The organism is Streptomyces sp. NPDC028419, from assembly GCF_055565515.1.
On record NZ_JBVHUE010000027.1, the window covers coordinates 1 to 115,343 of the forward strand.

The window sequence follows — 115,343 nt, forward strand, 5'->3', positions numbered from 1 at the left end:
GCCCGCGTACTGGACGTACTTGGCTTTCGCCCGGTGCGGCGAGAGTGCGTGCCAGGCGTCGCGAGGCAGACGGCACTTTGACGACAGGGCCTAGGACCCAGGTCGGCCGGTCCTCAGCCGCCCGTCGCCACCACGCCCAGCCACGCCCCCGTCACCAGCAGGCACGCGAACAGCTCCACCAGCACGCTCGTGCCCACCGCCCGCATCACCGACCGCAGCGAGGTCACCGCCTCGCCGTGGCTGCCCAGGCGGCGGCGCTCGCACAGGTAGATGCCGCCCATGAAGCCCGGCACCGCGCCCAGCACGGGGACCAGGACGAAGCCGAGGAGGGCGCCCGCACCGGCGTACACCGCCATCCGGCGGGTGACGCCGACGCCCCGCAGCCGTCGCGGCGGCAGCTGCCACTTCACCACCTGCACCACCAGCAGCAGCGCGGTCGCCGAGACCAGCAGCGACCACGCGGGCGCCGTCCGCTCGTGCATGGCCCACCACAGCAGGCCGGCCCAGACCAGCAGCGTCCCCGGGACACCCGGCACCAGCACCCCGAGCACCCCGAGCAGCAGCACCAGGCCCACCAGGAGCAGCTGAGGCAGATCCATCTGATCAGCGTGACCGACCCGGGGCTATCGGGCCACCCAGCCCCGTTCGTACGCGTGCCAGCCGAGCTGCATCCGGGTCGTGACCCCGGCGGTCTCCATCAGCCCCTTCACCCGCCGCTGGACCGTGCGCAGCCCCAGCTCCAGGTGCTTGGCCACGCTCGCGTCGGTCATCCCCACCAGCAGCAGCGAGAGGATCTCCAGGTCCGTGGCGTCGGGGCCGCCGTCCGACTCGTCGACCGTGCCGCCCGCCCCCAGCCGCAGCGGCAGCGCCTCCCGCCACACCGCCTCGAAGAGCCCCATCAGGGATTCCAGCAGCCCCGACGCGTGCACGACCAGCGCCGCGGGCTCCGCGGTCCGGGCCGTCAGCGGCACCATCGCCAGGCTCCGGTCCGCGATCACCAGCTTCGTCGGCACCTCGTCCGTCGCCCGGACCTGCTCGCCGCGGCCCAGCGCCGTCGAGGCCTCCCGCAGTCCCCTCGGCAGGGTCAGCACCTCGCGCTCGATCACCACGCGGTAGTCCACCCCGCGCACGCTGGCGTGCTCCTCCGCCTCGTTCTCCGTGCCCGTCATCACCTGCGGCCGCCCGGTCACAAGGGCGCACACCTCCTGCGTCGCGCCCAGCTGCAGCTGGACGAAGCGGTGCGCCACCGCGCTCGCCCCCGTGACCACCTCGACCAGGTCGTGGACGGCCGGTTCCGCCGCCTCCACCCGGTACTCCTCGGCCAGCAGCGCCGCCGCCAGTTCGGCCTGTTCCAGCTCGTGCCGCTGCTGGGTCAGCAGCGCGCCCAGGGCCACCCCCGGCGGCGCGGCCACCCAGCGCCCGGGCCGGGCCGAGGACTGCGCGGCCAGCCCCTGGCGCTCCAGGTGCCGCAGCGCCCGCTCCGTCTGCGGCACCGGCAGGGTCAGCCGGTGCGCGAGGTCGGGGACCTCCGCCGCTCCCAGCGCCACCAGCACGCGGTACGCCGACTCCTGGCCCTCGTCCAGGCCTATCGCACCCAGCAACCCGTCCACCCACTCTCCACCCGGTCCGCGGCCACCCGCTTCTGGCGGGAAGCGGCCACGGCACAAACCCGCCGTGGACATCATCACCGCACCCCCCACCGCTCTGCCAAGGTGACGCCACCGCAGCACCAACATCCGCTGGCCAGAAGCCATTTACGCGGCAGCTTTGCCGTGCAATGCAACCGTTGGCCGGAATTCACCTGGGGAGAGCGATGCGCCCGATATCGCGCACGGCGCTGGGAGCGGCCACAGCGGCCGTCCTGGCCGTCACTGCCGTCGGAACCTCGGCGGCGCAGCCGAGCGACGGCGGGTCGGCGAAGAGACCACTGACCGGGAGCGCGGCGGCGGCCCGCCAGGGTGCCGGAGCCGCGACCGTCACGCTGGTCACCGGCGACAAGGTCCTGGTGTCCACGGACGCCGCGGGCCGCACCGCGGCCACCGCGCTGCCGCGCGAGGACGGCTCCCAGCCGCTCGTGCAGACCCGGCAGTCCGGCAAGGACGTCTACGTCTACCCCGAGAGCGCGGTCAAGGCGCTCGCGGCGGGCACGGTCGACGCCGAACTCTTCAACGTCACCGGCCTGATCCGGCAGGGCTACGACGACGCGCACGCCAAGAAGCTGCCCCTGATCGCGGTCTACGAAGGCCTCGACACGGCCCGCAGCGCCCCGGCCGCCCCGCGCGGCGCCGAGCGCTCGCTCGTCCTCGGCTCGATCGGCGCGGTCGCGCTCTCGGCCGACAAGGCGCAGGCGGCCACCTTCTGGTCGGACGTCACCGCCAAGGCCGCCGCCCGCTCGCGCGGCGCGGGCGGCCTGAAGAAGCTGTGGCTGGACGGCAAGGTACAGACGAACCTGGAGCGTTCGACCAAGCAGGTGGGCGCCACCGCCGCCTGGGCCGCCGGGTACGACGGCACGGGCACCAAGGTCGCCGTCCTCGACACCGGCGTGGACCTCGACCACCCCGACCTCAAGGGCCGGGTCGTCGAGTCGAAGAACTTCACCGACTCCGACACCGACGCCGACCGCCAGGGCCACGGCACCCACACCACCTCCACCGTCGGCGGCTCCGGCGCCGCCAGCGGGGGCGCCAAGAAGGGCGTCGCGCCCGGCGCCGGGCTGCTCAGCGGCAAGGTCCTCAACGACTCCGGGTACGGCCAGGACTCCTGGATCATCGCGGGCATGGAATGGGCCGTCGAGAGCAAGGCCGACGTCGTCTCCATGAGCCTGGGCGACCCCTCCCAGACCGCCTGCGACGACCCGATGAGCGCCGCCGCCGAGAAGCTCGCCCAGAACAGCGGCACCCTCTTCGTCATCGCTGCCGGCAATTCCGGCCCGGGCGACAACACCGTCTCCTCGCCCGGTTGCGCGCCGAGCGTGCTGACCGTCGGCGCCGTCGACCGCGACGACAGCACCGCCTCCTTCTCCAGCCGCGGACCGGCCGGCCTCCTGCACACCCTCAAGCCGGAGATCGCCGCCCCCGGCGTCGCCATCTCCGCCGCCAACATGGGCGGCCGCGGGGTGTACGCCTACCAGTCCATGTCCGGCACCTCGATGGCCACCCCGCACGTCGCGGGCGCCGCGGCCATCGTCAAGCAGCGCCACCCGGACTGGACCTCCCAGCAGATCAAGGCCGCGCTCGTCGGCTCCGCCGAGACCGCGATCCCGGGCGACGTCCGGGAGACCGGCGGCGGCCGGCTCGACGTGAAACGGGCCATCGACACCACCGTCACCTCCGCCCCCGCCCTCCAGGGCGGCGCGTACAACTGGCCGCAGGACCGCAGCGACCGGAGCACCGTCGAGGTCCCGTACACCAACGCGGGCACGGCGCCGGTCACCCTCCGACTCGGCATCGAGCACCTCGCCGGCAACGACGGCTCGGCCGTCCGCGGCCAGGTCGCCCGCCTCGACCGGAGCACGGTGACCGTCCCCGCCGGAGCCACCGTCAAGGTCCCCCTCGCCCTCGACCCCGCGGCACGCCTGGAGCGCAGCCAGTACGGCGACGTCACCGGCCGCGTGGTCGCCACCGGCCCCGGCGGCCTGCGGGTCTCGACCCCCTTCTCGCTGTACGTGGAGCCGGAGACCGTCACCCTGCGCGTCAAGCTCCTCGACCGTTCGGGCAAGCCCGCGGCCGGGCCGTCCTCACTCGACGTCATCGGCACCGACGACGCCACGGGCGAGCGCCGCTTCAACGACGGCTCCGCCGACCAGATCTACCGGCTGCGCCCGGGCTCGTACTTCCTCTCCTCCTTCGTCGCCACCCCGGACGCCGGGAGCGCCGGAGACAACCCGATGGTCGACTCCCTCACCTACCTCGGCCGCCCGCAGGTCGAGGTGAAGAAGGACACCACGGTCGTACTGGACGCCCGCACCGCCGGGCGCCTGGCGATCGAGGCCGACCGGCCCACCGAGACCCGCGCCGCCACCCTCGCCTTCGCCCGCGACTGGGACCCGAGTTGGCTGCACGCCGGCACGGCCATGGGCGGTCGCACCATCCGCGGGTTCTACGCCTCCGTCGAAGGCCGCGCGTCCGAGGGCGGCTTCGAGTTCGGCAGCTACTGGCGCGAGGCCGCGCCCCTGCTCGCCGAACTGAAGGTGGCCGGCGGCCCGACCCTGCACCCCCTCACCGCCTCCACCGGCAGCGACAACCTCGACGGCCGCGGCAGCGCCCCGCTCGTCGACGCCGGCAACGGCAGCCCCGAGGAGTTGGCCGCGGCCGGCGCCAAGGGCGCGATCGTACTGGTGAAGACCACGGACGCCTCGCTCTACGACCTGGCGAACCACGCGAAGGCGGCCGGCGCCAAGGCCCTCATCGCCCACCGCGACGCCCCCGGTCGCTGGCTCGGTTTCAACGGCTACACCGGCGGCTCGCTGCCCGCGCTGTCCCTGGAGACCACCGAGGCCCGGGCCCTGCTCGCGCGGCTCGCGCAGGGCAAGGTCACGCTGAGCTGGACGGGCACCGCGAGGAGCCCGTACGTCTACAACCTCGCCCAGATCGAGCAGGGTTCGCTGCGGGGCGAGCGCAACTACCGGGTGCGCGACCGCGACCTCGGGACCGTCCGCTCCACCTACCGCGCGATGGGCGCCGCCTCCGCCTACATGGACCTGACCGGCGCCTACCGGCCGGGCGGGACCGCCGTGTACTTCGGTTCCCTGGACACCGTCGCGGTCCCGGGGGAGCGCACCGAGTACTACAGCGCCGGGGACACGGCCTGGGACCACGTGGTCTCCAGCAGCTTCCCCTGGGGCGAGCTGATGAGCGACCAGCAGCGGACCTACGCCAAGGGCTCCCAGCGCTCCGAGAGCTGGTACGACGGGGTCATCGGCCCGGTCGGCGTGCGCGACGCGAGCGGCAAGCCGGTGCTGGCCGCCGAGCGGCAGGGCAACCTGATCGGCTTCTCCTCCGCGATGTGGGGCGACGGCGGGCACTACGCGCTGCCGGGCTCCTTCGGTGACATCGGCGGCCTGACCCTCACGCGGGACGGGGTGGAGGTCGGCTCCAGCTGGTACCCGAACGCCGGCGTCTTCGAGGTCCCGGCCGAGCCGGGCGCCTACGAGCTGACCCAGACCCTGGAGAAGATCGGCGGCCCGGCCCGGGACTGGCAGCGCTCGCAGGGCGTGCGGACCACCTGGTCCTTCCGCTCCGCGCTCGACGCGTCGGCGTACTCGACCCCGCTGCCGATCCTGTTCCCGGCCCTGACCCTGCCCGAGGACGGCCTGAAGACCGTCGCCGCACGGGGCGGACAGCGCATCGGGATCGCCGTCACCGGGCACGCGGGTTACGCGCCCGGCGCCCTCAAGGGCGTCAAGCTGTCCTACTCGTACGACAACGAGCACTGGACCGCGGCCGCGGTCGCCGAACAGGGCGGCCGCTGGAGCGCGGTCGTGGACCACACCGGCGCCAGCGGCAAGCCGGTCTCGCTGAAGGTCGAGCTGACCGACGCGAAGGGCGCCACCGTCACCCAGATGGTCGGACGCGCATACGACGTCCGCTGATCAGTTCGCCACCACGGGGCCGGGGGCCCGTCGGGCAGTAGCCCGGCGGGCCCCTTTCGGCGCGTTCCGCGTTTTCTCCCGCCCCGGGCGGCCGACACTAGGGGCATGAGTCAGCAGGGGGACGCGGACGACTGGTGGCAGAAGCTGTACGAGGACCCGGCCGGGCCGGAGCCGGGACCCGGCGGCTCCGGCCCCGTACCGGCCGATCCCGCCGACACGCTCGACAGCCGGTTCAGCTCGGCGTCGGTGCTGGTGCGGGAGGCGGAGCCGGAACCGGAGGCGGTGGCGCCACCCCTCGTGGCGCTGCCGGCGCAGGCGGAGCCCGTGGAGGAGCGCGCGGCCCCCACCGGGTACGCGCTCGGGGACGTGGCGGTGCCGCCCGCGCCCCCCGAGCCCCCGCCCCCGCTGCCCGTGGCGCCGGCGCCGCCCGTGCTGCCGGAGCCGCGCCGAGCCGAACCGCGCCGGGCCGAACCGCGGCACGCGGATCCGCGCCGCCCCGCCGTACCCGCCGCGGGGGTGCCGGGCCCCCTCGCACCGCCCTCGGCAGGGCCCGCGCAGCGCCCCGAGGTACGCCATCTGGGGGACCGGGCACCGACGTACGCGGCCGAGCCCGGCCCCCTGCCCGTGGCGGACCCGACGGCCCTCCAGGCCCTCGTGCCCGACACCGTCCTGGAAGGCGCCCGGCACGGGACCTACACCCTGCGGGCCGCCTCCGTGCGCGGGGACTCCGCCCGCTTCCGCGGCGAGAGCCGTCGCGACGTCCTGCTCACGGCCCGCTTCGGCGGCGGGGACGACGCGCTGGTGCTGATCGCCCTCGCGGGCGGGGACCGCGCGGCTCCCGGCGCCCGGGACGCCGCCGCCGAGGTGTGCCACTGGGTCGCGGCGGCCGTCGGCCGCAGCCAGGGCCGCCTCGGCGACGACATCCGGGCGGGTCGGCGCGACGCGCTGCGCTCGGGCCTGCAACGGCTCACCGACCGGGGGTACGGGCGGCTGCGGGCCCGCGCCGCCGAGCTCGGGCTGCCCGACGAGGAGTACACGGCCGGGCTGCGCGCGGTGCTCCTCCCCGTGGACCCCGAGTGCCGGACCAGGGTCTGCTTCGGTGCGGGGACGGGCGGGCTGTTCCGGCTCCGCGAGGGGCAGTGGCAGGACCTGGAACCGGTGGGGACCACCCTCCCGACGGTCGCGGCGCTGCCCGCCCCGGCCGCGCCGGCGGGCCAGGGCGTCCCGGGCGGCTTCCGCTTCCGCGCCACCTTGGCCCGGCCGGGCGACACCCTGCTGCTGTGTTCCGGCGGGCTGGCCGAACCGATGCGCGAGGAGGCGGCCCTGCCCGCCGAGCTGGCCGCCCGCTGGGCCGGGCAGGACCCACCGGGCCTCGCGGCCTTCCTCGCGGACACCCAGCTCCGGCTCAAGGGGTACGCGGACGACCGGACCGCCGCCGCGGTCTGGGAGGCGTAACCGGCCCGGCCGTGCGTGGATGGGAGGCGCACACCCGGCATCGCCGGATCGCCGGACCGGAAGGGGCGCCCCTCCATGGCCAAGCAGAACGTGGCGGAGCAGTTCGTCGACATCCTCGTGCGCGCCGGGGTGCGCCGGATGTACGGGGTCGTCGGGGACAGCCTCAACCCCGTCGTCGACGCCATCCGCCGGACCGGTGACATCGAGTGGATCCAGGTCCGCCACGAGGAGACGGCCGCCTTCGCGGCCGGCGCCGAGGCCCAGATCACCGGGCGGCTCGCCGCCTGCGCGGGCTCCTGCGGCCCCGGCAACCTCCACCTGATCAACGGGCTCTACGACGCCCACCGCTCGATGGCTCCGGTCCTGGCCCTGGCCTCGCACATCCCCTCCAGCGAGATCGGCCTCGGCTACTTCCAGGAGACCCACCCCGACCAGCTCTTCCGCGAGTGCAGCCACTACAGCGAGCTGATCTCCAACCCGAAGCAGATGCCCCGGCTCCTGCAGAGCGCCGTCCAGCACGCCATCGGCCGCGGCGGGGTCAGCGTGGTCGCCCTGCCCGGGGACATCGCCTCGCTGCCCGCCCCGGAGAAGTCGGTCGAGCACGCGCTGGTGACCACCCGGCCGACGGTCCGGCCCGGTGACGGCGAGATCGACGCGCTGGTCCGGATGATCGACGCAGCCGACAAGGTCACCCTCTTCTGCGGCAGCGGCACGGCCGGGGCGCACGCCGAGGTGATGGAGTTCGCGGGCCGGATCAAGTCACCGGTCGGGCACGCCCTGCGCGGCAAGGAATGGATCCAGTACGACAACCCCTACGACGTCGGTATGAGCGGGCTGCTCGGCTACGGCGCGGCCTACGAGGCCACCCACGAGTGCGACCTGCTGATCCTGCTCGGCACGGACTTCCCCTACAACGCCTTCCTGCCCGACGACGTCAAGATCGTCCAGGTGGACGTGCGCCCCGAACACCTGGGCCGGCGCTCCAAGTTGGACCTCGCGGTCTGGGGCGACGTGCGCGAGACGCTGCGCTGCCTGAACGCCCGGGTCAAGGTCAAGACGGACCGCCGCTTCCTGGACCGGATGCTGAAGAAGCACGCGGACGCCCTGGAGGGCGTGGTCAAGGCGTACACGCGGAAGGTGGAGAAGCACACCCCGATCCATCCCGAGTACGTGGCCGCCGTCCTGGACGAACTCGCCGACGACGACGCGGTGTTCACCGTGGACACGGGCATGTGCAACGTGTGGGCCGCGCGCTACCTCTCCCCGAACGGGAAGCGGCGCATCATCGGATCCTTCAGCCACGGCTCGATGGCCAACGCCCTCCCGCAGGCCATCGGCGCGCAATTCGTCGACCGCGGCCGCCAGGTCGTCTCCATGTCGGGCGACGGCGGATTCTCGATGCTGATGGGGGACTTCCTCACCCTGGTGCAGTACGACCTCCCCGTGAAAGTGGTCCTCTTCAACAACTCCTCGCTAGGCATGGTCGAGTTGGAGATGCTCGTGTCCGGCCTGCCGTCGTACGGAACGACGAACCACAACCCGGACTTCGCCGCGATCGCCCGCGCGGCGGGCGCCTACGGGGTACGGGTGGAGAAGCCCAAGCAGCTCGCCGGGGCCCTGAGGGACGCGTTCCGGCACAAGGGGCCGGCCCTGGTGGACGTGGTGACCGACCCCAACGCCCTGTCGATCCCGCCGAAGATCAGCGCCGAGATGGTCACCGGCTTCGCCCTGTCCGCCAGCAAGATCGTCCTCGACGGCGGCGTCGGCCGCATGCTCCAGATGGCCCGCTCCAACCTCCGCAACGTACCGCGGCCTTGAGCCCGAGGGGACACCGCGCGGGAGCGGACGCTCCCGCGCGGCCCGGCGGGGTGCTTAGAGCTGCCCGCCCTTGAGGGCGTCGACGAAGCGAGTCCACTGGGCGTCGGCGACGAGGAGCGCGGGGCCGGTGGGGTTCTTCGAGTCCCGGACGGGCACGGCGCCGACGAGCTGCCCGGCGGCCACTTCGAGGCACTGCCCGGCGTCGCTGCTGTAGGTGGACTTCGACCAGGAGAATCCGTGGGCCGAGGAGTCGGTGATGATGGTCATGAGTGCTCCTGCTTGATTCTTGCGGTGAGGTCGGCCGACGCCGCGAACGACAGCGCGTGCGCCCTGAGGTGCTCGAACGCGCTCCCGTACACCGCGACATCGGCGGCGTCTTCAACGTACAGGGCGCTCGCCAGACCCTCTACGTGCACCACGTCAAGGTCTGCCGACTCGGGGAACGACAGCACCGTGAACGGCCCCGCCATGCCGGGATGCGGTCCGGCGGCCAGGGGAAGGACCTGGATCGAAACGTGCGGCAGGTCCATGCTGTCGAGGAGCCACTGGCACTGGTCCCGCATGACGCCGGGAGCAGGCATGGTCGCGCGGAGCGCCGCCTCGTGCACGATCGCCCACAACTCCAGGGGTGCCGGCCGCGCCAGTACGGCCTGACGTGCGCGGCGGACTTCGACGAGTGCGTTCACTTGATCGGGGGTGGACGCCGTGTTGATCCCAGTGATCGACGCCCGTGCGTATGCCGCCGTCTGGAGAAGGCCGGGAACGACGAGCGTCTGATAGCTCCTGAGCGATTTGGCGTCCGCCTCCAGGCTGATCAGTTCCGCGTAAGCCGGCGAAATCATGTCGCGGTACGTCTGCCACCATCCACGGCGCGCACCGTCACGGGCCAAGGCGAGGAACACCTCGCGCCGCCCCACGTCGCTCACCGCGTAGACGTCCAGCAGGGCGTTCAGGACATCGGGCTTGATGCCGAGCTGCGCCCGTTCGACGCGGGACAGGCGCGGCCCGTCCCATCCGTGCCCCAGCCGACCGGCCACATCGTCGAGCTTCATGCCGTGACGGTCCCTCAGCGCCCGCAGCTCCGCGCCCAGTCGCCGGCGCCGTACCGATGGAGCACTCATGCGCCCTCCGCTTCCCCCGCCCGGTGGCGGCTGAGTCCGATGCTCCCACGGCGCAGTGTGCGACATGAGTGAGCTTGCAAAGTTGTAAATCAGCGAGTTGTGGTTGCAATGCGGATCGCCGCCTGCCACGCTGACGTTACAAGCACAGCGCGTAGCGGAACGATCACGCTGAGGGGCGATGCATGTCCTACGAGATGAATGCGCCGGTTGTGGCGAGCCTGGATCAACTCTTCGCACCCCCTCCCCGCGCCACCCCCGGCTGCGACGTCTGCGCCGCCCTGCTGGACCAGTGGCATCGGCTGAGGGGGCCGCGCTCGCCGGAATACGACCCGTCCGCCGCCTCGGACCGGGCCGTGGAGATCCGCAGGTGTCCGAACCACCCGGCGTCCGGATGAGCGCCGGCGGATACCGCTTCTCGGCGCAGTGGCAGCAGGAGCTGGAGGCGGCCGTGGCCGCGCGGCTGCGGCCTGACGCGACGTCGGTCCTCCTCGTGGCGGCGGAGGAATACCGCAGGGACCTGGCGGCGGCCCGTGTGCAGCGGCCCCCGCGTCCCTCCGCGAACCCGCAGTCGGCGGCCTAGTCGGTCGTCGCGCGGAGGGGCGGCAGGGGTGCCGTCGGTGAGGTCGGCCGGCATCCCTGACCGCTCCTGAACGAGTGAACATGCACGAGCGGAGGGTTCCGCCCCCCGTGGTCGGAAAGCGTGCGGCCGTGTTCCTTCCCGCTGGGGAGGAGGAGTGGTCGCCGGTGGGAATGGGCACGATGCACAGCGACAGGGGGGTGCTGTGAGCGGGAGCACGAGTGAGCACGAGAAGGCCGTCGAGATCATCGGCCTGCGGATGAAGGAGTACGAATCCCTGCGGTCCGAAGTGGTCCAGCGGATCGGGGCCCGACAGCAACTGGCCGGATACGCCGGCGCGGCCACCGCCATCGCGGCGACGCTGGGCAGCGGCCTCGGGATCTGGCGGATCGTCGTGGTCGGGCTCGTACTCCTGGTCGCCTACCTGTACCTGCGGGACAGCAACGACGGCATCCAGAGGCTGGGACGGCACCTGCGGTTCGTCGAGAACGACGTGAACGACCTGGCCCGCCGCGCGTACGGGCGCGAGGTCCTCACCTGGGAGTCCAGTCGGCAGGCCGAACGCAACGGTGAGAAGAGGTTCTGGAAGGCCCTCGGGCGCTTCGGCGGCTGGCACCGCGATGAACCGCGGCCGCGGGTACCCGACCCGCGCGCGGAATCCGAAGGGTAGAACGGCCCTCGAACTACGCGTCGAAGCGGCCGGGCCGGGTGTTCCCCGCCGCTCGAAACCGCGGCCCGACCTGCTCGGCGGCCGTGCCTATCATGCTGCCCATGAGCCAGTTGCTGAGCCTGGAAACCCCGGACCACGCGCGTCCGGTGCGTCTTCGAACGGAGCGGGGGGTCTTCGCCGCCCTGGACGTTCCACCCGCTGAGCACGCCCCGACGCGGGGCACGGCCCTCCTCGTACCCGGCTTCATGGGCAGCAAGGAGGACTTCCTCCCCCTGCTGCCGGCCCTGAGCGCCGACGGCGTACGCGTCGTGGCCATGGACGGCCGGGGCCAGTACGAGAGCGCCGACGCCTCACCGGAGCCCTCGTACTCCCGGGACGACCTGGCCGGCGATCTGGTGGCCGCCACCCGCTGCCTGGACGCCGGCCCGGTGCACCTGCTGGGTCATTCGTACGGGGGAAGTCTCGCCCGCGCGGCGGTCATCGCGACCGGGGGGGACCCTTCCCTCTGGGCGTCGGTGACCTTGATGAACTTCGGTCCCGGCGTCGTCTCCCCTTGGCAGCGAGAACGCCTGAACCTGCTGCTCTCCGTCGTGGAATCGATGTCCCTCGCCGAGATCTGGCCGTTCGTGCGGGGCAAGGAGGAGTCGGCGCCCGAGGACGTCGAACGCTTCCTGGAGCACCGGTGGATGAGCAACGACCCGCGCCAGTTGGCGGCCGTCGCGCAGCACATGCTGGACGAGACGGACACCACGGACGACCTCGCCCGCCTGCCCGTTCCGGTGTCGGTGATCTCCGGTACTCCCGACGAGACGTGGGAACCGGACGGGGTGGAGCGGATGGCCCGCCAGCTCGGTGCCGCCTTCGTCCGGATCGAGGGGGGCGGGCATTCCCCCAACGTGCACAAGCCCGCCGAAGTGGCCTCCGCCCTGCTCGACTTCTGGCTCGCCCGGCAGGGCGCGGCGGCGTCCTCCCGTCCGGGCGGCTAGGGCGTCGCCGAGCCGCCCGCCGGGGTACGAGTCAGCGGGCGGCGGCCAGGGCCGAGACGTCCACCTTGTACGGGGCGAAGGCGGTGTTGTTCTTGCAGGTCAGCTCCTCCCAGGTGCTGACCTTGGTGACCTGGTCGGTGTGGGTCAGGTGGAACTTGCAGGCGCCCTTGATGTACTGGCCCTTCACGCCGCCGGGGAAGTCGACCTCCTTGTTCCACAGGTACGGCGAGTTGTAGTTGTTCAGCCGCGCCGTGGCGTTCACGTCGATGCCGCCGGGGGCGTAGATCTCGTAGACCCAACCCGTCTTCTCCGCGCCGTAGGTGGCGAACTTCTGTGCCACCCACTTCTCGCAACTCGTGCTCAGGTGCGCGCTGTTCTGTCCGCCGCCCTTGACGATGTACTCGGCGAGGGGGGTCAACTGGGCGCCGCGCGGGGTGAAACCGGTGCGGAAGATCTCCTCGACGCCCTCCCGCGTGTCCCCGCGCCACAGGACGTTGGTGTCGCTGCGCCACTGCCAGCGCTCGCCATCCGCACCCGCCGCGACGTCGCGGCCGATCGAACTGTCGGTCGTCGTGCGGTACCAGTCCCAGGGGCGGTAGTCGACGGTGGGCCCGCAGGGCGTGGTCAGATCGTCGGCGAGCGCACCGGGGGCGGCGGGGGCCGCGACGGCCGGGGTGATGGAGACGACGGAGACGAGGGAGAAGGCGGCGAGGAAGCGGAGTGCGGACTGCAGCATGGTGGGCCCATCAGTCGATCAACATGACGGGCCCCTTTATAGGCGCGCTCGGAACGCCCACACCGGACGGGGAAGCCGGTTCCACCCGCACGGGTGGAACAGTCGTACCGCATAAAGGATTCGCCTGCGAGATCCGCCGGGCGGCCGCGGCGGAGTGCGGAGTGTTCACCCGGGATACGGGCATGGGCAATCCGGGGGCCGCGCGCTATCTTTCCTCGAACGGCGCTGACGGCGTCAAGTGGTCCCGGTGTCGGGCAACGGCGGTTTCTCGATGCCGAGGGGAGATTCCCTCACCCTGGTGCAGTACGACCACCCCGTCGAAGTGGTCCTGTTCGACAACTCGTCCTCGGGCATGGTCGAACGGGAGATGTTGATTTCCGGCCGCCTTCGTACGGAACGACGAATCACCGTCCCGGACATCGCCGCGAGCGCCCCGGCGGCGGGGAGTAACCACGCGTACGGGTGTCGGGTGCGGGGTGCCGAGCAGCTCACCGGGGCTCCCGGGGGCTGATTCCGGCACGAGGGGCCTGCTCCGGCGGGCGTGGCGACCACCGTCGGTGCCCTGTGGATTCCACCGAGGACCCGTACCGAAATGGTCACCGCTTTCGCACGTTCCGCCACCAAGATCGCGCGCACCGGTTGGAGTCGCCGGGTGTTCCCCATGGCTCGATCCAACCTCCTCAAGGTGTCCCGGAGTCGAGCTCGAAGGAGTGCGGATTCCCCCGGTGGGAAGAAGCCCTTCCGTAGGCCTGTTCGAGAGGGACTTCGGGATACGGAGGGCTATCGCCGTGCGGGTGGGGGCGAACACCGGAAAACTGTCGAGAAGAGGACGGCCCGAACCTCGGGAACCGTCGCCCACGGGTGACGGGAGCGTGGACGACGCGCTGTGGATCACCCGCCGCGTGCGCCGGGCGGACCTCAAGGCGGTGGGCGAAGTACGCAAGGCGTTACGGGAACTGCTCCGGCACCGCTGCCGGGGCGACGCGGCCGATGTGGCCGAACTGCTCATGACCGAACTCGTGACCAACGCCCTCGTCCACACCGATCAGGGTGCCGAGGTCTTCGCGGGCCTCACCGCCACCCGGCTGCGGGTGGAGGTACGGGACTACGCGGCGCGCCACCCCAGACCGTTCGTACCGACCGCCGACGACGGTACGCACGGCCGGGGACTGGTGCTGATCCAGGCCCTCGCCGACACCTGGGGGGTGGACTCCCTGGGCGGCTCCACCGGCAAGGTGGTGTGGTTCGAGATCGACGGGGGCGCCGACGCGGTGTGGGCGGCGGAGCCGGCCTGAGCGCCGCGCGCCCGGACCGGTACCGCCGCCACGGCGGCCGGTCAGCCGAACTGCTGCTCCAGGTCCTTCAGTTTGCGCTCCAACGAGTCGAGTCGGGGGATGGTCTGGGTGTCGTCCTCGGCGGTGAGGTCCACCGTCCGGGACGCCGTCTCGGACGGATCGGTCCCGCCCACAGCCTGGAGCGACGGCCGCCGCCGCAGCGGGAGTTGACCCGCGTCGGTCGGCGCCGGCTCCCCGCCGATGGCGGGTGCGGAGCCCGCGGCCACACCCGGTGCGGTCGCGAGTTCGTGTTCTTCCAGGACGTCCTCCCGCAGTTGGCGGCCTCGCGAGCGGCCGAAGGCCCGGCTCTGTCGTCCCAGCGCCTTGATGCGGGCCCGGTCCAGCCGGTTCTGGTCCCGCCTGCGGTGCCGGTCCTGCGCCTTCTCCCGCTTGTCCTCCCGGACTTCGTCGACCGCCTCGTCGAGCGTACGCACGCCCTCCAGCAGCATCAACGACCAGGCGCCGAAGGTCTCCCGCGGAGCCCGCAGCCAACGCACGATCCGGATCTGCGGCAACGGCCGTGGCACCAGGCCCTGTTCGCGCAGCGCCGCCCGTCGGGTCTGCTTCAGCGCCCGGTCGAAGAGGACCGCCGCGGACAGCGACATCCCGGAGAAGAACTGCGGCGCGCCGTCGTGGCCGAAGCCCCGCGGTGCGTGGACCCAGTTGAACCAGGCCGCGGCCCCGGCGAAGAGCCACACCAGTATCCGCGAGCCGAGGGCCGCGTCGCCGTGGCTGGCCTCGCGGACGGCGAGCACCGAGCAGAACATGGCGGCGCCGTCGAGGCCGAAGGGCACCAAGTACTCCCAGCCTCCGGAGAGGTTGAGGTTCTGCCGCCCGAAGCCGACCAGCCCGTGGAAGGAGAGTGCCGCGGCGACGGCTGCGCAGCAGAAGAGCAGGACGTAGGAGGCGGTGCCGTAGATGGCCTCCTTGCGGCGGCGGCGGTCCTCGCTGCGTTCCCAGCTGTCGTCCGACGCGGCCTTCTCGCCCTCGCGCTTGCTCTTCGCCAGTACCGCCACTGCCGCAAGTACGCCCAGGATCAACAGGCTGCCGGGCAGCAGCCAGTCCAGCGATATGTCGGTCAGTCTCATGCGGTGTCCCTTGCCTCGCGTATGCGGCTTTCCGGGCGCCATAGTGGCGGATCGCGCGAGGGCCGCACGCGGGTTTCGGGGCAAGAGGCCGCCAACGGGGGTCAGGGCCCGCCGGATAGGGCGTTGTGGGTCGAACTGGCTCTCGTTCAGGGTTGATTGAGTTCGAATAACCCCACCCGAACGGGTGGCTTCGCCGGTGGCATCACGCCGCGACGGCCGCCGTCAGCCGGGCGACCCGGTCCGCGTCGCAGGTCCGGGGGCAGGTCACGCAGGTGGCGTCGGGGTCGTCGGGGCGGATCGTGTAGAAGAGGCAGCAGCTGGCCCGGTCCCGGGTGGGCAGCTCCTCGCCCGCGGGTCCCGCGAGGACGCGGAAGTCGCTGCCGCCCGTGTACGGGGCGCTCGGGCCCGGCAGGAGCAGCTCCAGCTCGGCCATCGTGCGGCGCTCCTCGCCGACCAGGGCACCGATGTACCAGAGGCTCTCGACGACCTCGTCGGTCACCATGCCCCACAGCGCCCGGCGGCCGCGCCGCGTCCGGGGGCCGAAGCCCTCCAGCACCGGCCCGAGGTGCTCGGCCACCGCGACCCGCACCTGCGCGCGCAGCGCCTCCTCGTCGGGCACGACCTGGGCCCGGGGGAGGGCGGCGGCGGGATCGTCCGGCAGGCAGGCGAACCGTTCGATGCCGACGCTCATCCGGCCCCCGGTGCGGTGGAAGGCGACCTGGCCCGGGGGCAGGTGCGGCACGCGCCGGGCGAACAGCCACGGCGCCGTGATCAGCAGGCAGGCGGGCCACGCGTAGCGGTGCAGGCCGAAACCGGCGATCACGTCGGGGCGGGCCCGGCGGCCGTGGTCCCGCAGCACCTGGGCCTCGTCCCACGCGAGGAAGGAGTCCAAGGCCGGGCCGCCCAGGGCGAGTTCGTCCGCGCCGACCCATCCGGCGCCGCGGGGAGGGGGGACGTGCGCGGGTCGCTCGGTGACCCGCAGCCCGGGAAAGGCCGCGGAGAGGCGGGCGTAGGCGTCCGTGACGGGGGAAAGGGGTGCCGTGACGGTCATGCGGGCCATGGGTGGTCCACCGAATCGCGCGATCGTTGACAGGTTAGCCTTACCTTACCTGATCTCGTGCGGTCCGTATCGTCGGCGACCGGTGCCCGTCACCTATTCTCGGGAGGAACCCGCAGGCGGGGAGCGGAGCGGAGGAGGATCGAGTGCAGGACGCGGCCCGTGCCGGGGTGCCCGAGCAGGCTCGTGGGGAGGCCGGTGGCGAGGGGGTCTCCGCGCGCCGTCCGGTGCTGCGGCATTCCGTCCGCGGCCAGGTCCTCGACGCGCTGCGCGCGGCGCTGGTCGACGGCGCGCTCGTGCCCGGCGAGATCTACTCCGGGCCCGCCCTGGGGGAACGTTTCGGGGTCTCGGCCACGCCGGTGCGCGAGGCGATGCAGCAGCTGGCGATGGAGGGGGCGGTGGAATGCCTTCCGAACCGGGGCTTCCGGGTGGTCGCCCCGATGCCGGCGGAGTTGGCCGAGCTGGCCGAGGTGCGGGCGCTGCTGGAGGTCCCCGTGATGCTGGGGCTGGTCCGTACGGCCGAACGGGCTTCCTGGGTCGCGCTGCGGCCGCTCGCCGAGGCGAGTGTGGTGGCGGCGGAGGCGGGTGATCTGCCGGGGTACGCGGAGGCGGACCGGGCCTTTCACCGGGGGGTGCTGGGGTTGGCGGGCAACGGGCAGCTGTTGCGGGTCGCGGACGAGGTGCATCGGCGGGTTCAGTGGGCGCGGAGTCGGCGGTCGCTGCTGTGTACCGATGCGGCGCAGCACGTGGCTCTGCTGGACGCGCTCATCGATGCCGACGCGAGCACGGCCGACACCCTGATCCACGCCCACTTCGCCTGGCCCCCGCACTAGCCGCCTCTCCGCGCCCGCGGCGTGCCCTCAATCGCCGGGCAGGCTCGACCAGCCCGACCGGGCGACCTGGGCCCGGCCCATGTCAGCCTCGCCGCGCGGCCTGGGCCCGGGCCATTCCAGCCTCGCCGGCGTTTGAGGCGTGGGTCCGGGCGTAGCCGCGCTGTCGGGTGCCGGTTGGCGTGGCCTCCGGCGGGCCCTCAAGCGCCGGGCGGGCTTGATGTGGTCGGGGTCGGATCCGTTTCAGCCTCGTCGGCGATTGAGGCGTGGGGTGGGGTCAGGCTGCGGGGGTCAGGTGGGCGGCCAGCCAGGTGGGGATGCCGCCCAGGAGGCGGAAGAGGCGGAGGGCTTCGGCGCGGAGGCGGGCGGCTTCGGGCTCGGGCTCGGCCTCCGCGAGCGCGGCCAGGGCGGGGGCCGTACCGACCAGGAAGCCCAGTTCCTCCCGGATCCGCAGGGATTCCGCGAAGCCGTGACGGGCCTCCGCCAGCTCCCCGTCCCGCAGCGCGAGCCCGGCCAGGTGGCGCCAGGTGAAGGACAGCAGCAGGGTGTCCCCGTGCGCCGTGGCCCCCGCGTGCGCGCGCCGGTACGCGGGCCTGGCCGATTGCGGGGCGTCGGCCAGGTGCTCCGCCACCAGCCCCCGCCGGAAGTCCAGCAGCGGCCGCGTGGGCGATCCCGGGGCCAGCAGCGCCGCCGCCCGCCCCAGCGCGGAGCGCGCCTCGTCGGACCGGTCCCGGACACCCAGCACCGTTGCGGCGTAAGCCAGTTGGCCGCGCTCGCAGGCGGCCGCGCCGCGCTCGTCGTCGTCCTGGGCCACCGCCTCGGCGATCCGCAGCGCGTCCTCCGCCTCGGCCCAGCCCTGCCCGGTGAACAGGCACCGTTCGACCAGCAGCGCGGTGCGCTGCACGGCCGGCCCGGCGCGGCCCGCGTGCGGGTCCAACAGGGCCGCCGCGTCCGTCCAGCAGCCCCGGGAGCGAAGCCGCCATATCGCCCGCTGGAGGGGGTCGTCCCCTCCGGTCATTCCGGCACCCGACATGGCGGTGTCCGCCACATTGCCCTCCCCGAAGCAGCCAAGCCAGCGCGCTGCCCGCGCCCTGGGGCGAAATGAGAGCACGGATCCACTTGATCGGCCAAGGGGTCGGGTGAACCTTTTCACAAAGTCCGGACACCTCGTCAGTCGCCCCCGGCCGCCCGGCCGCCCCCCGGCCGGGCCGCTGATCAGCTCATCCGCAGGGCCAGGAAGAAGTCCAGCTTGTCCTCCAGCCGCGAAAGATCGCGCGCCGTCAACTGCTCGATTCGCCCGACGCGGTACCGCAACGTGTTGACGTGCAGGTGCAGCCGGGTCGCACAACGGGTCCAGGACCCGTCGCAGTCCAAGAACGCCTCCAGGGTCGGGATCAGCTCCGCCCGGTGCCGCCGGTCGTAGTCCCGCAGCGGGTCGAGCAGCCGCGCGGTGAAGGCGCGGCGCACGTCGTCCGGGACGAAGGGCAGCAGCAGGACGTGCGAGGCGAGCTCGTGGTGGCCCGCCGCGCAGACCCGGCCCGGTCGGGCGGCCGCGACCCGGCGGGCGTGCCGGGCCTCCTCCAGCGCCCCGCGCAGCCCCTCGGCGGAGTGCACCGCCGCGCTGACGCCCAGCGTGAGCCGCCCGTCCTCGGCCAGACCGGCCGCCAGGGGCTCCCGTACGGCCGTCAGGAGCACGTCGGCGTGCAGGGCGGTGTCGGGGCCCTTGTCGTGCGCGGGCTCCCCGGAGTCCGCGGACAGCGCGGGCAGCGGTACGAGCGCGATCGCTTCGTCGCCCGCGTGGGCGACGGCGATCCGGTCGGAGGGCTCCGGACCCGACAGGGACGGGTCGACCAGGATCTCCTCCAGCAGCGACTGGGCCACCGGACCGCCGGGGATGTCCCCGCCGTCCCAGTCGACCCGGGCCACCACGACCTGCCAGTGCGGGGCGGTGCCCAGCCCGGGCAGCAGCACGGGGGCCGCGACCCGCAGGCGGGCCGCGATCTCGGCGGGCGGAGCGCCCGTCTGGACGAGCTCCAGCACCTCCTGGGCGAGGCGCCGGCGCACGGTGCGGGCGGCGTCGCGCCGGTCCCGCTCGACGGCGATCAGCTGGGTGACGCCCTGGAGCAGGTCCAGGCGCTCGGCGGGCCAGTCGCTCGCGTCGGCCTCGACGGCCAGCAGCCAGTCCGACAGCACGCTCTCGCGCACGTCACGGGCCGCCGGGCCGGTCCCCCGCCCGTGTCCCCTGATCGGGAAGAGCGAGTAGGTAATACCCTGGATGGAGATCCGGTGCGGGCCCCTGCGGCCGGTCCGGACCGCCGCCAGGTGTTCGCTGGCCAGCGCCGCGCAGATGCCGGGCGCCAGCGGTTCGCCCGCCCCGGCGATCTGCCGTCCCGTGGGGGAGAGCACCCAGGCGCGCAGATCGAGGTCCGTGGTGAGCAGATCGAGGACCACATCGGGGCCACCGCCGGCGGGACCCGACGTCATCAGGCGCCGGTGGCGGTCCACGACGGCCGCGAGGTCCCCCGCGCGCTCCCCGGAGACCTGCCGAACGACGTACTCAGTGATCGTGGCGAATGCAACGTCCTCGTTCACGGCGAACAGCGGCAGCCGGTTGCGCCGACAGGCTGAAACCAGATCGTCCGGGATGTCTCCCAGCTCGGCCTCGCCGGCGGCCAGGCCCGCCACCCCGGCGCTCGCGAGGAGTCGTGCGAACGGCTCGGAGTCGTCCGAATTTCGACGCCAGGCCAGGCCGGTCAGCACGAGTTCCCCGCCGGAGAGGTATCGGCTGGGATCCCTCAGGTCCGTCGTCATGACGCCCCGGACCGTGCGGTCCAGCTCCTCCTGGCCGCTCAGCAGCCGCAGCCCCAGCGCCTCGGTTTCCAGCAGTGCGCGCAGCCGCATGATGTCGCCGCCGATCTGTCTCGATGTTGCCGTTGGAAATCGGGCAGGTCAGTGCATCCTGCCTTTCATACGAATCTACAAGACGAGGGAGGCCGTCAGCCAACTCCTTCATGGTTTCGGTGACTGCACCCGGGGGACGCGCGGCTTGTGTACTGACTCCACACCGCGTTAACAGCACGTGAACGACCAGTCGAGGGTCTTTGGGCCCGCTGGCTTGAAGTGATCGACACGATGAAGAAGAAGAGAGCCGCACATGGACTTCCTTCGCCCCGCCAGCTGGGAGGAGGCGCTCGCCGCTAAGGCCGAGTACCCCTCAGCTGTGCCGATTGCGGGTGGCACCGATGTGATGGTCGAGATCAACTTCGACCACCGTCGGCCGGAGTACCTTCTGGACCTGAACCGCATCGGTCTCCTGCGGGAGTGGGAGGTCGGCGAGGATGTGGTCCGGCTCGGCGCTTCCGTCCCGTACACGCAGATCATGGAGAACCTCCGCACGGAGCTTCCCGGTCTCGCCCTGGCCTCGCACACGGTCGCCTCGCCGCAGATCCGTAACCGCGGCGGCGTCGGTGGCAACCTCGGCTGCGCCTCCCCGGCCGGCGACTCCCACCCCGCGCTGCTCGCGGCGGGCGCGCAGGTCGAGGTGGAGTCCGTACGCGGTTCCCGCCTGATCCCGATCGACGAGTTCTACACCGGTGTGAAGCGCAACGCGCTCGCCGCCGACGAGCTCATCAAGACCGTCCACATCGACAAGGCGGACGGCCCCCAGCAGTACTCCAAGGTCGGCTCCCGCAACGCGATGGTCATCGCGGTGTGCGCCTTCGGCCTGGCACTGCACCCGGAGACCCGCACGGTCCGCACCGGCATCGGCTCGGCCGCGCCGACCCCGATCCGTGCCAAGGCCGCCGAGGAGTTCCTGAACGCCGCGCTCGAAGAGGGCGGCTTCTGGGAGTCCGGCAAGGTCATCACCCCGTCGATCGCCAAGCAGTTCGGTGACCTCGCCTCCGGCGCGGCCAACCCGATCGACGACGTCCGCGGCACGGCGAAGTACCGCCGTCACGCGGTCGGCATCATGGCTCGCCGCCAGCTCGTCTGGACCTGGGAGCAGTACCGCGGTACCGGAAACGGCCGCTCGCTTGAAGGGGCTGCGTAATCATGCGCGTCAATTTCACTGTCAACGGTCGTCCGCAGGAAGCCGACGACGTCTGGGAGGGCGAGTCCCTCCTGTACGTCCTGCGCGAGCGCATGGGCCTGCCGGGTTCGAAGAACGCCTGTGAGCAGGGCGAGTGCGGTTCCTGCACCGTCCGCCTCGACGGCGTGCCGGTCTGTTCCTGTCTGGTCGCGGCCGGTCAGGTCGAGGGCCGCGACGTCGTGACCGTCGAGGGTCTGGCGGAGTTCGCCAAGCAGCGCGAGGAGCACGGCCACGGCGGTGCCTGCGGCACCGGCGGCGGCTGCGGCGGCAAGGGCGGCGTCTCCCTGGACGCGGCCAAGCAGTGGCAGGCCAAGCCCGGCGACTCGCAGACCGGCGAGGGCGTCGAGCTCTCCAACATCCAGCAGGCGTTCATCGACGCCGGCGCCGTCCAGTGCGGTTTCTGCACCCCGGGCCTCCTGGTCCAGGCCGACGCGCTGCTGGAGGAGAACTCCTCCCCGTCCGACCAGGACATCCGCGAGGCCCTGTCCGGCAACCTCTGCCGCTGCACGGGCTACGAGAAGATCCTCGACGCGGTCCGCCTCGCGGCCGCCCGTCAGTCAGAGGCGGTCTGACCATGGCCCAGAACACGCGCACGGTCCCGGCGGGTACGCCGACCAACGTCACGCAGAAGCACAACAAGGGCGGCATCGGCGAGTCCACGCTGCGCCCCGACGGCACCCTCAAGGTGACCGGTGAGTTCGCGTACTCCTCGGACATGTGGCACGAGGACATGCTGTGGGGCCAGACGCTGCGCAGCACCGTCGCCCACGCCGAGATCGTCTCGATCGACATCTCCGAGGCCCTGGCGATGCCGGGCGTCTACTCGGTGCTGACCTACGACGACCTGCCCGCCGAGATGAAGAACTACGGCCTGGAGATCCAGGACACGCCGGTTCTCGCCAACGGCCGGGTACGCCACCACGGTGAGCCGGTCGCCCTCGTGGCCGCCGACCACCCGGAGACCGCCCGCCGCGCGGCCGCCAAGATCAAGATCGACTACAAGGAGCTGCCGCTCGTCACGGACGAGGCCTCCGCCCTCGCCCCCGGCGCGCCGCTGATCCACGAGGGTCGCGACGACCACCACATCGGTCACGTCCCGCACCCGAACATCGTGCACCGCCAGCCGATCATCCGCGGCAACGTGGAAGAGGCCCGCAAGCGCGCCGACGTCATCGTCGAGGGCGAGTACACCTTCGGCATGCAGGACCAGGCCTTCCTCGGCCCGGAGTCCGGTCTGGCCGTCCCGTCCGAGGACGGCGGCGTCGAGCTGTACGTCGCGACCCAGTGGCTGCACTCGGACCTCGGGCAGATCGCCCCGGTCCTGGGCCTGCCGCCGGAGAAGGTCCGCATGACGCTCTCGGGCGTCGGCGGTGCCTTCGGTGGCCGCGAGGACATCTCGATGCAGATCCACGCCTGCCTGCTGGCCCTGGCCACGAACAAGCCGGTCAAGATCGTCTACAACCGGTTCGAGTCCTTCTTCGGTCACGTGCACCGCCACCCGGCGAAGCTCTACTACGAGCACGGCGCGACCAAGGACGGCAAGCTCACGCACATGAAGTGCAAGATCGTCCTGGACGGCGGCGCGTACGCGTCCGCTTCCCCGGCGGTCGTGGGCAACGCGTCCTCCCTCTCGGTGGGTCCGTACGTCCTGGAGGACGTGGACATCGAGGCGATCGCGCTCTACACGAACAACCCGCCCTGTGGCGCGATGCGCGGCTTCGGCGCCGTCCAGGCCTGCTTCGCCTACGAGGCCCAGATGGACAAGCTCGCGGCGAAGCTGGGCATGGACCCGGTCGAGTTCCGCCAGCTGAACGCCATGGAGATGGGCACGGTCATGCCGACCGGCCAGGTCGTGGACGCGCCGGCGCCGGTCGCCGAGCTGCTGCGCCGGGTCAAGGCCCGCCCGCTGCCGCCCGAGCGCCAGTGGGAGACCGCGGGCGAGGGTGCGGACGTCCGCGCGCTGCCCGGTGGCCTCTCCAACACCACGCACGGCGAGAACGTCGTCCGCGGTGTCGGCTACGCGGTCGGCATCAAGAACGTCGGCTTCTCCGAGGGCTTCGACGACTACTCCACCGCCCGCGTGCGCCTGGAGGTCATCAACGGCGAGGCCGTCGCGATGGTCCACACGGCCATGGCGGAGGTCGGCCAGGGCGGCATCACCGTCCACGCGCAGATCGCCCGTACCGAGCTGGGCGTCACGCAGGTGACCATCCACCCGGCCGACACTCAGGTCGGCTCCGCCGGTTCCACGTCGGCCTCGCGGCAGACGTACATGACCGGTGGCGCCGTGAAGAACACCTGTGAGGCCGTCCGCGAGGCGCTCCTGGAGATCGGCCGTCGCAAGAACGGCTCCTTCCACCCCGCGTGGGCCACCGCCGAGCTGCTGCTCGAAGGCGGCAAGATCGTCACCGACGGCGGTGAGGTCCTCGCGGACATCGCCGAGATCCTCGAGGACGAGGCCATCGACCTCGAGCTCGAGTACCGTCACCACCCGACCGTCCCCTTCGACCTGGTCACCGGTCAGGGCAACGGGCACGTCCAGTACACCTTCGCCGCGCACCGCGCGGTGGTCGAGGTGGACACCGAGCTGGGTCTGGTCAAGGTCGTCGAACTCGCGACCGCGCAGGACGTCGGCAAGGCGCTGAACATGCTCTCGGTGGTCGGCCAGATCCAGGGTGGCACCACCCAGGGCCTCGGCGTGGCGATCATGGAAGAGATCATCGTGGACCCGAAGACCGCGAAGGTGCGCAACCCCTCCTTCACGGACTACCTGATCCCGACCATCCTCGACACCCCGACCATCCCGGTCGACGTCCTGGAGCTCGCCGACCCGAAGGCCCCCTACGGCCTGCGCGGCATGGGCGAGGCCCCGACCCTCTCGTCCACCCCGGCCGTCATCGCGGCGATCCGGCAGGCGACGGGTCTGGACATCAACAAGACCCCCATCCGTCCCGAGATGCTCACCGGAACCCTCTAGGGATTCCGGTCCCCCCGGGACCACGACTCTCCGGGCGGTGTGACGCGGGAACGTCACACTTGCCGGTCGCACCGCCCGGAGTACGAAGTACCGCACCGCTCGCGGTCCGCTTCAAAGGAAGTACCCGCAGTACCGGAAGTACCTGCAACACCTGAAATACCTGCAACACCTTTTGCACCACCTGTGACAGCAGTACCAGTGGTAACGAAGTAGCAGCAGTACAAAAGCAGCTCACTTGCTTCGTCTCGGGCCGTCCCCCGGGTCGTGCAGCCAAACGCACCATCCCAAATCCCGCGTCTCCAATCTTTTCTGCGGGTGCCCCTTTGAACCTTGGGAGTTAGGCACCATGACCCAGTCGTCTGTGGAGCCCAAGACCACCGCGGAAGAGGCCGGCGACGGCTCTCTCACCCCCGCCGGGCGTTCTTGGCTCGACCGGTACTTTCACATAACGCACCGCGGATCCACCGTCTCGCGAGAAGTGCGCGGCGGCGTCACCACCTTCATGGCGATGGCGTACATCCTCCTGCTCAACCCCCTGATCCTGTCGGGCAAGGACGTCGCGGGCGACACCCTGAGCCAGAAGGCCCTGATCACGGCCACGGCCTTCGCCGCCGCCCTGACCACCCTCCTGATGGGCTTCATCGGCAAGGTGCCGCTGGCCCTGGCCGCCGGCCTCTCCGTCTCCGGCGTGCTCTCCTCGCAGGTCGTGCCCCACATGACCTGGCCGCAGGCCATGGGCATGTGCGTCATGTACGGCGTGGTGATCTGTCTCCTGGTCGTCACCGGCCTCCGCGAGATGATCATGAACGCGATCCCCCTCGCGCTCAAGCACGCCATCACCATGGGCATCGGCATGTTCGTCGCCCTCATCGGCCTCGTGAAGGCCGGCTTCGTGGGCCACGGCTCCGAATTCGGTCCCCCCGTGAGCCTGGGTGCCACCGGCGAGCTCGCCGGTTGGCCCGTCCTGATCTTCGCCGTGACCCTGCTCACCATCTTCATGCTGCAGGCACGCAAGGTTCCCGGTGCGATCCTGATCGGCATCGTCTCCGGAACCGTCATCGCCGTCATCCTCAACGCCGTGGCGGACATCGACCCCAAGGCCTGGCGCAGCGGCGCCCCGGAGCTCACCGGCTCCGCGGTCTCCATGCCCGACTTCTCGCTCTTCGGCAAGGTCGAGTTCGGCGGCTGGGGCGACGTCGGCGTGATGACGGTCGGCATGATCGTCTTCACCCTGGTGCTGGCCGGCTTCTTCGACGCGATGGCCACCATCATCGGCGTCGGCACCGAGGCCAAGCTCGCCGACGACAAGGGCCGCATGCCGGGCCTGTCCAAGGCGCTCTTCATCGACGGTGCCGGTGGCGCCATCGGCGGCATCGCGGGCGGCTCCGGCCAGACCGTGTTCGTCGAGTCCGCGACCGGCGTCGGCGAGGGTGCCCGTACGGGCTTCGCCTCCGTCATCTCGGGTCTGCTCTTCGCAGCCTGCCTCTTCTTCACCCCGATCACCCAGATCGTCCCCGGTGAGGTCGCCTCGGCCGCGCTGGTGGTCATCGGCGCGATGATGATGCAGAACGCCCGCCACGTGGACTGGTCCGACACGGCCACCGCCATCCCGGTCTTCCTGACCGTCGTGCTCATGCCCTTCACGTACTCGATCACCGCTGGTGTCGCCGCCGGTGTCATCTCGTTCGTGGCCATCAAGGTGGCCCAGGGCAAGGCCCGCGAGATCGGTGGCTTCATGTGGGCGCTGACGGTGATCTTCGTGGTCTTCTACGCGCTCCACCCGATCGAGGGCTGGCTCGGCGTCAGCTGAGCCGTCCCGATCCGACGCACGACTCCTGAACCCTCCACGCAATCCCGTCACCGGAAACCGAACCTCCGAGGAGGCCGCAATGCTGGACATCGCCGAAGAACTGAGTCGGTGGGTCGAGCAGGGACGCGATTTCGCCGTCGCCACGGTCGTGGCGGTCGGCGGCAGCGCGCCCCGGCAGCCCGGAGCGGCCCTCGCCGTCGACAGCGAGGGCACCGCGATCGGTTCGGTCTCCGGCGGGTGCGTGGAGGGCGCGGTGTACGAGCTGTGCCAGCAGGCCCTCGAAGACGGCGAAACCGTCCAGGAGCGCTTCGGCTACAGCGACGACGATGCCTTCGCCGTTGGCCTGACCTGCGGCGGAATCATCGACATCCTGGTCACCCCGGTCCCCGTGAACTCCCCGGCCCGCGCCGTCTTCGAGGCCGCGCTGGCCGCCGCCGCCCGGGGCGAGGCGGCCGCGATCGCCCGGATCACCGACGGTCCCGCCGAGCTGATGGGCCGGGCGATCCTGGTCCGCTCCGAGGGCCCGTACGAAGGGGGCCTCGGCGGACACCCCGAGCTGGACCGCACGGTGGCCGAAGAGGCCCGCGCGATGCTGGACGCGGGTCGGACCGCGACCCTGGAAATGGGCGCCGACGGGCGGCTCTGCGGCCGCCCCATCACCGTCCTGGTCGAGTCGAGCGTGCCGCCGCCGCGGATGATCGTGTTCGGTGCCATCGACTTCGCCTCCGCGCTGGTGCGGGTGGGCAAGTTCCTCGGCTACCACGTCACGGTCTGCGACGCGCGGCCGGTGTTCGCGACGAAGAATCGTTTCCCCGAGGCGGACGAGATCGTGGTCGACTGGCCGCACCGGTACTTGGCGGCCACCTCGGTGGACGCCCGTACCGTCCTGTGCGTGCTGACGCACGACGCCAAGTTCGACGTGCCGCTGCTCGAACTGGCCCTGAAGCTCCCAGTGGCCTACGTCGGCGCGATGGGATCGCGCCGCACGCACGAGGACCGCAACGCCCGGCTGCGCGAGGTCGGCGTCACCGAGCTGGAGCTGGCGCGGCTGCGCTCGCCCATCGGCCTCGACCTGGGCGCCCGTTCCCCGGAAGAGACGGCCCTGTCCATCGCCGCCGAGGTCGTCGCCAGTCGGCGCGGCGGCAGCGGACGCGCCCTCACTGGCGCGCACACCCCGATCCACCACGACAACTCGGCCACCGTCGTCGGCCGGATAGGCGTCGTCGCTTGAAGCGGTGAGGACGGATCCACGAACTGAGCGGAGGACGTGACCCCACGGGGGTTGCGTCCTCTTGCCGTTCCCCCTATTTTACCCGCCGGTAACAGCGCCTTCCCGCAACGGAGTTGAGCGAATGTCCCGGACCTCCTCGGTACGCGTCCTGTCGGCCGTCTGCGCCCTGGCCGCGGCCCTGCTCGCGGCGGGCCCGGCGCCCGCGGCCGCCACCGCCACGGTCACCACCACCGCCACGCTCCCCGCCACGGCCGACCCCGCCCTGCGGGAGGTCCTCTTCGTCGGGAACAACTGGGAGGGGACCGCCGACGTGCTCGCCTCCACCGGGGCGCTCGGCAGGATCGGCCGGATCAACGTGATCCCGGACAAGGAGGAGCGGCTCCGGGAGATCTACCTCAACCCGGTCAAGCTCGGCTTCTTCCTGGGGATCCGCAACACCGCGGGCGAGGGCCACGACCAGTTCGTGGACGACATGTACACCACCCCGGACGGCAGCGCCGTCGTCGTCTCCCGCCCCAGCTTCGCCGACGTCGTCTCCGTCGACGTGCGGACGGGCCGGATCAACTGGCGTTTCCCGGTCGAGGGCTACCGGGCCGACCACATGGCGGTGTCGCCGGACGGGTCCCGGGTCGCGGTCTCCGCCTCCACCGCCAACACCGTGCACGTCCTGGACATCGCCACGGGACGCCAGCTCGGCTCCTTCGGCACCGGCGACAAACCGCACGAGAACACCTTCACCCACGACGGCCGGTACCTCTGGAACAGCTCCATCGGGGACGTGACCTCCGCGCTGGACGCGCCCTGGCTGGACTGGACGAAGGGCGACCGGAAGATCACGGTCGTCGACGCGCAGACCTTCCGCACCGTCCGCGTGATCGACATGCGCGCGCGGCTCGACGCCTTCGGCCGCTCGGACCTCTCCGACGCGGTCCGCCCCGTGTCCTTCAGCCCCGACGAGTCGAAGCTCTACTTCCAGGTGTCCTTCTTCAACGGCTTCCTGGAGTACGACGTGGCCACCGACCGGATCACCCGGATCAAGACCCTCCCCGTGAACCCGGCCACCAACGGCGACCGCACGACCTGGGTCAACGACTCCCGCCACCACGGCATGTCGATGAGCCCCGACGGCGCCAAGCTCTGCATCGCCGGGACCATGGACGACTACGCGACGGTCGTGGACCGGGCGACCCTCGCCGAAGGCCCCTTGATCCCTGCCGACAAGCCGTACTGGGCCACGGTCGACGGGGACGGGACGGGCTGCGTGATCTCCGAGAGCGGCGCCGACCGGATCACGGCCATCGACTTCGCCACCGGGGCCAAGCGGGTCTCCGTCCCGGTCGGGGACCATCCGCAGCGCGTCCGGCTCGGTCACGTCCCGGCGCTCTGGACGGGCCCGGCCGCGCACTGACCGGCGCGGTCCGGTACTGACCGGCCCGAACGGCGCGAACCCACACGGGTTGCTCCGTTCCGCCGCCCGGGTAACGGCGCTTGACCCGGGCGGCGCGGCTGCGCGAGCGTCGTGGGGCATGCGCCACCGACACCTCGCCCGTACGGGCCTGCTCGTCGCCGTCCTCGCCGCGCTCACCGCACCGGCGGCCGCGGCCACTTCGTACGGCCCGTCCCCATCGCCCCCGCTCGGGCCGGCCCGGGCCGCCTCCGGCTCGGGCCGGCCGCTCTTCGCACCCGCCGCCGACCCCGGGGCCGCCCGCCAGGCCCGGGAGCTGATCGCCGCCGGGCACCCGCGGGAGGCGGCCGGGATCACCGCGATGGCCGCCACCCCGCACGCCGTCTGGCTCGGCGACCAGAGTCCCGCCCGCGCGGAGGCCGAGGCGCGGGCCGTGACCACGGAAGCCGCCCGGCAGGGCGCGCTGCCCGTGCTGGCGCTCTACAACGTGCCGGGCCGGGACTGCTCCCAGTACTCCGCGGGCGGCGCCGCCGACAGCGCGGCCTACCGGGCCTGGATCGACGCGGTCGTCCGCGGGATCGAGGACCGTCCGGTGAGCGTGGTCCTGGAGCCCGATTCCCTCGCCCTGTTGCCCCGCGAGTGCGCACCGGCCGCCGGCGGCGCGGGCGCGGGACCGGCCGACGAGCCGGGCCGGACCCGGACCGCCGCCCGCTACGCGGAGATCGGGTACGCGGTCCGGGCCCTGGCGGCCGGGCCCGCCACCGACGTGTACCTCGACACGGGACACGCCGCCTGGCACACCGTCAACACCATCGTGCCCAGGCTCCGTCAGGCGGGCATCGCCGGCGCCACCGGCTTCGCCGTCAACGTCTCCAACTACCACTCCGACGAGGCCGGCAGCTGGTTCGCCACCCTCGTCTCGGCCTGCCTGGTCCACGCCGAGGCCGGCGGTCGCGTCGCCGACTGCCCCGACCAGTGGCGCCCGCGCGCCGAGGCCCGGGCCTGGCTCGCCGCGCACCTCGACGCCACCGCCCGGGCCCGCATGAAGCACTACGTCAGCGACACCAGCCGCAACGGCCGGGGCGCCTGGACCGCCCCCGCGGGCAAGTACCGGGAGCCGCAGGAGTGGTGCAACCCGCCCGGCCGGGGCCTCGGCGCCCGCCCGACCACGGACACCGGTGACCCACTGGAGGACGCCCGGCTCTGGATCAAGACACCCGGCGCGTCCGACGGGAACTGCCTGCGCGGCACCGCGGGTCCGCTCGACCCCGAGCGCGGGGTCGTGGATCCCAAGGCGGGGGACTGGTTCCCGGACCAGGCGCTCGAACTCGTCAGGCAGGCGAATCCAGCCATTTTGAGGTGACCAGTCCGCAATGAGCGATTAGTCTCCCGATCATGGTGGACATGCGTGCGGAGCGGAGCGGAGACAAGTCGGTGGAGATTCGTGAGGTGCCCGAGGCGGATCTCGACCGCGCCCTGGAACTCGCGTACATGGTCTTCCACGACCGCCCCGAGAAGGAGGTGCGCGAGCACCATCACACGATGCTGCTCGGCTGCGAGCGGCTCGCCGCCTACGACGGGGACGTGCTGGTCGGCTTCATGGCCGCGCACGACTTCCGGCTCTCGGTGCCCGGGGCGGACCTGCCCTGCCCCGGACTCACCTTCGTCTCCGTCGCCCCCACCCACCGGCGCCGCGGCGTCCTGACCGCGCTGATGGAGGAGATGCTGCGCCGCACGGCCGCCGCGGGGCGGCCCGTCGCCGCCCTGTGGGCCTCCGAATCCCTCATCTACGGCCGCTTCGGCTTCGGCTCGGCGACCCGCGGCGCCACCATCGAGATCGACTCCACCCGCCCGCTCGCCCTGCGCCTCACCCCCGACGGGCGCCCGCTGCGCCTGATCGACCCGGCCGACGCCCCGGCCGTCCTCGGCCCCTACCACGAGGCTTCCCGGGTCGCGCGGGCCGGCCGCCCGACCCGCGACGCCTACCGCTGGCGCGAGGAGTGGCTGCGGGAGGAGGACGAGGAGGACGCGGAGCTGAGCCCGCCGCGGATCATCGCGGTGGGGGAGGCGGGGCACCCCCTCGCCGGCTACGTCCTCTACCGCACGAAGCCGGAGGACGACAGCGGCCCCCTCAAGGTCCCCGGGCTGGTCCAGGTCTACGAACTGGAAGCGGACACCCCGGCCGTGGCCGCCGCCCTGTGGAGCTGCCTGGCCGCCCTGGACCTGACCGGCAAGGTGGTCGCCTGGGGCCGCCCGGCCGACGACCCGCTGCTGCACTTCGCCGCCGACCGCGACCAGGTGCGGGTGACCGGCGAGTTCCCGGCGCTGTGGCTGCGGCTCGTCGACGTACGGGCGGCGCTGACCGCCCGTAGCTGGGCGGCGCCGGTCGACCTGGTGCTGGAGGTGGCCGACGTACGCCTGCCCGCCAACGCGGGCCGGTTCCGACTGGCGGCCGGGCCGGACGGGACGACGTACGAGGCCACCGGTGCGACCGCGGACCTGTCGCTCGACGTCCGCGACCTGGCGGCCTGCTACCTCGGCGGGACCCGGGTCGTGGAACTGGTCTGCGCGGGGCTCGCCGAGGAGCGGACGCCGGGCGCGGCGGCGGCCCTGGACGACGCCCTGCGCACCCGGTTGCTGCCGCACACCGCCGACGAGTTCTAGCGCCCTCGGGGCTCGGGGCTCAGGAGGACGGGGCGGTCCTGAGCGCGTCGATCGCCCTGATCGCCGACATCCCGAAGTCCGGTCCCCACACGGGGAGTCCGGTGGTGAATGCCGGCACCCCCTCCTCCGCCACCGGGCGGTTCAGGTCCTCCTCGCGGTAACGCCGGGTCTTGTCGTGCCAGTTCAAGATGCCCGCGAGCCAGTCCTCCAGCTCGCGGACGTAGCCGTCGAGCCCGGCCCGGGCCTGGCGGTCGAGCTTCCAGTCGTCGTAGAGGACCGGCAGCTGGGTCCGCGCGATGTGCTCGAACTCCTCGGTGCGTTGGGTCTGGAGCGCGTGGCAGATGTGCAGCGCCTTGGCGTAGTCGATGTCGAAGAAGTTCCGGGTGACGAGCACGTGGTTGTGCACCTCGCCCTCGACCTCGATCTCCTTCTGGTACGAGAAGATGTCGTTCATCAGGCACGCGGCGTCGGCGGCGGCGTTCTCCAGGGAGCGGATGGTCCCGGAGCGGTAGATCTCGTCGGGGATGCCGCGTCCGGCCTGCCCCAGCCGGCACAGGTACATCGTCAGGTTGCTGCCGAAGGTGGCGCGGCGCATCTCGGCGTAGTCGACGGGGTCCGGGATCCGGTTCAGGATCTGGTTCTCCACCTCCCACAGCCAGCTCTCCAGCATGTCGACGAGCGTGGCCCGGAATTCGCCGCGCACGACCCGGTCCATATCGGCCGCGGTGCGCTGCCACAGGTCGGCGAGCCCGCGCTCCATGGCCGTCACCGGCACCAGCGCGTCGGCGGGATCCACCGGGATCATCCCGATCAGCCGGGCCGTGGTCATCTTGGCTGCGGTCAGGTTCTTCGGCTGCGCGAAGGCGACGGGGTAGTAGTCGTCCGCGTACGTCCCCCAGCTCAGCCAGCACGCGTTGAGGGCGAGGGCTTCGGGCGTCGCGTCCGGGTCGATTCCGGCCGAGCAGAGGGCGAAGTCGTAGCCCCTGAGCTTCTGTTCCGACCAGATCGCCGAGGCGGGGTCGCCCGGCTGCGGGTCGAGCAGGCCCATCCGGCCGCACCACGCCACCGACTCCTCCAGGGCGTGGCCGTGATGGGGGCTCAGCTCCAGGGCGAAGGGCATGTGGAAGTCCGGGACCACGGACGGCCCGGTGCGCTCGAAGGGGACATGGGTGAAGCTGCGGCGGCGCAGCTCCATGGCGCGCGGCGCCAGCACCGACCGCACGTCGATCGCGGTGGTGCCGAGCCCGGAGGGGAGGAAGGGCAGGGTGAGGGCGGCGGTGGAGCGCGCCTCCTTGTTCATGTAGCGGCTGGAGACCATGTGCCACTCGTGGCCGCCGGACTGCCAGTCCTGCAGGCCCTTCGTGTAGGCGAGGACCGCCGCGATCTCGGCGGGATCCATGGCGTGGTCGGCGAAGAGCTGGGGGAGTTCGGTGAGCGCGGTGTGCTCGAACTGCTGGAGCCGGGAGGTGAGCAGGTCGTTGGAGGCCTCGGCCGCCTCCTGGGTGCCGCACTCCAGGAAGGTCTCCAGGACGAGCACGGCGTTGGAGAGTTCGCCCTCGTCGGCGACCTCGCGCTGATAGCTGAAGATGTCGTTCCGGATGTGCACGGCGTCCGAGAAGGCGTCGCGCAGCACCTTGAGCGGGCGCGAGTGCGCGATCCGGGCGGGCACCTCGGCGGACACGTACTCGATCAGGCCCGCGGACCAGGGGGCGCCGCCGACCTTGCGGCGCATCTCGATGTACTCCAGCGGGTTCGCGATCCGCCCGATGTTGATGTTGGCGAGCTCCCACATCGACTCGTTGAGCAGGTTCTTCGTGCTCAAGGAGAACCGTTCCCGCCAGTCCGTCGACATGTGGGGGACCGTCCGCGCCCAGAGGTCGGCGAGGCCGGCCTCCACCGGGTTCGTCGCCTGCGGGAAACCGTCGGCCAGGTCCATGGGCATGAAGGCGGCGAGCCGGTCCAGGTACTCCTTGGCGCCGTCGCGGTCCTGGGAGCGCTTGAACATTTCGAGGAAGTGGTCGTCGAAGAAGAAGACCCAGACGTACCAGTCGGTGACGAGGGAGAGGGCCTCGCTGTCGCAGTCGGGGTGGGTGTAGGAGCAGAGCAGCGCGTAATCGTGCGAGTCGAGGTCGTGTTCCTCCCAGACCCCGGACCCCTCCAGCATCTCCAGGTCGCGCGCCCACCGCTTGGTGTGGGCGCGGGCCGATTCGAGGTGGGGGTTCAGGCGCGCCGGGTACGGCACGTAGAAGTCGGGCAGTTGGAACGGCTGCGTCACGGGAGGGTCGGCCTTTCGTCGGGGGCGCGGGGGGCAGGCCCACGCGCGCCCCCCGCACGAGATCAGCACGGTTCTACCCGGGGCGCGGGTAGGACAATGGGGAGTTCACTTCATCAGGTGACGCGGGGCCGTTCGGCAGCGCGCCGGGGCGGGAATGTGATGGAGATCGGCGCGCGGACTTGGCAGAGTGCACCCATGATCCGACGATGGCGGTTCGGGGGCCGGTCGGCTCCGGGCGCCGCGGGTCCAGGGGGAAGGAAGACCGGATGCGACAGCCGTTCCGCGGGACCGCCAGGGCGGTGTGCCTGACCGGGCTCGTCCTGCTCGGCGCGCTCGGTCCTGCGGGCCCGGTGAGCCCGGTGGGCCTCGTGGGGTCCGCCCGGGCCGCATCGTCCGCTCCGGCGCCCTCGCCGTCGTCCTCGTCCGCGCCGTCGTCCGCGCCCCCGTCCTCACCGGCCGCCACGGCGCCCGCCGGGCCCCAGTTGGGCTTCTCCGGGCCCTCCCAACTCGTCGAGACGGGCGGCCCGATCTGGATCGGCGTCGCCGGCATGCCCGAGGGCTGGACGGAGGCGGTCGCCTCCTCGCCCGCGCTGGCCGAGCCGGTCCCCCTCGTCCCCGAGCCGCCGGGGCTGCCCGGCGGCCAGCCGGGAAACGGACGGCCCGCCGACCCGGCGCACACCTACCTCGTCCGCGCGGACATCGCCCCCGGGACCTACACCGTCACCCTGACCAGTGGGGGCCGTACGGTCGTGACCGCCCCGCTGACGGTCGTCGCGCCGGGCTCGGCGTCCATCACCCGCTTCGTCCTCGGCCCGCGGGAGGAGTTCCTGGGCGGCGACGCGTCGGTCGCCGTCCGTCCGGGGGCCGAGGCCGTGGTGGTCCTGACCGACTACCGGCCCGCGGACGGCGAGAACTCCCTGCTGGTCAAGTCGCCGGTGTTCGAGCGGCCGTTGAAGATCGTGCGCGACGGTCCGGACGATCCGGGCTGCAAGTGCGACGACGGCGGCACCGTCTTCTCGGGGCACGCCCGCGTCCGCCACGGCGTGCGACCGGGCACCTACGACATGACCGTGGTCAGCCACCACGGCAAGGAGACCACCACCCGGCAGGTGACCATCGCCGGTGAGCCGGTGACGGACCCGAAGCCCTGGTTGATCGGTGGTGGCGCCGCCGTACTGCTCGCCCTCGCCGTGGTGGTCCGCACGGTGATCGTGCGGCGCCGCCGCCGGGAAGCGCACCGGGCGTAACGCCGCCCGCCCCCGCCGACCCGCTCCCACCGCCCGGCCTCCGCCGCGATCGGAGCTGTCATGCCCCTGACCATTTTTCCTCGTACCGTGTCCCGCTTCGTGAATCCGGAAAGTGAACCTTGCGCACCTCCCCCACCCCATCCGATCGAATACGCCGCATCGGCGTCTCGGTGGTCGCCGCCGCGCTGATCCTGGCGAGCGGCGGCTTCGTCGCCCGGGCCGAGCCCGCGGCCACCGCGGCCCCGACGCCCTCGGCGGCGGCCTCCGCCTCCCCGACGCGCACGCCCGCGCGCCCGCAGGCGCCCGCGCCCCGGACCTCCGCTTCCCCCGCGCCGAGCCCCTCGACCAGCGTCTCGCCCAGAGCGTCGTCCAGCCCCTCGCCGAGCGGATCCCCGACGTCGGCCTCCGTGACCTGGACGGACGCGGACGCCGTCAGGTTCTGGACGCGCGAGCGCATGGCCTCGGCCGTCGACCCGGCCCGGCCCGCCGTACCCCCGGCCGCCCGCACCGCGCCCTCCCCGGCGCCCAAGGCGCCCAAGCTGCCCAAGCCGGGCGCCTTGTCGGCGGCCGCCTCGATGCCGACCGCGGAACACATCCTCGGGCCCAAGTCCGTCGGCATCCTGTTCAGTTACGACGCCGATCCGGACACCGGCGAGATGCGCGCGCACGGCTGCTCGGCCAGTGTCGTGGACAGTCCGGGCCGCAACCTGATCCTCACCGCGGGGCACTGCGCCTTCGGCGGCGCGGTGGTCTTCGTCCCCTGGTACCGCAGCGAGTACGCCCTGGACAAGCAGACCTACGGCTTCTACCGGGTCGCGGATTTCTTCCGGGACAACCGCTACGTCAAGAACAGCCTGGCCGCGGACTCCGACCTGGACTTCGCCTTCGCCCGGCTCCAGCCGTCCTCGGCCGGCAAGAACGCCCAGGACGTGGTGGGCGGCAACACGCTCGTCCGCACTCCCGGATACATCAACGACGTCACCATCGTCGGATACCCCTCCAGCCACAACCCCGAGGACCACGCGGTGCGTTGCCCGGTCCGCACCGAGTGGCTGCCGGGCTTCTACCAGATCCAGGCCAGGTGCGCCGGGATGTGGGACGGGGTCTCGGGCGGACCCTGGTTCTCGAAGATCGACTGGACCTCGGGCGTCGGTGAGATCATCGGCAACGTCGGCGGCTTCAACGGCGGCGGTCCGAAGGTCGGCAAGGACGACCCGGCCTACAACGAGAACTCCTACAGCCCCGTGCACGGCGACTGGTTCTTCCGCCTCTACGACGAGGCCAAGAAGGGCCAGCACATCAACCGCGCCGGTGGCTACCAACAGCCCGCGCTGCCCTACTCCATGGGCAACGGCGAGACCTGGTCGCACGCCCGGCTGCTGGCCTCCGGCGAGTACACCGGGGACGGCAAGGGCGACCTCGTCGTGGTGTGGACCGACGGCGAGGTGACGCTCTACACCGGTGACGGCACCGGCGGCTTCGCCGGCGAACGCCGGCTCGCCGCTCCCGGACCGACCTGGCAGGGCGTCAAATCCCTGACCGGCGGCGACTTCTCCGGCGGCAGCGGCTACGACCTGCTGGCCGTCTGGAGCAACGGCGAGGTGCGGATCCTGCCCGACATCGGCGCGAACGGCGTGGGCGGCGGCATCAAGCTGGCCGACGCCGGCTCCGTGTGGAGCCACGCCGACCAGATCGCGGCGGGCAACTTCGGCACCGCGAACAACGTGAGCGACCTGCTGGTGCGCTGGAGCGACGGCGAACTCACCGACTACACCGCCGTCGGTGACCGGGGCTTCGGCGTCGAGCACCAGCTGCTGGCCGCGAACGACAACTGGAAGCAGGCCACCTTGGTGACCGCGGGCGACTTCACCGGCGGCGCCAACTGGGACACCCTGGTGCGCTGGTCGGACGGTCGGGTCTCGCAGTTCCAGGAGACCGGACCCGGCGGCATCGGAAACGAGATCCAGATGGCTCCGCCGCAGAGCATCTGGACCCACGACGTCGTGATGACGGCGGGCAGCTACGACTCCAACGGCTGGGCCGACGACCTGCTCATCCGCTGGTCGGACGGCGAGACCACCATGTACGCCCACACCGGCGCCGCCTTCGGCGCCGAACGGACCCTGGTCACCCCGAAGTAGCACGGCTCGTGCCCCTGTCGCGCCCGCGGGCACGACAGGGGCACGGGCGCGCGCCCCGTCAGCCCGCCGGACGCATCTCGGCGCCCGGGTGGGCCGTTCGCCAGGCCGCGATGGACAGGTCCCACTCGTCGCCCGTCAGGGCGGTGAGGGATGCGGGGAAGAGGCCGTCCTCCTCCTTCGCGATGTGTCGGTGGAGCTCGGCCACCGCGGTGCGCAGCAGGGCCACCTGCTCGGGCGAGGTCAGGTCCAGATCGGCCAGGAAGGCCGACAGCTCGCGGTGTTCGCGGGTCAGGGCGGCGATGTGGTCCGCGTACTCGGGGTCCTGCGACATCACCGCGAACAACCCGTCCTCCTCACCCTGCCAGTGGGCGAGGAGGACGTCGGTCATCGAGGAGACGAGGGCGCGGACGCGGGGGAGGTCCCCCGCGTCCAGGGCGCGCAGCGCGTCGCCCGCCGCATTCGTCACCGCCTCGTGCTCGGCGATGAACTCCTTGATCAACGGGATCTCGCGGCAGCCGCAGTAATGGCACATGCCTCCCAGGATGCGCCGGCCGCGAGCCGCTACTCCGCTTCCGCTTCCAAGTTGCCCTCCGTGTCCAGGTACACCTGGCGCAGGGCCTCCAGCGTCTCGGCATCCGGCTTCTCCCACATGCCGCGGGATTCCGCTTCCAGCAGGCGCTCGGCGATCCCGTGCAGCGCCCAGGGGTTGGCCTCCTCCAGGAAGGCGCGGTTCTCCGGGTCCAGCACGTACGTCTGCGTCAGCTTGTCGTACATCCAGTCGGCGATCACGCCGGTCGTGGCGTCGTACCCGAAGAGGTAGTCCACGGTCGCCGCCAGTTCGAAGGCGCCCTTGTAGCCGTGGCGGCGCATCGCCTCGATCCACTTCGGGTTCACCACGCGGGCGCGGAAGACCCGGGAGGTCTCCTCCACCAGGGTGCGGGTGCGGATCGTCTCCGGGCGGGTCGAGTCGCCGATGTACGCCTCGGGGGCCGTGCCGCGCAGCGCGCGGACGGTGGCCACCATGCCGCCGTGGTACTGGAAGTAGTCGTCCGAGTCGGCGATGTCGTGCTCGCGCGTGTCCGTGTTCTTCGCGGCCACCGTGATGCGCTTGTACGCCGTCTCCATCTCGGTGCGCGCGGAGCGGCCGCCCAGGCCGCGGCCGTATGCGTAGCCGCCCCACACCGTGTAGACCTCCGCCAGGTCGGCGTCGGTGCGCCAGTCGCGCGAGTCGATCAGCTGGAGGATGCCCGCGCCGTAGGTGCCCGGGCGCGAGCCGAAGATACGGGTGGTCGCGCGCCGTTCGTCGCCGTGCTCGGCCAGGTCCGCCTGGGCGTGCGCCCGGATGAAGTTGTCCTCGGCGGGCTCGTCCAGCCCCGCCGCCAGCCGCACCGCGTCGTCCAACAGGCCGATGACGTGCGGGAACGCGTCGCGGAAGAAGCCAGAGATGCGCAGCGTGACATCGATGCGCGGACGGCCCAGCTCCACGAGCGGGATGGCCTCGACGCCCGTCACGCGCCGCGAGGCCTCGTCCCACACCGGGCGGACACCGAGCAGCGCGAGCGCCTCGGCCACGTCGTCGCCCGCCGTGCGCATGGCGCTCGTGCCCCACAGGGACAGGCCGACGGAGGCGGGCCATTCGCCGTTGTCCGTGCGGTAGCGGGTCAGCAGCGAGTCCGCGAGGGCCTGGCCGGTCTCCCACGCGAGGCGGGAGGGCACGGCCTTGGGGTCCACCGAGTAGAAGTTGCGGCCGGTGGGGAGCACGTTCACCAGCCCGCGCAGCGGCGAACCGGAGGGGCCCGCCGGGACGAAGCCGCCCGCCAGGGCGTGCACCGCGTGCGTCAGCTCGTCCGTGGTGGCCGCCAGGCGCGGGACCACCTCGGTCGCCGCGAAGGCGAGGATGTCCGCGACACCGGCCGGGTGGCCCGCGGAGACCGCGGCGACGGCGGACGGGTCCCAGTCGGCGGCCTCCATGGCCTCGACCAGGCCGCGGGCCGTGGCCTCCACCTCGTCCGCCGAGGTGCGGGTCGGCGCGGCCTCGTCCAGGCCGAGCGCCTCGCGCAGGCCCGGGAGCGCCGTCGTACCGCCCCAGATCTGGCGGGCGCGCAGGATGGACAGGACCAGGTTGACCCGGTCCGTGCCCGCCGGGGCGCCGCCCAGCACGTGCAGGCCGTCGCGGATCTGGGCGTCCTTGACCTCGCACAGCCAGCCGTCGACGTGCAGCAGGAAGTCGTCGAAGCCGTCGTCGTCGGGCCGGGCCTCCAGACCGAGGTCGTGGTCGAGCTTCGCGGCCTGGATCAGGGTCCAGATCTGGGCCCTGATGGCCGGCAGCTTGGCCGGGTCCATGGAGGAGATCTGCGCGTACTCGTCCAGGTGCTGCTCCAGGCGCGCGATGTCGCCGTACGACTCCGCGCGGGCCATCGGCGGCACCAGGTGGTCGACCAGGGTCGCGTGCACGCGGCGCTTGGCCTGGGTGCCCTCGCCCGGGTCGTTGACCAGGAACGGGTAGACGAGCGGCAGGTCGCCGAGCGCGGCGTCCGGGGCGCAGGAGGCCGACAGGCCGGCGTTCTTGCCGGGCAGCCACTCCAGGTTGCCGTGCTTGCCCAGGTGGATCATGGCGTCGGCGCCGAAGCCGCCGTCCTCGGCCGCGGCCTGGATCCAGCGGTAGGCGGCGAGGTAGTGGTGCGAGGGCGGCAGATCGGGGTCGTGGTAGATCGCGATCGGGTTCTCGCCGAAACCGCGCGGCGGCTGGATGAGGATGAGCAGGTTCCCGCGGCGCAGGGCGGCCAGCACGATGTCACCGTCGGGGTCGCCGCCGGTGGTGGTGCGTGAGCGGTCCAGGAACATGCTGCCGGGGGCCTGCCCCCAGTGCTCCTCGACGCCTTCGCGCAGCTCGCCGGGGAGCCCGGCGTACCAGCGCCGGTAGTCGGCGGCCGGGATCCGGACGGGGTTGCGGGCCAGCTGCTCCTCGGTGAGCCAGTCCTGGTCGTGGCCGCCCGCCTCGATCAGCGCGCGGATCAGCTCGTCGCCGTCGCCGGAGACCAGGCCGGGGATCTCCTCGACGGGCCCGAAGTCGTAGCCCTCCGCGATCAGCCGGCGCAGCAGCGCGACGGCGCTGGCGGGGGTGTCGAGACCGACCGCGTTGCCGATGCGGGAGTGCTTGGTGGGGTACGCGGACAGGACCAGCGCGATCCGCTTCTCGGCGTTCGGGGTGTGCCGCAGCCGGGCGTGGCGCACGGCGATCCCGGCGACGCGGGCGGCGCGCTCGGGATCGGCGACGTACGCCGGCAGGCCGTCCTCGTCGATCTCCTTGAAGGAGAAGGGGACCGTGATCAGGCGGCCGTCGAACTCCGGCACCGCGACCTGGCTGGCCGAGTCGAGCGGGGACAGGCCCTCGTCGCTCTCCTCCCACGCGCTGCGCGAACCGGTCAGGCACAGCGCCTGCAGGATCGGTACGTCGAGGGCGGCGAGCGCGCCCGCGTCCCACGACTCGTCGTCGCCGCCGGCCGAGGCCTCGGCGGGGCGGGTGCCGCCCGCGGCGAGGACCGTGGTCACGATGGCGTCCGCCGTCGCCAGCTCGGCCAGCAGCTCCGGCTCCGGGGAGCGCAGCGAGGAGACGTACAGCGGCACGGGCACGCCGCCCGCGTCGACCACGGCGTCCGAGAGGGCGTGCACGAAGGCGGTGTTGCCGCTCATGTGGTGGGCGCGGTAGTAGAGCACCGCGATCCGGGGACCGGCGGCGGGCTCCGCCGCGCGCTCCAGCCGGCCCCAGGTGGGGGCGGCGGCGGGCGGTTCGAAGCCGTGGCCGGTGAGCAGCACGGTGTCCGACAGGAAGCGGGCCAACTGCTCCAGGTTGGCGGGGCCGCCGTGCGCGAGGTAGGCGTGCGCCTCCGCCGCGATGCCGATGGGGACGGTGGACGCCTCCATCAGCTGGGCGTCCGGGGCCTGTTCGCCGGTGAGCACGACGACCGGCCGGGTCTGGTCGGCGGCGAGGAGCAGGTCGAGCCCCTCCTGCCAGGCGCGCAGGCCGCCCAGGAGGCGTACGACGACCAGGTCCGCGCCGTCGAGCAGCGCGGGCAGGTCGTCGAGGGGGAGCCGGGAAGGATTCGCGAACCGGTACGGGACCGGGCCGGTGTCCGAGGCGCGGGCACTGAGCAGATCGGTGTCGGACGTCGACAGCAGCAGGATCATGCGGCGGCGGGCCTTCCTCGGGGTTTCCGCGCCCCGGGCAGTGAGGACGACGGGAGTTCCTGACTCACCCGGAGGCGCCGTGGGCGACTGCCGGGTTCACAGTGGCGGGACCGCGCCGGATTCGCACCGGGCTTCCTCCCATGTCGCCGTCCTCGGCGATGACGGGCCGAATGGTCCGTCGAGGGGTCATCTTAGGTGCCGCGGCGAGCGAACGGCAGGTGGGGGGCCGTGCGGCTTGTGTGGGGGGTGGGGTGGCCGGGGCTCGTCGCACCCTGCGGGCGGCGTGCCTCCGGCGGGCCCTCAAGCGCCGGGCGGGCTGGATGTGGTTGGGGTGGGTTGTGACCTGCGGGCGGCGCGGCCTCCGGCGGGCCCTCAAGCGCCGGGCGGGCTGGATGGGGTGTGGTCTGTCGGTGGCGTGGGGTGCGGTGGTGACGGACACAGGTCGGGTGGTGCGGATCGTGGGTATGCTCGCCGCCATGCCCCCGCCCTCCTCCGCCGCGCCCCGGGACGAACCCGTCATACGGGACCGTGGTGACGCCTGCCCCGGTGCGCTGCGCCTGCACGCGGCGGACGACGGGCACCTCGCCCGGATCCGGATCCCCGGCGGTCTGCTCACGGCCGACGCGGCCGTCGTCCTGGCGGACGCGGCGGACCGGCTGGGCGACGGCCACCTCGACCTCACCTCGCGCGGCAACGCGCAACTCCGCGGCCTCGGCGCCGGCTGCGGCGGCGAGCTGGCCGCCGTGCTGACCGCCGCCGGACTGCTGCCCGCCGCGGCCGCCACCCACGAACGGGTCCGCAACATCGTCGCCTCGCCGCTGTCCGGGCTCGACGGACCGCTCCGCCCCGACGTCACCCCGTGGGTCGGCGAGCTGGACCGGCTGCTCTGCGCGAGCGACGCGGCGGCCGGGCTCTCCGGGCGCTTCCTCTTCGCCCTCGACGACGGTCGCGGCGACGTGACCTCGCTCGCTCCCGACGTGAACGTCCTCGGGCTGGGCTCGGGAACGGCCGTGCTGTGGACGCACGATGACACCGACGCGGTGGCGGTCGCGCACCGGGACGCGGCCCGGGCGGCGCTGGCCGTCGCCGAACACTTCCTCGACGCGGTGCGCGCGGCCGGCACCAAGGCCTGGCGGGTGAGCGAACTTCCCGCCGAACACCGGCCGGAGTCCGGCGAGTTGCTCAACCGATTGCAGGAGAAGGGCATTTCGGCGGAGCGGGCCCACGGCTTCAGGCGCCGCACCGGCCGCGGCCCCGGCCCCGGCGTGGTGGCGGGCCCGGACCCGGACCGCGTCGCGCTCTCGGTCCTCGCCCCGCTGGGGCGGCTGACCACCGCGCAGTGGCGCCTGCTGGCCGCCTCGGCCGCCGCCGCGGCCGGGTCCTTGCGGCTCACCCCCTGGCGCGGGATCGTCGTCCCGGGGGTCGACGCGGCCACCGCGCCCGCCGCCCTGGCCCGGCTCGCCGGAGCCGGACTGGTCACCGCGCCCGGCGGCCCCTGGGAGAACGTGACCGCCTGCACCGGCCGGCCCGGCTGTGCGAAGGCGCTGGCCGACGTACGGGCCGACGCCCGCGCGGTCGTGGCGGCGACGGGAGCCCCGGTCGCCCCCGCCGGCGGCGCGGCACTGCCCGTGCACTGGTCCGGCTGCGAGCGGCGCTGCGGACATCCGCGCGCGGCCGCCTGGGTGGACCTGGTCGCGGGGCCCCGCGGGTACGGCCTCGCGCTGGCGGGGCGGGGCGGGGAGACCACGCGCCCGGTGCGGGACGACGTACCGGCCACCGCCACCGACCTGACCGCCGCGCTCGCGACGGCGGATGCCATGGTTCAGCAGACCCAGAAGACTCAGCAGCAGACGTAGTGAAGAAATGAGCGAGTACACAGTGTTCGAGTACGAGAAGGACGGCGCCGCGATCTACCGCCAGTCCTTTGCCACGATCCGCGCCGAGGCGGATCTCGCCGGGCTGCCGGCCTCGGTGTCGCAGGTCGCCGTACGCATGATCCACGCGTGCGGGATGACCGACCTCACGAAGGATCTCGGATACACGCCCGACGTGGTGCTGCGCGCCCGCGCCGCGCTCGACGCCGGGGCGCCCATCCTGTGCGACGTGCGCATGGTCGCCAGCGGGGTCACCCGCAAGCGGCTGCCCGCCGACAACGAGGTGATCTGCACCCTGTCGGATCCGGCCGTACCGGACCTCGCCGCGAAGATGGGGACCACGCGCAGCGCCGCCGCCCTCGAACTGTGGCGCGACCGGGGCCTGTTGGAGGGCTCGGTGATCGCGGTCGGCAATGCGCCCACCGCCCTCTTCCGGCTGCTGGAGATGATCGAGGAGGGTGCTCCCCGCCCGGCCGCCGTCATCGGCGTGCCCGTCGGCTTCATCGGCGCCGCCGAGTCCAAGGACGCGCTCGCCGCCCACCCCTCGGGGCTGGACCACCTGATCGTCCGGGGTCGGCGCGGCGGTAGCGCCATCGCCGCCGCGGCCGTCAACGCGATCGCGAGCGAGGAAGAATGAGCACCACCGGCACGCAGACCGGGGCCGGACGGCTCTACGGCGTGGGCCTCGGCCCCGGCGACCCCTCGCTGATGACCCTGCGCGCGGTCCAGGTGATCGCGGAGGCGGACGTCGTCGCCTACCACAGCGCGCGCCACGGGCGCTCCATCGCCCGCTCCATCGCGGCCGCGCACCTGCGCGCGGACCACGTCGAGGAGCCGCTGGTCTACCCGCTCACCACCGAGAGCACCGATCACCCCGGCGGCTACCAGGGGGCGATGGAGGAGTTCTACGAGGAGTCCGCCGCCCGCCTCGCCGTGCACCTCGACGCGGGCCGGACCGTGGCCGTGCTCGCCGAGGGCGACCCGCTCTTCTACGGCTCGTACATGCACATGCACAAGCGGCTCGCCGACCGGTACGCGACCGAGGTGATCCCCGGGGTCACCTCCGTCAGTGCCGCCGCGGCCCGCCTGCAGACCCCCCTCGTCGAGGGCGAGGAGGTGCTGACGATCCTGCCGGGCACGCTGCCGGAGGAGGAGCTGACGGCCCGTCTGGCGGCCACCGACTCGGCCGTGGTGATGAAGCTCGGCCGCACCTTCCCCGCCGTGCGGCGGGCGATGGAGAAGTCCGGGCGGCTGCCCGAGGCGCGCTACGTCGAACGCGCGACGATGGCCGGTGAGCGCACCGGCATGCTCGCCGACACCGACCCCGAGACGGTCCCGTACTTCGCGGTCGCCGTGCTGCCGAGTCGGATCGGCAACCCCGGTTCCCGGCCCGCGGTCGCGCCCGACGCGGTCGGCGAGGTCGTGGTGGTGGGCACCGGTCCGGCCGGTCCGCTGTGGCTGACCCCCGAGACGCGGCGGGCGCTGGCCGACGCGGACGTGCTGGTCGGCTACACGACCTACCTGGACCGGGTGCCCGTACGACCGGGTCAGGTCCGGCACGGCTCCGACAACAAGGTCGAGTCCGAACGGGCCGAGTTCGCCCTGGACCTGGCCCGGCGCGGGAAGCGCGTCGCGGTGGTCTCCGGCGGTGACCCGGGCGTCTTCGCCATGGCCACGGCCGTCCTGGAGGTGGCCTCGCAGGAGGAGCACCGGGACGTCCCGGTCCGGGTGCTGCCCGGGGTCACCGCGGCCAATGCGGCGGCCGCCGCCGCGGGCGCGCCGCTGGGGCACGACTACGCCACGATCTCGCTCTCCGACCGGCTCAAGCCGTGGGAGGTGATCGCGGAGCGGCTGCACGCGGCGGCCGGGGCCGACCTGGTCATCGCCCTGTACAACCCCGGCTCGCGCAGCCGTACGTGGCAGGTGGGCAAGGCCCGGGAGCTGCTGCTGGAGCACCGCGGTCCGGACACCCCGGTGGTGCTGGCGCGGGACGTGGGCGGGGCCGAGCAGTCCGTCCGGATCGTGCGGCTCGCGGACCTGGATCCCGAGCAGGTGGACATGCGGACGCTGTTGCTGATCGGCTCGTCCCAGACGCGGGTGGTCCGGCGCGGTGACGGGCGGCAGATCGTCTGGACGCCGCGGCGCTACCCCGAGTAGGCGCCTTCGCCCTCGCCGTCGCGTCCGCGCAGCCAGGACGCGGCGGCGAGGGCGGTCGTGGCCACCGGTACTCCTCGCGGGACCGGTGGCCGGTCGACCACGAGCACCGGGATGCCGGCCTCGCGGGCGGCGGCCAGTTTCGGGGCGGTCGCCGAACCGCCGCTGGCCTTGGTCACCAGGACGTCGATCCGGTGCTCGCGGATCAGGGCGCGCTCGCCGTCGAGGGTGAACGGGCCCCGGTCCAGCAGGACTTCGGTGTGCCGGGGGACGGGGGCCGTGGGGGCGTCGACCGAGCGGACGAGGAACCAGGTCGCGTCGAGGTGGGCGAAGGCGGCGAGCCCCGTCCGTCCGGTGGTCAAGAACGCGCGGCTGCCCAGCGCGGGCAGGGTGGCCGCGGCCGCGGCCAGGGTGGGGACGTGGTGCCAGTCGTCGCCGTCGGACGGTTCCCAGGCGGGGCGGCGCAGGGCCAGTAGGGGGGTGCCGGTCGCGGCGCAGGCGGTGGCCGCGTTGAAGCTCATCCGCTCCGCGAAGGGGTGCGTGGCGTCGACCACGGCGTCGACGTCGTGCGCGCGCAGCCAGGCGGCCAGGCCGTCGGGGCCGCCGAAGCCGCCGATGCGGGTGGTTCCCGGGGGGTGGGTGGGGCGGGTGACTCGGCCGGCCAGGGAGTTGGTGACCCGGTGGTCGGGGGAGTGTGCGGCGAGGGTTTCGGCGAGGTGGCGGGCCTCGGTGGTGCCGCCGAGGATCAGGATGTGGCGGGGGGCCGGCGCCTCCGGCCGGTCCTCAAACGCCGGACGGGCTGGGTTTGGCCGGGCCGGTGTGGGATGTGGCACGGCTGGTGTGGCCTCCGGCGGGTCCTCAAACGCCGGACGGGCTGGAGTGGGCCGGGCTGCGTCGTCGAGTGCCGGGCGGGCTGGAGTGGGCTGGGCTGTGTCCTCGAGCGTCGGGCGGGCTGGGTTTGGCTGGGCCGGTGTGGGATGTGGCGCGGCTGGTGTGGCCTCCGGCGGGTCCTCAAACGCCGGACGGGCTGGAGTGGGCTGGGCTGCGTCGTCGAGTGCCGGGCGGGGTGGAGTGGGCTGGGCTGTGTCCTTGAGCGTCGGGCGGGGTGGGTGGGGGTTAGCAGGCATGGCGGTTGCGGGTGGGGGAGTAGAGGTGGCTGTCCGGGAACTGGGAGGCGGCCAGGGTGCGGCCGACGATGATGACCGCCGTGCGGACCAGGCCCGCCGACTTCACCGCGTCCGCGATGTCCGCCAGCGTGCCGCGCAGGATCAGTTCGTCCGGGCGGCTGGCCATCGCCACCACCGCCACCGGGCACTCGGCCCCGTAGTGCGGCGTCAGCTCGTCGACCACGCGGTCGACGTAGCGCGTGGCCAGGTGCAGCACCAGCAGCGCCCCGCTGCGGCCCAGGGTCGCCAGGTCCTCGCCCGCCGGCATCGGGGTGGCCTGCTGGGCGATCCGGGTCAGGATGACCGTCTGGCCCACCGTCGGCACCGTCAGCTCCCGCTTCAGCGCCGCGGCCGCCGCGGCGAACGCCGGTACGCCCGGGACGACTTCGTACGGGATCCCGGCCGCGTCGAGGCGCCGCATCTGTTCCGCGACGGCGCTGAAGACGGACGGGTCGCCGGAGTGCAGCCGCGCCACGTCGAGCCCGGCCGCGTGCGCGGCGGTCAACTCGGCCAGGATCTGGTCCAGGTCGAGCTGTGAGGTGTCGACCAGCCGGGCGTCCGCCGGGCATTCGGCCAGCAGTTCGCGCGGGACCAGGCTGCCCGCGTACAGGCACACCGGACTGGCCGCGAGCCGACGCGCGCCGCGCACCGTGATCAGGTCGGCGGCCCCGGGGCCCGCTCCGATGAAGTACACGGTCATGTGCGGTCCTCTCCTGCTTCCTGTGTCGACGGCTCTGCCGCCGCTTCTTGCGCCGCCTTCGTCACCGACCACTGGGTGACCGCCATCGCCTGGCGCCAGCCCGTGAAGCCGCCGACCGCCACCGCGTGCGCGACGGCGAGTTTCACCAGGTCGCCGCCGTGGCGCCGGTACCACTGCGCGAGCAGCGCCTCCGACTCCAGCGTGACCGTGTTCGCCACCAGTCGGCCGCCCACCGGCAGGGCCGACCACACCGCGTCCAGCAGCCCCGGCGCGGTCAGCCCGCCGCCGATGAACACCGCGTCGGGCACGGGCAGTGCGTCGAGGGCCGTCGGTGCGGCGCCGAGGACGACGCGCAGGGCCGGTACGCCCAGGGCGTCGGCGTTGTGGCTGATCCGCGCCGCCCGCTCCGGGTCGCGCTCCACCGTCACCGCCCGGCAGGACGGGTGGGTGCGCATCCACTCGATGCCGATGGAACCGGAGCCGCCGCCGATGTCCCAGAGCAGCTCCCCGGGCGCGGGCGCCAGGGCCGCGAGGGTCGCGGCCCTGACGTGGCGCTTGGTGAGCTGGCCGTCGTGCGCGTAGGCGGAGTCGGGCAGGCCCGGGCCGGCGCCCAGGCGCTGCGCGCCCGCGGCCCGGCGGCAGTCGACGGCCACCACGTTCAGCGGGTCGCCGGGGGCGTGTTCCCAGTCGTCGGCCGCGCCCTCGTACGTACGCTCGTCAGCGGATCCGAGCCGTTCCATGACCCGCATCCGGCTCGGGCCGAAGCCGCGCTCCCGCAGCAGGGCGGCGATCTCGCCCGGGCTGCCCGCGCCGGCGCTGAGCACCAGGACCCGGCGGCCCTCGTGCAGGGCCGCGGCGAGCCGGGCCACCGGGCGGCCCACGACGGTGACCACCTCGGTGTCCTCCACCGGCCAGCCCGCGCGTGCGCACGCGTAGGACACGGAGGAGGGATGCGGGAGCACCCGCAGGGCGTCGGCGCCCAGTTCCTCGGACAGGGCGCGGCCGATCCCGTAGAACATGGGGTCCCCGCTCGCCAGCACCGCGATCCGCTGCCCCGCGTACTTCTCCAGCAGGCGGGGGACGGCCGGGCGCAGCGGGCTCGGCCACGCCACCCGCTCGCCCCCGCACTCGGTCTCGGGCAGCAGCTCCAGCTGGCGCGGCCCGCCGATCAGCACCTCGGCGGCGGTCAGGGCGGACCGGGCGGTACTGGTGAGTCCGGCCCAGCCGTCCGCGCCGATGCCGACGACCGTGACGGGCGGCCCGGTCGTCGCGTGGGGGAGTGGCAGGGTGCTCATGGCGCGGTACCTCGGGGGAAGGGGGTGGAACCGCACTCTACTGGCCCGCGCCGGACCCCCCGGACCGGGGGTGACCACGGCGGATGCCCGGCCCGCCCGGCGCCGCGGCGGGTGCGGGGGATAGGCTGCGGCACGAGGTAGTTACCGCAGGTAACTCCGGTGTCTCGGAGGAGAGGGGCAGGCATGCCGGGCTGGACAGCGAGCGACATCCCCGACCAGAGCGGCCGCACGGCCGTGGTCACCGGGGCCAACAGCGGGATCGGCTACGTCACCGCCCGCGAGCTGGCCCGGCGCGGGGCGCGGGTCCTGCTCGCCTGCCGCAGCGAGGTCCGGGGTCGGGCCGCCGAGGCGCGGCTGCGCCGGGAAGTGCCGGGCGCGCGGGTCGAGTTCGCCCCGCTCGACCTCGCCGACCTGGCTTCCGTGCGGGAGTTCGCCGCGGGCTTCGGCGCCGGGCACGACACCCTCGACCTGCTCGTCAACAACGCCGGGGTGATGGCCCTGCCGTACGGGCGGACCGTCGACGGCTTCGAGACCCAGATCGGGGTCAACCACCTCGGGCACTTCGCCCTCACCGGGCTGCTCCTGCCGCACCTGCTGCGCGCGCCCGGCGCCCGGATCGTCTCGCTCTCCAGCGGCTTCCACGCCCTGGGCGACGTCGACCTCACCGATCTGCACGGCGAGCACGGCTACCGCCGCTGGATCGCCTACGGCCGCTCCAAGACCGCCAACCTGCTCTTCGTGCACGAACTGTCCCGCCGTCTCGCCGCCGCCGGCTCCGACCTGGTGGTGGCCGCCGCCCACCCCGGCTACGCCGACACCAACTTGCAGACGGCCGCCGCGAAGCAGGAGGGGCGCCGGGTCGCCGAGCGGGTGATGGGGTTCGCGAACGCCGTCATCGCGCAGCCCGCCGCGTCCGGCGCGCTCCCCACCCTGTACGCGGCGACCGCGCCGGGGGTGCGTCCGGACGCCTTCATCGGGCCCAAGCTCGGCTGGCGGGGCGCTCCCGTCCCTTCATGGCGGGCCAAGTGGACCCTGGACGACGCCTCCGGCGCGGCCCTGTGGTCCGCCTCCGAGCAGCTGACGTCCGTCTCGTACGACCTCGGGGCGCAGCGGTAGGACGCTTGACGCCTACCTCCTCACCTCCGGTCGCTGCCGGCCCGCCGCCTCCTTGCCCGCCGGCTCGGCGCAGAGCGCCCAGATGTCCTGCAGTAGTTCGGGGTAGTGCTCCCCGAAGGTGTGCACCGCGTGCCACACCGCCTCCAGGGCCGCCCCGAGCGGGTCCGGCCGGGCCGCGCCGAGCACGGCGGGGAGGGCGAAGTACGGCTGCGAGATCGGCCCGGGGACCTCGGGCGCGACGGGGGCGCCCACCAGCGAGGAGGCGGACACCATCGGCGCGGAGCTGCCCGGTAGCCGGTCGAGTACGTACGGCGTATACCCGTCGTCCCTCGACTCCGGGGCCGGGACCCACGCGTACCCCGCCGGTGCGAGGGGAAAGTACGGCGCTCGCTCGGGGGGCATCGCCCCCAGCACCGGCGGCCGTGGGGCGAGCGGGGTGGAGCGCAGGGTCTCCCACATCCGGTCGCCGTGGTCGAAGGGGGGCGGCAGCGGATCTCCCTGCGCCAATGCGGTGAGCGCCCCGGCGACCCACGCCACCTCGGTCAGGCCCGCCGTCTCGCAGGCGCGCCGCGCGGCGAGCAGGGCCACCGCGCGCTGGACCTCGGGATCCACCTCGCCCAGGGCGTGCACCAGGTCGCGGTCGAACTCGACCAGGCCCAGGACGTTGCCCCCGCGGACCTGGCTCAGCCTCCCGGCCGGCAGTCTCCCGCCCCACTGCCACCGCTCGTAGTGCAGTCGCTGTTCCTCCGAGTTCTGCGCCACATCCGTGACCGGCTGCTTGTGCACGAGGTCCCCCCTGTGTCGATGACGGCCCCGGACGTCCCTGTCGAACGTGCCGTCCCCCGCCGTCCATCATGACGCGGGCCACTGACACCACGCCCGCCGGCGCCCAAGCCGTCGTGCGCACCCCTCGCAAACCGATCGCCCCGGGGCTACCTTGCTACCCGCCAGTCACATCGGTGATGCAGCCCTAGGAGCGCCATGCGCCGTGCCGCCCGGACCCTGCCCCCGGCTCCGTCCGTCCTCCTCCCCACCGGCCCCCCGCCCGTTGCCCTGTTCACCCCGCTCGCCGTCGTCCTCGCGCTGATCGTCACGCTGTTGGCGGCCCCGTTCGCCCGCGCGGTGGGCGCGCCCTCGGTCGCCCCCACCCCCCCCTCACCCCCCCCCCCCCCCCCCCCCTCCCCCCCCCCCCTCCCCTCCCCCCCCCCCCCCCCCCCCCCCCCCCCCCCCCCCCCCCCCCCCCCCCCCCCCCCCCCCCCCCCGGCAACGCACCCCCGTGGTCCTCGTGCACGGCTACGGGGACACCGCGGCCTCCCTCGACGGGCTGGAGGACTACCTCCACGCGCACGGCTGGCTCGCCGCCGACCTGGCCGAGTTCGGCTACGACTGGGCCGCCACCAACGCCTCCAACGCCGGCCGCTTCGGCGCCTTCCTCACCGAGCGCTTCGGCGACCGCCCGGTCGACATCGTCGCGCACAGCATGGGCAGCCTGCTCACCCGCACGTTCCTGAAGGGCGGCGGCAGTTCGCGGGTGCGCTCCTGGGTCTCCCTCGGTGGCCCCAACCACGGCGCGGGCGACGCCTCGCCGTGCGGCCCCCTCGGCACGTTCTGCGACGTCCACGCCGCCTCGCTCGCCGAGATGGCCCCGGGCAGCGACCTGCTCGACTCCCTCAACGCGGGCGACGAGACCCCGGGGGCCACCCGCTACACCACCTTCAGCTCCGCCTGCGACCAGCAGATCCCGCCGGGCGACAGCCGGGCCCCGCGCTCCACCGAGCTGGCGGGCGCCGTCAACCACGTCCTCCCGGAGGGCGACAGCGGCTGCCCCTCGCACTTCGGCCTGCTCGGCAGCGACTGGGTGCGCCGGCGCATCGTCGAGGAGTTCTCGATCGATCCCGTGCGCACGGTGGAGCTGCGGACCGGCCCGTTCAGGATCACCGTCGACGAGGCGCGCTTCACCTCCACCGGCGAGAGCGGCCCGGAGCTCTACGACGGGTTGACCCTCACCACGGACGGCGTCGGCCGCTCCCTGTGGCACCGTGACCGGTCCGGCGCCACCGCCTTCCCCGCCCACGACCCCTGGTTCGGCCTCGACGACGCGGCCCGGAGCCAGGTGTTCACCGACGGGGCCACCGTCACCGCCTACCTCACCGACGCCGACCACACCGCGGGCAACAACGACGACGTGATGGCCGCGGGCCGGATCCACTGGGACCCCTCGCTCGGCTTCGGCCGCCGCACCGCCCGGTTCCTCGGCGTGGACGGCGGCGAGGCCATCGTCACCTACACGGTCACCCCCGTCGCGGGGGTGCCGCAGTGCCGCGTGCGGGTGGACGCCGCCGAGCTGACGTACTTCGACGACGGCACGACCCGCCCCGCGCTCTACGGCTCCCTCACCGTCCGCGCCGCCGACGGCACCCGCGCCGCGCCCTGGTCGCGGCCGGGATCCGATCCGTCCACCTTCCCCAACAAGGGCGCCCGCACCGATCCCGACCCCTCCTTCTACCAACAGGTCGGCACGGGGGCGGCGTACGGCGGCCCGGCCCCGCTGGAGGTCGGGGTGTACCTCTGGGACCACGACGCCTCCTCGGCCGACGACCTGGTCGCCCGGGGCACGGTCGCCTGGGACCCCTACACCGACCGTCCCGGAACCAGGACCAGCGACTTCTACGGGGACGACGACGGGCACGTCAAGGTGACCTGGACGGTCACCTGCCCCTGAGGCGCGGCGGCCCGGGCCACCCCCGGGCCACCCGTGGTCCTCCCGTTCTTCACCCAACTCCCTTACGCTCCAGCCGACTTGCCGCCGCACCGGCGTCGGCTGGACCCGTAGGGGAGAAGCCCATGAGTGCCCGCAACCGGACGGCCGCCGTCGTCACCGCCGCCCTGGCCGTCGTCCTCGCGCTCGCCCCGGCCGCGGCCGGCGCCGCCCCCGCGCCGGCCGCGGTCCCCGGCGCGGGCCTGCCCTTCGCCGGATCCACCGGCGTCGGGGTGCACAACGCCTACGAGAAGGCCAAGTACCCCTACTTCGCCGATGCGTTGGACTCCGGCGCCGCGATGCTCGAACTCGACGTGTGGACCAACTTCTTCGGCAGCTCCTGGCGGGTCTCCCACAGCAATCCGATCGGCAACGACAACAACTGCGAGAACGCCACCACCCCCGCCCAACTGCGCACCAAGTCCCGCAACCAGAACCTCGCGGGCTGCCTCGCCGACCTGCGCAGCTGGCACGACGCGCACCCCGGCCACCGCCCGGTCATCCTCAAGATGGAACTCAAGGACGGCTTCGCCGCCAACCTGGGCCGCGGCCCGGCCGACCTCGACGCGCTGCTCGGCGCCCGCCTGGGCGACGCCCTCTACCGGCCCGGCGACCTGGCCGCGGGCCACCCCGACCTGGACAGCGCGGCGCGCGCCGGAGCCTGGCCGAACCGCTCCGACCTCGCCGGGAAGTTCCTGATCGAGCTGATCCCGGGCACCGTGGAGGAGGGCAACGGCGCCGACACCCTCTGGACCGACCGCGAGTACGCCACCCACCTGCGCACCCTCGCCGCCGCCGGGCGGCTCGGTCAGGCCGCCGCCTTCCCCGCGGTGCACCGGGCGGAGGCCGGCGATCCCCGCACGCGCTACGCCGACGCGACGCTGCGCCCCTGGTTCGTGGTCTTCGACGGGGACGCGAGCGCCTACACCGCGCCCGCGATCGACACCGGTTGGTACGACCGGAACCACTACCTGCTGATCGCCACCGACGCGCAGGGCGTCGCGCCCGCCATCGACGGCACCCGGCCCACCGAGGCGCAGGCCCGCGACCGGGTCGCCCTGCTGGCCGGCCAGTACCACGCCTCCCTGGTCTCGGCCGACTGGTACCCGCTGCCCGCCGTGCTGGCGAGCGTGGTGCCGCGCGGCTGACCGCCCGCCGGACGGCCGGGTCGTCCGGCCCGCCGGGTCACGGACCGTCCAGCAGCCCCGCGACCTGTTCCACGGTCAGGCAGGGCAGGGGAGCCAGGATCCGGGCGACCTGGGGGGCGAAGGTCTCCGAGGTCGCCAGGACCTCGGCGGCCGGGCCGTCCGTGAGGGTCTCGCCCCGCGCCATCAGCACCACCCGGTCGGCCGCCCGCACGGCGAACTCCACGTCGTGCGTGGCGATCAGCACCGCCGTGCCCCGCGCCGCCAGCCCGTCGACGATCCGGATCAGTGCCGCCTTGGCGCGGTGGTCCAGGCCGCGCGTCGGCTCGTCCAGCAGGAGCACCCCCGGCGTCGCGGCGAGCCGGACGGCGAGGACGAGCGCCAGCTTCTGGCCCTCGGACAGGTCCCGCGGGTGCATGGCGTCGTCGACCCCGGGCGCCAGCAGGTCCAGCAGCTCCCGCGCGGGACGCACGCCGGAAGCGGCCGACTCCGCGTCCACCTGGCCGAGTTCCTGGCGTACGGTCACCCGGCTCAGCAGGTCGGTGGGCGTCTGGGTGACCATCGCGACCAGGTGTCGGACCTCGGCGGCCGGAAGGGTTCCGGGGTCCCGGCCTCCCTCGCCCCCGACCGTCACCGTGCCGGAGCGCCGCGGCCCCGACCCGTGCAGGGCGTGGAGCAGCGAGGACTTGCCGCAGCCGCCGGGCCCCATCAGGGCGGTGACCTCCCCGGCGCGCAGCACCAGGTCCGCCTTGTGCACCGCGGGCAGCCCCATGTGCGTCACGGTCAGCCCGCTGGCCCGCAGGGCTTCGCCCCCACCCGCCGGTGCGGCGGGGCGCACCGGCGCCGGTATCCGCCCGGCCAGCCGGGTCCGCAGCGCTGCCGCGGCCGGTCGCGCCTCCTGGTCCGACAGCGGCAGGGGGGCCCAGCCGGCGAGCCGGCCCAGCTCCACCACGGGCGGCGCGACCGTCGACGTACGGAAGACCTCGGCGGGCCGCCCGGACACCACGGTCCCGTCCCCGGGGAGGTGGATCACCCGGTCCGCGTACTGCGCGACCCGCTCCAGCCGGTGCTCGCAGAGCAGCACCGTCATCCGCAGCTCGCGCACCAGCCGGGTGACGACCGCCAGCACCTCCTCGGCCGCCGCGGGGTCGAGGGCGGAGGTCGGCTCGTCCAGCACCAGTACCCGGGGGTGCGCGGTCAGGACGGAACCGATGGCCACGCGCTGCTGCTGGCCGCCGGAGAGCTCGTGCAGCGGCCGGTGGCGCAGCCCGGTCAGGTCCAGCAGGGCGAGGGTCTCCTCGATCCGCTCGCGCCGCACCGCGGAGGCCACGGAGAGCTGTCCCATCGCGTAGGCCAGCTCCTCCTCGACGGTGTCGGTGACGAAGCCGTCGAGCGGATCCTGGCCCACCACGCCGACCAGGTCCACGAGTTCACGCGGTGGGTGCTCGGCCGTGTCCCTGCCACCGACGGTCACCCTGCCGTACAGGGTGCCGCCGGTGAAGTGCGGGACGAGTCCGTTGACCGTGCCCAGCAGCGTCGACTTGCCGACGCCGGTGCGCCCGACGACCAGGCACAACTCGCCTTCCTCGACGGTCAGGTTCACGTCCCGCAGCACGGATCGGGGGGCGTCGTCGTACTTCACACTGACGTTCTCGAAGCTGATCACGGGGATTCCTTGGCGGTGCGGACCAACTCTGGGGCTACAGAGGTCGGTTGAGGTAGCTCGGATGGTAACCGACACCCTTGACGGGGAGTACCCGCCGAAGCCGCACGCGTCCCGCGCCGTCGACGCAGTAGCCTCAGCCCGTGATCCACAACAGCAGCCGGAACGAGCAGCCCCACCCCGCCGCCCTCGCTCCCTTCCGCCTGCTGTTGGACAGGACGAACTGGGCGTCGCTCGCCACCGCCTGCGGGACGGGTGAGGCCCTGCCGGCGGCGCTGAGGCTCCTCACCGACCCCGACCCGGTCATCAGGGAGTCCGCTCTGCACGATGCGCTGGGGCCCGTGACGCACCAGAACAGCATCTACGAGGCCACCATCCCGGTGGCGCTCTACGTCGCGGCGATCCTCAACCATCCGGCCCTCACGGGGGACGAGGGCGACCCCGACGCCGAGACACCGAACGGCCCGACTCTCGTGCGGCTGCTCGACTGGCTCGGCGACACCGCCTACGACGCCGACGACGCGTGCGTTGCCCTCGACGAAGCCGCCTACGGGGAGGGAATCCACGACGAGCGGATGCGGGCGTTTCGGGACGCGCGCCCGGCGATCCACTCGGCTGTTCATCGGCTTCTCGATCACGATGACGCCGACGTGCGCCACACCGCCCTTGTGGCCGCCCTCCCCCTCGCCGAGCACCCCCTCCTCGCCCCACACCGGGCCGATCTGGCCGACCATGCCCGACGCCTCCTGGCCAGCAGCACTGACCGGCGCCACCGAGACCGCGTGCTGGACGCGCTGAAGGCGTGGGGGCACGACACCGGCGGGCTGGAAAACGCCTCCGACATCGCTGCCCGCGAGCACTACGCCCGCCTCAGGGCCGCCCGCCGCAACTGGACGGGCGGCTACACCGAAGCCCCACCGTTCTGACCGCCCGAGAAGGAGGTTCGGGCGAATCGGGTCAGGGCGAGGGGCTCACCTGCACGGTGGTCAGCGCTCCGCCCGAGGCCTCCTTGACCACGGCGATCCGGGTCCCGGTGTCGGGCACCTTCACCCCGACCTGCGGCAGATCGGCGTTCCAGTAGCTGCCGTGTCGGTCGTCGAAGACGGGCACGCCCGGCCGCGCGGGCACCACCAGCGGCGCCCCCGCCTTGTGCAGCACGATCCGGTCGCTCGCCCGCAGCGAGAACGGCGCGTCGAAGGTCTGCGCCCGCGCGTTGACGAGCGATCCGTCGGTGAACCGCAGCGCCCCGGGCCGGGCGTCGACCGGCAGCAGCAGGCCCCCGCCGGGGTGCGCCTTGGTGGTGTTGTCGCTGTACGCGGTGTCCCACAGCCAGATCAACACGCCCTGTTGGTAGGGGTAGAACTCCACCGAGTCGTCGCCCTGCCCGAAGTTGTACGGGCCCGTCTTGAGGTACTGGCCGAAGCCGGTGTAGCGCCGGTTCTCCACCACGTAGGCACGCGGGTGCTGTTCGGTTCCGTAACGCCCCTCGGTGCGCGACCACTTGATCGCCGTCCAGCCGTTCGCCCCCTGCTCCGCGCCGTCGCGCAGCAGCTCGCGGCCGTCCGCGGTGATCCGCAGGTCGTCGAAGGCCACGCCCTTGCCGTGGGTGTTGCTGTCCGAGGTCACCCGCAGCCGCAGCGAGACGTTCCGACCCGCGTACGCGTCCAGCGGCACGCCGAGTTCGGCCCAGCCGCCCGAGGTGCCGGAGATCCCCTTGGCGGGGATCGCGGCGCCGCCGACCGTGCCGGGCAGCGCCGCCCAGGTGGTCCCGCCGTCGGTGGAGGCCTCCACGGTCAGGAAGTCGAAGTCCTTCTCCACGTCGTACCAGACCCGGGCGTCGAGCCGGGCCGGGGCGCCGGCCGCGAGCCCGGTGAGGTCGACGGAGCGCGTGAGCGTGTTGTCCATGAAGTCACCGGTGCCGCTCCACCACTGCGCCGCGCCCTCGTAGGGATCGGCCAGCTCGGTGCGGGTCACCGAGGGCGGCAGGTGCACCAACAGGGCTTGTGGATCCTCGGTGTTGTAGCCGGAGACGCCGAGCACGGCCTTGGTCCTGCGGCCCGCGTCGGCTTCGGTGTATTCGAGCCAGCCCAACTGGAGCTTGCTCCAGGCGTCCAGGTCGCCGGGGAAGGCGCCGGTGGTGCCCCGGCCCTTGCCGAGGTAGGAGGCCGAGGACATCAGGGACCAGAAGTTGACGCTGTTGTCCCCGTCCGAGCTGTAGAGGTCGGGCAGGCCCAGGTCGTGGCCGAACTCGTGGGCGAAGAGCCCGACCCCGCTGTTCTCGCCGCCGGTCAGGTAGTCGCCCGCCCAGATCCCGCTGTCGCCGACCGGCGTGCCGCCCGCCTTGTTGCCCGCGGGGCCCGCCGTACCGGCCTGGTCGTAGTACGCGAACCAGCGGTGCGCCCAGACGGCGTCCTTGCCCTGGGCGCCGCCGCCCCAGGTCTGGTCCTTGCCGGCGTGCACGATGACGAGGTGGTCGAGGTAGCCGTCCGGCTCGTTGAAGTTGCCGTCGTGGTCGGCGTCGTAGCGGTCCCACACGTCGTACTCGGCCAGCTCGGCCTTGATCTGGGCCGCGGTGCGCCCCTTGGCGACCTCGCCCCGGTACCAGGCGTCGGTGGCGTCGCGGACCAGGTCCCAGTTGGTGCGGCACTGGCCGGGCTCGGCGCAGTTGTCCGTGCCGTAACGGGCCTCGTTCCAGGGGAGCTTGACCCAGCCGCTGACCTGGCCGTCCATGTCGTAGCGACCGGAGGACTGGAGGCCGTAGTAGGAGCGCAGGCTGACCGCGCCGGGGGCGTCGGAGAAGAACTCCTTCTGGTAGGAGGCCTGGCTGAAGTCCTTGCGCCACAGGGTGTGGTTGTCGCTGGCGCCGGGCTTGGCAATGGTGTTGTGCCGGGGGCCCGGCGTGCCGCCGAAGCGCGGCTTGCCCTCGTACTGCGTGGTGGTGTCCACCTGGTCGCCGAACTCGGCCAGGATCACGAACACCTTGTCCTTGCGCTCCTGGGCCAGCTCCACGTAGCGCTTGCCGACCTTGGCGGTGCGCGGGAGGGTGCCGTCCGGCTCGGCCCGCAGGGCTCCGGCCCCGGCGCCGGGCCCCGCCGCGACCTCTTCGAGGGCCTGGCGGCGCAGGGCCTGGCGCTGGAGCTCCAGAGGTGCGGGCGGCGGGGCCGCCTCCTGATCGCTGCGGACGAGCGGGGGTGCGGGGGCGGGTGGGACCGCGGCGAGCGCGGTGGGGGAGAGCGCGGGGGTGGCGAGGAGGGCGAGGGCTATCGCCGCTCCTGCCGCGACGAGTCTGCGCAACGTGGCTGACCTTTCAGGGAGTTCGGCCGGGGCGCAGGTAATATTTCACATGTCACAGGTCACGTATAGGGGTCGCGCGGTCCGGTTCCTTCCGTCACGCACGGCGCAGCGCCACCGCCGCGCAGTGCCCCTCCGGCACCAGGACGTCCGTCAGCGCCCAGTCGGCGAGCCGGGCCGGAACGGGCCCCGAGCCCACGTAGTCGGCCGCCGGATCCTCCGAGAGGCCCACCCCCAGCCCTTTGAGGTACGCCTCCTTGCGCGTCCAGACCCGGGTGAAGGCCAGCGGCCGTTCCGCGGCGGGCAGCACCGCCAACTCGGCCGCCTCCCGCGGGTGCAGCACGTCCGCCGTCTCGGCGATCGTGCGCGCCGACGGCACCTCCTCCACGTCCACCCCGACCGGGACGGTCGCGAAGGCCAGCAGGCTCAGCCCGTGGCAGTGCGAGAGCGAGAAGTGCAGCGCCCCGCCGGGCAGTACGGGCCGCCCGTGCGGCTCCTGGCAGTGCGCGCAGGGTGCCCGGTCCACCGTCACCGCCCGCGGGGCGATGCCGAGGTAGGCGCCCAGCAGGCGGCGCAGCGCCACATGGGCGCAGACGTACGCGTCACGGTCCGCCGCCCGGACGAACTCGGCGGCCCGGGCCAGCTCCTGGGCGTCCAGCGTGCCGGGCGCGTGCCGGGCGGCGTGCGCCCGGTAGCCGGTGGTGTCCACCAACCACAGGTCGGGGCCCGCGGGCAGCAGCGCGGCCCGTGCCGGACCGGGATCCGAGAGTCGGGACGGCACCAACGGGCCGGCGGCGGGCGGGGATGCGGTGCGGGTGGTCAGGATGGTCATCGCTCCCCCTCACGCGGACGCGGACGCGGGGACGGGAGCGGCGGCGGGGAGCGGGGCGCTCTGGGCCGGCTCCCCGGTCGTGGCCGGGGTCCGCAGCGCCATCACCGCGGCGACCGGCGAGACGAAGGCGATCGTCCCGCACACCAACCAGGTGGTCTGCACCCCGAGCAGCAGCGACAGGCTGCTGAAGACGGCGATCGAGACGGGCGCGGTACCGATGCCCGCCAGCGACAGCGTGGACATCGCCGCGCCCATCCGGTCCTCCGGCGCGGACTGCTGGTAGAGGGTCACGATCGCGGGACCGTTGAGCCCGGAGAGCAGACCGACCGCGGCGGCCACGACGGTGAGCGAGAGCACCGACGGCATCAGCGCCATCACCAGGATCCCGGCCGCCAGACCCACGCCGGTCACGACCAGCCGTACGAACATCGAGATGCGGTGGGCCAGTACGGCGCCCGCGGCGCTGGAGCCCAGCGCGCCCACGCTGAAGGCGGCCAGCACCACGCCCACCGCGCCCACGCCCCAGCCGCGCTGGTGCACCAGCAGCGGCAGGGCCACCTCGGCGGGCCAGCTGAAGGCCATGTCCAGGCAGAGCGAGGCGATGAACATCCAGCGCAGTCGCGGGTGCCGGGCCAGCAGCCGGAATCCGTCACCGGAACGCTTCAGCAGCGAGACGCCGGGCTCGCGGGCGGGCCGGGTGAACCCGTGCGTGACGTGCAGCAGGCAGCCGAGCCAGATCGCCCCGGTGACCGCCCCGACCACCATCGCGACCCACAGCTCGCCGACCGTGATCAGCCAGGCACCGGCCGGCGCGCCCAGGATGGGCGCGACGCGCAGGACCATGGCGTAGAGGGAGTTGGCGCGGGCCAGCTGGTCCCCGCGGGCGAACATCGGCAGCAGCACCCCGGAAGCGGGACCGGCCAGACCCAGCAGGACGCCCTCGATCAGCGCCATCGTCACCAGCGGCCACAGCTGCTGCGCGGTGGCGGTGACCACGGCCCCCGTGGCGAGCAGGACGACCCGGGCACTGGTGGTGCGCAGCAGGACGAAGCGCGGGCCGAGGGTGTCGGCCACCGCCCCGCCGAAGATCAGCATGAGGGCCCGGGGCACGGTGGCCGCGAGCATCAGGAGCGTCACCGCCCGGGTGCCGCCGAGCTGCACGGCGGTCCAGTTCATCGCGATCAGCAGGGCGAAGCTGCCCAGTTGGACGGCGGCCTGGCCACCGACCAGGGAGCCGACCCGGCCCCACTGCACGGCGGGGGCGGGTGTGGGCGTGCTGTTCGTATCCATCAGGCACCGCTTCTGTGAGGGGTGGAGGGGAAGGGCGAGGAGGCGGCGGCCGGGGCGCTCCGGCCGCCGCGCAGGGCGAGGGCCACGGCCCGCCGGGCGGCGTGCGCGAGGGCTCCGGGCCGGGGCGCGCGGTCGTACGTACGGACCTCCAGGCGGCCGCCGAGATGGCCGAGGCCCGCTTCGGCCAGCGCCCGGGCGGCGGCGCTCCCGGCCACCCGGACGACCCGCGGCGGCCCGGCCACGGCCACCCCGGGCAGCTCGCCCGGCCGGAACACGGCGCGCACCCGGCCCGCCCGCCGCCCGGGCCCGCCGCGCCGGCGCTCGCGGGAGCGGCCACCGGGACGGGACGCGGAGCCGCGCGGGGCGCTCATGACCGGGACCCGGCGGGGGCGTCCGCGGGGAGCAGCGGTTCCCGCAGGTCCCACAGGTCCTCGGGGGACAGGTCGGCCGTGTGGTACTTGCCCAGCGCGCTGGTCAGCAGCCGGACCTCCAGGGCCAGCGCGGCCACCAGCCGGACCAGCCCCTCCTCGGGGTCCTCGTCCACCGCGAGCAGCGCCGCCCGGCCCAGCCCCACGGCGCTCGCGCCCAGGGCCAGCGCCCGCACCGCGCGGCCGCCCTCCCAGATCCGGCCCGTGGCCAGCAGCGCCCCGCGGGGCCGGCCGATCCGGCGCAAGCACTCGGCGAGCGGCAGGCCGACCTGGTCGAGGAAGACCCGCGGTGCCCAGCCGGTGCCGCCCTCGGCCCCGTCCACGGTCACCGCGTCGGCGCCCGCCGCCCAGGCGGTCGCGGCCGCGGCCGCGATGTCCCGCCCGGGATGGAACTTCACCCAGGTCCGGGCCAGCGGGAAGTTGTTCCGCATGAACCGCAGCTGCTGGCGGACGATCTCCTCCGTGAAGGTGCCCGGGCTCGCGCACCGCAGGTGCCCGCCCGCGCCCAGCAGCTCCCGCACGGTGAACTTCCCGGCGAGCCGCTCCGCCTGCGCGGCGTCGACCACGGTCATCCCGCCGAGCCCCGGCTTCGCCCCCTGCCCGACCTTCAGCTCGAAGCCGAGGCGGCCCGAATCGCGCAGCGGCCGGGTGCCCGGATCGCTGTAGAGCAGGTTCCACACCTCGGAGTCGGCGTCCTCGGTGGACTGCTGCACCACCACCCCGCCGACCCCGTCGGCGAGGTTCTCGGCGTACGCGGCCACCCGCGCCAGCAGCGCCGAGCGCATCCCGTCGCCGCCGCGCCGGTAGCCGTGCACCGGCACCATGTTCTCGCCGATCACCATCGGGATGCCCAGCCGGGCCGCCTGCGCGCTCGCGGCCACGCCGAGGTCCCCGCTGCCCACCCGGGTGGAACCGAACGCCGAGAGGTAGAGCGGGAGTTCGGCGGCGAAGCCGCCGACCTTGGTGCGCAGGTCCACGTCCTCGAAGGAGGGCTCCCGGCCCAGGTCGATCAGCTTCTCCAGCCGCCGCGGCATGAACACGGGCGGCGTCGGCCGCAGCGCGTCCAGCGCGTCCGCCGGGCAGGCCCCGTCGGTCGGCTCCGCAGCCCCGTACAACCGCGTCCCGTAGGTGTCCGCGGGCGGGAAGACCTCGGCCGTCCCCGCGCGGGCCCGGGCGCGCACCGCGCGCTCCGGGAAGCCCGCCGCCGTCAGCGCGCTCACGGGGCGATCACCCCCGGCAGCTTCGGGTAGGCGCTGACCTGCCACAGGGCGTCGAGCCCGGTCAGGAAGCGGACCAGGCGCTGGAGTCCCATGCCGAAGCCCGCGCTCGACTGGATGCCCTCGCGGGCCAGTTCGAGGTACCAGGCGTACTTCGCCGGATTCTCGCCGCTCTCCCGCATCCGGGTCACGATCGTCGCGTAGTGCGACTCGCGCTCGCTGCCGCTGACCAGCTCCCCGTAGCCGCCGGGGGCGATCAGGTCGAAGTTGCGCAGCAGGCCCGGGCGTTCGGGGTCCTCGCGGTCGTAGAAGCCGCGCGAGCCCTTCGGGTAGTCGTTGATGAAGAACGGCCGCTCGGCCTCCAGGGAGAGCACCTTCTCGCCCGCCCAGTCGATCTCGGCGTCCGGGCTCTGCGGGTGGCCCCGGCCGATCAGCCGGGCCACGGCCTCCTCGTGCGTGCAGGCGTCGAACTTGCCCGACCGCAGCTCGGCGAAGTCCATCTCCTCGCGCCCGAGTTCGCGCAACACGTCGGGGACGGCCGTCCACACGTGCTCGGCCACCAGGGTCAGCAGCCCGGCCGCGATCTCCTGCGCGTCGCGGCGCGAGCCGCCGGCGATCTCCACGTCGATCTGGTGGAACTCGACCAGGTGACGGCCCGTGGTGGCGGTCTCCGGCGGCTCCACCCGGACGTTCGGGGCGATGTAGAAGAGCTTCGGGAAACCGCGCAGCGAGGCCTGCTTGTAGAGGATCGCGCTGGTCATCAGCTTGTACGGCTCGCCGTAGTAGTCGACGTCCAGGGCCTTCGCGCCGCGCCCGCCCGGATCGGTGACCGGACCCACCAGCGGCGGCAGCAGCTCCACGAATCCCTCGCCGCGCAGGAACTCCCGCGCGGCGTACAGGACTTCCTGCTGGACGAGCATCGCCGCCCGCAACCGCGGCGAGCGCAGGTGCTCCCCGAGCGGGGGCGGGGTGTGCGGTGCGGCGGCGGACGGATCGGCGGGGCAGGGGGTGGCGCCGTAGGGCTCCATGTCGACTCCTGTGAGTGTGCGGGTGCGTCGGTCGGTCGGGGGCTGGGCGGGGGCGTTCACGCGGGGACCGGTACGGCGTCGAAGCGGCGCGCCACGTCGTGGACGGCGGCCAGCAGGCCGTCCGCGGTCATCGGGGCGGCTCCGCCCGGCGGGCGGTGGGCCCGCACCGGCATCGCGCCGACCTCGGACCAGCGCAGCCGCCCGCCCGGGTCGATCACGCTGCGGGAGCGGCCCGCGTTGTCCGGGTGCAGGCAGAAGGGGACGTCCAGCAGGCCGCGGGCGAAGGCCAGCTTCAGGCTGCGGCCGAGGTCCTCGCCCAGCTCCAGCACGGCCTCCACGAAGGCACGCGCCTCCCGGTAGACCTCGCTGTCGCCCGCGGCGTCGACGTCGCCCGGCTCCGCCGGCCCCTCGGCCAGGGCCGCGGTCGCCGCCGCCGTCTCCAGCGCCCGTACGTTCTCCAGCACGGTCGGGATCCGGTACGCCTCGGCGGCGGTCTTGACGATGAGGCGCTGCGCCCCGGACCGCACCGCGAGCTGCGCCGAGGCCTCCAGCAGCCGGGTCGCCCCGTCCTCGGTGCCGGGGAAGACCCCCATGTAGGTGTAGAGCACCACGTGGTGGTCCACCCCGGCCGGCAGGAACTCCCCGGCCAGGCGGCGCAGCGCCCGTACCGCTTCGGCGTCCTGCACCGGATCGGTCTGCTGCGCGTAGCTGAGGGAGACGCTGCTGATGCCGTGCCGGGTGAAGAACAGGCCCTCCAGCAGGCTGATCGCCACGAGCAGCCCCGGCGGGCAGAGCTGGCCGAGCATGCAGCCGCCGAAGCTCTCCAGGTGCGGTACCCGCGGGGCGGGCACCAGGGCGGCCAACAGCTCGCAGCAGCGCGCCCAGTTGTCGACGGACTCCGCGAGCGGGGTGCGGCCGTAGGGCAGGCAGTACGAGACCGGCCCGCCCTCGGTGGCGTCCAGCCCGGCGGCGGTCAGCGCCCGGATGATCGACTCGGGCCGCGAGGAGCCGTGCCGCACCTGGACGGGGAAGCCCGGGTCCAGCACGCCGTCCAGCAGCGACCGGGTCAGGGCGGCCGGGTGGGTGGCGATGGGGTAGCCGTTGAGCGGGGTGCCCTCGGCGAGTGCGGCCCGGGCGGCGTCCTGATCGCCGACCCGGGTGTAGCTGTCGATGGTCAGGGTACCGACGGTGGTCGCGACGGCGGACTTCGTGCGCTCCAGGCCGTCCCGCATCCGGGCGGGGTCGCTGAACCCCATCCGGGGCTGGACGACCAGCGCTCCGGCGGCCGCCGCGCCGGCGACGAAGGAGCCGAAGGAGCCCGAGGAGCCCGCGGAGCCCGAGGAGGCGGCGCCGTTCACGCGAAGACCCGGATGCCGGTGAGCGAACCGAGGTACTCCCGCAGGGCCGCCACGTCACCGTCGTCGAAGACGGCGTCGCACCCCGCGTCGAGCAGCCGGCCGCGCCACACGGGGTCGGCGCTCCCCGCGACCCCGAGCTTGCCGCCGATGACGACGGGGAAGGCGTGGTCCGCGCGACGCAGCGTGCGCACCGCGCTCAGCCCGTCCCGGTATCCGTGCCCGTTCACACTGCTGATCACCACGAGGTCCGGATTCCGGTCGGCGCAGGTGTCGGCGAGCAGCCGGTCCGGGACGCAGGGGCCCAGGTTGTGCACCCGGTGCCCCTCCTCCTCCAGCATCAACTGGAGATAGACCAGATTCCATGTATGGGAATCCGATGCCGTACCCGTCAGCAGGATGTTCAAAGTCCGTCGTCGCATACGGCGAATATAGAAAGCGGATCGGGGCCCGAGGGGAAGTTCCGGCGGCAGTATTGAGGTATTACCCGGCCCATCCGGGCGCTCGTCATGCGGCGCAAAAAGCCGCCGGGCCGCGCCCCGGAATGCGGGACACGGCCTGGCGGCGGGTGCGGTGTGTGCGGGCGAGCGGTCAGGCGTACTGGGCGACCAGGCTCTTCGGCCGGATGTCCGTCCAGTTCCGCTCCACGTAGGCGAGCGCCTCGGCCCGCGGGCCGTCCGCCCAGACCACGTCCCAACCTGCGGGAACGGTGGCGAAGGTGGGCCACAGAGCGTGCTGTCCCTCGGCGTTGACCACCACGTGGAAGGTGCCCTCGGCGTTGTCGAAAGGATTGGTCATGACAGACTCCTCAATTTCTCGGAAAGGATACGGCCGATCAGGGCCAGCGGTTCGGGTTCGCCCATTCTGGTGTGCGGAACTCCGATGACATGGTTCTCCACACTGCCCTCGACATAGGGAATCCAGTGCTGTGCGAGAGTGTTTTCCGTCTTCCCCTCCTCCAGTGCCCCGAGGAACAACATGTCGGTGGCGACCGGGCGCGGAGAATACAGGTTCATGATTTCTGCGTGGTCGATGGAGGCGCCGATCACGGACCGGATCTCCCCGTCGGAGAAGGCGCCCAGGACCGGGTCCTGCAACCGGACCAGACCGATCAGGGCGTCCACGTCGAAGGGGGCGTCCTCGGGGACGTCCGCGTCGTCGCCGACCAGCATGTCCCGCTTCTGCGCCGGGGTCATCCGGCGCCGCTCGGGCTCGGTCGGCATCAGGTGGACGTCCATCATGGCCAGCAGCTCGGTGCGTTCGCCCAGCTCGGCCAGGCGGACGGCGAGCGCGTGGGCGATCGTGCCGCCGAAGGACCAGCCCAGGAAGCGGTACGGGCCGTGCGGCTGGACCTCGCGGATCCGGGGCAGGTAGTCGGCGACCATCTCCTCGACGCTCTGCGGACTGTGCCCCAGCTCGCTCAGCGCCCGGGCCTGGATCGCGTACAGCGGCTGGTCCGGGCCCAGGTGCTGGGTCAGACCGGCGTACGACCAGCCCACGCCCGTACCGGGGTGGACGCAGAACAGCGGGCGGCGGGTGCCGCCGGTGTGCAGCGGCAGCAGGACCCCCATCGGGTCGAAGCCGCTCGGCTCGTCACCGAGCAGCCCGGCCACGGTCGGCGTGCGGAACAGGTCCCGCACGCCCAGCTCCAGCCCCAGGACGGTCCGCATCCGGCTGACCAGGCGCACCGCGAGCAGGGAATGCCCGCCCAGGGTGAAGAAGTTGTCGTCGATCCCGACCCCCTCCACCTCCAGCACCTCGGTGAACAGGCCGCACAGCACCTCCTCGCGCGGGGTGCGCGGCGGGCGGCCGGTGGGCCGCGCCGCGCGCGGCGGCGCGGGCAGCGCCCGGCGGTCCGGCTTGCCGTTGACGGTCAGCGGGATCGCGTCGAGCAGGACGACGGCGGAGGGGACCATGTGCTCGGGCAGTTCCCCGGCGGCCCAGCGCAGCAACGCCCGCTCCGTCAGGGTGTGTTCGGCGCGCGGCACCGCGTAGGCGACGAGGCGCTTGCCGCCGGGGCCGTCCTCCAGGACCACCACGGCGACCTGACCGACGCCCGGGTGCCGGGCCAGGGTCTCCTCGATCTCGCCCGGCTCGATCCGGAAGCCGCGCAGCTTGATCTGGCCGTCGGCCCGCCCGATGAAGCGCAGTTCCCCTTCCGGGGTCCACTGCACGAGGTCGCCGGTGCGGTACATCCGCCCGCCGTCCGCGCCGAAGGGGTCGGCGACGAAGCGCTCCGCGGTCAGGGCGGCCCGGCCGATGTAGCCGCGGGCCACCTGGCTGCCCGCGATGTACATCTCCCCGGGGACGCCGATCGGGACCGGCCGCATCCGCTCGTCCAGGACGTGGACGCGGGTGTTGTCGAGGGGCGCGCCCAGGAACACCCCGGGCAGCGTCCGCCGGTCCAGCCCGATGCGCTGGTGGTGGGAGGCGAAGGTGGTCTCGGTGGGGCCGTACGAGTGGACCAGGACCGTCTCGGGGCAGTGGTCCAGGACCCGCTGGAGGGCGCTGGGGGAGGCGACGTCGCCGCCGGTCCACACCTCGTCGAGGAGCCCCAGGGTGTCCAGGCCCTCGTCCGCCATGATGTGGAAGAGCCCCATCGTGAAGTAGGCGGCGGTGACCCCGTAGGTGCGGATGGTGTGGTCGAGTTCGGCGACGTCGGTGCCGTCGCCGGGGGCGATCACGAGCTGGGCGCCGCCCAGCAGCGGGACCCACAGCTCGTAGGTCGAGGCGTCGAAGCCGATCGCCGAGTGCACCAGCATCCGCCGGTGGTTGACCAGGTCCCAGCAGCGGTCCGTGACCAGCTCGACCACGTTGCGGTGGGTGACCCCGACCCCCTTGGGGCGGCCGGTGGAGCCCGAGGTGAACATGACGTACATCAGGGCGTCCTCGCCGACCGCGGTCCCCGGGTCGGTGGCGTCCGGGTCCACCGCCAGCTCGTCCACGGCGAGCACCGTGACACCGGCCGCGGCCTCCTGGCGCACCGGAGCCGATCCGCTGTGCGCCCGCTGCGTCAGCAGCACCCCCGCCGCCACGTCCTCCATGATCATGCGGACCCGGGTGTCGGGCAGTCGCGGGTCCAACGGGACATAGGCGGCGCCGCACTTGAGGATGGCGAGGGCGGACACCAGCAGCAGCGGCGTGCGGTCCATCAGTACGCCGACCGCGCCGTCCCGGCCGACCCCCGCCGCGATCAGGTCGTGGGCCAGGGAGTTGGCCCGGGCGTCCAACTCGGCGTAGGTCAGGCTCTCGTCCTCGAAGGACACGGCGATCCGGTCCGGGGTGCGCCGGGCCTGTGCCGCGAACACCTCGTGCACCACCCCGCACGCCGTGCGCGGCGTCGCGGTGTCGTTGTACTCCGTGACCAGCCGGTGCTCCTCCTCGGCGGACAGCAGCGGCAGGTCCGCCAGCCGCAGCCGCGGGTCCACGGCCACCGCCCGCAGGATCCGGGCCAGGTGCCCGGCGAGCATGCCCGCCGTCCCCGCGTCGTACAGGTCCGTCGCGTACTCCAGTACGCCCTCCAGCCCGCCCGGCGTCCCGTCCGCGTCCCGCAGCTCCCGCAGCGCGACCGTCAGGTCGAACTTGGTGAAACCGGAGTCCGAGCCCACCGGGGAGCCGGCCAGCGCCGACCCGGCCGGGATGCCGGGCTCCGCCGGGTGCACCTGCACCAGGGCCTGCACCAGCGGGTGGTGCGCCGTGGAGCGCACCGGGTTCAACCGCTCCACCACCAGGTCGAACGGCAGCTCCTGGTGGGCGAAGGCGGCGAGGTCGGTCTCCCGGACCCGCTCCAGCAGCTCCGTGAACCGCGGGTCGCCCGAGGTGTCGCAGCGCAGGGTGAGGGTGTTCACGAAGAAGCCGACGAGGTCGTCGAGCGCCTCGTCGTCGCGCCCGGCCACCACCGTGCCCAGCGGCAGGTCGGTCCCGGCGCCGTGCCGGGTCAGCGCCGCCGCGAAGGCCGCCTGGACCACCATGAACAGCGTCGCCCCGTGCTCCCGGGCCAGCGCCTCCAGCCGGGCGTGGGTGTCGGCGTCCAGCCGCAGCGCGGTCGCGGCGCCCCGGTGCGAGGCCTCGGCCGGACGGGTCCGGGCCGCGGCGAGCTCCAGTACCGGGGGCGCGTCCGCCAGCCGCTCCTTCCAGAACGCCACGTGCGCCTCGGCCGCCGGCCCCTCCAACTGCTCGCGCTCCCACAGTGTGTAGTCGGCGTACTGCACCGGCAGCGGCTCCCAGCGGGGCGCGTCACCGGCGGCGCGGGCCGCGTAGGCGGTGGCCAGGTCGGTGAGCAGCGGTCCGCTGGACCAGCCGTCGGCCGCGATGTGGTGCGCGAGCAGCACCAGCACCTGGGCCGGCCCGTCGGTCCCGTCGGCCGGTACGTCGATCAGCGCGGCCCGGAAGGGGATCTCCGCCGCCAGGTCGAAGACGTGCCCGGCGGCGGCGTCGATCGCCGCCTCCAGCTCCCCGGCCGACGCCGTCACCCGCTCCAGCACCGGCCGACCGGGCTCCGTCACCCGCTGGTACGGCTGCCCGTCCACCGCCGGGTACACGGTGCGCAGCACCTCGTGGCGCCCGGCCACGTCGGCCAGGGCCTCCACCAGCACCGCGGGGTCCAGCGGGCGTTCCAGGCGCAGCGCGAAGGGCAGGTTGTAGGACCGGCTCGGGCCCTCCAACTGGTCCACGAACCACAGCCGGCGCTGCGCGTAGGACAGCGGCATCCGCTCCGGCCGATCCCGGACCCCGGTGCGGGCCAGGGCGGTGCCGGGGGCGGGCGCGGCCGCGCGGCCGAGCCGGCGTGCCAGCCCGGCGGGCGTCGGCGCGAGGAACAGGTCGCGGATGCGCACCTCCACCCCGAGGACCGCCCGGATCCGGTTCACCAGCCGCACGCCCGTCATGGAATGCCCGCCGACCACGAAGAAGTTGTCCTTCGGGGCCACCCGCTCGCGCCCGACGACCTCCGCGAACAGCGCGCACAGGGTCGTCACCAGCTCCTCGGGAGCGGGCTCCCCGACCGCCGGCGCGTCCTCCCGCGCCGCCGGTTCCGCGGCCGCCGCGAGGCGCTCCCGGCGCCGGGCCAGGCCCGCGCCCTCCGCCTCGGTGAGCTGCGCGAGTCCGGCCGCGGGGGACGCCGGGTCGGCGGCGGCCCGGGCGAGCGTGCGCACGTACAGGTCGAGCAGCGACTGCGCGGTGGAGGCGTCGAAGAGGTCCGTGGCGTACTGCCACCACACCTCCAGACCGGCCGGCGCGCCCTCGGCGTCGCGCAGCTCCACGCAGGAGGCGCTCAGGTCGAACTTGGCGGCCTCCAGGCCCGGTTCGGCGAAGCGGCCGGTCAGTCCGCCGCCCAGCGGGACGCCCTCGTCCGCGGCGCCCTGCGCCTGCGCGGTCAGCATGACCTGGAAGAAGGGGTTCGCGGCGAGCGAGCGCACCGGGTTCAGGTGCTCCACCAGCAGGTCGAAGGGCAGCTCCTGGTGGGCGTAGGCGGCGAGGTCCGCGTCCCGCGTCCGCTCGACCAACTCGGCGAAGGTCACCTCCCCGGAGGTGTCCGTGCGCAGCACCAGCGTGTTCACGAAGAAGCCGACCAGATCGTCGAGGGCCTCGTCGCCGCGCCCCGCGACCGGGGTGCCGATCGCGACGTCCGGTCCGGCGCCCGCGGCCGACAGGGCCAGCGCGAGGGCGCTCTGCAGGACCATGAGCATGCTCGCGCCGTGCTCCGCGCCCAGCTCGGCGAGGCGCCGGTGCGCCCCGGCGTCCAGCCGGGCCACGAGCGTGGCGCCCTCGCCCGAGGGCTCGGCGGGCCGCGGCCGGTCGGTCGCCAGCTCCAGCACGGTCGGCATCCCCTCCAGGGCGCCGCGCCAGTGCTCCAGCAGCCGCTCCGGGTCCTCCAGCAGTTCGCGCTGCCACAGGGTGTAGTCGGCGTACTGGACCGGCAGCGGCTCCCAGTCGGGGGCGGTCCCGGCCAGCCGGGCCCCGTAGGCCGTGGCGAGGTCGCGCAGCAGCGGGGTCACGGACCAACCGTCCGTGGCGATGTGGTGGGTCAGCAGGGCGAGCACGCTGGTGCCGTCGCCCGGCAGGAACAGCGCCGCGCGCAGCGGGAGTTGGGTGGCGAGGTCGAAGGTTCCCGCCGTGAAGCGGGCCACCAGCTCCGCGACCTCGGCCGGCGCGCAGGCCCGCTCCGCGAGCGGCAGCGGCGGGGCCTGGAGCACGTGCTGGTAGGGCTCGGAGTCCACGGCCGGGTACACGGTCCGCAGCACCTCGTGCCGCTCGACGACGTCCGCGAGGGCCGCCGTCAGCGCCGCCCGGTCCGGGACCCCGTCCAGGCGGAGCACCAGCGGCAGGTTGTAGGTGGCCGAGGGACCCTCCAGGCCGCCCAGGAACCACAGCCGGCGCTGCGCGTACGACAGCGGCACCCGGTCCTCGGCGTCGAGGACCACCCCGTCGAAGACGCTGCCCTCGGCCGGCGACGGGGACGGGATCGGGGTCGGGGTCCGGTCGGCTTCGATCAGCCGCACCCGGGCGGGGTCCACCGCCCGGTGCCACCGCGCGACGGCCGCGGGCTCGGCGGGGTCGTCGCCGATGGCCACCAGGCGCAGCGCGGGCGGGAGTTCGCCCTCACCGGCGGCCAGCGCGCGGGTCAGCTCGTGCCAGTGGGCCGTGGGCAGGTCCAGTACGGTCGCCCCGTGCGCGGCGGCGGCCGCCAACAGGCCCGGGACGTCCGGCGTCTCCTCGTCGCGCAGGACGAGCGTGGCGCCCGCGGCCAGCACCGGGCGGATCCCTTCGGCGCCGCGCCGCGCCGCGCCGGACCGCAGGACGAGGTCCTCAGGTCCGATCGGCCCGTACTCCCGCTGCCGGGCGGCCGGTTCGCCACCGGCGCGCAGCGCGGCCATCAGGGCGACCACCGCGTCGACGCCGAGCGGACGGTCGGACCCGTCGGCCGCGTCGGATCCGGTCGGCTCCTCGGCGTGGAGCGCTACGGCCAGGGCGAGCTGCCCGTAGCTGACCCGCCGGTCGCCGTGCACCAGGGCCGTGCGCTCGGGACGCGCGGCGACGGCGGCGTCGAAGCCGTCCAGCGCGCCGGGTCGGGGGACCGGGGTGATCGCCGGGCCGCCGTCCGGGACGGTGGCGGCGGTAGGGGCGGTCGAGGGCATCGCGGAAGCCTCCAGGCGAGGGGGAAGGTGAGGAGAGGAGACCGCGAGAAGGATCCTCTCGACTCCGTGCCCCCACGCTAGGTACGCGCCGGCCCCCCGGACGGCAGTCCCCCCGGCAGCTCCGCGCGACCCGGCCTGCCGCCGCAACTGCCGGGCCGGGCCCGCTGGGTCTGGCCCGCCCCAGCCCCGCCGGGTGGGCTGGGTGTGGCTGTTTCAGCCTCGCCGGCGTTTGAGGCGCGGGTCCGGGCGGAGCCCGGGGCGGGGCGGAGCCCCGTTGTCGGGTGCCGCTGGGTGTGGCCTCGGGCGGGCCCGCGAACGGCGCGATGCCCGGGGTGCCCCGGGAGGGCACCCCGGGCATCGGGCCGAGGGGAGGGTGCGGGCCTACGCCCGCCGGGTCCGGGCGCCCGCCTGGGTGCGGCGGCGCAGTGGTGGCGGGACCGGTACCGGGACCAGTGGCGGTGGCGTGACGGCGGCCCGGGCCAGCAGGGCGGCGAGTCCGGCCGGGGTCGGGTGCCGGAACACCTCCCGCAGGGTCAGCTCCAGGCCCAGCTCGGCCCGTACCCGGTTCACCAGCCGGACCGCGAGCAGCGAATGCCCGCCCAACTTGAAGAAGTTGTCGTCCGGACCGACCGCCCGCCCGTCCAGCACCTCGCCGAAGAGCGTCAGCAGGGTGACGAGCAGCGGGTCGGGGGCCTCGGGACCGGGCGGTGCGGGGGGCCGCGGCGCGCCGGCCCGGGGGACGCGGACCGTCGCCGGGACCGCGTACTCCGGCAGTCGCTGCGCCGCCCACTCCTGGAGCTCGGCCTCCGAGGCGGCGCCGGTCACCTCGGCGACCACCCGTCCGTCGACCACCCGCACCTCGGCCCGCAGCACCTGCGGGTGCGCGGAGAGCACCTCGGTGACCCGGGCCAGGTCGATCCGGTAGCCACCGGCCCACGGCCGTTCCCCGCGCGGGTCCGCCGGCGCGGCCAACTGCCCCACGCGCAGGGCGGGATCCGCGGCGAACGCGTCCAGCGCGGCCACCAGCAGCTCCGTGAGCCGCCGCGCGCCGGCCTCCTCGTACAGGTCCGTGGCGTACTCCAGCACGCCCGTCAGCCCCCGTTGCCCGCCCGTCGGCGCCGCCGGCTCCTGCGTGAGCGCGAAGGTGAGGTCCGCCTTGGCGGTCCGCGTCCCGAAGGCCAACTCCGTGCCGGACAGCGGACCACCGGCCGCCGCGTCCCGCGCCGCGGGGTCCGCCGTGTGCAGCTGCATCATCACCTGCACCAGCGGGTGGTGGGCGGAGGACCGGTGCGGGTTGAGGTGCTCGACCAGCCGGTCGAAGGGCACGTCCTGGTGGTCGTAGGCCGCCAGGTCCGCCTCCCGCACCCGCCCCACCAGCTCCGTGAACGTCGGATCCCCGGCCGTGTCCGTCCGCAGCACCAGCGTGTTCACGAAGAAGCCGACCAGCGGGTGCAGCGCGTCGTCGCCGCGCCCCGCCACCGTGGTGCCGAGCGCCAGGTCCGTACCCGCCCCGCAGCGGTCGAGTACGGCCGCCAGCGCGGCCTGGACCACCATGAAGAGGGTGGCCCCCTGTTCGTGCGCCAACCGGGCCAGGCGCCGGTGGGTGTCCGCGCCCACCGCGAAGCCGGTCACCGCGCCCCGGCCCGAGGGTTCGGCGGGCCGGGGCCGGTCGGTCGGCAGGTCGATCAGCGGCGCCAGCCCGTCCAACGCGCCCTGCCAGTGGGCCAGTTCGTGTTCGGCCCCGCCCAGCAGTTCGCGCTGCCACAGGGTGTAGTCGGCGTACTGGACCGGCAGCGGCCGCCATCCGGGGGCGCTCCCGGCCAGCCGGGCCTCGTAGGCCTCGGCGAGGTCGGCGAGCAGGCAGTCGGTGGACCAGCCGTCCGCCGCGATGTGGTGCAGCAGGACCACCAGGGTCTGCTGGCCGGTCGGCTCCTCGGGCAGGAACAGCCAGGCCCGTAGCGGCAGGTCGCGCGTCAGGTCGAAGACGTGCCCGGCGGCCTCGTCGACCGCGGCGGCCACGTCCGCCGGGCGGCCCAGCTCCAGCTGCGGCCGGGCCCCGGACAGCACCCGCTGGTACGGCTCCCCGCCCTCGGCCCCGTAGACGGTCCGCAGGATCTCGTGCCGCTCGGCCACGTCGGCCAGGGCCCCGGCGAGTGCGGCCGGATCCAGCTCCCGGTCCAGGCGCCGCACCAGCGCGATGTTGTAGGTCGCGGAGGGCCCTTCGAGCTGGTCGACGAACCACAGCCGGCGCTGCGCGTAGGACAGGGGGATGCGGTCGGGGCGTTGGTGGGGTGGTACGGGGGTGAGGGTGGGGCGGGCGGTGGCGCCGGTCCGGGCGTGGGTGTGGGTGAGGCGTTGGTGGAGGGTGGTGGGGGTGGGGGCGAGGAAGAGGTCGCGGATGCCGAGTTCGAGGCCGAGGGTGGCGCGGATGCGGTTGACGAGTTTGCTGGCGAGGAGTGAGTGGCCGCCGTTGCGGAAGAAGTTGTCGTCGGCGTCGTGGTGGGCGCGGCCGAGGGTTTCGGCGAAGAGTCCGCAGAGGATCTCCTCGCGGGGCGAAAGGGTGCGGGCGGCGGCGCTCCGGGCCCGCTCGGCCTCGGCCTCCGCCGCGGCCCGTGCGGCCCGTGCGGTGAGGGCCGCGAGCCGCGAGCGTCGGGCGTCGAGCGCGGCGCTCTCCTCGGCGGTGAGCAGGTCGAGCCGGTCCAGGCGCGCGGTCGGGTCGGCGGCGAAGGCGGTGAGGGTGCGGGCGAAGACATCGAGCAGGAGGCGGGCGGTGGACGCGTCGAAGAGGTCCTCCGCGTACTGCACCATCAGCTCCATGCCCGCCGGTTCGCCCTCGGCCGAGCGCGTCTGGGCGCAGTGGAAGGACAGGTCGAACTTGGCGGCCCCCAGGTCGGTGCTGGTGGCCCGGCCGGTCACCGGACCGAGGGCGAAGCGGTCGTCCTCCGCGTCCGCCACGGTCAGCATCACCTGGAAGAACGGGTGCCGCCCCAGGGCCCGTTCGGGCGCGAGGTGCTCCACGAGCAGGTCGAAGGGCAGGTCCTGCCGGTCGTAGGCGGCGAGATCCGCGTCCCGCACCCGCTCGACCAACTCGCCGACCGCGGGATCGCCGGACAGGTCGGTGCGCAGGGCGAGGGAGTTGACGAAGAAGCCCACCAGGTCGTGCAGGGCCTGGTCCGGCCGGCCCGCCACCGGGGTGCCGATGGCGAGGTCGGCGCCCGCGCCCGTCGCGGCCAGCGCGGTGGCGAGCGCCGCGCGGGCCACCATGAAGAGGCTGGCCCGGCTGCCGCGGGCCAGCGCCGCGAGCGCGCGGTGCGCATCGGCGTCGAGCCGGGCCACGAGCAGGGCTCCCTTGCCGGAGGGTTCGGCGGGACGCGGCCGGTCGGCGGGCAGGTCGGCCGCGGCCGGCAGCCCCTCCAGGGCCGTGCGCCATGCGGCCAGCTGCCGGTGGGCCAGCGCGGCCGGGTCGGCGGGGTCCCCGAGCAGCTCGCGCTGCCAGAGCGCGTAGTCGGCGTACTGGACCGGCAGCGGCTGCCACGCGGGGGCGCTCCCGGCCGACCGGGCCTCGTACGCCTCGGCCAGATCGCGCAGCAGCGGGGTCAGGGACCAGCCGTCGGTGGCGATGTGGTGGACCAGCAGGACCAGTACCGAGGTTCCGTCGCCCGGCAGGAACATCCGTGCGCGCAGCGGCGGTTGGGCGGACAGGTCGAAGGTCTCCCGGCCGGCGGCGGTGACCAGCTCGTCGAGGGTCCCGGGCGTGCAGGAGGTCAGGTCGATCCGCGGGCCGGGGCCGTCGGGCAGGTACGCGTAGGGCTCGCCGCCCTCGGCCGCGTAGCGGGTCCGCAGGATCTCGTGCCGCTCCACCACGTCGCCCAGCGCGGCCTGGAGCGCACCCGTGTCGGGCACGCCGTCCAGGCGCAGCACCACCGGCGCGTTGTACGTCGCCGACGGGCCCTCGACCTGCCCGACCAGCCACAGGGCCCGCTGGGCCGCCGACAGGGGGATGCGGTCGGGGCGTTGGTGGGCTGGTACGGGGGTGAGGGCGGGGCGCCCGGTGGTGTCCGTCTGGGTGTGGGTGAGGCGTTGGTGGAGGGTGGTGGGGGTGGGGGCGAGGAAGAGGTCGCGGATGCCGAGTTCGAGGCCGAGGGTGGCGCGGATGCGGTTGACGAGTTTGCTGGCCAGGAGCGAGTGCCCGCCGTTGCGGAAGAAGTTGTCGTCGGCGTCGTGGTGGGTTCGGCCGAGGGTTTCGGCGAAGAGTCCGCAGAGGATCTCCTCGCGGGGCGAGAGGGCGTGCGCGCCGCGGGTGCCGGGGGCGGCGGCCCGTTCGGCTTCGGCGCGGGCGGCCAGCGCCGCGAGGTGGGCGCGGCGGGCGTCGAGCGCGGCGCTCTCCTCGGCGGTGAGCAGGTCGAGCCGGTCCAGGCGCGCGGTCGGGTCGGCGGCGAAGGCGGTGAGGGTGCGGGCGAAGACGTCGAGCAGGAGGCGGGCGGTGGACGCGTCGAAGAGGTCCTCGGCGTACTGCACGGCGAGGTCGATCCCGTCGGGCCGCTCGTCCGCGGTGTGCCGTTGGGCGCAGTACCAGGTCAGGTCGAACTTGGCGGCGGCCAGGTCCACCTCCGCGAGCCGCCCGCCGATCGCGCCCGGGCCGCTGCCGAGCGACACCGGCGCCGCGGCGTCGCCCGCGTCCACGGTCAGCATCACCTGGAAGAACGGGTGCAGTCCCAGGGACCGCTGCGGGGCGAGGTGCTCCACCAGCAGGTCGAAGGGCAGCTCCTCGTGCTCGTAGGCGGCGAGGTCCGCGTCCCGCACCCGCTCGACCAGCTCGCCGACCGCCGGGTCGCCCGAGAGGTCGGTGCGCAGCGCCAGGGAGTTCACGAAGAAGCCGACGAGGTCGTAGAGGTCCTCCTCGGGACGCCCCGCGACGGGCGCGCCGATCACCACGTCCTGCCCGGCCCCCGCCGCCCCGAGGGCGGTGGCCAGCGCGGCGCGGGCCACCATGGTCATCGTGGCCTGCCGGCCGCGACCGAGCGCCAGCAGTCCGCCGTGGGCGGCGGCGTCGAGCCGCGCGGTCAGCGTGGCCCCCCGGCCCGAGGGCTCGACGGGGCGCGGCCGGTCGGCGGGCAGCGCGATGACGGCCGGGGCGCCCGCCAGGGCCGCCTGCCAGTGGTCCAGCTGCTCGCGGGCCAGACTGTCGGGGTCGGCGGGGTCCCCGAGCAGTTCGCGCTGCCAGAGCGCGTAGTCGGCGTACTGGACCGGCAGCGGCTGCCACGCGGGGGCGCTCCCGCTCAGCCGGGCCGCGTAGGCGGCGCCCAGATCGCGCAGCAGCGGGCGCACGGACCAGCCGTCGGTGGCCACGTGGTGGATCAGCAGGACCAGGACCGAGGTGCCGTCACCGGGTACGAACAACCGCGCCCGCAGCGGCGGTTCGACCGTGACGTCGATCGTCTGCCGGGTGAACCCGGCGACGATCCGGTCCAGGTCACCGGGCGCGCAGTCCTGCACCGCGAGCCCGGGCAGCTCCGCGGTCGTCAGCACCCGCTGGTGGGGTTCCGCGTCGGCGCCCGCCGGCAGCACGGTGCGCAGCACCTCGTGCCGGCCGGTCACATCGGCCAACGCCGCGCCGAGCGCGGCGGTGTCGGGCACCGCGTCGAGGTGGAGCACCACCGGCGCGTTGTAGGTGGCCGACGGGCCGTGCAGCCGCCCCAGGAACCACAGTCTGCGCTGGGCGAACGACAACGGGATCACGGTCATGTCCTCACTGGTCCTGGCTTGCGGCGGTGGCGTCGACGAGCGTGTCGATGAAGGCGGCGAGGTCGCGCAGCCGGGGGTTGGCGTAGACCGCCTTGACCGGCAGCGAGACGCCGAGTTCGGCGCGGACCCGGGACACCAGCTTGATCGCGAGCAGCGAATGACCGCCCAGCTTGAAGAAGTTGTCGTCGGGCCCGATGTGCGGGGCGCCGAGCACGACCGCCCAGACCCGGGCGATCAGCTGCTGCGAGCGGGTCAGCTCGGCGGCCTCCCCGGCGCTCGCCGCGGCCGGCTGCGCCGCGGGCGCCACCGGCGCGGGCAGCGCGGCGCGGTCCAACTTGCCGTTGGTCGTGGTGGGGAAGCGCTCCAGGGCCACGAAGGCCGAGGGGACCATGTAGCCGGGCAGCTCCGCGCCCAGCCGCTCGCGCAGCCCGGCCTCCGTCACCGCCCCCGCCTCCGCATCCGCGCAGCGGTAGTACGCGACCAGGCCCGGCGCTCCGTGGACGTCGTCCAGCAGCACCACGGCCGCCTCCGCGACCCCCGGGTAGGCGGCCACCGCGGCCTCGATCTCGGGCAGTTCGATGCGGTGACCGCGCAGCTTGACCTGCCCGTCGGCCCGGCCCAGGTAGCCGAGGCGGCCGTCCGGGAGCAGCCGCACGAGGTCGCCCGTACGGTACATCCGCCCACCGCCCGCGGGGGCCCGACCCGCGTCGGCCACGAACCGCTCCGCCGTCAGCCCGGGACGGCGGCGGTAGCCGCGGCCCACGCGCGGCCCCGCCAGGTAGAGCTCGCCGCTGCCGCCGACCTCCACCGGCTTCAGCTCCTCGTCCAGCACCCGCATCAGCAGGCCCGGCAGGACGGCGCCGATGTGGGGCTCGTCCGCCCCGTCGATCCAGCCCGCCGTGGAGTCCACGGTGCACTCGGTGGGCCCGTACAGGTTCACCGCGCGCAGCACCCCGGCGCGGGTGCGCTCCCCGATCCGCTGCCACAGGGCCGGGCTGATCGCCTCGCCGCCGATCAGCAGGGTCAGCGGGCGCGGCCCGCCGTCGGCGGTCAGCAGGTCCAGCAGCGGATCGGCGTGCGAGGGGGTGATGTCCAGGTCGGTCAGGGCCTGTTCGTCGACCAGCGCGGCCAGCAGCGCCGGGTCCGCGCGGGTCTCGTCGTCGATCATGACGAGGGTGTCGCCGCGGCAGATCCGCACCCACTGCTGCACGGAGGCGTCGAAGGACGGCGAGGCGTTCCAGCCGACCCGCCCGCCGTCGGTGACGGCGATCCCGGCGCCCTCCAGCTCGGCGAGCAGCGCGGCGGCGGCGGCGCGAACGATCTCGACGCCCTTGGGGCGGCCGGTGGAACCGGAGGTGTAGATGACGTAGGCCAGCGTGTCGGCGCCCACGGCCACCGGGGCGTACGGGCGCCCCTCGCCCGGCGCGGTCAGCTCGGCCACCGGCAGGTGCGGCACGCCCTCGGCGAGCGGCGTCGCGCCGGGGGCGGAGGTGACGACGAGGTCGGCGCCCGCGTCCTCGACGAGGTAGCGCTGCCGTTCGGCGGGCAGCTTCGGGTCCACGGGCAGGTACGCGGCCCCCGCGGTCAGCGTGCCGATCAGCGCTGCCACCAGGTCCGCGCCGCGCGGCAGGCACAGCGCCACCACGCTCTCGGGACCGATCCCGCGGGCGGCGAGCCGGTCCGCGATCCGCTGTGCCTCGGCGCGCAGCGCGTCGAAGTCCAGCTCGCGGTCGCCGGCGACCACGGCGGGTCGGGCCCCGGGCACCAGCGCGAGCCGCGCGAGCAGATCGGCGGGGGCGGGAGCGGGAGCGGGGGCCGCGGTACGGGGGAGGGGGAGCGGGAGGGCGGCGTCGAGGGTGCGGGGACGCTCGGGGAGCACGGCGGTCATGGTGGTCACTTCCCGAAGAGGGTGGTGGACGGCTGGGTGGCGGGGGAGCACGCGGCGAGCGCGACGGGCTCGCCCATGGCGACGAGGATCTTGCGGTCGCCCTTGAAGGCCTCGCGACCGTGCGCGCAGAGGATGTTGTCGACGATCATCAGGTCGCCCTGCTGCCAGGTCTCCCGTACGGTCACCCGCTCGTAGACCTCGTTGATCACGTCGACCTCGGCGTCCGTCAGCCGGGTGCCGTCGCCGAGGTAGGTGTTGAAGGGCAGGCCGTCCTCGCCGTACGTCTCCACGAGCACCTCGCGGATGTCCTCGTCCAGGGTCCGTACGTTCCAGAAGGCGAAGTGGTTGAACCAGGTGCGCTCGCCGGTCACCGGGTGGGTGACGATCGCCGAACGACGCTGGCGGGTGATCATCGAGTCGTCCTCGTCGAGCCACTCGTAGCCGACGACGTTCTCGTCGCAGTACGCCTCGGCGACGGCCTTGTCCTCGGTCGCGAAGGTCTTGTACCAGGGCAGCCCGGCCAGCTCGGAGTAGTTGCGCACGAGCAGCCAGCCCGCCCGCTCGAAGCGCTCCACCAGCTCCGGCGGCAGCAGCCGCAGCGCCTCGCGCATGTCACCGACGGTGGTCGCACCGCCCTCCTCGGGGGCGGTCACGCAGCCGAAGAGGAGCACACCGGGGAAGTCGAGGGTGTAGCTGTTCTCGTTGTGCAGGCGGATGGGCTGGAGGGCGGGCAGGTCGGTGGAGGAGAAGACGCCCTCGCCGAAGTCGGTGCGCGGAGTGGCCTTCTCCTTGTAACCGGCGCGCTGCTGGATGAGCGCGTCCCGGGCCCGGGCGAAGGAGGCCGCGTCCTCGACGGGCAGCCCGCGCAGCAGCACGGCGCCGCTGCGGTGCAACTCGGCCTGGATGGCGGCGCGGTGGGTGTCGACCCAGGCGACGGCGGCATCGAGGTCCAGGCCCTGCGGGGTGTGGACGACGACGGGCTTGCCGGGCTCGCGGACCGGGTCGATCCCGGTCCGCGCGGGGGCGGTGGCGAAGGTGGTCATGGAAGGTCCTTAAGGGAAAGGGAAGTTCGGGGCGGAAGGGGGCGGGCGGGCCGCGGGGTCGCCGCGCCCGGCGTGCGGGACCGGCTACGCGGACGTGGCGGCCGCGTGGGCGCCGAGGGCCCCGGAGAGCAGGTCGAAGAAGGCGGGCAGCTGCTGCTGGAAGTAGAAGTGGCCGCCGGGCAGGATCCGGGTGGCGAAGTCGTGGTCGGTGACCTCCGCCCAGCGCTCCAGGGCCTCGGCCGGCACCACCGGGTCGGCGTCCCCGCCGACCACCAGGACCGGGCAGTCCACCCGGGCCGCCTCGTCGGCGCAGCGGTAGACGTCGTCGATGGCGAAGTCCGCGCGGATGGACGGCAGGATGATCTCGCGCAGTTCCGGCTCGTCGAGGATCCCGTCGTCCGTGCCCCCGCGCTCCTTGATGGCCGCGACCAGCTGGTCGTCGTCGAGCCGCTCGGGGTACACCGCGCTCGGGTTGGGCAGGAACGGCGCCCGGCACGCGGAGGCGACGAGGTGGCGCGGCGTGTGCCCGGCCGCCTGCAGGAGCCGTACGACCTCGAAGGCGACCAGCGAGCCCATGCTGTGCCCGAGCACCACCAGGTCCTCGGTGACCCCGGCGGGCAGCGCGGCCACGACCGGGCCGGCCAGGTCCGCGATGTCGCGGGGGAGTTCCTCGGCGAACCGGGCGCCGCGGCCGGGGTACTGGCCGATCAGCAGCCGGACGTCGGCGGGCAGGTGCTCGCGCCATTCGGCGTAGGCGTGGGCGTTGCCCCCGGCGTGCGGCAGGACGAGCAGCGACAGGCGCTGCGGACCCTCGCCCGGCAGGTCCCAGACGACGTCGTCGGGGGCCGGGGCCGGGAAGTCGGCGTCGTGGCCGAGGTCGTGGCCGAGGTCTTGGCCGAGGCCGAAGGAGGCGGTGCTGGTCATGAGGAACTCCGTTCGTGGTCGGTGCCGGTGCGGCGGCGCAGGGCGGGGCGGGCCCGGCGGGGCGCGGCCGGTGCGCCGTCCGCCTCGGACCGTGCGGTCTCGATGCGGTGGGCGAGGGTGGCGGGGGTGGGGTTCTGGAAGATGTCGCGCAGGGAGAGGGCGACGCCGAGGGTGGTGGCGATCCGGTTGGTCAGGCGGGCGGCGAGCAGGGAGTGGCCGCCGTGGTCGAAGAAGCCGTCGTCGATGGAGAGCGGCGCGGGCGCGCCCAGCGCCTCGGTGAAGTAGCCGCGCACGGTCTCCTCCAGAGGAGTGCGGGGCTCGCGGCCGCCGACCGTGGTGACGGCCTGCGGGGCGGGCAGGGCGCGCTTGTCGATCTTCCCGTTGGGGGTGAGCGGCAGCCGGTCCAGCACCACGACGAAGGCCGGGACCATGTGGTCGGGGAGCAGGGTGCGCAGCCAGATGCGGATGTCCTGCGCGGAGGGCGCGGGGTCCGGGCCGGCGGCGGTGACGTAGGCCGTCAGCTGCGGGGTGCCGTGGTGGTCCGGGTGGGTGGCGAGCGTGGCTTGGGTGATGTGGGGGTGGGTGGTGAGGGTGGTTTCGATTTCGGTGGGTTCGATGCGGAAGCCGCGGATTTTGATTTGGGTGTCGGTGCGGCCGGTGTAGTGGAGGTTGCCGTGGGTGTCCCAGTGGGCTTGGTCGCCGGTGCGGTAGAGGCGGGTGCCGGGGGGTCCGTAGGGGTGGGGGATGAAGTGGGTTGCGGTGGTGGTGGGTTGGGCGAGGTAGCCGTGGGCGAGTCCGTCGCCGGTGAGGTAGATCTCGCCGGTGGTGCCGGGGGGTGTGGGGTTGAGGTGGGTGTCGAGGATGTAGGCGTGTTTGTTGGTGAGGGGGGTGCCGATGGAGATGGTGGATGGTGGGGTGTTCGTTCGTTGTGTGGTGTGGGTGGTGGTGAAGCCCATGGATTCGGCGGGGCCGTATCCGTTGGTGATGGTGAGGTGGGGGTGGGTTTGGTGGAGTGTGTGGATGTGGGTGGGGGAGGCGGGTTCGCCGCCGGTGTAGACGGTGTGGGTGGTGGTGAAGGTGTCGGGGTGTTCGTCGGTGAGGTAGTTGAAGAGGCTGGAGGAGAGTTGGAGCATGGTGATGTGGTGGTGGGTGGTGAGGGTGTGGATGAGTGCGGGTTCGGGGCGTTGTCCGGGTTGGAGGACGGTGGTGCCGCCGTGGAGGAGTGCTCCCCAGAATTCGAGGCTGAAGGCGTCCCAGGAGACGGGTGAGCATTGGAGGAAGGTTTCGGTGGGGCCGAAGGTGGCGTAGGTCTGGGCGGTGAGGGTGGAGATGAGGTTGCGGTGGCTGGAGAGGATGCCTTTGGGACGTCCGGTCGAGCCGGAGGTGAACATCACGCACGCCACGTCGTCCAAGGTCAGGCCCGGTGCGAGGGATTGAGCGCTCCGGCCGGCGATCTCCCCGCGCTCGCGGTCGACGAGGACGGTGTGCCAGGGGCCGGCGACCCGCTCGTGGTGTCCCGTGTCGGTGACGAGGGTGTGCAGGGTGGCGTCCTGGGCGGTGGCGGTGAGGCGTTCGTCGGGGAAGTCCGGGTCGAGGAGGGCGTAGCCGGCGCCGGTCTTGATGACGGCGAGGAGGGCGACGGCGAAGTCGGTGCCGCGCTCCAGGAGGATGCCGGCGAGGTGGCCGCGGGTCAGGCCGCGGGTGGTGAGGTGGTGGGCGAGTCGGTTGGCGCGCTCGCCCAGTTCGGCGTAGGTGAGTTCTTCGGCGCCGCTGATGATCGCGGTGTGGTCGGGGCGCAGGCGGACCTGTTCCTCGAAGCGTTCGGCGAGGGTGGCCTCCCCGATCTCGGTGCGCGTGCCCGTCCACTCCTCCAGGACCTGCCGACGCTCGACCGCACCCAACAACTCCACCTCGGACAGGGCGACTTCCGGCGACTCCACGACCTGTTCCAAGGTGCGCCGCAGCATCGCGACCATCCGCTCGACGGTCTCCTGCTCGTACAGGTCGGAGCTGAAGAGGACCGCGCCGGTCAACCCCGTGGCGTCCTCGGCCCGCAGCAGGAACTCCAGGTCGAACTTGACCGCGCCGGTCGCCAGCGCCTCGGCGCCGCCCGCCCGGACCCCGGCCAGCTCGGGACCGGCGGCCGGACCGCTCTCCAGGGCCAGGCAGACCTGGAACAGCGGGTGCCGGGACAGCGAGCGGACCGGGTTCACGGCTTCGAGGACCAGGTCGAAGGGGGCTTCCTGATGGGCGAAGGCGTCCAGGTCGGTGCCGCGGACCCGGGCCAGCAACTCACGGAAGGACGGGTCGCCGGAGGTGTCCGTCCGGAGCACCAGCGTGTTGACGAAGAAGCCCACGAGCGGGGCGAGCGCCTCGTCGGAGCGCCCCGCGACCGGTGATCCGAGGGGAATGTCCGTGCCCGCGCCCAGCCGGGTGAGGGTCGTGGCCAGTGCCGCGTGCAGCACCATGAAGGGCGTGCACCGCTCGGCGCGGGCCAGCTCCACCACCCGCTTGTGCAGGTCACCGCCGAAGTCCAGCCGGACCACCCCGCCCCGCCCCCCGGTGACCGCGGGCCGCGGCCGGTCGTGCACCAACCCCAGTTCCTCCGGCAGCCCGGCGAGCGCCGTGCGCCAGTAGTCGAGCTGGCCGCCGAGCACCTCGCCCAGCGCCGCGCGCTGCCACAGCGCGTAGTCGGCGTACTGGACCGCGAGTGCGGGCCACCGCGGGGCCCGACCGGCGCGCCGGTCGGCGTAGGCGAGGGACAGGTCCGCGAAGAGCGGGCCCAGCGACTGGCCGTCCGTGGCGATGTGGTGCAGCAGGACCAGCAGCGCGTACTCCTGCTCGCCGGTCTCGAAGAGGGTGACCCGCAGCGGGTGTTCGGCGCTCAGGTCGAAGCGGTGCTCCGCGGCCGCGATCAGCTCGGCGTCGACTGCCCCGGGGGCCACGGCGCGCACCTCGAACACGGGCGCCGTCGGCGTGGGCGGATCGACGACCTGGTACGGGTCCCCGTCCACCGTCGTGAAGCGGGTGCGCAGCGGCTCGTGGCGCGCCACCAGGTCGGCGAAGGCGGAGCGCAGCGCCGCCACGTCGAGGTCGCCGTCGAGCCGCACGGCCATCGGTACGTTGTACGAGGTCCCCCGCCCGCCGAGGTCCGACACCAGCCACAGGCGCTGCTGGGCGAAGGACGGTGGCAGCCGGTCGGGCCGCGGATCGGCGGCGGTGAGCGGCGCGAGCGGCGGGCGGCCGCCGACCGTGGCGATGTGCCGGGCCAGGGCCACCGGGGTGGGGTGCTGGAAGACGTCGCGGATCGTGAGGGCGACGCCGAGGGTGGTGGCGATCCGGTTGGCGAGGCGGGCGGCGAGCAGGGAGTGGCCGCCGTGGTCGAAGAAGCCGTCGTCGATGGAGAGCGGCGCGGGGCTCTCCAGGACCTCGCTCACCAGGGTCCGCACGAGCTCCTCCAGCTCGGTGCGCGGCTCGCGGCCGCCGGTGCTCAGGGGCGCCTCGATCGTGGGCAGGGCGCGCTTGTCGATCTTCCCGTTGGGGGTGAGCGGCAGCCGGTCGAGGACCGCGAAGTGGGACGGGACCATGTGCTCGGGCAGCCGCTCCCGCAGCCAGGCCTTGACGGCCGCCGGGCTCAGCTCGATGCCGGGGGCGGTGGTGACGTAGGCGTTGAGGTGCGTCGTGTGCGTGAGCGTGGCTTGGGTGATGTGGGGGTGGGTGGTGAGGGTGGTTTCGATTTCGGTGGGTTCGATGCGGAAGCCGCGGATTTTGATTTGGGTGTCGGTGCGGCCGGTGTAGTGGAGGTTGCCGTGGGTGTCCCAGTGGGCTTGGTCGCCGGTGCGGTAGAGGCGGGTGCCGGGGGGTCCGTAGGGGTGGGGGATGAAGTGGGTTGCGGTGGTGGTGGGTTGGGCGAGGTAGCCGTGGGCGAGTCCGTCGCCGGTGAGGTAGATCTCGCCGGTGGTGCCGGGGGGTGTGGGGTTGAGGTGGGTGTCGAGGATGTAGGTGTGTTTGTTGGTGAGGGGGGTGCCGATGGAGATGGTGGATGGTGGGGTGTTCGTTCGTTGTGTGGTGTGGGTGGTGGTGAAGCCCATGGATTCGGCGGGGCCGTATCCGTTGGTGATGGTGAGGTGGGGGTGGGTTTGGTGGAGTGTGTGGATGTGGGTGGGGGAGGCGGGTTCGCCGCCGGTGTAGACGGTGTGGGTGGTGGTGAAGGTGTCGGGGTGTTCGTCGGTGAGGTAGTTGAAGAGGCTGGAGGAGAGTTGGAGCATGGTGATGTGGTGGTGGGTGGTGAGGGTGTGGATGAGTGCGGGTTCGGGGCGTTGTCCGGGTTGGAGGACGGTGGTGCCGCCGTGGAGGAGTGCTCCCCAGAATTCGAGGCTGAAGGCGTCCCAGGAGACGGGGGAGCATTGGAGGAAGGTTTCGGTGGGGCCGAAGGTGGCGTAGGTCTGGGCGGTGAGGGTGGAGATGAGGTTGCGGTGGCTGGAGAGGATGCCTTTGGGACGTCCGGTCGAGCCGGAGGTGAACATCACGCACGCCACGTCGTCCGGGGTGAGCGGGGTCCGGGGGTTCCTGGTGTGCTGCGCCTCGATGTAGACGCGCTCCGCGTCGATCACCGTCGTGGTCCAGGGGCCCGGGAGGCGGGGCGCGTGCCGTGAGTCGGTGACGAGGGTGTGCAGGGTGGCGTCGTGGGCGGTGGTGGTGAGGCGTTCGTCGGGGAAGTCGGGGTCGAGGAGGGCGTAGCCGGCGCCGGTCTTGATGACGGCGAGGAGGGCGACGGCGAATTCGGTGCCGCGCTCCAGGAGGATGCCGGCGAGGTGGCCGCGGGTCAGGCCGCGGGTGGTGAGGTGGTGGGCGAGTCGGTTGGCGCGCTCGCTCAGTTCGGCGTAGGTGAGTTCTTCGGCGCCGCTGATGATCGCGGTGTGGTCGGGGCGCAGGCGGACCTGTTCCTCGAAGCGTTCGGCGAGGGTGGCCTCCCCGATCTCGGTGCGTGTGCCCGTCCAGTCCTCCAGGACCTGCCGGCGCTCGGCCGCACCCAACAACTCCACCTCGGACAGCGGTCGTTCGATGTCCTCCAGAGCCGTCGCGATGAAGCGGACGAAGCGGTCGTGATGTCCCGCGATCGCCTCGACGTCACACACGTCGGGCGAGGCGTCGAAGTCGATCCGCAGCCCGCCCTCCGCGCCGAGGTCGTAGATGCCGACCGCCAGGTCCTCCACCGGCCCGTTGCTCATGTTGTGCTGGGTGGTGGGCAGCCCGCAGAACGGCATGCCCGGCGTGAAGGCCATGATGTTGATCAGCGGGGCCGTGATCCGGCGCTCGGCCTCGCCGAGGCCGAGGTCGCGGCAGATGTCCTCGTATCGGGTCCGCTGGCGCTTGAGGTTCTGTCGGGCCTCGGCCCCCACCACGGCCAGCAGTTCGGCGAGGGTGCCCGCCTCCGCGACCGGCACCCGCAGCGGGATGACGTTCGAGAGCATGCCGGGCGTGCGCCGCGTCAGCTCGGTGGACCGGGCCGTCACCGGCAGCCCCAGCGACAGCTCGGTGGCCCCGCTGACCCGGTGCACGTACGCCCCCACCAGGGCGATCATCAGCATCGTCCACGTCGAGCGGTGCGCCCGGGCCACCTCGCGCAGCCGGTCCGCCTGCGCGGGCGGCAGCAGCAGGGTCCGCCGTACGAAGGGGAGCGCGGCCGCGCCGCCCGGCTCCCGCGCGGTGCGGCCCTCGCCGAGCCGCGGGGTCGGCGCCAGGCCGGCCAAGTGCCCGGCCCAGTAGGCCCGATCGGCCGCGCCCGCCTCCGAGGCGCGGTACTGGGCGTCCTCCGCCAGTACCGCCGCCAGCGAACCGAAGGGGCTCGGCCCCGCGGGCTCCCCGGCAGCCGCCCGCTCGTAGAGCTCGACCAGCCGCCGGTCCAGCAGGGCGATGCCCATGCCGTCGATGGCCAGGTGGTGGAAGGCCCCGAAGTAGAACCACCGCTGCGGCCCGTCCACGCCGCCGCCCGCCCTGATCAGCGCGTGTCGGCTCAGCCAGCCCTCGGCCAGATCGAACGGCCGGGCCAGCTCGGCCGCCATCCACGCCCGGGCGGCCGCGGCCGGATCCGGCTCCCCGCTCAGGTCGAGCCGCACCAGCCGGTCCGCACCCGGTTCCGGCCGCACCAGCTGCCACAGCCCCTCCTCGTCCGAGCCGGTGCCGCGGATGCGCATCGCGTCCGCCTCGCGGGCCACCTGGTACCAGCACGAGGCGAACAGCTCGGCGTCCAGGGGGCCGAGGATCTCCCGGTGTTCGCCGATGTTGTAGCGGCGACCGGTGGTGTCGAGCCCGTGGGCCATCCAGATGTCGCGCTGCGCTGCCGACAGGGGCAGCCGCACAGCGGCCGGCCCGTGCGCGGCGCTCTGTTCAGACGGCTTGCGGGGCATGCGGGGACTCCTCGTGATCGCTTCGGTGGTGGGGCGGGGGCAGATCAGATCGGGGTGCTCTCGTCCGGCCAAGCGCCATCCAATGCCCCGGCGGGGGACGCGGGCGGCAGTTGCGACGGCACTCCGCAAGCAGTTCAGGGGGTGGGGGAAGCTGCCGATGCTGCCTGTGCCGGGCAGGCGGACCGTACGATCCCCAGCACCCGGAAGCGGGAACTGCCGCCCTCGTGGGCGGCCCGCACCACCCCGCTGATCAGCAGCTCGCGCAGCATCCGGCCGCACTCGGAGAGGTTGCGGCCGGTCAGGGCCGTGATGTCGACCAGCTCGAAGTCCTCCCCGGCGCGGGCGCACAGGGCGGCGAGCAGCTCTCGGGGGCCGGGCGCCAGCCGCGCCATCCGGTCGGAGAGCAGCCGGTGGAAGGCATCGCCGCCGGCGGCTCCGCCGAGGTGGTCGAGCAGCGGGACCGGGTCGGCGTCCAGGGCGTGGCACAGGGCGGCCAGGTCGCGGACCACCAACCAGGACGCGGCGGCGGCCAGTGCTCCGGGATGCCCGTCGAGCCGGCGGCAGAGGAAGGCGGTCCGCTCCAACTCGGCGGGTCCGGCGACGAATTCGGGACGCACGCGGCGCACGTGGTCCAGGAACACCCGCACGGCGGGGGAGGCGGCGACCACCGGCTCGGCGGCGTCCCGCGCCGGGACCACCAGCGGGGAGAGCAGGAAGATCCGCTCGCCCGGGGCCTCCCAGGGCTGCTCGGAGGTGACCAGCAGCCGCAGCCCCGGGCAGTCGCGCAGCAGCCGGGTGAGCCGCTCGGCGCCGGGCGCGCGGGGCGGGGCGCCGTCGAGGACGAGCAGCGCGGCCCGGTCCCCGAGGAGCCCGGCGAGCCCTTCGTCGGCGCCGTCCGCCGCGGCGGCGTCGTAGAGCTCCGCGACCGCGGCCGCGACCCGTACCGTCAACTCCCCGTCCGCTGAGGGGAGATAGTCGGTGGGTCTGCCCGGGAACGCGAACCACAGCACCGGCATCCCCTCCCCGTGCAGCCGACCCGCGACCTCCAGCGCCAGTCGCGTCTTGCCCACCCCGGTCAGTCCCACCACGTTCACCAGCCGCTCCGCGCCACTGGACAGCTCGCGGGCCAGCACCGCCACCTCGCCGTCGCGCCCCATCAGCGGGTGCAGCGCGGTCGGCGGCGCCGGCGGTTCGGTCAGGGCGTCCCGCCCGGCGCCGGGGGGGGGGGGGGGGGGGGGGGGGGGGGGGGGGGGGCGGGGGAGGGGGGGGGGGGGGGGGGGGGGGGGGGGGGGTGGGGGGGGTGGGGGGGGCGTCCGCCCCCCCCCCCCCCCCCCCCCCGCGGCCCGCCTGGGCCGCGGCCTCCAGCGCCGCACGGGCCCGGGGTCCGAGCCGCAGCGCCTCGGCCATCAGCCGCACCGTGTCCGTACGGGGGCGGCGCGCCTTGCCCTGTTCCAGGTCGCGGATGGCCCGCACGCTGATCGTGGAGAGGTCGGCCAGCTCCCGCTGGGTGAGGCCGATCCGCAGGCGGTGCGCCCGTATCAAGGCGCCGAGCTGGGCGGATTCCTGCGTCGAGCTGGTCAGCGTGGCCGTGTTCATATGCGCTCCCGGCATGGGTGTGGGGGAACGGCGGGGCCTGGGGTGATGTGGCCCGGTTCCGGATTCCCATACTCGCCAGCGCGCTATCCCGGGGGCATCGCGGCGGGCCCGTCCCCCGCTATCACCGGGGGACGGGGCTCCGCGGCGTCGTTATCGCGACGATAACGAGGACTGATCCCCGTGATAACGCGACGATAGGAGCGGGACCGGTGCGGAGATTCCACCCCTGCCTAAGTTGGTGTCCAGAAAGAAGGAAGCGCCCCGGAAGACCGGAGCGCACCGACGGAAGGACACCTCGAATGAGCATCGCCCACGCCCTGCGGACCGCCCTCGTCACCGCCGCCCTCGCCGGCGCCGCCGTACTCGGCACCCAGGTCGCCTTCGCCGACAACGCCGCCACCGGCGGTACGGGCAGCGCCACCACCACCGAGCCCGGCAGCGCCAAGTCCGGCGCCGGTCAGGACGACGGCGCCGCGCCGCAGGCCGTCGTCCCCTCCCCGACCGCCAGCAAGGACACCAACCCCTGGGACTGAACCTCTGGGACTGCCCCCTGGGGCCGACCCGGCACAGCGCAGGTCAGGCCCCGGCGACGGAACCCGCCGCCGGACCATCGCCCAACAACACCCGCGCCTGCGTCAGTTCCGGCTCCATCCGCCGGTCCCGGAACGTGCGCACCGCGCTCTCCAGCAACTCCCGGGAACGGGAACGCTCACCGCAGCCGTGGGCCGACGAGAGCAGCCGCGCCAGATCGAGGCGCACCAGCGCGGCGCCACCGTGATCCATGATCTGCTCCCGCACCGACAGCGCCTGGTCGAAGAAGGCCACCGCCGCCGCGTCCCGACCGAGCTCGGCGTGCGCCTGACCGAGGTCCCGCAGCAGGTGCCCCTGGCCGATCACGTCGCCGGTGTCCCGGCACAGCTCCAACACCTCGGTGAACGTGCGCACCGCTCCCTCGTGTTCGCCCTGGCTCTGCAACAACTGCCCCGCCCGGCGCAGCGTCCGGGCCTGGCCGCCCGTGTACCCCACCGACCGGTAGATGCCGAGCGCCTCGTCGAGCCTGCTCTGCGCGGTCGCGCTCTGCCCGCGCAGCATCCAGATCTGCGCGCTCTGGGTCAGTACGATCGCCCGGCCCACCACGTCGCCCACCCGGTCGAAGTCCCGCAACGCCCGGTCGTACAGCGCGAGCGCCCGGTCCTCGTTGCCCCGCATCCGCTCCAGGAGCGCGAGGTCGCGGTGGCACAGCGCCAACCCCTGCCGGTCGCCGAGCTCCTCGAAGAGGCCGAGCGCCGAGGTCAGCGCCGCCCGTGACTCCTCGTGCTGGCTGCGGCCCAGGTGCAGGACGCCGAGGGAACTCAACAGCGCCGCGCTGCCCCGCTTGTTGCCCGCCGAGCGGACCGCGTCCAGGGCGAGCCGGTGCGTACGCTCCCAGTCGTCGAAGTAGCCGCGCGCCTCGAACAGGGTCGCCAGCGTGGTCGCCAGGTCCCAGCACAGCTCGTCCATGTTCTCGCGCGCCGCGTGCTCCACGGCCTGCACCAGGTTCGCGTGCTCGCTGTCGAGCCACTCCAACGGCTCCACCAGCAGCTCCGTCACACAGCTCGCCGGCGGCTCCCAGCGCGGCGCCGAGCCGTGCAGCACCGTGAAGTCCCCGCCGTAGATGCGCCGGTGGGCCTGCTCGGCCAGGGCCATCCAGCCGCCCATCATCCGGCGCAGCGCCCCCGACTGGGCCGCCGGATCGTCATGGGTGGCGAGCTGCTCGCGCGCGAAGACCCGGATGATCTCGTGGAAGCGGTAGCGGAAGCCGCCGGTGCTCTCCACCCCGACCACGTCCAGCATCTGTACGTCGACCAACGGCTCCAGCAGGTCGGAGGGGAAGGGGCGGTCGTCGTCCAGCAGCGCTCCGGCGAGCCAACCGGGCAGGGTGGGCCCCTGCGCCAGGCTCAGCAGCCGCAGCAGTCTGCGGTCGGCGGGGCCCAACCCGTCGTGGGTGAGCGAGAGGCTGGCCCGCATCGTCATCTCGCCGTGCGTCAACTCGTCCAGCCGGTGCCGCTCGTTGGCGAGGCGGTGCACCATCGAGGCCAGCGTCCAGTGCGGGCGGGCGGCCAGCCGGGCCGCCACGATCCGCAGCGCGAGCGGCAGCCCGCCGACCGTCCGGGTCAACGCTTCGGCGGCGACGGCCTCGCCCGCCACCCGGTCCTCGCCGATCATCCGGACCAGCAGCTCCAGCGACCGCTGCGTGTCCAGGGCGTCCAGCTCCACCCGGTGCGCGCCGGGCAGCGCGGTCAGCCGGACCCTGCTGGTCACCAGGACGGCGCAGCTGTTGCTGCCGGGCAGCAGGGGGCGGATCTGGCTCTCGGACGCCGCGTCGTCCAGGACCACGAGCACCCGCCGGGAGGCGAGCAGCGTGCGGTACATCTCCGCGCGCTCGTCCTGGGACTCGGGGATGACCGGGCCGGGGATGCCGAGGGCGCGCAGGAAGCGGCCCAGCACCTCGGTGGAGGTGGCCGGGGTGCCGGTGCCGCGCAGATCGCAGTACAACTGCCCGTCGGGGAAGCCGGTTTCGCTGACCCGGTGGGCGATGTGCGTGGCCAGGGTCGACTTGCCGGTGCCCGGCTTGCCGACGATGACCGCGAGTCCGACGGCCCGCCGCCCGCGCCCGCCCGCGCCCCCTTCGGCCGGCGCGCCGAGCAGGGTCCGCTCGATGCGCAGGATCTGTTCCTCGTCCCCGACGAAGTCCGAGGTATCGGCCGGAAGTTGTCGGGGCAGTTCCTCCCGGTATCCGCTCTGCGGGCCCGGTCCGGAGGCCGTGTCGGGCCCCGCCGCGCCCCCGGCGGACGCTCCCGCGACCGGCCCCGTGGCGGGTCGGCCACCGACCCCCGGGGCGCTTTGGGGCGCGGGGCCGCGCACGCTCGCGTACGGGCTGATGCCCACCGGCGCGCCCGTGCTGACCTGGGCACCGCCGGCCGTCACCGGATCCGGCGCCGCCGTGCCCGCGGCGACGCGGGCGGCGGGTACGCCCTCCGCCTCCCCGGCGCCCGGCCCTTCACGCGGACCGACCGGGGCGGGCCCGGGAGCGGCGCTCGCGAGGGAGCCCGGGGTGGCCGGCGCGCGGTCGCCCCCGGCCTGCGGGAGGGCCCCCGGAGGGGCGACTTCCGCGGAGAGAATGGCTGATTCCAACCGCCGTAGTTCGGCGCCCGGTTCGAGCCCCAGCTCGTCGATGAGCAGCTCCCGGCCGACCCGGTAGGTCTCCAGGGCCTCCGCCTGCCGCCCGGAGCGGTAGAGCGCGAGCATCAACTGGCCCCGCAGGCCCTCGCGCAGCGGGTGCACGTGGACCAGCAGTTGGATCTCACCCACCAGTTGGTGGTGGCGGCCGAGTTCGAGTTCCAGCCCGATCCGGGTCTCGGCAGCGGTCAGCCGCTCCTCGTCCAGCTGGCGCGCCTTGCTGCGCAGCGTCTCGCTCGACACCCCGCTGAGGCAGTCGCCGAGCCACAGTTCGCCGGCCGCGCGCAGCAGTTCGACGGCCTCCGCCGCACGGCCCCCCTTGGCCGCCGTCCGCGCGTCGGCGACCCGGCGGGCGAAGACGGCCGCGTCGACCGAGTCGACCGAGTCGCCTTCGGTGCGCAGCACGTACCCCGGGGGCCGGGTGGTGATGGCGGCCGCGATGCCCGCCGTGGAGAAGAGCTTGCGCAGCCGGGACACGCAGATCTGCACCTGGGTGCGCGCCGTGTCCGGCGGCTCGTCGTCCCAGATCAGGTCGACCAGGTAGTCGGTGCTGACCACCCGGTTCGCTTCCAGCAGCAGCGCCGCGAGGATGACCTCCTGCCGGCCCGGCGGTATCCGCACGGGCCCGCCGCACCCCGTGACCTGTAAAGGGCCGAGGATCCGGAAGACGGGCGCGTCTGGGGTCGACGAAGGCGTCCCGCCGGGTGAATCGGTCATGAGTCTCCCAGCTGGAGGGCACGCCTGATGCGCTCAAGGGTGAACGGAGATGGGGTGGAGAACCGAGATCAGTCTTCCCGAATGACTCTTCGGTTGTCCATGGTGTGGAGATTATGTGTGACGGTGTGGCCGCTCGGTGTGAACAGCGGATTTCAGCCGGTCAGCGCGTAGGCGGACGCGGGTGGAGGGCTCCCGGTGATAGGACCGGGATAGTCGTGAGTTGCGGCCGCGGCGCACGGTGTGAGTGCCGGTACCCCGCCGGGTGCGTTGTGACGAGAGGACCCCCACATGAACAGTCGGCCCGGTCGGATCCCGGGACGGATCCCGCCCAGTCGCGTCATCACCGACTCGGGGGTCGAACACGCCCGTCTCGCCTACCACTACCTCGACACCGGGGACCTCGACGGCTACGGCTCCCTGCTCGACGGGGACGCCGGGGGCGGCCGCGCACTGGAGCGGTTCGCCACCGGCGGCACCCACGAGATCCACCGCATCGTCGCCGACGGCGACTGCGTGGTCGTGATGGGCCTCAGCCCCGAACGGCGCGAGTTCGTCGATGTGTTCACCCTGTCGGACGAGGGGATGCTGCGGGACTGTCGCCGCTACTTCGGTCACGTCCACCCGTAGGGGCGGGGCGGTCGAAACTTCCTGGTCGAGCGGCGGCGCGATGTGCGATCTTGGCTCATGCGCACCCTGCGGGCCAAGACCGTGAACACCCTCGGCACCACGATACGCACGGCGGCCCCCGCGTCCGCCGTCACCGCCGGACTGATCGCCGTCCTGGTGGGCGTCACCAGTTCCGCCGCCATCGTCTTCACCGCGGCACGCGCCGCGGGCGCGGACGACCGGGAGGTCACCTCCTGGATGCTGGCCCTCGGCGTCGGCATGGGCGTGACCTGCATCGGCCTCTCGCTGCGCTACCGCGCGCCGGTCATCACCGCCTGGTCCACCCCGGGCGCCGCCCTGTTGGTGTCGGGGCTCCACGGCGTCACGATGGCGCAGGCCATCGGCGCCTTCCTCGTGTCGGCCGCGTTGATCGTGCTCAGCGGGCTCACGGGCTGGTTCGAGCGGATCATGGGCAGGATCCCGGTGCCGCTCGCGGCGGGTCTGCTGGCCGGGGTGCTCGTACAGTTCGGAACCGGCCTCTTCCGCAGCATGAACGACCACTTCGCCGTCGTCTTCGCCCTCTTCGCGACCTACCTGCTGGGCCGCAGGCTGCTGCCCCGGTACGCGATCGTCCTCGCGCTCGTCGTGGGCGTGGCCGTCGCGGCCGGCCAGGGATCGCTGCGGCCCGGGCTGGTCCACCTCGCGCTCGCCGAACCGGTCCTCACGGCTCCCGAGTTCTCCTGGCAGGTGATCGTCAGCGTGGCCCTGCCGCTGTTCGTGGTCACCATGGCCTCGCAGAACCTGCCGGGCGTCGCGGTGTTGCGCGGCGACGGGTACGGCGGGGTCCCGGTGTCCCCGCTGATCACGTGGACGGGCACCACCAACCTCCTGCTCGCGCCCTTCGGGTGTTTCGGTCTGAACCTGGCCGCCATCACGGCCGCGATCTGCACCGGGCGCGAGGCGCACGAGGATCCCGACCGTCGCTATCTCGCCGGAGTCTGGGCCGGGCTGTTCTACCTGTGCGTCGGCGTCTTCGGCGGCACGGTCAGCTCCCTGCTCACCGCGCTGCCCACCGCGCTCATCCTCGGCATCGCCGGCCTCGGGCTGCTCGGCACCATCGCCAACTCGCTCTCCTCCGCGCTGTCCGACGAGACGTTCCGCGAGGCCGCCGTGGTCACCTTCCTGGCCACCGCCTCGGGCGTGACCCTGCTGGGGATCGGGTCCGCCTTCTGGGGGCTGCTCGCCGGGGCGCTGACCCTGCTGGTGACGCGGGGCCTGCGGCGCGCTCCCTGAAACCCGGGCGACCATGACCGGTCATCAGGGGCGCGTCGGGGTCGGCTCGGGGTGATTCCCGATACGCGGTCAACCCCGCGGCGTACAGGATCACCCCATGAGCGACCGAGCAGCCACCCACCGCCCGCACACCACCAACATGACCTGGACCCAAGGGGGTTGGAGCCCCCGGCGGATCGCCCTGACGCGCGCCGCCTTCTACGCCGGCCCGCTGTGCATGCTGGTCTACGGAGCCGTCCGGCTCAGCGCCCCCGAGCACCGGCCGGACCTCTCCTGGGCCGTCGGGCACCTCGCCATGACCCTCGGGGTCGTCCTCTTCGGGGCCGTCTTCTCGGGGCTGCGCCGACTGGTCGGACCGGTCGGCGCGGCCGGTCGGCGCAGCGCCGGCGCCGCGACCGCACTCGGTCTGATCGGCGTGTTGGCCGTCACCGCCCAGGGGGTGATCGACATCGTCGTGGGTCTGCGCGCGGCCGACCGGCCCGCCATGAAGCAGCTCTTCGAGCAGGTCCAGAGCCAGCCAGGAGTGATGCCCGCCGTCTACACCGTCGGCCCGATGCTCTTCTACGTCGGCCTGGTCTGGCTCGTCGTGCAGCTCGCGGCCGCGCGCCGCATCGCCGCCTGGCGTCCCGTGGCCGTGGTGCTCGGCGTGGCCGCGATGGCCGTCAGCCTGGACCTGATCCCGCTCGGCGCCGCCCTCTTCTGCGCGGCCCTCTCCCCGCTGGCGCGCGAACTGACCGCCCCCGCCACCGCTCCGCGGTGACGCTTATGATCATGAGGATCATGGGGGAACGCTGCCGCGCGGACCGCCTCGCCCGGGGCGCGCCGAGCGACGGCGCGGTGGACGAGCTGCTCGTCCACGCCCCCACCGCGCCGGGTGATCCGGTCCCCGGCTGACGAAACGAGTCCCGCATGCCGTACCTGGTCCGCCACGTCTCACCGGCCGCTCCGGCCCTGCGCCTGGTGTGCTTCCCGCACGCGGGAGGCGGCGCGAGCTTCTTCCGCGGCTGGGCGCGCCACCTGGCCCCGTCCGTCGAGCTGTTGGCGATCCAGTACCCGGGCCGGGAGAACCGCTTCACGGAACCGCTGGTGGCGGAGCTCGCCGAACTCGCGGCCGGCGCCACCACCGAGCTGTTGGCCGAACCCCCGCGCACCACCGTGCTGTTCGGGCACAGCATGGGCGCGATGGTGGCCTACGAGACCCTGCTGCGCCTGGAGGCCTCGGGCGCCACGCACTTCACCCGGCTCTGCGCCTCCGGACGAGCCCTGGACGCGCCCCCGGTCGGCGCCGGCGAGGTGACGGACGCCGAACTGATCGCCTCCGTCACGGCACTCGGCGGGTCACACGCCGAGGTCTGGGAGAATGCCGAGCTGCGCGAGATGCTGCTCCCGATCATCCGCAACGACTACCGCCTGATCGACTCCTACCGGCGCGCCCCCGGTACCCCGCCGCTGCGCGCGGAGGTCCTCGCCCTCTCCGGCGACGCCGACCCCCGCATCACCCCGGACCAGGCCGCCCTCTGGGCCACCGCCACCACGGGCCCCTTCTCCAGCGAGGTCTACGACGGCGCCCACTTCTACCTGACCACCCACGCCGCCAGCGTGGCGCGGCAGGCGGTGGCGGGGTTGTAGCACCCCTGCCGGTCGACGCGGCACGTCCTACGCCCCGCCCTCGAACATCTCGCCCGCGGGGGTGCCCGCGAGCCATCGGGCGGTCCAGGCGGCCGCGTCGTCACGACGCCCCAGGTGGGCCGTGGCCTGGGGCTCGCCTTCGAGCAGCGAAGCGAGGCTGTCCGTCAGGGCGGTGCCGGCCAGGAAATGGGCCAGCGGTGCGACCGAGGCGGCGGCCCCGGGCGTGACGGGACCTCCGTGGGCGAGCGAATTGCGCACGGACCGCAAGCGATCGACCGCGCGCGACCAGCGGTCGTCGAGCTCCGCGTGCCAGCCCCGCATGCCCTCCGCCCCCGCCACCCGCCCGGCCGCGCCCCGCGCACGGCGGCGCTGCTTGCTGTGGACCGGGTAGACCTCCACCAGCTCGGGCAGTACGGAGACGAAGCCGGGGAGGTCGACGCGCATGCCCCCGCGCCCGTACCGCACCACCCTGCGGTGCAGCGCCCCGGCGGCCCGGCCGACCTCCGGCGGGAACTGCGCCAGGTCGTCGCCGGCGTGCCAGGCCACCTGCGTCAACGCGACGGTGATCCGGTGCCGGATCCAGGCGTTCTTGTGGAAGTCGTCGAGGTAGCGGTACCACTCCTGGCCCGAGACCCTGGTGGCGAGCAGTTCGAGGATGCGCACGTCCATCACGACCGCCGGCAGCGCGGGCTGCGTACCGGAGGCCTTCCACCAGCCCACCGCGTCGATGACGTCGGAGAGGTCCGAGCCGGCTCCGGGCAGGTGCGCGGCGATGCGCGGGGCCATCCGGTCCAGCCGCTCGGCCGTGGCCTCCATGGGCAGGTGCGGTACGCCGAACTCCTCATCGGCCGGCCAGAACGCGTGGTGGGAGACGAGGTCGCCGTCGACCGTGTGGACGTGCCCGTTGTACATCTCCCAGCCGCGGAAGTCCTGCGGGAACGTGGCGGCCAGGATCAGGGACCGGGCCTGGAGGCGCGAGACGGCCGGGGCGTCCGCCAGCGCGCCCACCCCGAGATCGACGCGCACGAGCACCACGTGCGGCGCGTCCGGGAAGCCGTCGGCGGGGAAGAAGGATCCGTCCCGGGTCACCTCGTCCGGCAGCAGGTGCCGGTGGGGGCCGTCCTCGGCCGCGTTGCCCTGGAACCACTCCCGGTCGTACAGGGTGATCGAGCCGAAGGTCTGCACCATGCCCGTGATCCGCGCCTTCGCGAAGGCGTGCCACACCACGTGGTGGCCCCGGCGCGGGGCGGCCGTCAGCAGGCGCGCGGCGAGGTCGAGCCGCTCCTCCTCGGACAGGCCGGCCACCGCTCGCGCGTCCCGTCGCGCCGCCGGCGCGTCCGGGCCGGTGGCCTCCCGCAGGGCGTGCCGGGCCCCGCGGACGTCCAGGGGCCGGTCGCGCAGGACGCCCGCGACGACGCCCAGCAGCCCGGCGCAGCCGCGCTGGGACCGCTCCAGGAGGGCGCGGAGCAGAGCGGCGCGCAGGCGGACGACCTCGTGGTCCAGGCCGTCCCGGACCGAGGACGCCAGGTCCCGCCACGCCAGGAGCAGGTGGTCCTCGGCGCAGGACTCCCGGTCGAGCGCGAGCAGCAGCCGGCGGGCCCGCGCCACCCGCTCGTGCGCCCCCACCGCGGGCAGGCCCGCCAGCGCGGAGCGCAGCGCGTCGAGGTGGGGGGCCAGCCCGCGCGCGTACCGCGGTCCCAGGCGGTCGGCGCCGTGGTCGAAGTCCGCGAGCGCGGCCCGCCAGTAGAAGGCGTGCCGCTTCTCGAAGTCGCGCGGGTCCTCCAGCCAGGAGCGGAGCTGGTCGAGGGTCTGCGGGAAGGTCAGGTCCACCTCGTCCGTCTCGTACCAACGGTCGCCGAGGGCCTCCGCCAGCGCGAAGGTCCACGGCGGATCGACTACGACGTGCCCGAAGAACATGTGCTCCAGTCTGCCCGTTCGCGGGGGCGCGGGGGCAACGGGTCAGCGGCAGAGCTCCATGACGGTCTCCTCGAAGTCCGGGAACTCGCCGGTCGCCCGCTCGATCACGGCGGTGGCCGAGCGGCGCCGGTCCGGCGCGAACCGCTCGGCGATCTCCGCGAACTCCGGCGGGGCGGGCGCCGTTCCGCCGGGCTCGTACGTGGTGACGGCTTCCAGCGGCCCGCAGCCGTCGGCCAGCAGCCACAGGAAGTCGCCCAGGTCGCGCGCGACGACGCCGGTCTCCCCCTCGGACCCGAGGAAGACGACGGGCTGCTCCTCCAGCGGCCGGCCCGGGCGCACCGACCAGAACGCCGCGTACCCGCCCGTGCCGTCCTGTCCGAAGACGTGGAAGTCGCTGCCGTCCACCTCGTCGTTCCCGGTCCAGGCCTGGAACCAGTCGGTCGTCTCGGCGACGGACAGGAAGGCGGGGAAGGGCTCGAAGTCGACGCCGTGGCCGTCGGCGTAGTCGAACGGCACGGCCATCGCGGCGGCGAGCGCGGCGGGGAACGGGAGGTCATCGTCGTACGTCACCGCGACAGGCTAGCCAGCGGCTCCGACCACGGTGACCGGGGGTGTGGCCGGGGGCGACGGCGCCCGTGCACCGCGCCCGCGGATCAGCCCCTCGCGTGCTGGCGCAACGAAGCGGCCAGGAGGTGCGAGTCGAGCAGCGAGGCGTCCGCCGTGCGGTCCGCCCGCGCGTAGCCCGCCAACATCCGCTTGGTGAGGACGAGCGCCTCGGGCGAGCGCCGCAGGAGGGGCCCGGTCCAGGAAGCGACCACCTTGTCCAGCTGGTCGAGGGGGGCGATCCGGTGGAGCAGGCCGAGGCGGTGGGCCGTCCCGGCGTCGAAGACGTCGCAGGTGAGCATGAGCTCGCGGATCCGGGAGGCGCCGACCTCGCCGACCAGGCGTCCCATCGCCCCGCCCCACGCCGGCGGCAGCCCCACGCCCACCTCCGGCATGCGGAAGCGGCTGGTGTCGGCGCCGGCGCGCAGGTCGCAGAAGGAGGCGAGGGCGAGACCCGCGCCGATGACCCGCCCGTGCAGCCGGGCGATCGTGACCGCGTGGGTGTTCTCCAGGGCCTGGCACAGCCGGTGCGCCTTGTCGGCGATGCGCCGCAGACCGACCCCGGACGGATCGGCGGCCAGCGCCTCCTGGTACTCGCCCCGGTCGGCGCCGAGGCAGAAGTCCGTACCCAATGACGAGAGCGTCAGGATCCGGACGTCGGGTCTCTCGTGCAGGTCGTCCAGGAGGTTGATGAGGTCGTCCAGGACCGCGGCGTCCACGGTGTCGTCCTGCCCCCAGGGGTTGAGGCGCACGTGCAGTACGGGGCCGTCCTGGTCGACGCGCACCGCCTTGGGGGCGATCCGGGCGCGCGCGGGAGCCGGGCCGGGGGTGGGGGCGTGGGTGGGCGTGGGGGAGCGGGTCGGGTCGGGGGAGCGGGGCGATTCGATCATGCGACGGCTACGTCCAGGTTCAGCAGGCGTCGGAACGCCACGCGGGGCGCCATCGACGGGGGGCGTACGAGGGTGAGGCGCGGCAGGCGCCGGATCAGCTGGTGGAGCAGGGTCGTCGCTTCGAGGCGGGCCAGCGGCGCGCCGAGGCAGTAGTGGATGCCGCCGCTGAAGGCGAGGTGGCCGGGGGTGCGCCGGGGGTCGAAGCGGTCCGCGTCGTGGTGTCGGGCCGGGTCCCGGTGCGCCGCGCCGACCAGGAGGTGGACCATCTCGTCCCGGTGGATCTCGATGCCGCCCAGTACGCGGTCCCGCGAGGCGACCCGGCTGATCACGTGGGTGGGCGGGTCGTAGCGCAGCGATTCCTCCACGAACCCGGACACGAGGTCGGGGTCGTCGGCGACCGCGTCCCAGCGCTCGGGGCTCTCGACGAGCCGGAGCGCGGTCGTCGACAGGAGCGTCGAGGTGGTTTCCAGCGCGGCCAGCAGGATGAACAGCACCAGGAAGTAGACGGCCTCGTCGGCCTTGTCCCGGTCGGGCTCGATCCCGTCCCAGGTGCGGATCCACCGGGTGACGGGGTCGTCGCCGGGGCGTTCGCGTCGTTCGCGCACCAACTCCGTGAAGTAGGAGCGCAGTTCGGCCGTGGCCGCGTCCGACAGGGCCAGTTGGCTGGCCGACGGGAGCAGTTCCTGGGCGAAGACCTGGTCGTGCGTCAACTCCCGCAGCCTGGCCCAGTCCGCCTGGGGCAGCCCGAGCCAGCCGCCTATGGTGGCCACCGGCAGCTCCTCGCAGACGAGCGCGGAGAAGTCGGCCTCGCCGGTGCGTATTCGCTCGGTGAAGGTGTCGAGGAGGCGATCCGTGGTCCGGTCCACGTGGCGGCCGATGCACTCCATCGTGGACCGGTCGAAGGTGCCGGCCGCCCGCCGCACCTTGGTGTGGTCCGGGGTGTTGAGGGCGGCCAGCGTGTTGCTCATCTCGCGCGAGGAGGAGGCGTTCCAGCGCGTCCCCGACTCCTGGCGCGCGCGCCAGGCCCGGTCGGGCTCCAGCCACTCGCGGCTGCGCAGGATCTGGTCGCAGGCGGCGAAGCCGGTCACGACGGAGCCGCCCCAGGGGGCGGGTACGACCTCACCCCGCGCGAGCAGCTCCGCGTAGATGGGGAAGGGGTCCGCCTGGCCCCCGGCCGTGCGCAGGCGGGAGAAGAGGGACGCGGACGCCCTGCGGTCGTACGACGGAGTTGTGGCAACCCCCATGATGGCGGCTCCTTTCTGAAGACCAGCCGCCATGCATACCCACATGATCGTTAAAGCATCCATGGCGGCGGCTACTCAGGAGGTTCGTGGGACTGATGGGGTCACATTCGCCTCATTCACCACGGGTCCAGGCCAGAAAGCGACTGAACAGGCCGCCCTTGGCCTGCGATGCCTGCGACGCGCCACCGGCCTTCGCGCGCGCCGGTCCGGCGTGGGACGGCCCGGTGTGGGACGACGGGGCGGTGGCGCCGGCGGGCGGGGGCGTGACCGGCTGCTGCTGGTGCGGCTGACCCGAGGTCGACGCCTCGGCCGCCTGGGGAGCGGAGCGCGGCGTGAAGCGGATCGGGAGGGTGACCAGCTTGCGGCTCCACGGACTCGGTGCCCAGGTGAGCGACTTGAACGGGACGCGCATCTCGACGTCCAACAGCTGGTTCAGCAGCGCCTCCACGGCCGTCACCGTGATCATGAAGGCCGGGTCCTTGGCGGGGCAGGCGTGCGGACCCGCGCCGAAGGCCAAGTGCGCCTTGGTGTTCAGCTGTTCGCGGTGCGCGGTCAGCTTCGGGTCGGTGTTGGCCGCCGCGAAGGAGATCAGCACCGGGTCGTTGGCCCGGACCACCCGGTTGCCGAGTTCGATGTCGTGCGTCGGGTAGTGGGCGGCGTAGTTGGCGATCGGCGCGTAGTTCCAGAGGGTCTGCGAGACCGCGTCCTCGACCGGCAGGCCGACCTGCCAGTCCTCGCCGAGGTACAGGGCGCTGCTGGTTCCGATGGCGGCGGCGAGCGGGGCCGTACCACCGGAGAGCAGGGTGACCAGCTGGTGCAGCACCTCCTCGTCGCTGAGCTGCGCCGGGTGCTCCATCAGGCGCGTCGTCAGGTCGGCCGTCGGCCGCCGCCGCTTGAGGGCGATCAGCTCGGTGAGCGCCCCGCCCAGGACCTCGTCGGCCCCGGGGGTCCCCTCGAAGATGCCGCTGATCCCGGCGATCACCCGGTCGCCGATCTCGGGCGGGCAGCCGAACAGGTCGCTGAAGACCAGCAGGGGCAGCGGCTGGGCGTACTCGGCCATCAGCTCCGCCTGCCCGAGCACATCGGTGCTGAACTGGCTGATCAAGTAGTGGGCGGACTGCTGCGTCTGCCGGATGAGCTGGTGCTCGTTGACCGTGGCGAGACTGTCGGTGACCGCCCGCCGCAGTCGGGCGTGTGCGGCGCCGTCGCTGAAGAGCGCGTTCGGGCGGTAGCCCATCATGGGCAGCGCCGGGCTGTCGGCCGGGACGCGACCTTCGGCCAGGGCGTTCCAGCGGCGGGAGTCGCGCACGAAGGAAGCGGGGTTCTGCAGGACGTAGAGGGCCGCGTCGTAGGTGGTGACGAGCTCGGCCTGGACGCCGGGGGCGATGTCCACGGGCGCGCTGTGCCCGAAGGAACGCAGCTGCGCGTAGTGGCTGTCGGGATCGGCCCCGAAGGCGGCGCCGTACAGCTGGACGTTCCCGTGCGCGGGGCAGCCGGGGGGTATCTCCTGGGGGTCACGGGGCTGTTGCATTCCTGCGCTCCTAGCCGAGTTGGGACATGAGGTGTTTCACGAGGGTGATGAGGGCCTGCGCCGAGGAGTTCTCGTCCCGTACGTCGCACTCCACGACGGGGGTCTCGGCGGTGAGGTTGAGGGCCTCGCGCACCTCGTCGAGCGGGTAGTGCGTGGTGCCCGCGAAGTGGTTCACGGCGATGGCGTAGGTCAGGCCGAAGCGCTCGACGAGGTCCAGGACCGGGAAGGACTCGTGCAGCCGCTCCGGGTCGACCAGGACCAGCGCGCCCAGCGCCCCCCGGGAGAGCTCCTCCCACATCTCCTTGAAACGCTCCTGGCCGGGCGTTCCGAAGAGGTAGAGCACCAGGGTGTCGCTCAGCGTGAGCCGGCCGAAGTCCATCGCGACGGTCGTGGTCGTCTTGTCGGGGGTGCCCGACAGGTCGTCGAAGCCCACGCTGGCCTCGGTGATCTCCTCCTCGGTCCGCAGCGGCTCGATCTCGGAGAGACTGCCGATGCAGGTGGTCTTGCCGACCCCGAAGTGCCCCACTATGAGGATCTTCACCGCGTGGGAGACATCTGGATCCAGGTACACGCGTTACGCTCCGAATCGATTCTTCAGGCCCTCGAGCACAGCGCTGACCAGTTCCCTGTCAACCCGTTCGGCGCGCGGTATCGGTGTCCTGGCGAGAATGAGACTGTCCTCCTCCAACTGCGCCAGCAGGATGCGGACGACGCCCAGGGGAAGGTGGGTGTGGCCCGCCACCTCGGCCACGGACAGGAAGCCGTTCGCGACCAGGTCCATGACCTGACCCGCTTCCGGGGAGAGCGTGCGCGCGGAGACCGGCGCGTGCTGCGCCGCGGCGGCCGTCACGAGCGTGGTGTGCTCGTACTCGTGGTCCGGCGGCAGCGCCCGTCCGTTCGTGATCACGAAGAGGGGGACTAACGGGGACGTCAGCTCCAACTCCTCGTCCTGCTCGGGCCCGTCAGGCATGGCCTGTCCCCTTCTCCGATGTCGCCGCCGCGGTCAGTCGGGGAACCACCTCGTGCAGCCGCGTGGCGAACTTCTCGATGTCGCAGTCGTGTTCGGCGGCGGCGGCCAGGAAGGCGTCGGGGCCGGCGGCCATGAGGAAGATCCAGCCGTGTTGGAACTCGATGACCGTCTGGCGCCACCGCGCGTCCTCGGCGTCCCCCGCGAACTGGGAGGTGACCCGGCTGTAGGCGTGGATGCCCGTCATCGCCGCGGAGATCGTGTCCGCGAGGTCGCGGCTCACCCCGGCCGTCGCCCCGCGGGGGAGCCCGTCCGAGCCCAGCAGCACCGCGTGGCGGGCGCCCTCGACCTCGGACACCACCTGGTCGAGCTCACCGAGGACGAATCCGGGGTGGGCGGCGTCCTGCTGCCGACCGGCGCCCCTGCGCCCGCCCGCGGCCTGCTCGGCGCTCACCCGGGGCGGCGAGGTGAGGTTGGTGCCCAGTCGGGCGACGAGCCGGTGCATGCGGAAGGAGATCTGCTGCATGTCCACGTCGGGCGCGGCCGCGGCGGCCAGGTACGAGCCCTGCCCCGCCCCGATCAGGAAGCTCCAGCCGTGCGAGAACTCGATGATGGTCTGGCTCCACTGCCGGTCCTCCTCCGGCCCGGCGAAGTGGGCCGCGGCCCGGCTGAGCGACTGCATCCCGGCCATGGCGGCGGAGATGGTGCGCACGTCCGACTCGGCCAGCCCCTCCGTCGCGCCGCGCGGAAGGCCGTCCGCGGACAGCAGGACGGCGTGCCGGGCCCGGGGCACGTTGTGCACGATGTCCTGGAGCATCCACGAAAGGTCTGCGGTCATGCCTCTTCGGGCCCTTCGAACGAGGTGACGTCAAGGTTGCGACCGGAGAGCGTGCCGCGCTGGAAGGCCCCCAGACCGCGCCCGGAGGGGCGGCCCGACTCCTGCGGGGTCCGCGCCGGCGGCAGCGGCGCCTCGCCGGGATCGGGCACGCTCGCGATGGGCGCCTGGCGCGCGCCGCGCTTGGGCAGACCGTGCATCGTGCGCGAGGGCGCGACCTGCGGCCGGCTCTCGGGGGCGCGCCGGATGTTGCTGACCGGGGCCTCGGGGGCGGCCGGTATCTCCTCCATGGTCCACAGCTCCTCGGGCAGGAGGACGACGGCCCTGACGCCGCCGTACCGGGAGACACCGGTGACGTCCACCCTGAAGCCGTGCTGACGCGCGATCAGGCCGATGACCGGGAAACCGAACTTGGGCTGCGTGCCGAGCTGCGACAGCCGGGGCGCGACCTCGCCGGAGAGCAGCGCGGTCGCCCGCTGCCGGTCCTCGTCGTTCATGCTCACACCGGCGTCGTCGATGACGATGCACAGGTTGTTCTGGACGCGCTGGAACGTCACTTCGATCGGAGCGTCGTGCTGCGAGAAGCTCGCGGCGTTGTCGAGCAGCTCCGCCACGGCGAGGGCGACGGGCGCGACCGCGGACGCCTTCAGGGCGAGACCGGTCTGCTGCATGATGGCGACCCGGTGGAAGTTGCGGATCTGGCTCTGGGCGCTGCGCACCACGTCGTAGACGCTGGCGGGTCTGCTGCGCCGGCCGAGCGGCGCGCCGCACATGACGGCGATGCCCTGGGCCTTGCGCGCCATCTGGGCGTTGGCGTGGTTGACGTCCAGCAGGTCGCTGAGGACGGCGTGCCCGCCGTACGTGCGCTGGATGCCGTCCAGGAGCGTCGTCTGCTCGGCCGCGAGGCTCTGCAGGAGGCTGGCGGCGCCCTTGAGGACGGCCTTGGTGTTCTCCTCCGCCGCTTCCTTGGCCTCGCGGAGCGTGGCCTCCTGCCCGCTGCGGAACCGCTGCAGCTCGGCGCGCGACGCGTGCAGGTGGCCGTCGGCGGCGAGCAGTTGCTGCCGCAGCTCGGCCTCCGCCTGCTCCTTCTTCGCCTCCAGCGCCCTGTTGCGGGCGACGAGTGCCGCGACCGCGACCACGGCTATCGCCGCCACCGCAACCAAGCACCACACAAGTGCGTCTCGATTCATGGAAACCTTTCCCGGCGCATGGCGTGCGGACGGCTGCAGGCGCACCTCGACGAGAGGCCCCGCAACGCAGCTGATCGGCACCGTCCACCTGCTGTTACGCAGAGAAGACAGCGCCGATCGCAAATCTGCATCTGCGTCAAAGTAGATCAAGATCACAGATGCCGGGATGCTATCACCCGGATCTTCGGCCCCTCGACGCCCCGCAGGGCGCTACAAACGCCCAGCTCAGCGGTGGCGGGAGTGGGCTGACACGACCCGCGGACCCGGCTTCCGGCCTCCGCGGACCACCCTCGGCGTCGATCTGTTAAGCAGTTCTTCACGCGAGGAGTGACAATCTCTCACATCTATCTGAGGCTCCGTCAACCGCGTCGATGACGCCCTCCATCGGCGGGCGCCGCCGCTCAGTTAGGGGGTCCGCTGCCACTTAATGGCCGGATCTCGACGCGTGGAGCAGCCGGCGCGACGACGACCGCGGCCGCCGGCTCCCCGCTCCCCCGTCACCCTCCGTGTCCGCACCCCCGGCCGAAGTCGCCGTCGCGGCGACGCGGTGCCCGGGGGTGCCCGGCGGCCCCGCGACGCGCATCGCCCCCGGCCGCCGCCCCGACTCCGCACGAGGCGACGGAGGTCCCCGGTGCGACGTTCGCACGAGCTAAGTCGATCAACCCCGCGGGTGCCCGCGGTGCCTGCCATGACCGCACTGCTGTGGAAGCGCACGTGCGTCGCGGCGGCGGTCGCGCTGTTGGGCGTCAGTGGCGGATACGGACACGCCCGGTGACGGAGTCGTCCCGCACGGGCAGCGGGTCGGTCGCGGCCGCCGCGGCCATTGACCACATGTCCAGGTGGGGCGTGACGGCCCGGGCGGACACTGCAAAGTGGTGAAGGGGTGTCAGTGGCCTGGTGAGTGGAGCCAGGATGATCCTGGCTCCACTGGGCCTGGTCGTCAGGCGCGGGACCAGCGCTGGTTGGTGGCGCCCGAGCAGGAGTAGAGCTGGATCAGGGTGCCGTTGGCGGTGCCGGGGCCGGCGGCGTCCAGGCAGAGGCCGGACTGGACTCCGGTGATGGATCCGTCGGAGTTGAGGCGCCACTTCTGGTTGTCGCCGCCCCAACAGCCGTAGATCTGGACCTTGGCGCCGTTGCCGGTGCCGGCGGCGTCCAGGCACTTGTCGCCGTAGACCCTGAGCTCGCCCGCGGTGGTGTAGGACCACTGCTGGTTGGCGCGGTTGTTGCAGTCCCACAGGGTGAGTTGGGTGCCGTCGGAGGTGCTGGCACCGGGCACGTCCAGGCAGCGGCCCGAACCGACGCCCTTGACCGGTCCGGCGCCGGGCGTGGGGGTCGGAGTGGGGTCGGAGGAACCGGCGTTGAGCGCGCTCAGCACGGAGGTGTAGGCGGGCTTCTTGTTGCCGTTGCCGTCGAACAGCAGCGGCGATTGCTCCGACCGCCAGGAGTCGGTGTCGCGCACGCCCCAGACGGTGATGCCGAGGCAGCGCGTGACGGCCAGGCAGTCGTTGGTCACGTTGGCGTAGGTCGTGGGCGAGGCGCCCTGGATGTCGAGTTCCGTGACGGCCACGTCGACGCCGAGCGCGGCGAAGTTCTGCAGGGTGGTGCGGAAGTTGCTGTTGTACGGGCTGTCGTTGTTGAAGTGGGACTGGAAGCCGACGCAGTCGATCGGCACTCCGCGCTGCTTGAAGTCCCGGACCATGGCGTACATGGCCTGGGTCTTGGCCCAGGTCCAGTTCTCGACGTTGTAGTCGTTGTAGCAGAGCTTGGCGGCCGGGTCGGCGGCGCGCGCGGTGCGGAAGGCGACCTCGATCCAGTCGTTGCCGGTGCGCTGCAGGTTGGAGTCGCGCCGGGCCCCCGAACTGCCGTCGGCGAAGGCCTCGTTCACGACGTCCCACTGGGCGATCTTGCCCTTGTAGTGGGCCATCACGCCGTTGATGTGGTTGGTCATCGCCTGGCGCAACGGGCCGCCGCTGAGGTTCTGCATCCAGCCGGGTTGCTGCGCGTACCAGGCCAGGGTGTGGCCGCGCACCCGCTTGCCGTTCTGCACGGCCCAGTTGTAGACGCGGTCACCGGCGGCGAAGTTGAACTGGCCCTGCTGGGGCTCGGTGGCGTCGATCTTCATCTCGTTCTCGGGCGTCACCATGTTGAACTCGCGGCCCGCGATCGTCGTGTACGCCGCGTCGCCCAGCCTGCCCGAGGCGATGGCCGTGCCGAAGTAGCGGCCGCTCTGCGCCGCCGCGCCGCCGGGCGTGCTCTCGGCGGCGTGTGAGGCCTGCGGAGCCGCCAGCAGGGCGGTCGAAGCGAGGAGGCCGGCGACCAGCGCCGTACGGAGAACACCGATCTTCCGGCGGAGGGGCGGTGGGGATATGGAATGCGAGTCCATGAAAGGGCCTCCAGGACAGAATTCGCGGAAGGGTTGGAGCGAGGCGGGGTGAATGCGCGTGAATGACGCCCCTGTCCATGGGAAAAGGGCGTGCACCGTCGTGGCGTAGAGATCCGACACCGGCACTCGGCGCCCGGAAACAGGCGGGTATATCGCCTCGACCTTCAGTCTGGAAACACCGCCGAAACATGTCAAGAGTTTCGAAAGGGTTTCGAGAATCTGTCCTTCCGTATAGCCCGATATTCGCTATTCATAGAGCGATCCCCATCGAAAGTATTTCGATGAGGATCGCTCGGTCGTACGGAACGGATGTTTTCCCAGTTCTCAATAGCCGTAGATCATCTTGTAGGCGACCTCCGGCAGGAACTGTCCGGCCGCGGAGCCGGCCCCGACGCCGCAGTTGCCGTCGGACTCGCCGGGGATCTTGATCCACAGCAGCATCTCGGCCCCGCCGCCGCGCTGGGTGGGAGTGCCGATCCGGCGACCGGCGGGGTTGCACCACTGACCGTTGGAACCGTTGCCGTTGCGGCTGGTGTCGACGACGAACGGCTTGGTGTAGCCGTAGGAGGCCAGGGCGGAGTTGACCGCGTTGCCGTAGGCGGTGTTCTGGTCGGTGGTGAAGTAGTTGGAGACGTTCAGCGCGAAGCCGCGCGCCGCGCCGACCCCGGCGGCGGCGAGCTGCTGCGCCATGGTCGAGGCGCCGATCCAGCCGGAGTTCCCGGCGTCGAGGTACACCCACGTATGGGGCGCCTTGGCGTTGAACTGGGCGATCGCGTTCTTCAGCATGGCGTTGCGCTCGGCGATCTGGGCGGCCGTCATGCAGCTCTCGTGGCCGAGCGCGTCGGGTTCGAGGACGACGACGGCCGGGCGACTGCCGATGCCGCTGGCGAAGGCGGCGATCCAGGCGTCGTACGCGGCGCGGCTCCCGGCGCCGCCGCCGGACTGACCGGCGCAGATGTCCCGGTTGGGGATGTTGTACGCGACCAGGACCGGCAGCTTGTCGAGGGAGTCCGCGCGGCCGACGTAGGCGCCGGTGGCCGAGCCGATGTCGCCGCTCCAGTTGCCGAACCAACGGGCGGCCGGGGTGTTGGCGATGGAGGTCCGGATCGCCGCCGCCCGCCCGTCGCCGGGGTTCGCGTTGGTCCACCGCAGGGCGGAGTTGTCGGGGTCGGCGTAGAAGCCGCTGGTCATGGTGGTCGGGTCGGCGGCGTAGGCCGGGCCGGCGTTGATCAGGGCGAGACCTGCGGTGAGGGCACCGGCCAGCAGGGCGGATGCGGCGCGGACGAATGTGCGCATGGTTCTTCCTCCGGTGGGGGGTGGGGAAGGGGAGACGGGGTCAGATGAAGCGCCACAGGTGGTCGGCGGTGCCGTTGTCGTCCAGGAGGACGGCCTGGGCGCCCTGGGCGGTGGAGGCGCCCTGGACGCCGAGGACGCGGCCGCTGGTGGTGCACTGGATCCGGAAGGTGTCGCCGCCGCCGTGGCGCAAGCGCCACCGGTGGTCGGCCGCGCCGTTGTCCGTCCACTGGACGATCCGGGAGCCGCCCGCGCCGCCGCCGTTCTCGACCGCGAGGACCTTGCCGCTGTGGGAGTTGCGCAGGCGCAGCCGGCCGCCGGTGTCGACGAGGGCCGTCCAGAGGTGGTCGGCGGTGCCGTTGTCGTCCCACTGGACGGCGAGGCCGCCGTCGGCGGTGGACATGTCCCGCACGCCCAGGACCCGCCCGCTGGCGACGTTCTGGATGCGCCGGGCGCCGGTGGGGACGAACTGCCACTGGCTGGAGGCGGCGCCGGTGTCGGGGACCTGTACGGCCGCGGCGCCGTTGGCGGTGGAGCCGTCCGCGATGCCGAGCAGCTTGCCGGAGTGGACGTTGCGCACGGTGTGGTAGCCGTTGCCCGCGTCGACGAGGGTCCACTGGTGGTCGGCGGTGCCGGTGTCGGACCACTGGAGGACCGTGGCGCCGTCGGCGGTCGACATGTCCTTCACGCCGAGGACCTTGGCGCTGTGGAGGTTGCGCAGCCGCAGTGCGGCGCCGTCGACGAGGAGGAGCCAGTCGTGGTCGGCGGTGCCGGAGTCGGTCCACTGCAGGGCGGTGCCGCCGTCGGCGGTGGACATGTCCCGGATGCCGAGGACGAGTCCGCTGGCCGCGTTGACGAGACGGAAGCCGGGACGGTCCGTCCGCCAGTAGACGGTGTAGTTGAACCCCTGGGCGTCGTGGAACGGGGCCAGTTCGACCGTCGTTCCGTCGGCGGTGGCCCTGAAGGCGAGGGCGGTGGCGCTGGTCCGGGTGATCGAGGAGGGATCCAGGGTCGGCGGGGAGGACAGCGTGGTGCTGCCGTAGTTGCCGGCGAGGACGGCGGGGCCGTAGGTGATCGCCGCGATGCCCGGGTCGTCGTTGGCGGCCCGGAGGCTCACGCGCATGGGGAGCTTCACGGTGACGGTGTCGTCGGCGGCCCAGGCCCGGGTGAGGGTGGCGTAGGTGCCCGGGGTGGCCGTGACGGTCTGGGCGACGCCGTTGACGCTGACGGTGGCGCCCGAGGTCCACGCGGGGATGCGGACGCGCATCGACCAGGTCCCGCCGACGCTGCCGGTGACCTTGAGCGTCGTGGTGTCGTCGGCCGGATAGGAGGTGGTCTGGGTGACCGTGATGCCCCGCTGGGTCCACCTCAGGACGGAGGGGAGGAACAGGTTCACGGTGAGGGTGGTGCCGTCGTGGAAGTAGACGGAGTCCATCAGCTTGGTGTGGGACTCGATGCCCGTTCCCTGGCAGCACCAGAACGTGCCGTAGTCGGTGCTCCAGGTGCCGCCGCCCCACGCCGGGCCCGCGCCTCGGCGGCCGCCCGGGTTGAGCGGGGTGAAGTAGGTGACGTGCCCGTGCGGGTCGGCCGGGTTCTGGGCGCCGAGGACGTGGTTCAGCAGCGTCTTCTCGTAGAAGTCGAAGTACGACGCGCGGTCGGGGTCCAGCTGCCACAACTCCCGTGTCAGCTTGAGCATGTTGTAGGAGTTGCAGAGCTCGCAGGTGTCGCGGGCGAGGAAGCCGGCGATCGCGTTCGGGGCCCGGAAGTGCTCCGCCTGGCTGTTGCCGCCGATGGCGTAGGTGTGCGAAGTGGTGCAGATGGTCCATGCGTTGGCGGCGATGTCGCGGTAGCGGGTGGTGCCGGTGGCCCGGTACTCGCGAACGGCGCCGATCCATTTCGGTACCTGCGTGTTGGCGTGCAGGCCGTCGAGCCGGTCCAGGTTGGCCGCGAGGGGGTCGAAGACCGCCGCGTGGTCGAACCGCTGGGCGGCGGTCAGCCAGCGGGCGTCGCCGGTCCGCAGGTGGATGTCGGCCAGCACCTCGTTCATCCCGCCGAACTCGACGCCCATCAGCGACTGCATCGCCTCGCGGCTGAGCGCGGCGGTGCGTCGGTCGACCCAGCCGGCGAGCGCGAGGAGGACGTCGCGGGCCTGTGTGCTGCCGGTCAGGCGCCACACGTCGAGCAGCCCGGCGAGGGTCTTGTGGACGCAGTAGTACGGGACGTTGCCGTTGTTCAGCGTCCCCGCTTCGAGCCGGGCGAAGTCGCTCTCGGGAAAGCCCGAGAGGTAGCCGGCGGAGAACCCCGCGGTGGAGTTGTTGGCCTGGCACTTGGCGAGTTCGGCCACCATGCGGTCCGCCTTGTCGCGGCAGGTGGTGTCGCCGAGCGCGGCGTAGGCCTGGGCCCACGCCGTGAGGAAGTGGCCCTGCACGTGGGTCCGGAAGGGGAACGCCGGGTCGTCCCAACCGCCGGTCGGGGCAGCGGCGTTGGTGGAGAGCCGATGGTTCGCGCGGAAGTTGTAGAGCAGCCGGTCGACGTCGACGAAGCGGAGGTAGGCCAGGGTGCGGTTCTGGTTGTCGAGCCACCGGCTGCTGGTGAGTTGGACCTGACCCAGCTCGAACGGTTGCGTCGAGGTGCCGACGTCGGACCCGACCGGGTGCGTGTCCGCCGCGGCGGAGCCGGTGTCGAGCACGGGGCCGACAGCCGTGGCCACGGCCGCGACGCCGGTCGCCTTGATCACGGCGCGGCGGCTTAAGGGCGGAACCGGCATGGGGGAACTCCAGGGTCCGTGGGGGGTGGGGGCGCCGCGCGCGAGGGCTGTCGGGCTGCGGCCGGCGGCTGCGGGGTCAGGGCGGCGGGCGCCCGCCGCGCACCCGAGTGTTAACGCTCACAATTGACGTGTCAATACTTTCGACGGGCGCTGCCGACACGGCGTCAGGCCCTGCCCGGCGGCCCCTGTGGGCCCGGGTAGGCGATGTCGAAGCACGTGAAGTGGGCCTGGTGGGTGGAGGGTCGGCCGTTGGAGGTGGCGTAGAGGCCGAGCTGGACGCTGGTGAACAAGGGGGTGAGGAAGGTGGCTTCGACGGTGGCCAGGTCCTGCCAGGCTCCGCCGGGTGCCGCGTGGGCGAAGGTGTGGTGGAAGCCGCGGATGCGGACCCCCAGGCGCAGCGGGCCCGGCGGGACGGGAACGCCGGCCAGGACCTCGGCCCCGCGGCTGAGGCTGATTCCTTCCGCGGTGCGCAGGAGGAGGAGATGGGTGTCGTCGTCGAGGACGACGGCGAGGCCCGCCTGTTCGTCCGGTGCGGTGGGGGTGAAGTGCAGTTCGGTGGAGACGTCGCAGTCGGGCTGTTCCTGGGGGCGGACCAGGAGTGACGGGGTGGTGCGTTCGCCGAGGCGTTCGGGGCGGAGCCGCAGGCGGAGCCCGTCGCCGACGGTCCAGAACGGCTCCGGCGGTGTGCGCAGGCTGCTCCAGTCCGCGCCGAGCGTCGCGAAGTCGTCGTGGACGGGGCGACGGAGGTCGGTGTGGCCGACGGGGGAGAAGACCGGCCAGCCCGCGTCCCAGGTGATCCGGCTGAGGAAGGTCTCGCGGCCGAGGGCGGAGCCGGGGCGGACGCCCAGGAGGACGGCCCGCCAGTCGCCGTTCGGGGTGCGGACCAGGTCGGCGTGCCCGGTGCAGGTGACCGGACCCTTGGCGGGCGGTAGGACCGGATTGCCGGGGGCGCCGTGGTAGGGGCCGCTCACGCGGTCGGCGCGGGCGGCCACCACGCTGTGGTCCACATCGGTGCCGCCCTCGGCGGTGACCAGGAGGTAGCCGCCGCCGGTCCTGTAGAGGTGCGGGGCCTCCGACCAGCGGGCGCCGGGGTGGCTCCCCGACCACAGGACGTGCTCGGGTCCGCTCAGCCGTCGTTCCCGGGGAAGGTATTCGCGCATCCAGATCTCGGTGCGGCCCGCGGCTTCGTCCACGACCCGCGCGGCCGTGAACCAGGCCCGGCCGTCGCCGTGCCCGTCGCCGCGGAGCCCGTCCCCAGGCCCGTCCCCATCCCCACCCCCGTCCCCCTCCCCGTCGTCCGGCCCGTCGTCGAAGAACAGCGACGGGTCGAAGCCCTCGCCCTCCAACCAGTGGGGCTCGGACCACGGCCCCGCCGGGTCGGTCGCGGTGACGACGAAATGACCCGGGCCGTCCATCAGCGTGCAGACGAGGTGGAAGACCCCGTCATGGTGCCGGATCGTCGGAGCGAACAGACCCCGGGAGGGCTCGCACCCGTCGAGGTCGAGTTGGGACGCCCGGTCGAGCGCGGAGCCGATGCGCCGCCAGTTCACGAGGTCGCGGCTGTGGAACACCGGAAGGCCCGGGAACCATTCGAAGCTGGACGTCACCAGGTAGTAGTCCGCTCCCACCCGGCAGACGGAGGGGTCGGGCCGGAACCCGGGCAGTACGGGATCACCGAAGACGGGATCGTCGAACGACGTGTTCATGAGGCCGGGACGATCTCGACCGGCACCGACAGCACCCGGTCGGCCGCCGCCGGGTGACGTACGGGGCCTTCCAGCGTGAAGGAGCCCTGGAGCGGAAGATCGCCGCTGGACCGTCCGACGGACACGCCGATCTCCCCGGGCTCAACTCTTCTGCGCAGGTCGAGCCCGGTGAAGGAGGTCCGGTCGGCATGGACCGAGAAGGTGATCCGGGAGGCCGCGCCCGGCCGCAGCTCGACCCTGGCGAAGCCGGCCAGCCACCGCTGCGGCCGGACGACGGACGCCACGGGGTCGGAGAGGTACAGCTGGACCACTTCGGTCCCGGCCACCTCGCCGACGTTGCGTACGGTGACCGAGACGGCGACGGCCCCGTCCGTCGCGGCGACGGGGTCCACGGAGAGCTCCGAGAAGGCGAAGCGGGTCCAGCTCAGCCCGTGGCCGAAGGGGAACAGCGGGGTCGGGTCCACCGAGCTCCAGTCGGTGCGCCCGCCGAGCCTGGCGTGCAGGTAGGTGCCGGGCTGGCCGCCGACCTGGCGGGGGATGGAGACGGGCAGCCGCCCGGACGGTTCCGCGGCGCCGCTGATGATCCGGGCCAGCGCCGTCCCGCCCTCCTCGCCGGGGAAGAACGCCTGCACCACGGCCGAGGCGCGCTCGGCCAGCGAGCCGAGCGCGTAGGGCCGTCCGGAGACGAGGACCAGCACGGTCGGCGCCTCGGAGTCCAGAACGGCGCGGGCGAGTGCGGCCTGGTCGCCGGGCAGGTCGAGGGTCTCGGCGTCGCAGCCCTCTCCGGAGGTGCCCCGGCCGAACATGCCGGCCCGGTCCCCGAGCACGAGCAGGTTCACGTCCGGATCGTCCGCGGTGACCGTGAACCCGGCGGCGGTGAGCGCCTCGCCCAGCGTCGGGATCTCCAGCCCGAGGTCGCCGGGCAGCGCCACGTGGTTGGGGAAGGAGTAGCAGCCGAGGAAGGCCTGGGGGTCGTCGGCGTACGGCCCGCTGATCGCGACCCGGCACGGCCGCAGCGGCAGGATGCCGTCGTTGGCGAGCAGTACGGTGGACCGCTCGGCCAGGAGCCTGGCCAGTGCCCGGTTCTCCGGCGGATCGAGGTCGACCGGCTCGGGCGTGACCGGCTCCCAGTCGGGGTCGAGCAGGCCGAGCTCGGCCTTCTGGAGCAGGACCCGTTCCGCGGCGCGGTCGATGAGCTCCTCGGGAACG

At 73.3% G+C, this 115,343-nt stretch carries 80 protein-coding genes, 1 pseudogene and 1 riboswitch (1 of these 82 running past the window's edge); of the genes and pseudogenes, 32 read left to right on the top strand and 49 right to left on the bottom strand.

The window, feature by feature from the left end; translation table 11 throughout:
* Window positions 1-113 precede the first annotated feature (113 nt).
* Both ACZ4UB_RS27655 and ACZ4UB_RS27660 read right to left on the bottom strand, forming a co-directional pair.
* On the bottom strand, window positions 114-599 hold the full coding sequence (locus ACZ4UB_RS27655) for a DUF456 domain-containing protein (protein ID WP_354379250.1): 486 nt from the start codon (window positions 597-599) through the stop codon (window positions 114-116).
* 24 nt (window positions 600-623) lie between these two features.
* A complete protein-coding gene (locus ACZ4UB_RS27660) occupies window positions 624-1,601 on the bottom strand; it encodes a helix-turn-helix domain-containing protein (protein ID WP_468074318.1) in 978 nt (325 codons plus the stop codon).
* A 212-nt stretch (window positions 1,602-1,813) separates the two neighbouring features.
* On the opposite strand from ACZ4UB_RS27660, the gene ACZ4UB_RS27665 reads away from it, so the two are divergent.
* The 3 genes from ACZ4UB_RS27665 (at window position 1,814) to ACZ4UB_RS27675 (ending at window position 8,863) form a co-directional block, all read left to right on the top strand.
* On the top strand, window positions 1,814-5,590 hold the full coding sequence (locus ACZ4UB_RS27665; RefSeq protein WP_468074175.1) for a S8 family peptidase: 3,777 nt from the start codon (window positions 1,814-1,816) through the stop codon (window positions 5,588-5,590).
* Window positions 5,591-5,695: 105 nt separating this feature from the next.
* Window positions 5,696-7,045, top strand: coding sequence for a protein phosphatase 2C domain-containing protein (locus ACZ4UB_RS27670; RefSeq protein WP_468074177.1), 1,350 nt, complete (start codon window positions 5,696-5,698; stop codon window positions 7,043-7,045).
* A 75-nt stretch (window positions 7,046-7,120) separates the two neighbouring features.
* Window positions 7,121-8,863, top strand: a complete 1,743-nt coding sequence (locus ACZ4UB_RS27675) for a pyruvate dehydrogenase (protein WP_468074179.1) — start codon at window positions 7,121-7,123, stop codon at window positions 8,861-8,863.
* 54 nt (window positions 8,864-8,917) lie between these two features.
* Here ACZ4UB_RS27675 and ACZ4UB_RS27680 read toward each other — a convergent pair whose 3' ends face one another.
* Both ACZ4UB_RS27680 and ACZ4UB_RS27685 read right to left on the bottom strand, forming a co-directional pair.
* Window positions 8,918-9,130, bottom strand: coding sequence for a DUF397 domain-containing protein (locus tag ACZ4UB_RS27680; protein WP_468074181.1), 213 nt, complete (start codon window positions 9,128-9,130; stop codon window positions 8,918-8,920).
* Window positions 9,127-9,984, bottom strand: coding sequence for a helix-turn-helix domain-containing protein (locus ACZ4UB_RS27685; RefSeq protein ID WP_468074183.1), 858 nt, complete (start codon window positions 9,982-9,984; stop codon window positions 9,127-9,129). The genes ACZ4UB_RS27680 and ACZ4UB_RS27685 overlap by 4 nt, the downstream gene beginning before the upstream one ends.
* Before the next feature lie 367 nt (window positions 9,985-10,351).
* Here ACZ4UB_RS27685 and ACZ4UB_RS27690 point away from each other — a divergent pair, with 367 nt between their 5' ends.
* The 3 genes from ACZ4UB_RS27690 to ACZ4UB_RS27700 all read left to right on the top strand — a co-directional run bounded on the left by ACZ4UB_RS27690 (window position 10,352) and on the right by ACZ4UB_RS27700 (window position 12,217).
* Window positions 10,352-10,564: a hypothetical protein gene (locus tag ACZ4UB_RS27690; RefSeq protein WP_468074185.1), complete on the top strand. Its 213-nt coding sequence runs from the start codon at window positions 10,352-10,354 to the stop codon at window positions 10,562-10,564.
* A gap of 202 nt (window positions 10,565-10,766) precedes the next feature.
* Window positions 10,767-11,231: a hypothetical protein gene (locus ACZ4UB_RS27695; protein WP_468074187.1), complete on the top strand. Its 465-nt coding sequence runs from the start codon at window positions 10,767-10,769 to the stop codon at window positions 11,229-11,231.
* A gap of 101 nt (window positions 11,232-11,332) precedes the next feature.
* Window positions 11,333-12,217, top strand: coding sequence for an alpha/beta fold hydrolase (locus tag ACZ4UB_RS27700; RefSeq protein WP_468074189.1), 885 nt, complete (start codon window positions 11,333-11,335; stop codon window positions 12,215-12,217).
* A gap of 31 nt (window positions 12,218-12,248) precedes the next feature.
* Here ACZ4UB_RS27700 and ACZ4UB_RS27705 read toward each other — a convergent pair whose 3' ends face one another.
* Complete coding sequence (locus ACZ4UB_RS27705; protein WP_468074191.1) at window positions 12,249-12,953, bottom strand: scabin-related ADP-ribosyltransferase; 705 nt, start codon at window positions 12,951-12,953, stop codon at window positions 12,249-12,251.
* Window positions 12,954-13,224: 271 nt separating this feature from the next.
* Here ACZ4UB_RS27705 and ACZ4UB_RS27710 point away from each other — a divergent pair, with 271 nt between their 5' ends.
* Both ACZ4UB_RS27710 and ACZ4UB_RS27715 read left to right on the top strand, forming a co-directional pair.
* The gene (locus ACZ4UB_RS27710; RefSeq protein ID WP_468074193.1) at window positions 13,225-13,464 is read left to right on the top strand and encodes a thiamine pyrophosphate-dependent enzyme; all 240 of its coding nucleotides are present in this window, start codon (window positions 13,225-13,227) and stop codon (window positions 13,462-13,464) included.
* Between the two features lie 361 nt (window positions 13,465-13,825).
* Window positions 13,826-14,248 carry an ATP-binding protein gene (locus tag ACZ4UB_RS27715; protein WP_468074195.1) on the top strand — a complete coding sequence of 141 codons (423 nt, stop codon included), beginning with the start codon at window positions 13,826-13,828 and terminating at the stop codon, window positions 14,246-14,248.
* Between the two features lie 41 nt (window positions 14,249-14,289).
* Here ACZ4UB_RS27715 and ACZ4UB_RS27720 read toward each other — a convergent pair whose 3' ends face one another.
* Window positions 14,290-15,375 carry a DUF2637 domain-containing protein gene (locus tag ACZ4UB_RS27720; protein WP_468074197.1) on the bottom strand — a complete coding sequence of 362 codons (1,086 nt, stop codon included), beginning with the start codon at window positions 15,373-15,375 and terminating at the stop codon, window positions 14,290-14,292.
* A gap of 202 nt (window positions 15,376-15,577) precedes the next feature.
* Window positions 15,578-16,426, bottom strand: coding sequence for an iron-sulfur protein (locus ACZ4UB_RS27725; protein WP_468074320.1), 849 nt, complete (start codon window positions 16,424-16,426; stop codon window positions 15,578-15,580).
* A 104-nt stretch (window positions 16,427-16,530) separates the two neighbouring features.
* Between ACZ4UB_RS27725 and ACZ4UB_RS27730 the strand changes: the two genes are divergently transcribed.
* A complete protein-coding gene (locus ACZ4UB_RS27730; RefSeq protein WP_468074322.1) occupies window positions 16,531-17,265 on the top strand; it encodes a GntR family transcriptional regulator in 735 nt (244 codons plus the stop codon).
* 274 nt (window positions 17,266-17,539) lie between these two features.
* On the opposite strand, the gene ACZ4UB_RS27735 is transcribed toward ACZ4UB_RS27730, so the two are convergent.
* Window positions 17,540-18,310: a hypothetical protein gene (locus ACZ4UB_RS27735; protein WP_467963226.1), complete on the bottom strand. Its 771-nt coding sequence runs from the start codon at window positions 18,308-18,310 to the stop codon at window positions 17,540-17,542.
* Between the two features lie 167 nt (window positions 18,311-18,477).
* Window positions 18,478-20,163: a PucR family transcriptional regulator gene (locus ACZ4UB_RS27740; protein WP_354379266.1), complete on the bottom strand. Its 1,686-nt coding sequence runs from the start codon at window positions 20,161-20,163 to the stop codon at window positions 18,478-18,480.
* Between the two features lie 253 nt (window positions 20,164-20,416).
* Here ACZ4UB_RS27740 and ACZ4UB_RS27745 point away from each other — a divergent pair, with 253 nt between their 5' ends.
* The 8 genes from ACZ4UB_RS27745 (at window position 20,417) to ACZ4UB_RS27780 (ending at window position 31,439) form a co-directional block, all read left to right on the top strand.
* Window positions 20,417-21,313 (top strand): FAD binding domain-containing protein, encoded by an 897-nt coding sequence (locus ACZ4UB_RS27745; protein ID WP_330333335.1) that lies wholly within the window; start codon window positions 20,417-20,419, stop codon window positions 21,311-21,313.
* Between the two features lie 2 nt (window positions 21,314-21,315).
* Window positions 21,316-21,924: a (2Fe-2S)-binding protein gene (locus tag ACZ4UB_RS27750; protein WP_468074200.1), complete on the top strand. Its 609-nt coding sequence runs from the start codon at window positions 21,316-21,318 to the stop codon at window positions 21,922-21,924.
* 2 nt (window positions 21,925-21,926) lie between these two features.
* Window positions 21,927-24,329, top strand: coding sequence for a xanthine dehydrogenase subunit D (pucD, locus tag ACZ4UB_RS27755; RefSeq protein WP_385775830.1), 2,403 nt, complete (start codon window positions 21,927-21,929; stop codon window positions 24,327-24,329).
* A gap of 346 nt (window positions 24,330-24,675) precedes the next feature.
* Window positions 24,676-26,139 carry an NCS2 family permease gene (locus ACZ4UB_RS27760; RefSeq protein ID WP_354379270.1) on the top strand — a complete coding sequence of 488 codons (1,464 nt, stop codon included), beginning with the start codon at window positions 24,676-24,678 and terminating at the stop codon, window positions 26,137-26,139.
* Window positions 26,140-26,218: 79 nt separating this feature from the next.
* Window positions 26,219-27,370, top strand: coding sequence for an XdhC family protein (locus ACZ4UB_RS27765; RefSeq protein WP_468074202.1), 1,152 nt, complete (start codon window positions 26,219-26,221; stop codon window positions 27,368-27,370).
* 121 nt (window positions 27,371-27,491) lie between these two features.
* Complete coding sequence (locus ACZ4UB_RS27770; protein ID WP_468074203.1) at window positions 27,492-28,778, top strand: YncE family protein; 1,287 nt, start codon at window positions 27,492-27,494, stop codon at window positions 28,776-28,778.
* 118 nt (window positions 28,779-28,896) lie between these two features.
* Entirely contained in the window at window positions 28,897-30,138 is a 1,242-nt protein-coding gene (locus tag ACZ4UB_RS27775; RefSeq protein ID WP_468074205.1) for a glycoside hydrolase family 6 protein, read from the top strand.
* 32 nt (window positions 30,139-30,170) lie between these two features.
* On the top strand, window positions 30,171-31,439 hold the full coding sequence (locus ACZ4UB_RS27780) for a GNAT family N-acetyltransferase (protein ID WP_468074207.1): 1,269 nt from the start codon (window positions 30,171-30,173) through the stop codon (window positions 31,437-31,439).
* Between the two features lie 19 nt (window positions 31,440-31,458).
* On the opposite strand, the gene ACZ4UB_RS27785 is transcribed toward ACZ4UB_RS27780, so the two are convergent.
* Window positions 31,459-33,714 carry a terpene synthase family protein gene (locus ACZ4UB_RS27785; RefSeq protein ID WP_468074209.1) on the bottom strand — a complete coding sequence of 752 codons (2,256 nt, stop codon included), beginning with the start codon at window positions 33,712-33,714 and terminating at the stop codon, window positions 31,459-31,461.
* Between the two features lie 266 nt (window positions 33,715-33,980).
* On the opposite strand from ACZ4UB_RS27785, the gene ACZ4UB_RS27790 reads away from it, so the two are divergent.
* Together ACZ4UB_RS27790 and ACZ4UB_RS27795 are read left to right on the top strand one after the other, a co-directional pair.
* Window positions 33,981-34,961 carry a hypothetical protein gene (locus tag ACZ4UB_RS27790; RefSeq protein WP_468074211.1) on the top strand — a complete coding sequence of 327 codons (981 nt, stop codon included), beginning with the start codon at window positions 33,981-33,983 and terminating at the stop codon, window positions 34,959-34,961.
* A 119-nt stretch (window positions 34,962-35,080) separates the two neighbouring features.
* Window positions 35,081-37,102: a trypsin-like serine peptidase gene (locus ACZ4UB_RS27795; RefSeq protein WP_468074213.1), complete on the top strand. Its 2,022-nt coding sequence runs from the start codon at window positions 35,081-35,083 to the stop codon at window positions 37,100-37,102.
* A 58-nt stretch (window positions 37,103-37,160) separates the two neighbouring features.
* Here the strand turns inward: ACZ4UB_RS27795 and ACZ4UB_RS27800 are convergent, their stop codons facing one another.
* Complete coding sequence (locus ACZ4UB_RS27800) at window positions 37,161-37,634, bottom strand: hemerythrin domain-containing protein (RefSeq protein ID WP_468074215.1); 474 nt, start codon at window positions 37,632-37,634, stop codon at window positions 37,161-37,163.
* Between the two features lie 29 nt (window positions 37,635-37,663).
* Complete coding sequence (gene cobN, locus ACZ4UB_RS27805) at window positions 37,664-41,290, bottom strand: cobaltochelatase subunit CobN (RefSeq protein WP_468074217.1); 3,627 nt, start codon at window positions 41,288-41,290, stop codon at window positions 37,664-37,666.
* A 40-nt stretch (window positions 41,291-41,330) separates the two neighbouring features.
* A riboswitch (cobalamin riboswitch) is annotated at window positions 41,331-41,462 on the bottom strand.
* 256 nt (window positions 41,463-41,718) lie between these two features.
* Here cobN and cobG point away from each other — a divergent pair.
* Genes cobG through ACZ4UB_RS27820 form a run of 3 tightly spaced genes read left to right on the top strand, consistent with a single transcriptional unit; the run spans window position 41,719 to window position 45,321 of the window.
* The gene (gene cobG / locus ACZ4UB_RS27810) at window positions 41,719-43,146 is read left to right on the top strand and encodes a precorrin-3B synthase (protein ID WP_468074219.1); all 1,428 of its coding nucleotides are present in this window, start codon (window positions 41,719-41,721) and stop codon (window positions 43,144-43,146) included.
* 7 nt (window positions 43,147-43,153) lie between these two features.
* Window positions 43,154-43,801, top strand: coding sequence for a precorrin-8X methylmutase (locus tag ACZ4UB_RS27815; protein WP_354379283.1), 648 nt, complete (start codon window positions 43,154-43,156; stop codon window positions 43,799-43,801).
* The gene (locus ACZ4UB_RS27820) at window positions 43,798-45,321 is read left to right on the top strand and encodes a precorrin-2 C(20)-methyltransferase (protein ID WP_468074222.1); all 1,524 of its coding nucleotides are present in this window, start codon (window positions 43,798-43,800) and stop codon (window positions 45,319-45,321) included. Before ACZ4UB_RS27815 ends, ACZ4UB_RS27820 begins: the two co-directional genes overlap by 4 nt.
* On the opposite strand, the gene ACZ4UB_RS27825 is transcribed toward ACZ4UB_RS27820, so the two are convergent.
* The 3 genes from ACZ4UB_RS27825 to cbiE form a co-directional block, all read right to left on the bottom strand.
* Complete coding sequence (locus ACZ4UB_RS27825) at window positions 45,309-46,070, bottom strand: cobalt-precorrin-6A reductase (RefSeq protein WP_468074324.1); 762 nt, start codon at window positions 46,068-46,070, stop codon at window positions 45,309-45,311. The genes ACZ4UB_RS27820 and ACZ4UB_RS27825 overlap by 13 nt on opposite strands.
* A gap of 364 nt (window positions 46,071-46,434) precedes the next feature.
* The gene (gene cobM / locus ACZ4UB_RS27830; RefSeq protein ID WP_468074224.1) at window positions 46,435-47,184 is read right to left on the bottom strand and encodes a precorrin-4 C(11)-methyltransferase; all 750 of its coding nucleotides are present in this window, start codon (window positions 47,182-47,184) and stop codon (window positions 46,435-46,437) included.
* Entirely contained in the window at window positions 47,181-48,479 is a 1,299-nt protein-coding gene (gene cbiE, locus ACZ4UB_RS27835; protein ID WP_468074226.1) for a precorrin-6y C5,15-methyltransferase (decarboxylating) subunit CbiE, read from the bottom strand. The genes cobM and cbiE overlap by 4 nt, the downstream gene beginning before the upstream one ends.
* 183 nt (window positions 48,480-48,662) lie before the next feature.
* Between cbiE and ACZ4UB_RS27840 the strand changes: the two genes are divergently transcribed.
* Window positions 48,663-49,595 (top strand): oxidoreductase, encoded by a 933-nt coding sequence (locus ACZ4UB_RS27840; protein WP_468074228.1) that lies wholly within the window; start codon window positions 48,663-48,665, stop codon window positions 49,593-49,595.
* Window positions 49,596-49,607: 12 nt separating this feature from the next.
* Here ACZ4UB_RS27840 and ACZ4UB_RS27845 read toward each other — a convergent pair whose 3' ends face one another.
* A complete protein-coding gene (locus ACZ4UB_RS27845; RefSeq protein WP_468074230.1) occupies window positions 49,608-50,381 on the bottom strand; it encodes a hypothetical protein in 774 nt (257 codons plus the stop codon).
* A 490-nt stretch (window positions 50,382-50,871) separates the two neighbouring features.
* Here ACZ4UB_RS27845 and ACZ4UB_RS27850 point away from each other — a divergent pair, with 490 nt between their 5' ends.
* Window positions 50,872-52,317 carry an esterase/lipase family protein gene (locus ACZ4UB_RS27850; protein WP_468074232.1) on the top strand — a complete coding sequence of 482 codons (1,446 nt, stop codon included), beginning with the start codon at window positions 50,872-50,874 and terminating at the stop codon, window positions 52,315-52,317.
* A gap of 122 nt (window positions 52,318-52,439) precedes the next feature.
* Window positions 52,440-53,501, top strand: coding sequence for a phosphatidylinositol-specific phospholipase C domain-containing protein (locus tag ACZ4UB_RS27855; RefSeq protein ID WP_468074234.1), 1,062 nt, complete (start codon window positions 52,440-52,442; stop codon window positions 53,499-53,501).
* Between the two features lie 37 nt (window positions 53,502-53,538).
* On the opposite strand, the gene ACZ4UB_RS27860 is transcribed toward ACZ4UB_RS27855, so the two are convergent.
* Window positions 53,539-55,164 carry an ABC transporter ATP-binding protein gene (locus ACZ4UB_RS27860; protein ID WP_468074236.1) on the bottom strand — a complete coding sequence of 542 codons (1,626 nt, stop codon included), beginning with the start codon at window positions 55,162-55,164 and terminating at the stop codon, window positions 53,539-53,541.
* A 140-nt stretch (window positions 55,165-55,304) separates the two neighbouring features.
* Here ACZ4UB_RS27860 and ACZ4UB_RS27865 point away from each other — a divergent pair, with 140 nt between their 5' ends.
* Window positions 55,305-56,087: a hypothetical protein gene (locus tag ACZ4UB_RS27865; RefSeq protein WP_468074238.1), complete on the top strand. Its 783-nt coding sequence runs from the start codon at window positions 55,305-55,307 to the stop codon at window positions 56,085-56,087.
* A gap of 31 nt (window positions 56,088-56,118) precedes the next feature.
* Here ACZ4UB_RS27865 and ACZ4UB_RS27870 read toward each other — a convergent pair whose 3' ends face one another.
* From ACZ4UB_RS27870 to ACZ4UB_RS27950, 17 genes and pseudogenes are all read right to left on the bottom strand, one after another.
* The gene (locus tag ACZ4UB_RS27870; RefSeq protein WP_468074240.1) at window positions 56,119-58,455 is read right to left on the bottom strand and encodes an immune inhibitor A domain-containing protein; all 2,337 of its coding nucleotides are present in this window, start codon (window positions 58,453-58,455) and stop codon (window positions 56,119-56,121) included.
* A 94-nt stretch (window positions 58,456-58,549) separates the two neighbouring features.
* On the bottom strand, window positions 58,550-59,284 hold the full coding sequence (locus ACZ4UB_RS27875; protein WP_468074242.1) for a 4'-phosphopantetheinyl transferase family protein: 735 nt from the start codon (window positions 59,282-59,284) through the stop codon (window positions 58,550-58,552).
* A 9-nt stretch (window positions 59,285-59,293) separates the two neighbouring features.
* Window positions 59,294-60,574, bottom strand: a complete 1,281-nt coding sequence (locus tag ACZ4UB_RS27880; RefSeq protein WP_468074244.1) for an MFS transporter — start codon at window positions 60,572-60,574, stop codon at window positions 59,294-59,296.
* Window positions 60,574-60,945 (bottom strand): hypothetical protein, encoded by a 372-nt coding sequence (locus ACZ4UB_RS27885; RefSeq protein ID WP_468074246.1) that lies wholly within the window; start codon window positions 60,943-60,945, stop codon window positions 60,574-60,576. Before ACZ4UB_RS27885 ends, ACZ4UB_RS27880 begins: the two co-directional genes overlap by 1 nt.
* Window positions 60,942-62,222 (bottom strand): glutamate synthase-related protein, encoded by a 1,281-nt coding sequence (locus tag ACZ4UB_RS27890; RefSeq protein ID WP_468074248.1) that lies wholly within the window; start codon window positions 62,220-62,222, stop codon window positions 60,942-60,944. Before ACZ4UB_RS27890 ends, ACZ4UB_RS27885 begins: the two co-directional genes overlap by 4 nt.
* Window positions 62,219-63,247, bottom strand: a complete 1,029-nt coding sequence (locus ACZ4UB_RS27895; protein WP_468074250.1) for an asparagine synthetase A — start codon at window positions 63,245-63,247, stop codon at window positions 62,219-62,221. The genes ACZ4UB_RS27890 and ACZ4UB_RS27895 overlap by 4 nt, the downstream gene beginning before the upstream one ends.
* A 56-nt stretch (window positions 63,248-63,303) precedes the next feature.
* Complete coding sequence (locus ACZ4UB_RS27900) at window positions 63,304-64,605, bottom strand: methylaspartate mutase (protein WP_468074252.1); 1,302 nt, start codon at window positions 64,603-64,605, stop codon at window positions 63,304-63,306.
* A complete protein-coding gene (locus ACZ4UB_RS27905) occupies window positions 64,602-65,024 on the bottom strand; it encodes a cobalamin B12-binding domain-containing protein (protein WP_468074254.1) in 423 nt (140 codons plus the stop codon). The genes ACZ4UB_RS27900 and ACZ4UB_RS27905 overlap by 4 nt, the downstream gene beginning before the upstream one ends.
* A gap of 169 nt (window positions 65,025-65,193) precedes the next feature.
* The gene (locus ACZ4UB_RS27910) at window positions 65,194-65,400 is read right to left on the bottom strand and encodes an MbtH family protein (RefSeq protein ID WP_354384466.1); all 207 of its coding nucleotides are present in this window, start codon (window positions 65,398-65,400) and stop codon (window positions 65,194-65,196) included.
* Entirely contained in the window at window positions 65,397-71,738 is a 6,342-nt protein-coding gene (locus tag ACZ4UB_RS27915) for an amino acid adenylation domain-containing protein (protein ID WP_468074256.1), read from the bottom strand. Before ACZ4UB_RS27915 ends, ACZ4UB_RS27910 begins: the two co-directional genes overlap by 4 nt.
* Before the next feature lie 381 nt (window positions 71,739-72,119).
* Complete coding sequence (locus ACZ4UB_RS27920) at window positions 72,120-77,477, bottom strand: condensation domain-containing protein (RefSeq protein WP_468074326.1); 5,358 nt, start codon at window positions 77,475-77,477, stop codon at window positions 72,120-72,122.
* 10 nt (window positions 77,478-77,487) lie between these two features.
* The gene (locus ACZ4UB_RS27925; RefSeq protein ID WP_468074328.1) at window positions 77,488-79,371 is read right to left on the bottom strand and encodes a non-ribosomal peptide synthetase; all 1,884 of its coding nucleotides are present in this window, start codon (window positions 79,369-79,371) and stop codon (window positions 77,488-77,490) included.
* Window positions 79,372-79,376: 5 nt separating this feature from the next.
* Complete coding sequence (locus tag ACZ4UB_RS27930) at window positions 79,377-80,414, bottom strand: TauD/TfdA family dioxygenase (RefSeq protein ID WP_468074258.1); 1,038 nt, start codon at window positions 80,412-80,414, stop codon at window positions 79,377-79,379.
* Window positions 80,415-80,498: 84 nt separating this feature from the next.
* Window positions 80,499-81,338: a thioesterase II family protein gene (locus ACZ4UB_RS27935; RefSeq protein ID WP_468074260.1), complete on the bottom strand. Its 840-nt coding sequence runs from the start codon at window positions 81,336-81,338 to the stop codon at window positions 80,499-80,501.
* Complete coding sequence (locus ACZ4UB_RS27940) at window positions 81,335-87,748, bottom strand: amino acid adenylation domain-containing protein (RefSeq protein WP_468074330.1); 6,414 nt, start codon at window positions 87,746-87,748, stop codon at window positions 81,335-81,337. Before ACZ4UB_RS27940 ends, ACZ4UB_RS27935 begins: the two co-directional genes overlap by 4 nt.
* A 134-nt stretch (window positions 87,749-87,882) precedes the next feature.
* Entirely contained in the window at window positions 87,883-88,905 is a 1,023-nt protein-coding gene (locus ACZ4UB_RS27945; protein ID WP_468074332.1) for a helix-turn-helix domain-containing protein, read from the bottom strand.
* 265 nt (window positions 88,906-89,170) lie between these two features.
* Window positions 89,171-89,359 (bottom strand): annotated as a pseudogene (locus tag ACZ4UB_RS27950) (helix-turn-helix domain-containing protein); the annotation flags it as partial.
* Window positions 89,360-89,643: 284 nt separating this feature from the next.
* Here ACZ4UB_RS27950 and ACZ4UB_RS27955 point away from each other — a divergent pair.
* Complete coding sequence (locus tag ACZ4UB_RS27955) at window positions 89,644-89,877, top strand: hypothetical protein (protein ID WP_354383812.1); 234 nt, start codon at window positions 89,644-89,646, stop codon at window positions 89,875-89,877.
* A 43-nt stretch (window positions 89,878-89,920) separates the two neighbouring features.
* Here ACZ4UB_RS27955 and ACZ4UB_RS27960 read toward each other — a convergent pair whose 3' ends face one another.
* Entirely contained in the window at window positions 89,921-93,184 is a 3,264-nt protein-coding gene (locus tag ACZ4UB_RS27960; protein WP_468074262.1) for an AfsR/SARP family transcriptional regulator, read from the bottom strand.
* Between the two features lie 384 nt (window positions 93,185-93,568).
* On the opposite strand from ACZ4UB_RS27960, the gene ACZ4UB_RS27965 reads away from it, so the two are divergent.
* The 5 genes from ACZ4UB_RS27965 (at window position 93,569) to ACZ4UB_RS27985 (ending at window position 96,808) form a co-directional block, all read left to right on the top strand.
* Window positions 93,569-93,907: a hypothetical protein gene (locus ACZ4UB_RS27965; protein WP_354383814.1), complete on the top strand. Its 339-nt coding sequence runs from the start codon at window positions 93,569-93,571 to the stop codon at window positions 93,905-93,907.
* Between the two features lie 57 nt (window positions 93,908-93,964).
* Entirely contained in the window at window positions 93,965-95,179 is a 1,215-nt protein-coding gene (locus tag ACZ4UB_RS27970) for a benzoate/H(+) symporter BenE family transporter (RefSeq protein WP_468074264.1), read from the top strand.
* A 97-nt stretch (window positions 95,180-95,276) separates the two neighbouring features.
* A complete protein-coding gene (locus ACZ4UB_RS27975) occupies window positions 95,277-95,939 on the top strand; it encodes a hypothetical protein (protein ID WP_468074266.1) in 663 nt (220 codons plus the stop codon).
* An 11-nt stretch (window positions 95,940-95,950) separates the two neighbouring features.
* Window positions 95,951-96,073 (top strand): hypothetical protein, encoded by a 123-nt coding sequence (locus ACZ4UB_RS27980; RefSeq protein ID WP_468074268.1) that lies wholly within the window; start codon window positions 95,951-95,953, stop codon window positions 96,071-96,073.
* Between the two features lie 15 nt (window positions 96,074-96,088).
* Window positions 96,089-96,808, top strand: coding sequence for a thioesterase II family protein (locus ACZ4UB_RS27985; protein WP_468074270.1), 720 nt, complete (start codon window positions 96,089-96,091; stop codon window positions 96,806-96,808).
* 27 nt (window positions 96,809-96,835) lie between these two features.
* Here the strand turns inward: ACZ4UB_RS27985 and ACZ4UB_RS27990 are convergent, their stop codons facing one another.
* The 14 genes from ACZ4UB_RS27990 to ACZ4UB_RS28055 all read right to left on the bottom strand — a co-directional run.
* Complete coding sequence (locus ACZ4UB_RS27990) at window positions 96,836-98,725, bottom strand: hypothetical protein (protein ID WP_468074272.1); 1,890 nt, start codon at window positions 98,723-98,725, stop codon at window positions 96,836-96,838.
* Window positions 98,726-98,767: 42 nt separating this feature from the next.
* On the bottom strand, window positions 98,768-99,295 hold the full coding sequence (locus ACZ4UB_RS27995) for an SMI1/KNR4 family protein (protein WP_468074274.1): 528 nt from the start codon (window positions 99,293-99,295) through the stop codon (window positions 98,768-98,770).
* 83 nt (window positions 99,296-99,378) lie between these two features.
* Entirely contained in the window at window positions 99,379-100,218 is an 840-nt protein-coding gene (locus tag ACZ4UB_RS28000; protein ID WP_468074276.1) for an enoyl-CoA hydratase/isomerase family protein, read from the bottom strand.
* Window positions 100,215-101,462 carry a cytochrome P450 gene (locus ACZ4UB_RS28005; RefSeq protein ID WP_468074278.1) on the bottom strand — a complete coding sequence of 416 codons (1,248 nt, stop codon included), beginning with the start codon at window positions 101,460-101,462 and terminating at the stop codon, window positions 100,215-100,217. Before ACZ4UB_RS28005 ends, ACZ4UB_RS28000 begins: the two co-directional genes overlap by 4 nt.
* 112 nt (window positions 101,463-101,574) lie before the next feature.
* Window positions 101,575-102,993: a cytochrome P450 family protein gene (locus ACZ4UB_RS28010; protein WP_468074280.1), complete on the bottom strand. Its 1,419-nt coding sequence runs from the start codon at window positions 102,991-102,993 to the stop codon at window positions 101,575-101,577.
* A gap of 10 nt (window positions 102,994-103,003) precedes the next feature.
* Window positions 103,004-103,564: a GTP-binding protein gene (locus tag ACZ4UB_RS28015; RefSeq protein WP_354383823.1), complete on the bottom strand. Its 561-nt coding sequence runs from the start codon at window positions 103,562-103,564 to the stop codon at window positions 103,004-103,006.
* A gap of 3 nt (window positions 103,565-103,567) precedes the next feature.
* Complete coding sequence (locus tag ACZ4UB_RS28020) at window positions 103,568-103,963, bottom strand: DUF742 domain-containing protein (RefSeq protein WP_354383824.1); 396 nt, start codon at window positions 103,961-103,963, stop codon at window positions 103,568-103,570.
* Window positions 103,956-104,798: a roadblock/LC7 domain-containing protein gene (locus ACZ4UB_RS28025; protein ID WP_468074283.1), complete on the bottom strand. Its 843-nt coding sequence runs from the start codon at window positions 104,796-104,798 to the stop codon at window positions 103,956-103,958. Before ACZ4UB_RS28025 ends, ACZ4UB_RS28020 begins: the two co-directional genes overlap by 8 nt.
* Entirely contained in the window at window positions 104,795-105,985 is a 1,191-nt protein-coding gene (locus ACZ4UB_RS28030; RefSeq protein ID WP_468074285.1) for an ATP-binding protein, read from the bottom strand. The genes ACZ4UB_RS28025 and ACZ4UB_RS28030 overlap by 4 nt, the downstream gene beginning before the upstream one ends.
* A gap of 940 nt (window positions 105,986-106,925) precedes the next feature.
* Window positions 106,926-108,368, bottom strand: coding sequence for an endo-1,4-beta-xylanase (locus ACZ4UB_RS28035; RefSeq protein WP_468074287.1), 1,443 nt, complete (start codon window positions 108,366-108,368; stop codon window positions 106,926-106,928).
* Between the two features lie 324 nt (window positions 108,369-108,692).
* Entirely contained in the window at window positions 108,693-109,664 is a 972-nt protein-coding gene (locus tag ACZ4UB_RS28040; RefSeq protein ID WP_468074289.1) for a glycoside hydrolase family 6 protein, read from the bottom strand.
* 40 nt (window positions 109,665-109,704) lie between these two features.
* A complete protein-coding gene (locus tag ACZ4UB_RS28045) occupies window positions 109,705-112,428 on the bottom strand; it encodes a beta-L-arabinofuranosidase domain-containing protein (RefSeq protein WP_468074291.1) in 2,724 nt (907 codons plus the stop codon).
* A gap of 164 nt (window positions 112,429-112,592) precedes the next feature.
* Window positions 112,593-114,134, bottom strand: coding sequence for a glycoside hydrolase family 43 protein (locus tag ACZ4UB_RS28050; protein WP_468074293.1), 1,542 nt, complete (start codon window positions 114,132-114,134; stop codon window positions 112,593-112,595).
* Window positions 114,131-115,343: the 3' portion of a glycoside hydrolase family 3 N-terminal domain-containing protein gene (locus tag ACZ4UB_RS28055; RefSeq protein ID WP_468074296.1), read on the bottom strand. Its footprint extends 1,010 nt past the window's final position; the window shows 1,213 of its 2,223 coding nt (coding positions 1,011-2,223); its start codon lies off the right edge, out of view; the stop codon is at window positions 114,131-114,133. The genes ACZ4UB_RS28050 and ACZ4UB_RS28055 overlap by 4 nt, the downstream gene beginning before the upstream one ends.

Excerpts from the sequence above, each read along its gene's own strand:
- ACZ4UB_RS27655 (WP_354379250.1), bottom strand. The coding sequence starts at position 599 with ATGGATCTGCCTCAGCTGCTCCTGGTGGGCCTGGTGCTGCTGCTCGGG.
- ACZ4UB_RS27675 (WP_468074179.1), top strand. The coding sequence starts at position 7,121 with ATGGCCAAGCAGAACGTGGCGGAGCAGTTCGTCGACATCCTCGTGCGC.
- ACZ4UB_RS27815 (WP_354379283.1), top strand. The coding sequence starts at position 43,154 with ATGAGCGAGTACACAGTGTTCGAGTACGAGAAGGACGGCGCCGCGATC.
- ACZ4UB_RS28000 (WP_468074276.1), bottom strand. The coding sequence starts at position 100,218 with ATGATCGAATCGCCCCGCTCCCCCGACCCGACCCGCTCCCCCACGCCC.
- ACZ4UB_RS27725 (WP_468074320.1), bottom strand. The coding sequence starts at position 16,426 with ATGACCGTCACGGCACCCCTTTCCCCCGTCACGGACGCCTACGCCCGC.
- ACZ4UB_RS27980 (WP_468074268.1), top strand. The coding sequence starts at position 95,951 with ATGAGGATCATGGGGGAACGCTGCCGCGCGGACCGCCTCGCCCGGGGC.
- ACZ4UB_RS27700 (WP_468074189.1), top strand. The coding sequence starts at position 11,333 with ATGAGCCAGTTGCTGAGCCTGGAAACCCCGGACCACGCGCGTCCGGTG.
- ACZ4UB_RS27775 (WP_468074205.1), top strand. The coding sequence starts at position 28,897 with ATGCGCCACCGACACCTCGCCCGTACGGGCCTGCTCGTCGCCGTCCTC.
- ACZ4UB_RS27885 (WP_468074246.1), bottom strand. The coding sequence starts at position 60,945 with ATGAGCGCCCCGCGCGGCTCCGCGTCCCGTCCCGGTGGCCGCTCCCGC.
- ACZ4UB_RS27820 (WP_468074222.1), top strand. The coding sequence starts at position 43,798 with ATGAGCACCACCGGCACGCAGACCGGGGCCGGACGGCTCTACGGCGTG.
- ACZ4UB_RS27840 (WP_468074228.1), top strand. The coding sequence starts at position 48,663 with ATGCCGGGCTGGACAGCGAGCGACATCCCCGACCAGAGCGGCCGCACG.
- ACZ4UB_RS28030 (WP_468074285.1), bottom strand. The coding sequence starts at position 105,985 with ATGAATCGAGACGCACTTGTGTGGTGCTTGGTTGCGGTGGCGGCGATA.
- ACZ4UB_RS28045 (WP_468074291.1), bottom strand. The coding sequence starts at position 112,428 with ATGCCGGTTCCGCCCTTAAGCCGCCGCGCCGTGATCAAGGCGACCGGC.
- ACZ4UB_RS28005 (WP_468074278.1), bottom strand. The coding sequence starts at position 101,462 with ATGGGGGTTGCCACAACTCCGTCGTACGACCGCAGGGCGTCCGCGTCC.
- ACZ4UB_RS28010 (WP_468074280.1), bottom strand. The coding sequence starts at position 102,993 with ATGCAACAGCCCCGTGACCCCCAGGAGATACCCCCCGGCTGCCCCGCG.
- ACZ4UB_RS27750 (WP_468074200.1), top strand. The coding sequence starts at position 21,316 with ATGCGCGTCAATTTCACTGTCAACGGTCGTCCGCAGGAAGCCGACGAC.
- ACZ4UB_RS27970 (WP_468074264.1), top strand. The coding sequence starts at position 93,965 with ATGCGCACCCTGCGGGCCAAGACCGTGAACACCCTCGGCACCACGATA.
- ACZ4UB_RS27705 (WP_468074191.1), bottom strand. The coding sequence starts at position 12,953 with ATGCTGCAGTCCGCACTCCGCTTCCTCGCCGCCTTCTCCCTCGTCTCC.
- ACZ4UB_RS27875 (WP_468074242.1), bottom strand. The coding sequence starts at position 59,284 with ATGACCATCCTGACCACCCGCACCGCATCCCCGCCCGCCGCCGGCCCG.
- ACZ4UB_RS27905 (WP_468074254.1), bottom strand. The coding sequence starts at position 65,024 with ATGCGACGACGGACTTTGAACATCCTGCTGACGGGTACGGCATCGGAT.
- ACZ4UB_RS27910 (WP_354384466.1), bottom strand. The coding sequence starts at position 65,400 with ATGACCAATCCTTTCGACAACGCCGAGGGCACCTTCCACGTGGTGGTC.
- cbiE (WP_468074226.1), bottom strand. The coding sequence starts at position 48,479 with ATGAGCACCCTGCCACTCCCCCACGCGACGACCGGGCCGCCCGTCACG.
- ACZ4UB_RS27685 (WP_468074183.1), bottom strand. The coding sequence starts at position 9,984 with ATGAGTGCTCCATCGGTACGGCGCCGGCGACTGGGCGCGGAGCTGCGG.
- ACZ4UB_RS27770 (WP_468074203.1), top strand. The coding sequence starts at position 27,492 with ATGTCCCGGACCTCCTCGGTACGCGTCCTGTCGGCCGTCTGCGCCCTG.
- ACZ4UB_RS27710 (WP_468074193.1), top strand. The coding sequence starts at position 13,225 with ATGCCGAGGGGAGATTCCCTCACCCTGGTGCAGTACGACCACCCCGTC.
- ACZ4UB_RS27895 (WP_468074250.1), bottom strand. The coding sequence starts at position 63,247 with ATGGAGCCCTACGGCGCCACCCCCTGCCCCGCCGATCCGTCCGCCGCC.
- ACZ4UB_RS27680 (WP_468074181.1), bottom strand. The coding sequence starts at position 9,130 with ATGACCATCATCACCGACTCCTCGGCCCACGGATTCTCCTGGTCGAAG.
- ACZ4UB_RS27780 (WP_468074207.1), top strand. The coding sequence starts at position 30,171 with ATGGTGGACATGCGTGCGGAGCGGAGCGGAGACAAGTCGGTGGAGATT.
- ACZ4UB_RS28050 (WP_468074293.1), bottom strand. The coding sequence starts at position 114,134 with ATGAACACGTCGTTCGACGATCCCGTCTTCGGTGATCCCGTACTGCCC.
- ACZ4UB_RS27935 (WP_468074260.1), bottom strand. The coding sequence starts at position 81,338 with ATGACCAGCACCGCCTCCTTCGGCCTCGGCCAAGACCTCGGCCACGAC.
- ACZ4UB_RS27940 (WP_468074330.1), bottom strand. The coding sequence starts at position 87,748 with ATGCCCCGCAAGCCGTCTGAACAGAGCGCCGCGCACGGGCCGGCCGCT.
- ACZ4UB_RS27665 (WP_468074175.1), top strand. The coding sequence starts at position 1,814 with ATGCGCCCGATATCGCGCACGGCGCTGGGAGCGGCCACAGCGGCCGTC.
- ACZ4UB_RS27975 (WP_468074266.1), top strand. The coding sequence starts at position 95,277 with ATGAGCGACCGAGCAGCCACCCACCGCCCGCACACCACCAACATGACC.
- pucD (WP_385775830.1), top strand. The coding sequence starts at position 21,927 with ATGGCCCAGAACACGCGCACGGTCCCGGCGGGTACGCCGACCAACGTC.
- cobN (WP_468074217.1), bottom strand. The coding sequence starts at position 41,290 with ATGATCCTGCTGCTGTCGACGTCCGACACCGATCTGCTCAGTGCCCGC.
- ACZ4UB_RS28025 (WP_468074283.1), bottom strand. The coding sequence starts at position 104,798 with ATGACCGCAGACCTTTCGTGGATGCTCCAGGACATCGTGCACAACGTG.
- ACZ4UB_RS27880 (WP_468074244.1), bottom strand. The coding sequence starts at position 60,574 with ATGGATACGAACAGCACGCCCACACCCGCCCCCGCCGTGCAGTGGGGC.
- ACZ4UB_RS27945 (WP_468074332.1), bottom strand. The coding sequence starts at position 88,905 with ATGGGGCGCGACGGCGAGGTGGCGGTGCTGGCCCGCGAGCTGTCCAGT.
- ACZ4UB_RS27985 (WP_468074270.1), top strand. The coding sequence starts at position 96,089 with ATGCCGTACCTGGTCCGCCACGTCTCACCGGCCGCTCCGGCCCTGCGC.
- ACZ4UB_RS27740 (WP_354379266.1), bottom strand. The coding sequence starts at position 20,163 with ATGCGGCTGCGCGCACTGCTGGAAACCGAGGCGCTGGGGCTGCGGCTG.
- ACZ4UB_RS27965 (WP_354383814.1), top strand. The coding sequence starts at position 93,569 with ATGAACAGTCGGCCCGGTCGGATCCCGGGACGGATCCCGCCCAGTCGC.
- ACZ4UB_RS27800 (WP_468074215.1), bottom strand. The coding sequence starts at position 37,634 with ATGTGCCATTACTGCGGCTGCCGCGAGATCCCGTTGATCAAGGAGTTC.
- ACZ4UB_RS27990 (WP_468074272.1), bottom strand. The coding sequence starts at position 98,725 with ATGTTCTTCGGGCACGTCGTAGTCGATCCGCCGTGGACCTTCGCGCTG.
- ACZ4UB_RS27790 (WP_468074211.1), top strand. The coding sequence starts at position 33,981 with ATGCGACAGCCGTTCCGCGGGACCGCCAGGGCGGTGTGCCTGACCGGG.
- ACZ4UB_RS27855 (WP_468074234.1), top strand. The coding sequence starts at position 52,440 with ATGAGTGCCCGCAACCGGACGGCCGCCGTCGTCACCGCCGCCCTGGCC.
- ACZ4UB_RS28035 (WP_468074287.1), bottom strand. The coding sequence starts at position 108,368 with ATGGACTCGCATTCCATATCCCCACCGCCCCTCCGCCGGAAGATCGGT.
- ACZ4UB_RS28020 (WP_354383824.1), bottom strand. The coding sequence starts at position 103,963 with ATGCCTGACGGGCCCGAGCAGGACGAGGAGTTGGAGCTGACGTCCCCG.
- ACZ4UB_RS27670 (WP_468074177.1), top strand. The coding sequence starts at position 5,696 with ATGAGTCAGCAGGGGGACGCGGACGACTGGTGGCAGAAGCTGTACGAG.
- ACZ4UB_RS27915 (WP_468074256.1), bottom strand. The coding sequence starts at position 71,738 with ATGCCCTCGACCGCCCCTACCGCCGCCACCGTCCCGGACGGCGGCCCG.
- cobM (WP_468074224.1), bottom strand. The coding sequence starts at position 47,184 with ATGACCGTGTACTTCATCGGAGCGGGCCCCGGGGCCGCCGACCTGATC.
- ACZ4UB_RS27745 (WP_330333335.1), top strand. The coding sequence starts at position 20,417 with ATGGACTTCCTTCGCCCCGCCAGCTGGGAGGAGGCGCTCGCCGCTAAG.
- ACZ4UB_RS27955 (WP_354383812.1), top strand. The coding sequence starts at position 89,644 with ATGAGCATCGCCCACGCCCTGCGGACCGCCCTCGTCACCGCCGCCCTC.
- ACZ4UB_RS27720 (WP_468074197.1), bottom strand. The coding sequence starts at position 15,375 with ATGAGACTGACCGACATATCGCTGGACTGGCTGCTGCCCGGCAGCCTG.
- ACZ4UB_RS28040 (WP_468074289.1), bottom strand. The coding sequence starts at position 109,664 with ATGCGCACATTCGTCCGCGCCGCATCCGCCCTGCTGGCCGGTGCCCTC.
- ACZ4UB_RS27930 (WP_468074258.1), bottom strand. The coding sequence starts at position 80,414 with ATGACCACCTTCGCCACCGCCCCCGCGCGGACCGGGATCGACCCGGTC.
- ACZ4UB_RS27760 (WP_354379270.1), top strand. The coding sequence starts at position 24,676 with ATGACCCAGTCGTCTGTGGAGCCCAAGACCACCGCGGAAGAGGCCGGC.
- ACZ4UB_RS27925 (WP_468074328.1), bottom strand. The coding sequence starts at position 79,371 with ATGACCGCCGTGCTCCCCGAGCGTCCCCGCACCCTCGACGCCGCCCTC.
- ACZ4UB_RS27765 (WP_468074202.1), top strand. The coding sequence starts at position 26,219 with ATGCTGGACATCGCCGAAGAACTGAGTCGGTGGGTCGAGCAGGGACGC.